Origin of the sequence: Paractinoplanes atraurantiacus (genome assembly GCF_900215205.1) — a bacterium.
Classification (GTDB): domain Bacteria; phylum Actinomycetota; class Actinomycetes; order Mycobacteriales; family Micromonosporaceae; genus Actinoplanes; species Actinoplanes atraurantiacus.
In genome coordinates this window covers 187,932-303,274 of record NZ_OBDY01000005.1, presented here as the reverse complement: position 1 = coordinate 303,274, position 115,343 = coordinate 187,932, and the positions used below count along the sequence as shown (strand labels likewise).

Sequence of the window (115,343 nt, the reverse complement as noted above, 5' to 3'; positions counted from 1 at the left end):
ATGGAGGCCTCGGCCGCGCTGGCCCGGTTGTGGCTGACGGACGGAGACCACCGCCGGGCGCTGCGCATCACGGACGAGCCGATGGACACCGTCCGGCGCAAGGGCATCTGGATCTGGGCGACGGACCTTGTTCCGGCCCGCGTCGAGGCGCTCCTCGCCGCCGGTGACCTCGCGGCCGCGACCCGCCTGGCCGGCCAGTTCGCCCGGGGACTGCGTGGCCGTACGGCGCCCGCGCCCCGGGCCGCGCTCACCGTGTGCCGTGCCCTGCTGCTCGCCGCGGCCGGAGACCACGCCCGGGCGGCGACGGCCTGGGAGCGGGCGGCGCGCGCCTGGAGCGCCCTGCCGCGCCCGTACGACGCCATGCTGGCCCGCGAGCGCCGGGCCGAGGCGCTCCTGGCGCAGGGCCGCGCCGAGCCGGGCCGCCAACTGCTCGCGGCCCAGTACGAGCAGCTGTTCCGGCTGGGTGCCCGCGGTGACGCCGACCGTGTCGCCCAGCGGCTCCGTGAGCACGGCGCCGAGGTTCCGCGACTGTGGCGCGGCGGCCGCCGCGGCTACGGGGATCAGCTCTCACCCCGCGAGCTCGACGTGGTCCAGCTGGTCGTGGCCGGCAAGACGAACCGGGAGATCAGCCGGATCCTGGCCAAGTCGCCGGCCACAGTGGACCAGCAGCTGCGCGCGGCGATGCGCAAGCTGAACGTGAACTCCCGGACCGCCCTCGCGGTCAAGGCGGTCGAGGCCGGCGTGTTCGCCGAGTCGTGAAGATTGACGTATCCGCCTAATAGCTAAGGTCGCTCGTTCCGCCCGAGCATGGCTCCATGATCCATAGCCAGTGGCCGATGCGTGACGAACCCGCCGACGAGCATCCGCCACCTGTCGAGCTGCCGGACGACGCCGACGACGACGCCGGCGACGACCACGAGAGCCACGACCCCTACCAACCGCTGTAGGCGGAAGGGACCCCCATGAGATTCAAAGCCCTGGCGGCGACGCTGGCCGCAGCGGTCGGCCTGAGCATGCTCCAGCAACTACCGGCGTCCGCGGCCGAGCCGGAGCCCGGCCCGGCCGCCGGCAAGATCGAGTCGACACTCAAGGACCGTTTCCGCTCGCAGCCGTCCTCCGACTTCTGGATCACCTTCGACACCGGGGCCGACCTCGGGCCGGCGAAGAAGATCGCCGACTGGACCGCCCGCGGCCGGTTCGTCTACGACGCGCTGACCGCGGCCACGAAGAAGTCCCTGGCGTCCGTGTCGCCCGAGCTCGACAAGGCCGGCGTCAAGTACACCTCCTACCCGATCGTCAACGCCGTGCTGGTCAAGGGCGGCACCGAGCAACTCGCCCTCGACGTGGCGTCGCGGGCGCAGGTCGCCGAGATCCACACGACGCCGCAGGTCGCGCTCGTCGATCCCGTGGACGAGAAGACGCCCCAGTCCGCCCGCACCGCCGCGACGGCGGACGACACGGTCACGTGGGGCCTGGAGGCCATCCACGCCCCGCAGGCCTGGACCATGGGCGCCACCGGCGCCGGCATCACCGTGTCCAACCTCGACTCCGGTGTGCAGTTCGACCACCCCGCCCTGAAGCGGCAGTACCGCGGCGCGAAGCCCGACGGCACCGTCGACAACAACTACAACTGGATGGCCAGCCGGGGCTCGTGCGCGACCGCGCCGTGCGACGACAACGGCCACGGCACGCACACCATGGGCACCATGGTCGGCGTCGACGGCACCGACCACGTCGGCGTCGCGCCGGACGCGCAGTGGATCGCCACGAACGGCTGCTGCGAGAACGGCGTCGAGTCGCTGCTGCGCTCCGGCTGGTGGCTGCTCGCACCGACCGACCTGCAGGGCAACAACCCCGACCCGTCCAAGCGCCCCCACGTCATCAACAACTCGTGGGGTCAGACCGTCGAGCACAACTTCGACGACTTCTTCCAGGCGATCGACGAGGCCTGGACCGCCGCCGGCATCTTCAGCACCTGGTCGTCGGGCAACACCTCGCCGTACGCGGCCTGCGACACCGTCTCCTCGCCGGGCTCGGCGGCGAGCGCCTATTCCGTCGGCGCCTACTCGGAGGACGGCACCCTGGCCTCGTTCTCCCGCAAGGGTGAGGGCGAAGGCGACCGGATCAAGCCGGAGATCTCCGCCCCGGGTGTCAACGTCCGCTCGTCCTATCCGGGCGACAGCTATGTCGAGATGGCCGGCACGTCGATGGCGGCGCCGCACGTCGCCGGCGCCGTCGCGGCGCTCTGGAGCTACGATCCGACGCTGATCGGGCAGGTCGACGAGACCCGTCGCCTGCTCGGTGAGTCGGCCGTCGACGTCGACGACACCGAGTGCGGCGGCACCGCCGAGATCAACAACAAATACGGCGAGGGGCGGCTCGACCTCGTACGCCTGCTGGAGCTCGCGCCCCGCAAGGGCGGCACCCTCACCGGCGTCGTCACCGCCGGCGGCGCCCCGGTTCCCGCGGCGGACGTGACGATCAGCGGGCCGTTCACCCGGTCGATCGGCACCGACAAGGACGGCCGGTTCACCACCAACCTCCCGGTCGGCGAGTACAAGCTCAGCACCAAGGTCTTCGGCTACCTGACCGCGACCGCCGACGTCACGATCACCCTCGGCCAGGACACCTCCGTCACGCTGCCGCTCACCGCCGCCGCGAGGCACGACATCAGCGGCCGGGTCGTCGACGACAAGAAACGGCCCGTCCCGAACGCCAATGTGTCCATCAAGGACACGCCGTTGAAGCCGGTACCTACGGGTGCCGACGGCACGTTCACCATCGCCGCCGTCCCCGAGGGCACGTACGGCCTGGCCGTCGAGCCCAACGCCTGCTTCTCGCCCACGACGGTCCCGCTGACCGTCGGCGCGCGGAACGAGCCGTCCGAGATCCCGGTCGGGCTCGTTGTCGACAAGGGCGGCTACAGCTGTGCCGTCTCCGAGGGCGAGTACCTGCGCGGCACCGAACCGGTCACCTTCGGCAGCGGTGTGTGGGCCACGGTGAAGCTGCCGTTCCCGATCGCGCTCTACAACGGCAGCCACGACACCCTCGGCATCGGCCTGCGCGGCGTCATCTCGCCGGACACCAGCACCGGGCCCGGCACCGGCGGTGCGGGCATCTTCCCGTTCTACTCACAGACTCCCGTCGAGTTCGCTCCCGGCGGCGGTGTCTTCACGGCGGCCACCAAGGTCAACGGCGAGGACGCGTTCGTCATCGAATACCGCGACGCCAAGCTCTGGGCCTGGCCGGACCGGGCGGACTACACGGAGCCGGTCAGCTTCTCGGCCACGCTCACCCGCTCCGGCACCGTGATCTTCGGCTACGGCGAGGGTGTCGGATCCAGCGACCCGGTGACGGCCGGCGCGCACGCCACCACGGGCATCCAGGGCTGGGCCGGCGTCGACGGCATCCGGTTCTCCGAGAGCTCCCCGGTGCTGCGTGACGGCATGATCGTCACCTACGACATGCCGGACTTCGGATATCTGGACGCGACCGTCGCCGACCAGAACGACGGGCTGCCGGTCGCCGGCGCGAAGGTGTCCTTCAGCAACGGTGACGGGCTCGTGGAGGCCGTCACCACCAACGGCACCGGCATCGTGCACCGCCAGCTTCCGGTCGGCGATTACACGATGACGGTCGAGGCACCGAACTACACGACCGCGGCCTACCCGTTCTCGCTGAAGAATCTCTACGACCAAGCCAAAATTGACGTACGCCTGACCACGGGCGTCGCCGGTCTGAAGGCCGACGGCCTCGACGCGCTGCTGGGCGCCGACCAGAACGGCAAGGGCTCGCTCACGCTGACGAACAACGGGTCGTCCCCCTTGACGTACACCCTGGGCGAAGCCTCCCGGCACCCCGAGCTCGACGCCACCGGGACCACCGCCCGCACCGGCGCCGGCGCGGCCAGCACGATCGACCTCGCCGCGTGGAAGGCCGGCGCGACCGGCGTGAAGCCGTCGAGCGCCGCTTCCGCCGTCAAGGTCGGCGCGACCTCCGGCGGCGAGGTCATCTCCCGGATCTCCATCCCCGGCACCACCGCGGAGAAGGAGCCCTCCGGCATCGGGTACGACGGCGACGTCTGGGTCCACGACTACAACAAGCGGACCAACACCGCCTACACGGTGACCGGCAAGAAGACCGGCAAGGTCTTCGACGCCTCGTGGAACCCCGAGTACCGGGCGTTCGACATGGCCCTGGACACCAAGACCGGTGACATGTGCCAGATGGAGGACAGCCCGGCCAGCTACATCCACTGCTTCAACCGGGACACCGGCAAGGAGACGCGGCAGATCAAGGGCGACTGGTCCACGCTGCAGCTGACCGGCCTCGCCTACAACCCGGCCCAGGACGTCTTCTACGTCGGCGGCCGCACCAACGGCATGATCGGCACCGTCGCCGGCACGTCGCACGACAACGCGGGCGCGCTCCTGTCCTTCTGCGCCCCGCCGCTGCCCGAGGTGATGGGCCTGGCCTACAACCAGGCGTCGGACACGATCTGGTACACCGACCTCACCTCGAACCGGCCCACCCGCCTGTTGCAGGTCGACCCCGAGGACTGCTCGCTGGTGAACGCGTGGTGGTTCCCCGGCCAGAAGGCGGGCCAGGGCGGCGGCCTCGAGACCGACGCCACCGGTGCGCTGTGGGCGGCCGACCAGATCGCCGACGACGTCGTGCTCGTCGACGTCGAGGACGACCTGCTCACCGACCTGCCGTGGCTGTCGCTCTCCTCGACCGGCGGCACCCTCGCCCCCGGCCAGTCGGCGACCGTCAAGGTGTCGATCTCCTCGAAGGGCGCCAAGCCCGGCGTCCAGGGCGCCAACATCGTGGTCCGGTCCGACTCCGGACGCCAGTCCAAGGCGTACGTCCCGGTGACCCTCACGACCACGAAGTACCAGGTCGGCCTCAACGCCGGCGGCGCCAAGCTCACCGACGGCTCCGGCTACACCTGGTCGGCCGACCAGGCCGCCGGCAAGAAGTCGTGGGGCTACGAGGGCAAGACGAAGGTCGCCACCACGAAGGCGCCGATCGCCCCGCTCTTCCAGTCGCAGCGGACCACGGCCGACAAGCAACTGTTCTACCGCTTCCCGGACGCACCCAAGGGCACCTACGCGATCGACTTCGGATTCGCCGAGATCGAGAAGGTGGCCAAGGGCAAGCGCGTGTTCGACGTCCTGGTGGACGGAACACTGCAGGATTACGCGTACGATCCGGCCGCGGCCGTGGGACTGAACACCCCCGACTGGCGCCAGGCTGTCGTGAAGCACGAGGGCGGCCCGCTGACCGTGGAGTTGCGGGGCTCGAAGGGCCTGAAGCCCCCGAGCATCGCCGCGCTGCGGGTGACGCTCGACCCGCGCGCCGACGTGGCGGAGCCGGAGCAGCCCGAGCAGCCCGACCCGGGACCGGTGCCGGTGGCTCCGGCCGGCCGCTCGTACACGATGAAGGTGACCGAGGGGCTCTACCGCCAGGGCACGCAGGAGTCCGGCTGGCACGGCGACGACCTCTGCGGCCCGCTGTTCTTCGACGCCGGCTACCTTCAGCCGTTCTACGACACTGCCTGGGACGGCGTGTGCGTGACGACGAACGGCGCGCTGACCTTCGACCGCGCCAACGTGTCGGGCAACAACGGGACGCTCCCGTCCTCGAACCCGATCGACGCGATCTACCCGTTCTGGGACGACCTGGTCGTCGACGACGAGGCGGGCATCTACTTCGGCACGACCGAGGTGGACGGGATGCCGGCGCAGGTCGTCGAATGGCGCAACGTGGCCTTCTACAGTGACCAGACGGCCCGCGTCAGCTTCTCGGTCACCCTGATCGCCGACGGGCGCGTCCAGATCGGCTACGGCGACGGCGTCGGCGGCGACAACCCCCTGACCCAGGGGTCGTCGGCGACGGTCGGTGTGGAGAGCCTGAACCGCAATCCGGCGGGCCAGTACTCCGTCGACCAGCCCGTCCTGAAGGCCGGCCTGGGGCTGGAGTACAGCCTCCCGGCCTCGGGCACGATCGAGGGCACGGTCACCGACAAGAACGACGGCAAGCCGATCGAGGGCGCGATCGTCACGCTCAACGGGCGGGTCCTCACCACCGACCTGAAGGGCCGGTGGAAGGCCCAGGCGCTGGTCGGCGAGAACACCGTGCAGGTCGAGGCGCCGAACTACGTCACGGCGAGCCGATCGGTGACCATCGCCAAGAAGGATCAGGCTGAGGTGAGGGACACGGCGCTGACCACGGGCATCGCCACCGTCACCGGCGGGGACCTCGACTGGCTCCTCGACAAGGGCCAGAAGGCGACGGCCAACGTGACCGTCACCAACAGCGGCTCCGCCCCGCTCGACGTGCGGGTCAGCGAGCAGGCCGACATGCCGTGGCTGACCCTCACGGGCGCGGCCGCGACCGGCACGGTGAAGCTCGCGGCCGGCAAGTCCACGACGGTCACGGTGACGGCCGGCAACGCGGGCATCAAGCCCGGCGTACTCACCGGGGACCTGCTCGTGGCGACGAACGCCGGCAAGGGCGGGACCCAGGTCGAGCCGGTCCGCCTGGCGACCTCGGCCTACTGGAAAGCGGTCGACGCCGGCGGGCCGGGGTACGGCTCCTGGTCGCCGGACCAGGCGCTCGGCTCCCGGTCGTGGGGATACGTCGGCGGCCAGGTCCGTACCACCAGGGCCGACATCGCGGGCACTCAGGACGACCCGCTGTTCCGCACCCAGCGGACCGGTGAGACGTTCCGCTACGTGTTCAAGAACGCCCCGGCCGGCACGTACCGGATCGGCCTCGACTTCGCCGAGATCGAAAAGGTCAAGCCCGGAAAGCGCGCCTTCGACGTGCTGGCCGACGGCAAAATCGCCCTCTACGACCACGACGTGCAGGCGAAGGTCGGCACCCTGACCGCCGACACGAACACAGTCATCGTCAAGCACCCCGGCGGCGACCTGACGATCGCCTTCACCCGCGAGAAGGGCGAGGAGGACCCGATCCTCAACGCCCTGAAGGTCCAGGAGGACCCGCGCCTCTGAGCCGCCCCTCCAACGGTCAGAGCCTCCTCGGCGAACTCGCCGGGGAGGCTCTGACGGCTCATACGGTCGGCTCTTCCGGCCACTCGTACAGCCGGGTCCCGGCCTCCGTCCAGTCCGGCACCTTGATCGCCCCGGCCAGGATCGGGCGCGTTGCAGATCGTCACCGTGCGCTCGCGGTTGAACGGATTGGGCGCCCGAAGAAAGAGCGCGACGTCATCGGTCAGCCCGCCGGCCTGATCCCATGAGGCCTCGAAGATCCGATCCGTACCGGCCACTTCGAACGCTCCACGGTCGGCGGCGGTCGGCCGGCTCGTCTGCCGGATCGGCACACCCACGCGCGGCATGATGGCGCGGGTGGTGAGGTTCCAGTCGACGCCACCGAGCAAAACCAGGTGCGTGCTGCGGTCGTCGTCGACCAGATCGGCGGGCACCCGTAGCCGTACCGTGTTGTCCGGGTTGACCGCCCGGATGTGCCCGTGCAGCTCGATGAGCGAGTCCAGGTCGGCGTAGCGGTAGGCCTCGACGAAGTCCGGGTCGAACCGGTCGGACGACGGCACGTTCTCCAGCAGCGCCTGCGGCAGGCGGGCGCAGACGATGGTGATGTCCTCGTCCGGCGGGAACCGCCACGGACGGGAGCCGAGGGACGCGCGCAGCCGGTTCGTGCTCTCGTCGGCCGGGCGAATCGGCAGGCCGAGCGCGGCGGCCCGCAGGTCCATCAGGTCGTCCTCGATCGCGAGTCGCCGATCGCGCTCGTCGCCGGTGAGATCGTCGTCGGACGGCAGCAGCGGATGTCCGTCGTTCAGGGACCGGTCGGAAGCGAAGAAGCGTGCGTACTTCGCCAAGTACTCGGCGCCCGGAGTGACCGGCCGATCCTGCTTCTCCCAGGCGGAGATCAGCGGAACGCTCACACCGAAGGCGACGGCAAGCTGACTCTGCTCCACCTGGATGCCCGGAAACCCGCGCAACCGCAGGTCGCGCAGCCGCTCAGCGAGCAGGCGCCCCGTCTCGTCGTCGCTCACCACTTGCTTCCCCTCAGTTTCTGAGCCGCGAATCATGGTGGTTTGATCCAGGCCATTCTGAACCGCGCTGTCGGGGTGGACAACGGCGCTGCGGTGGCCCGCCGGGTCGCGCCAGGTGGGTGGGGACCAGCGACTAACGGAGTGCCGTCAACGATACGGTGCCGAAGCCGGGGCACGGCTTCTTGGACTTGAGCTTGGCGTTTATGCGGTGGTCGTTCTGTTGGCGAGGTGTGGCCGCTTGCGGGCCATCAGCTTGCCGGCGATCACCCAGTTCACCTTGTCCTGGGCTTTGAGTTGGCGCGCCTATGGTCGCCTCGGCGGAGGGTGGGTGTGCTGCAGTGCTCGGCCATTCGAGCTTGCCCCCATAGGGCGATCCTCGCATGGGATTCGGTGGTGTATTCATCGGTTATCGGGGTCTGTCGCAATTCTCGGCTGGGCGGAAAAGGCTGCCGGCGCTGATTTCTGACTGCTGCGAGGCCGGATCGGTGTGCGACGTTGACTGGCATGCGTGGTCGATCGTGGACGGTTGCTGCGACTCTTGTGCTTGCCGGGCTTGTCATGCCGGGGGCGCCTGCCACTGCGGCGGTCACCGCCGTCGCCAAGGTGAACTTTCAGCCGGCCGGGTCCGCCGTGCCGGCCGGATATGTCGCCGACACCGGGGCGGCTTTCGACGCCGGGCGCGGCTACGGCTGGGTGCGGCGGGGGACCGGTGAGGCCCTCGACCTCACGCGCAACACCCGGGATCGGGGGCGGGCCGGTATCGATGCGCGGCTCAACACGATCGTTCACATGCAGTACGGGGACGTGGGTGGGACCAACGGGGTGCTCACCGAGGGCGCCTGGGAGTATGCCGTCCCTAACGGCACCTATCAGGTCACCGTCTCCGTGGGGGACCAGCCCGCGTACGACAGCCGGCATACCGTCCGGGCCGAGGGTGTCCCGGCCGTCGACGGCTTTGTCTCCACCGCCGCGGCGGAGTTTCGGCAGGGGACCGCGACCGTGGCCGTCACCGATGGCCGGCTCACGATCGACGCGGTGGGTGGGACCAACACCAAGCTGAACTACGTGGAGATCACGACGGCCTTCGCCCTCAAGGTGGACTTCTCCGACGCCGCCACCGCGCCCGCGGCCGGATATGCCCGTGACTCGGGTGGGGCCTTCACCGCGGCGCGCGGCTACGGCTGGGTGGATATCGGGACGCGTGCGCCGGTCGACCTCACCGGCAACGGCCGCAACCGGAACCCGGCCGCCGGACAGGCCGATCCGCGGCTGGCCACCTTCATGCACGCCCAGCTTCCCGGCAAGACGGGGATGTGGGAGGCCGCCGTCCCGGCCGGGCTCTACACCGTGACCGTGGCCGTCGGGGACGCCGGCACCGCCGTCGACAGCACCCACTGGGTCTCCGTCGAGGACCAGAACGCCATCGCCGCCTTCGTCCCCACCTCGGCCACCAAGTTCGCCACCGCCACCCGGACCGTGCGGGTGACCGACGGTGCTCTCACGATCAGCCCGGCCGGTGGGGTCAACACCAAGTTCGCGTACGCCGACATCGCCGCCGTTCCCGGCGCGGCGACGATTCCGGCCGTGCGGGCCAGCACCCCGGCCAACGGCGCCACCAACGTTCCCGTGACCGCCAGTGTCGTCGAGGACCTCGTGCTGCCCAACGGCGGTGTCAGAGCCGCCTCCCTGACCGCCTCGACCGTCACCCTGACCCGGCTCAGTGACGGTGCCGCCGTCCCCGCGACCACCATCACCAGCGGCGGGGGAGACGTCATCAACCTCTCGCCCACCGCCCCTCTGGCGCCGCTCACCGCCTACCGCTTCAGCGTCACCAGCGGCGTCACCGACGTGACCGGCAAGCCGTTCGCCCCGTACTCCATCGTCTTCACCACCGGCAGCGGTGGCACGACCGGGCCGGTCGCCTTCGACAAAACGGTCGGCGTGGCCACCGGCGCGCCTTTCACCACCGTCGTGAAAGGACCCGACGGGCGCCTTTACGCGGGCACGCTCGACGGCCGCATCTTCCGCTTCCCCATCAATGCCGGCGGCACTCTGGGCACCCCCACGATCATCAATTCCGTGCGGGACAACGCCGGCACCACCCGCACTGTCATCGGCATGGCGTTCGACCCCGCCTCGACCGCGGCCGCCCCCATTCTCTGGGTCACCGACAACTACGAGTACGTCGGTCCGCTGAACGTCCCCGACTGGTCCGGTCGCATCGGGCGCCTCAGCGGGGCCGACCTGAACACGTACACCCCAATGGTTGTCAATCTTCCGAGGTCGGTTAAGGACCACGAGACCAATTCGCTGGCGTTCGGGCCCGACGGCGCCCTTTACGTGAGCCAGGGCGCCAACAACGCCATGGGCGCCGTCGATTCGACCTGGGGCAACCGTCCCGAGCGCCTTCTGAGCGCGGCCGTCCTGCGCCTCGATCCCGCCAAACTCACCGGGACTTTGAACGTCAAGACCGAGGAGGGCGGCACGTACGATCCGTACGCCGCCAACGCTCCTTTGACCATTCACGCCACCGGCGTACGGAATGCCTACGATCTGGTCTGGCACCGCAACGGCCATCTGTACGCGCCGACGAACGGCTCGGCCGCGGGCGGAAACACCCCCGCGACTCCGGCCACGCTCCCGGCCTCCTGTGCGCGCCGCGGCTACACCGGCCCGGCGGTTCCCGCCTTGTCCAATGTGCCCACCGCCGAGACCGACTACGTCTTCGACGTGTTGCCGGGCCGCTATTACGGCCACCCCAATCCGGTGCGCTGCGAATGGGTTCTGGCCGGCGGCAATCCGACGTCCGGCACCGATCCGTTCCAGGTCGGCGCCTATCCGGTGGGCACGCAGCCCGACCCTGATCTGCACCTCGCCGGCATCGTCGACGCCGGCCTGCACGCCTCGGCCAACGGCGCCATCGAATACCGCGGCGGCGCCCTCGACGGCAAACTGCTGGTCGTGCGCTATTCGTCGGGCCAGGACATCGAGACCTTCGACGTCAGCCCCACCGGCGCCCTCTCCAACCGGACCACCGGAATCACCGGCTTCACCGGCTTCAGCCAGCCCCTCGACATCACCCAGGATCAGACGACCGGTTTCCTGTACGTCACCGAGCTCGGCGCCTCCCGCATCACCCTGCTCAAACCGGGTCCGTGACCCCGCTCACTGCGATAGCAAGATCTCGCGACGACTATCAGGTCAGCCGTTCCCACGGGGGGATGAACAACGGCTGTCTGGAGGGCGACGTGCAGACCCGCCTGCGTGTGCTGGGCTGGATGGCCCGGCGATTCGGGGGACGCAAGCCCCGCACGATGAATCTCGAAGGCACCTTGGCGATGCTGCCCGACAGCTCGCTGTTCCCGCTCTACCGGAACGGGCTCGACCCCGTACCCGAGCTGCGGGAGAAACCGCCGGTGAGCCGGCTCCCGTTGCCGCTGGGCATCCGGGCCTGGCTGGTGACCGGCTACGAGCCGGTGCGGGCCGTGCTCGGTGACTCCAGCGCTTTCAGCAACGACTTCGGCAAGTTCGCGGCGAAGGTCGGGCTGACCGCGGGGGAGCAGCCCGGCGGGCTCGGGATGATCGACCCGCCGATGCACACGCGGCTGCGGCGGATGGTCATGCCGGAGTTCACCATGCACCGGCTGGCCCGGCTCCAGCCGCGCATCGAGGCCATCGTCGGCGACCGGCTCGAGGCGATGGCGGCCATGGACGGCCCGGTCGACCTGTTGCAGGAGTTCGCGCTGCCGGTGCCCGCGCTGACCATCTGCGAGCTGCTCGGCGTGCCGTACGAGGACCGCGACCTGGTCCAGAAGTTCAGCGCGGCCCGCTTCGACCTCGGCGACGGGGCCTACGCGCCGCTCGACGCGATAAACGAGTCCCGGGCCTACCTGCGCGACCTGGTCGCCCAGCAGCGGCGGAGGCCGGGGGACGGGCTGATCGGGTCGCTGATCGCCGCCCACGGCGACGAGCTGAGCGACCAGGAGCTGGCCGGTCTGGCCGACGGCGTGCTCACCGGCGGCCTGGAGACCAGCGCCAGCATGCTCGCGCTGGGCGCCCTGGTCCTGATGACCCAGCCCGGGCTGGCCGAGCCCTTGAGGCGGGGCGAGCCGGCCGACGCGCTGGTCGAGGAGCTGCTGCGCTACCTGACCGTGGTGCAGGTCGGCTTCCCGCGGTTCGCCGTGCGCGACCTGGAGCTGGACGGCGCCTCGATCAAGGAGGGCGACATCGTCATGTGCTCGCTGATCGGGGCCGACCGGGACGGCGTGCTCGGCCCGGGCATGGACCGGATCGACGCCGGCCGGGCCACCACCCGGTCGCACCTGGCGTTCGGGCACGGCCTGCACCGCTGCGTCGGGGCCGAGCTGGCCCGGATGGAGCTGCGCATCGCCTACCCGGCCCTGATCCGGCGCTTCCCGCAGATGCGGCCGGTGACGGACCCGGCGGCGCGCCGGGCCTCGATCGTCTTCGGCCTGGAGGCGCTGCCGGTCGCGCTTTAGTCGAGCTTCAGGTCGGGGTGGCGGCCGGCCACCGTGCGCATGCGCCACTTGTGCGGGAAGACCGCGAGCAGCGCCTCGTCCCGGACGCGGGTCATGACCTCGACGTTCGACTCGGAGCGCAGGATCTCCCGGCCGGCCGCGTCGGTGCGCGCGGCCACCTCGTACGGCAAATGGTCGAGTTGGACCTTGACCCCGAATTCGGCCTCGAGCCGGTGCGTGGCCACCTCGAACTGCATCGGGCCGACCGCGGCCAGCACCGGCGCCTGGTCGCCGCGCTGCTCGGAGCGCAGCACCTGCACGACGCCTTCGCCGTCGAGCTGCTCGATGCCACGGCGGAAACGCTTGAAGGCGGAGGTGTCATTCGTCCGTACGACCGCGAAATGCTCCGGCGGGAACGACGGCAACTGCGGGTATCGCACCTGCTCGCCCGTGTAGAGGGTGTCGCCGATGCCGAGCGAGGTCGCGTTCACGAGACCGACCACGTCGCCCGGGAAGGCCTCGTCGATGGTCTCGCGGCCGCGGCCGAAGATCTGCTGGGCGTACTTGGTGGCGAACGGCTTGCCGGTGCCGGCGTGCGTGACGACCATGCCGCGCTCGAAGCGGCCCGAGCAGACCCGCATGAAGGCGACCTGGTCGCGGTGGGCCCGGTTCATGTTGGCCTGCATCTTGAACACGAAACCGGAGAACGTGCCGTCGACCGCGTGCTGACCGCCGTCGGCGGTGGGCCGGGCGGCCGGCGGCGGGGCCAGCTCGACCAGGATGTCGAGCAGCTGCCGTACGCCGAGGTTGGCCACCGCGGCGCCGAAGAGCACCGGGGTCGAGGCCGCGGCCAGGAACGTCTTCTGGTCGTGGTCGGCCTCGGTCATGGCCAGCAGCTCGAGCTCCTCGGTGGCGGTGGCCCAGTCGGCGCCGAAGCGCTCGGCCGCCTCCTCGGGGCTCATCTCCTCCTCGATGGCCAGCTCGGCGCCGCCGGGGGAGCGCTCCATCCGGATGAAGACGCCGGTGCGGCGGTCGATCACGCCCCGGAAGTGCCCGGCGATGCCGACCGGCCAGGTCAGCGGGGTCGGCTTGAGCCCGATCCGCTGCTCGATCTCGTCCATCAGGGCGAGGGCGTCGTTGCCGGGCCGGTCCCACTTGTTGATGAAGGTCATCACCGGGATGCCGCGCTGGCGGCACACCTCGAACAGCTTCAGCGTCTGCGGCTCCAGGCCCTTGGCCGCGTCGAGCAGCATGACCGCGCTGTCGACGGCGGTCAGCACGCGGTACGTGTCCTCGGAGAAGTCGGCGTGGCCGGGCGTGTCGAGCAGGTTGATCACGACGTCGCGGTACGAGAACTGCAGGGCGGCCGAGGTGACCGAGATGCCGCGCTGCTGCTCCATCTCCATCCAGTCGGAGACGACGCCCTTGCGGTCGCCCTTGCCGTGCACGGCGCCGGCCGACCCGATCACCCGGGCGTGCAGGGCCAGCGCCTCGGTCATGGTCGACTTTCCGGCGTCCGGGTGGGAGATCACGGCGAACGTGCGCCTTCGGCCTGCTTCCAAGGCGACTGCGTTCTGACTCACGTTCTGCTCCTATTACCCGGTGGACAACCTGACGACGTTATCTCGCCCTTCATTGTGTTGCTAATAGGCGTATACGTCTATAGCGTGGAGAGGTGCCGTTGGACGCCTCCCGCAACAGCTTGGTCATGCCGTTGCTCGGCCTGCTGGTCGAGCAACCGGCCCACGCCTACGACCTCACCGCTCGCCTGCAATCGCGCTATGCGCACCTGCGCGTCACCCGCAGCACCGTCACGACGCTGCTGAAGAGCATGGAAAGGGCGGGAACGATCGCGGCCCGGCCGCCGGCCCGGGTGGAGGGTCGCCCACCGCGGACGGCGTACGAGTTGACCAGCGCGGGTGTCGCCGACTTCAGCGGCCGGATCGAAGCGGGCCTGCGTGACGCGCCACCCGCGTCCATCGATTTCGTCCTGGCCGTCTCCTACGCCGGCCTCCTCCCGGCCGTGCGGGTGGCCGCGATCCTCCAGGCCCGGGCCGACCGCCTCGCCGGCGAGACCGGCCCGCGACACGAGGAGCTTCCCGAGGTCTACATGCTGGAAGCGGATTACTGGCGGGCCGTCGTCACGGCCGAGATCGACTGGATCAGACGCCTGGCGGCGCGGATCCAGTCGCACGACATCCTCTGGCCGGCGTCGTGAAGTTCGGCATCTACCCCGGCGGGCGGGCCGGAACCATGTGTTCGTCTCCCGCCGACCAGCCCGCGATCCGGCGCCTCGTCGATGAGCTCGCCGCCGGCCGCCCCTTCGTGATCAGGGAGTACGTGCACTACTTCGGCGACGAAGCGGCTCCATGGCTCGACGCGGCACGCGAGCTGGAACAGCTGACGATGCCCGACGGGTGGTACACCGAAGGTGGCCGCGAGCTCGACCTCGTGGTCAGCTACCTGCCCGGCACCGCCGACCTCGCCGGCTGGCTGGCCTTCCTCGACCAGGTCATCGACCGGTACGGTCATCTGGCGCGGTACCTGCAGGTGACGCTCGAACCCAATTTCCCGATCCCGCTGATCGACGGCAGTTCGCCGGGAGTGCTCGACGCGCTGACGCGGGGGATCCCGTATGCCCGGGCCGTTCTGGACAGTCGCGGCCGCCACGACGTCCGGATCGGGTTCTCGGTGGCCGAGCCGGCCGAGTGGCTCGGCGGGGACGACGCGTTCTGGCGTCACCTGGCCGGCGTGCCCGAGCGCGAGTTCGCGGCCCACCTCGACTATGTCGGCCTCGCCCTCTACCCGGACGCGTTCTCGCCCGTCGCTCCCCGGGGAACTCCCGGCGATGTCGCATCCCTGACCGCCCATGCCGTGCGCCATCTGCGTGATCGCTGTCTTCCGCTCGCCCATGTCCTTTCGACCGTCCCGATCCACATCGTCGAGAACGGATCGCCCAGTGGGGCACCCCGCACGGAAGACGGCCAGTCGCAGTCGGTGTCCGACATGATCCGCACGATTGTCGAACTCGAGACCTCGGCGAACATCGCGCTGTACGAGTTGTTCAGCCTCCGCGACGCCGACAGCGGCTCCCCCAAGCCCCTCGGCAGCCTGGGCCTGGTCACCGACGGCTACCGGCCCAAGAGCGCCTTCACCGTGTACCGCGACCTGATCAGGGAGGCCGGATTGTCCGCTACCCGGCAGTGACGCCCTCACCGGCGGTGAACTATCAGGGTTATGGCCGGTCCGTTGTCGGTGGGTGTCGTCGGTGGAGGCGTCGGCGGGCTGTCGGCCGCGCTGAGTCTGCTCCGGGCGGGCCTGGACGTGCACGTGTACGAGCAGTCGTCCCGGCTGTCCGAGGTCGGCGCCGGGGTGCAGGTCAGCCCGAACGCGTCGCGGGTGCTGCACGGGCTCGGGCTGGCCGGTGCGCTCGCCGCCACCGGCGTGCGGCCGCTGGCCTGGCATCAGCGCCGGTGGGACGACGGGCGGACCTTGCTGCGGGCCCCGCTGGCCGAGGCGTCGTTCCCGCACTATCAGATGCACCGGGCCGACCTGCTGAGCGCGCTGGCCGCCGCGCTGCCGGCCGACCGGATCCACCTGGGGCGGCGTCTCAGCGGCGTCGCCCAGGACGACGACGGGGTGGACGCGACGTTTCAGGGCGGTGAGCGGGCCCGGTTCGACGTGCTGGTGGGCGCGGACGGCATCCACTCGACGGTGGCCCGGCTGCTGCTCGGGCCGGGCGAGGCCCGGTTCACCGGCTGTGTCGCGTACCGGGCCGTCGTACCGGCCGAGCGCCTGCGCCATCTGGACCTCGAGGTGACCGCGCAGATCTGGATGGGCCCGGGCCGGCACTTCGTGCACTACTTCATCAGCGGCCGGCGGTCGGTCAACTTCGTGGCGGTGGTCGAGCAGGACCGCTGGACGCGCGAGTCGTGGACGGACCGGGCGGCGGTGGCCGACGTGCGTGAGGCCTTCGCCGGGTGGCATCCGCAGGTCCAGGAGATCATCGGCGCCGCCGGCGAGATGTACGTGTGGGCGTTGTTCGACCGGCCGCCCCGCCCGGCCTGGTCGCGCGGGCGGGTGACCCTGCTCGGCGACGCCGCCCACGCGATGCTGCCGTTCATGGCCCAGGGCGCCGCGCAGGCCGTCGAGGACGGCGCCGCCCTGGCCTCGTTGCTGTGCAAGGCGCCGGACGTGGCCGGGGCTCTCACGGCGTACGAGCGGATCCGGCTGCCCCGGACTTCGCGTCTTCAGGAGATGTCGGCCGGCAACAAGACCCGGTTCCACCTGCCGGACGGTGAAGCGCAGCGCGAGCGGGACAGTCAGATGGCGGCCGGCTCGCGGTCCTGGTCGTTCAACGCCCTGGACTGGCTGTACGAGCACGATGCCGCGGCCGCGCCCCGTCGGTAGGCTCCCCGGGGTGAGCGGGACCAGAGCGCACCTCCTCGCCGCGGCCGAGCGGCTCTTCGCCGAGCACGGCGTCTTCTCGATCTCCAACCGGCAGATCAGCGAGGCCGCGGGTCAGGGCAACACGGCCGCCGTCGGCTATCATTTTGGGTCAAAAGCCGATTTGGTACGGGCAATAGTGCGCCACCACTCGACGCCGACCGAGGAGCTCCGCGCCGCGCTGCTGACCCGCTTCGACGGCAGCACCGTTCTCCGCGAGCGGGTCGCGTGCCTGGTCCTGCCGTACACCCAGCACCTGGCCTCTCTCGGGACCCCCAGCTGGTACGGCCGCTTCGCCGCCCAGCTGATGACCGAGCCGAAACTGCGGGAGCTGGCCGCGGCCGAGGTCGGCGAGGCCCCGGCCCTGCGCGCGGCCACCGAGGCCGTGCACGCCTGCCTGCCCGGGCTGCCCGACCGGGTCCGCCGCGAGCGCGACGACATGGCGCACACCCTGATCGTCCATTTCTGTGCACAGCGTGAACGGTCGATGACCCCCGAGTGGCCGTCGGCGGCGAGCGGACTGATCGATGCGGTTCAAGGGCTCTATCAGGCCCCGTACACCTCCCTAGAAGTCAATCAGTTGGTTTAATCTTGGGCCCCGGCTGGTCTCCACTCCGGACGGTCTCCGCGAAAGGGCCCCGCATGTTCCCCTCCTCCCCCCACCGTTACTCCACCGAGGAGCTGGAGTGGCTGCGCTCCCGCTACCGGCGGGAACGGGATCGCCGCATCCGCGACGAGGGCAACGCCCAGTACCGGCGGGCCTCCGGCGACATCGCCACCGACCCGTACACCGAGCGGGCCGAGCGCTCCCCGCTCAGCGACCGGGTCGAGGCGCTGGTCATCGGCGGCGGCTTCGGCGGCCTGCTGGCCGGCGCCCGGCTGCGCCAGGCCGGCGTGCGCGACCTGCGGATGGTCGACGAGGGCGGCGACTTCGGCGGCACGTGGTACTGGAACCGCTACCCCGGCGTCCAGTGCGACATCGAGGCCACCGTCTACATGCCGCTGCTGGAGGAGGTCGGCTACGTCCCCAAGTGGCGCTACGCCCCCGGCGACGAGATCCGCGGCCACGCCGTCGCGATCGCCAAGCAGTTCGAGTTGTACGCCGACGCGCTGTTCCACACCAAGGTGACCGAGCTGCGCTGGGACGACGAGGCGGCCGAGTGGGCGGTGACGACCGACCGCGGCGACAGTTTCCGTACGCGCTATGTGGTCATCTCCTCCGGCACCCTCACCCAGCCGAAACTCCCCGGCATCCCGGGCATCGACGAGTTCGCCGGCCACCTCATGCACACCAGCCGCTGGGACGCCTCGTACGACCTGACCGGCAAGCGGGTGGCCGTGGTCGGCACCGGCGCCAGTGGCATCCAGGTGATTCCCCAGATCGCCGAAAAAGCTTCCCAGCTGTACGTCTTCCAGCGCACCCCGTCGTCGGTGGACGTCCGTGACAACCGCCCGATCGACCCGGCGTGGGCCGAGACCCTGAAGCCGGGCTGGCAGCAGGAGCGGATGGAGAACTTCCTGACGCTGGTCACCGGCGGCCACGTGGCGGAAGACCTGATCAACGACGGCTGGACGGCCACGGCCGCCCTCCAGCGCCAGATGCTGACCGGCACGGTCGACCCGACGATCTCGGCCGAGGACCGGGCGTTCCTCGACGAGCGGGCCGACTTCCGCAAGATGGACGAGATCCGGGCCCGGGTCGCCTCGGTGGTCGAGGACCCGGAGACGGCGGAGAAGCTGAAGCCCTGGTACCGCTACATGTGCAAGCGCCCGACGTTCAGCGACGACTACCTGCCGGCCTTCAACCGCCCGAACGTCACGCTCATCGACACGGCCGACTCGGGCGGCATCACGGCGATGACCCCGTCGGCCGTCGTGGTGGGCGAGGCCTCGTACGAGGTCGACTGCGTCGTGCTGGCCACCGGCTTCGAGACGGGCATCTCCGGGGTGCTTTCGGGGACCCTTCCGGTGTACGGCCGGGGTGGCCTGCCGCTGCTCGGGCACTGGCGCAACGGTCCCCGCACCCTGCACGGCTTCGCCAGCCACGGCTTCCCCAACCTGTTCCACATGGGCTCGTTGCAGAACGCGGCCGCGGTCAACTTCACCCACGTGCTGCAGGAGCAGGCCACCCACATCGCGGAGATGGTGGCCGAGGCGTCCCGGCGCGACGCCCACCGCATCGAGCCGACGGCCGAGGCCGAACAGGCGTGGGTGGCCATGATCCGCGAGACGGCCCCGAACAACTTCGACTTCCAGTCGGAGTGCACCCCCGGTTACTACAACGGCGAGGGAAAGCCCCGCCCGGTCAACAATTCGTTCGGCCCCGGCCCGGTCGTCTTCCACGACCTGCTGCGCACGTGGCGCACGTCGGGCGGGATGGACGAGGTCATGCACAGCGCCTGACCGTCGCTCCCGGGGTGGCCCTTCCCGGCCACCCCTTGCGCCGGCCCGCTCGTCTCAGCGGCTGTCGCGGTGGCGTGCGTACTTGGCGCGGTTTCCGCAGGCCGCCATCGAACACCAGCGCCGGGCGCCCGCCTTGGACACGTCGTAGAAGCGCAACCGGCATTCCGGATTGGCGCACTTCCGGATCCGCCCCGGGTCCCGCTCCAGCAGCAGCAGATAGCCCTCGGCGGCCCGCCACGCGGCCTGCCAGCCGGGCGTGTCCGTCTCGAGCACGTTCTCCGGCCCGTTCGCCCCGAGCCGCCGCCGGAAGTGACCGTGGCGCAGCGTCTCGTTCAGCAAAGCCCGCGACCGCACCGGGTCTCGCACCTCGGGCTGCACCAGCTCGAACAACGCCTCCCGGGTCTCCAGCAACGCGTCGAGCGTCTCTTGCGTCTCCGGCACCCTGAGCCCGTTCGTGGCCAGCCAGATCCCCAGCCCGCCCGGGCGCCCGAGCAGGTCGTGCTCTGTGCCGTCGTCGTCGGTCCACCGCGTGTTCAGCAGATCGAGCGGCAAGGGCTCGCCGGTCAGGGGGCGCGGATCATCGTCGGTGCTCATCGACGCCATCGTAACCCTTGAAACGGCGTTCTCCGGTTGACACCCTCGTCCGTAACCGCTAAAGTTCCGTTTACCGGTTGGACGACGTCAGGGGGAACGCTGTGACCCGCTACCACCGCGGCGAGCTGATCGCGCAGAAACGGGCCGGCCTGCTCGACGAGGCCGCCCGCCTCACCGGCATGTTCAACACGGAGATCCCCTGGGCGGCCGCCGCCTTCCTGGCCGCTCAGCCGATGATCGTCCTCGGCGCCACCGACACCCGCGGCGACGTCTGGGCCACGATGCTGACCGGCGCCCCCGGCTTCATCAGCGCCACCGGTGTCTCAACGATCGACATCGCCGCCGCGACGACGCCCGGCGACCCGCTCGAGGAGGCGCTGTCCGCCCCGGCCCCGGTGGGCCTGATCGCCATCGAGCCCGGCACCCGCCGCCGCCTCCGCATGAACGGCACAGCCCACCCGACGCCGGCCGGCCTGCGGATCGAGCTCGCCCAGATCTACGGCAACTGCCCGAAGTACATCCAGAAACGCCGCCCGATGCTCGCGCCGGCGACCCCGGGCGTCGCCCGCGCCGGCGTCACGCTGACAGCCGAGGAGAGCGCCTTCATCGGCCAGGCCGACACGTTCTTCGTGGCCACCGCCGACCCGGACGGCAACACCGACGCCTCCCACCGGGGCGGCAACCCCGGCTTCCTCCAAGCGCTGAGCCCCACCCACCTGCGCTGGCCCGACTACTCAGGCAACTCGATGTTCAACACGTTCGGCAACCTGGAGCTCAACCCGCGGGCCGGCCTCCTGATACCGGACTGGCCCACAGGCACCTTGCTCCACCTGTCCGGCACCGCGATCGTCGACTGGAACCCCACCCACGCCGAGGCGGTCCCGGGCGCCGAGCGCTTGGTCGACTTCACCGTCGAGCACGTCGTCCGCATCGACAACGCTTCGCCCTTGCGCTGGACCACACCGGAGCCCTCCCGCTTCAACCCACCCACCCATTCGACGAATAGGCCGGCAACCCCGGGCCCCCTGCCGGCGGTCAGAACGGGCCCACGCGGAAACCGGGCCAGCCGATCTCGGCGCGCCACTGAGCGGTGATCGGGATGTCGCGGAGAGCGCGATCAGGCGCCCCTCGCGGTCGAGCGTCTTCCAGCACGGCGAGCCCAGCGGGTAGGTCTCGTGGACCGTCATCCTGCCCTTCCCCGTGGTGAACAGCCCGTTGGCGTACGTGCCGGTGCGCTTCTCCGGGCGGATCCGCCGCGTCGATTCTCCGCATCGTCTCGTCTCGACCAGGCCTTCCACCGCGGCGACCGTGCAGGACGGCTCGGAGCGCAGCGTCACCTCCAGCTCGTCCGCGTCGGGGAGTGAGCGGGCGGCGCAGCGAGACGACGGCCCAGCGCAGGTGCCCGCGATCAGGCCGGCGCGCTTCTCCGGGTCGTCGGCCGCCAGAATCGACTTGGGCTCGGCCAAGGGAATGCCGAGCTTGCGGATGCCACGTTGACTCTCTCCCTACTCGAGGGTCCAGCCTTGGCTCATGAGCGAGTCGCTGGCGGGGGCGCCGGGCTTTTCGGGGTCGAGCTTCAGCGGAGTTGGCCGGCGGCCAGGCCGGACTGGACCTGGCGGTGGAAGAGGAGGTAGCCGGCTATGACGGGGAGCATGGCTATGGTCATGCCGGCGAACAGGCCGCTGAAGTCGCCGCGGTAGCCCTCGTTGACGGCGAGGGCGGTCAAACCCTGGGCCAGCACCCACTTCTTCTCCGCGCCCTCGCCCTGCATGAGCACGATGGGCAGGACGTACTGGTTCCACTGGAACAGGAAGTTGAAGATGCCGACGCTGACCAGGCCGGGGCGGGCCATCGGCAGCATGACGCGGAAGAACAAGCCGAAGTGGCCGCAGCCGTCGACCATCGCCGCCTCGGCCACCGAGGTGGGCAGGGTGCGGAAGAAGGCGGTCAGGAAGAAGACCGTGAAGGGTAGCGAGTATGCGGCGTACACCAGCGTCAGGCCGGGCAGAGTGCCGAGCATTCCCAGATTGCGTACGACGAAGAACAGCGGCACCAGCGCCAGGAAGACCGGGAACATCATGCCGCCCACGAAGGCGAAGTAGACGATCCGGCGCCCGCGGAACCGGTAGCGGGCCAGCACGTACGCGGCCATGGCGCCGAACAGCATGGTCAGGGTGAGGGCGCCGGTGACCACGATGGCGCTGTTCAGGAAGTAGCGGCCGATGTGGGCCTCGTTCCAGGCCCGCTCCCAGTTCTCCCAGCGCAGCCGCGACGGCAGGCTCCACGGGTCGGTGAGGATCTCGGTGTCGCTCTTGAACGAGCTCAGCACCGCCCACAGCAGCGGCAGCGTGGTGAGCAGCGCCCACCCCGCCAGGAACATATGCGATAAAATGGGCGGCCGGGATTTGACCGGTGGAGGCGATAAAACCGGCGTAGAGGGCCGGGTGAGAACAGCCATCTACAACTCCACCCGCTCGCGCCGGGTCACCCGCAGGAACATGGCGGCAACGGTGAGCGTCAGGAAGAACATCGCCACCCCGATCGCCGACGCATAACCGAACTGCCCGTCGGCGAAAGCCGTCTTGTAGAGCCGCAACCCCACCACATCCGACGACGAGGACGGCCCGCCGTCGGTGATGATCTGCACGATGGCGAAGCCGTCGATCGCGATGATGGCCAGGTAGACCCAGGCGACCTGGATCGTGTCCCACACCAGCGGCACGGTCAGCCGGACCAGCGTGGTGAGCCGGCCCGCCCCGTCGAGCAGCGCCGCCTCGTACAGGTCGCGCGGTATGGATTGCATGGCGGCGCTGAACAGGACCACGTAGAAGCCCACGTTCATCCAGATCATCACGGCCATCACGCACCAGAACGAGAACCGCGGATCGCCCAGCCACGCCACCGCCAGCCCGTCGAGCCCGACCGCCCGGAGGAAACCGTTCACCATGCCGGTGTGCGGCGCGTACATCTCCTTCCACAGCACGCCGACGATCGCCACCGACAGCACCTGCGGAAAGAAATAGACGACCCGATAAAAACCAGCGCCGCGTACGCCGTGCACGCCCACCCGGTCGGCCCGCCCGCCCACGCTGATCATCGAGGCGAAGAAGAGGCCGAGCAGGATCGTCACCACCGGCAGCAGCACGAGCAGTAATCCGTTGTGCCGCAACGCGTTCCAGAAATAGCCGTCGCTCAGCAGGCGCTGGAAATTGTCCAGGCCGACGAAGTCGTACGTGGGGGAGAGCCCGCTCCAGTTCGTCCCCGCGATCTGGAACGCCTGCGCGTACGGGGACACGACGAAAATCCCGTACAGCAGAAGGGGTGGAATCAGGAAGACGGCGATGAACAGGCGCTTGCCGGGCACGTCAGGACCGCTTGTACTTCTTGATCGCGGGGTCCTGGGCGAACTCGTCGGCCGACTTCTGGATTTTGTCGCACCACTGGGCGGCGGTGATGCGCTTGGCGTAGAGCTCGGCGCTGGCCGCGTCGACCCGTTCCCGTTCGAGCTTGCGGTAATACGACGAGTAGAGCCAGGTGAAGGCCGTTCCCTTGGACGCGTCGATCAGCTTGGTCACCGAGGTCAGGCCCGGGCCGAGCTCGATTCCGGCGCTGGAGCCCTGCACGGCGGTGAGGCTGCTGACCTTGCGGGTGAAATCGGAGGCGCCCTTCTGCGACAGCATGACGCGCAGATATTCGAGGCCGCCGCGGACGTTCTTGCCTTTGGACGGCACGACGAACGGCTCGCTGCCGGTGCCGCGGAAGGCCTCGTACGGCATCTTGTCGCTCGTGGTGAGCGAAGGCGTCGGCGCCACCGCCATCCGGAAATCGGGCGGGGTGACGGCTTTCTGCTCGTTCTCCAGCCACGATCCGCAGGAGACGAAGGCGGCTTTGCCCCGGCACCACTCGGTCTGCGATTGGACGTGGTCCATGCCCTCGGCGCCCGGCTGGAGGAAACCGTCGACGGCCAATTGGTAGTACGCCTCGGCGGCCGCCTTGACCGCGTCGTGCTTCCACGCGTTCGGCTCGAGGTTGTCGATCGCCTTGATGACCTCTATGCCGCCCATCTTCCCGGCGGCGGCGAGAATCGGCCAGCTCATGTAGCGCGAGTGCTTTCCCGGATAGGTCCAGGGCGCGATGCCGGCCGCCTTGATCTGCTTGCACAGGGCGATCATGTCGTCCCAGGTCTTCGGATACGCCCATCCCTTGGCGTCGAAGAGCTTCTGCGAATACCAGATGCCGTACGCGGAATAGGCGTAATTCAACGACAGGAACTTCCCGTCGTACGAGCCGACGTCGACGATGCCCGGAAGCAGCGTGTCCCGCACCTTTTTGTTGGGGTCGTCGAGGCTGGGCGCGTCCAGAAGCTCGCCCAGGTCGGCCAGCGCGCCCTGCGACACGAGCCCGTTGAAGTCGATCTGGCTGCCGCCGGAGTTGTTCACCACGTCGGGCGGATCCCCGGCCACGAAACGCGGTTGCAGCGTCTCGGCGATCTGCTGGGTGGCCGAGTGCTTGATCTCGGCCTTGGGGTGGAGTTCCTTGTACATGGCCTCGTGCGCCTTGGCGTAGTCCTCACCGAAGCCGCCGTTGAAGATGACGACCTCGAGCGGCGCGTCCTCCTTCACGCCGAGCGGGTTGCTCGCGCTCACCGAGCCCTTGGCGTCGTCCTCGGAGTCGCCGCCGCCCATCGCGCATCCGCCGAGCGCGCTCGCGGCGGTGACGCCCGCCGCGCCCTGGAGAAGCCCGCGCCGGCTGATCGTGTGTTCCATGCTCGGCTCCTAAGCGTTAGGTGACGGGGCGTTCGGTGACGGATTCCAGCCGTCGGCGATCAGGGCGGTGCGGCCGTCGACGAGAATCGCGCCGGGCTCGGTTACCCGCAGCCGGTCGAGAAGGACGCCGCGCCCCTGCGAATCCGCGTCGGTTCGATAGATGAAGCGCACGTGGGTCGTGCCCGCCGGAATGGCGACGGTGACCGGCCACCAGCGGCGCCCACCGAACCCGCTGAGGCTCAGGGATGAGGGAGTCCACACCACGCCGTCGGTCGATGACTCGAGGCTCAGGATGTCGGAGAGCGGCTCCGTGTCGTACCACAAATTGAATGAAGCCTTCGCCCGCTCGCCCGCCGCATGCCGCAGAGGGGCGGTCAACGTCATGGTGGCGTTGTCAATCGTCTGGGTCCGCCAGTCCGCTTTGAGGGGATGAGAGGCGGCAAATGTACGGGCGAGAGCGCGCCGTGCGACATTGTTGCTTCCCCAGGCGCGGTCCGGGTGGACCCGATTGCTGAGCAGAATGAGGAACGACTGGTCGAGCGGGTCGATGACGACCGACGTGCCGGTGAATCCGGTGTGCCCGAAGGTGACCGGCGAGGTCATCCCGTCCATGTACCAGTACTTGGACAGCTCGAAGCCGAGCCCGCGCGCGCTTTCCGGGTTTTGTTCCATCAGGTCGGCGTTGTAGTTGACCAGCGCCCGCCGGACCATTGCCTCGGAGAGGATCCGCTTTCCCTTGTAGATGCCGCCGTTGAGCAGCGTCTGGCACAGAATGGCGAGATCGTCCGCGGTGGAGAAGACGCCCGCGTGCCCGGCCACGCCGCCGAGCGACCAGGCGTTCTCGTCGTGAACCTCACCCCAGACCAGACCGCGATTGACGTACGGCTGGTATTCGGTCGCCGCGATGCGGGCTTTCAGGGCCGCATCCGGGTTGTAGCCGGTGTCGCGCATGCGCAGCGGGCCGGTCACCCCGTCGCGGACGGCCCGGTCGAGCGTCTTTCCGGTCACGCGCTCGACCATTACGCCGAGCGCGATCAGCCCGATGTCGGAGTAGACGTATTTCCGGCCGGGCGTGATCGGCGTGGCCAGCGCGGCCGCGATGCGCTCCTCGGGCGTCGCGTACAGCGAATAGAACGGCAGGAAGGCCGGCAGTCCGGACGTGTGCGTCAGCAATTGCTTGATGGTGACGGCCTCTTTGCCGCCGGCCGCGAACTCCGGGACGTAGCTCGCGACCGGCGCGTCCAGATCGACCCGGCCCCGCTCGGCCTGTTGCAGCACGACGATCGTGGTGAACAGCTTGGAGATCGAGGCCAGGTCCCACAGCGTGTCGGTGCGGGCCGCGATGCGCTGTGGCGGGGGAAGCTCGGTCGGGCCCGCGGCGTAGCGGACCGCGTCACCGACCGCGAAGCGCGACACCACGACTCCGTGGTGGGCGGCGAGCACGGTGGCGCCCGCGTACGTGGGGTGATCGGGGTGGTCGGCCGTGGGTCGTAAATATGACTCGGCGATGCCGGGCAGGGCGGCGATCGGGCCCGGCAACAGGCCGGCCGAGCGCGCCGTGCCGGGGCGCAGCACGTCGTGCCGGAACTGGATGTCGGCCGGTGTGACCAGGCACGCCACCAGGCAGAGTGGGGCGACGAGAGCTGTGATCATCAACGCTCCTCAATACGTCGATTCGTCGAGGATGGATGTTTCCTTCGTGACTTGCAAGAGGGGCGAAGGTTATTGCCATCGCACCGTGACCCGGCTACCTTCCGACAACATGCGAACGCGTTCGGTCGCTTTTCTCGCTCTCGCCGCCCTCGGGGTGCCCGCCGCCGGAGTGCCGACGGCCTCGCCGGTCGAGGCCACGCTGGCCCGCATGACGCTGCCGGAGAAGGTCGGGCAGCTCTTCACCACGTACGTCTACGGCAGCGACGCCGCAACACCTTCGAGCGAAAATCAGCGGTTGTACGGCGTGAGCACACCGGCCGAGGTCGTCGCCAAGTACCACCTCGGCGGGGTCATCTACTTCGCGTGGACGAACAGCCTGCAGAACCCGCGGCAGATCGCCACGCTCAGCAACGGGCTCCAGGCGGCCGCCACCGGCGTGCCACTGTCGATCTCGACCGACCAGGAGCACGGCGTGGTGACCCGGATGCCGGCGCCGGCCACGCAGTTCCCGGGCGGAATGGCGCTCGGTGCCGGGCGCAACCCGGCCGACGCCTATCGGACCGGGCAGGTGACCGGGGCCGAGCTGCGGGCCGTGGGCATCACCCAGGCCTGGGCGCCGGACGCGGACGTCAACGTCAACCCGGCCAACCCGGTGATCGGGGTGCGGTCGTTCAGCAGTGACCCGCGGCTGGCGGCGGCGCTCACGGCGAGCCAGATCCTCGGGTTGCAGACCGGGGCGAACACGTCGGCCGCGGCCAAGCACTTCCCGGGCCACGGCGACACGGCTACGGACAGCCACACCGGACTGCCGGTGATCAACCACAGCCGCGCCGAGTGGGACAAGATCGACGCGCCGCCGTTCAAGGCGGCCATCGCGGCCGGGGCCGACGCGATCATGAGCGCGCACATCGTGGTGCCGGCGCTCGATCCGTCCGGCGACCCGGCCACCCTCTCCAAGCCGATCATCACCGGGCTGCTGCGGGGCGAGCTCGGCTATCGCGGGGTGGTCGTGACGGACTCGCTGGAGATGGCCGGGGTGCGGCAGAAGTACGGGGACGAGCGGGTGCCGGTGCTGGCGCTGAAGGCCGGCGTGGACATGCTGCTGATGCCGCCGAACATGCAGGTGGCATACGACGCGGTGCTCGCGGCGGTGGCGTCGGGGGAGCTGACCGAGGCCCGGATCGACGAGTCGGTGCGCCGGATCCTGAAACTCAAGCAGAAGCGCGGCCTGCTGTCGTGGCAGCCGGTCGACCCGGCGGCGGCTGAGCGCACCGTCGGATCGGCCGCTCACCTGCGGGTCGCGCAGTCGGTCACCGACCGCACGATCACGGCGGTCCGCAACGACGACGGGCTGCTGCCCTTCGCGCGCGGTAGGTCCGTGCTGGTGACGGGGTGGAACTCCAGCGCCACCGACAACATCGGGGTCCTCGCCACGGCGCTCGGCGGTACCCCTCTGGTCACGGGCGTGCCCAACGACGCGAAGATCGCGGAAGCGGTAGCGGCGGCCGGTGCGCACGACCTCACGGTGGTGCTCACCAGCCGGGCCTGGGACACCACGACGGCCGATCCCGGTGGCCGGCAGCAGGCGCTGGTCCGGGCCCTGGTGGCGACCGGCAAGCCGGTGATTCTGGTGGCGGTCCGCGATCCGTACGACGTCGCCGCGCTGCCCGAGGCTCGCACGTCCCTGGCGACGTACAGCTATTCGGTCGCCTCCATGCAGTCCCTGGCGAAGGTGCTGCTCGGCACGCTGCCGCCGCGGGGCAAGCTCCCGGTCGAGATCCCCGGCGCCTATCCGTTCGGGCACGGCCTGACCTGGAGCGTCCGGTGAGACGCCGGTCGGTGCTGGCCGCGGCCGGGGTTGCGGCGGTCTCCTTTCCCGGCGCCGCCGCCGCGTCATCCCCGGCTGTCGCGAGGGTGCGGACCGGCATGGACCGACTTGCCGCCGCGAATTGGGAGACCCTCCAAGGTCAGCGCGTCGGTGTCGTGTCCAACCCGACCGGGGTGGACCGTGACTACCGGCATCTGGTCGACCGGATGCACGAGGACGGCGTGACGATCGGCGGGGTCTTCGGGCCCGAGCACGGCTTCCGCGGCTCGGCGCAGGCCGGTGGCAGCGAGGGCACCGGCGTCGACGCACGCACCGGGCTGATCGTCTACGACGCGTACCTGGCCTCGCTCGAGCAGTGGATCTCGATGTTCACCGCCTCGGCGGTACGCACTGTCGTCTTCGACATCCAGGACGTCGGTGCGAGGTTCTACACCTACATCTACACGCTGTACGACTCGATGGCCGCGGCCGCCCGGCTCGGGCTGCGCTACGTGGTGCTGGACCGGCCGAACCCGATCGGCGGGCGCGCCCACGGCCCGATGATGACCGACGGCTACACGTCCGGGGTGGGCCGGCTGAAGATCGTGCAGCAGCACGGCCTGACGGTCGGCGAGCTGGCCCGCTTCTACAACGGCGAGTTCCTGTCCGGCGCCGTCGACCTCCAGGTGGTCGCCTGCCGGGGCTGGCACGGCCGCCTGCACGCCGCCGACACCGACGTCCCCTGGGTGCTGCCCAGCCCGAACATGCCCACCCCGGACACGGCCGAGGTCTACCCCGGCACCGGCATGTTCGAGGGGGTGTCGTCCCTGTCCGAGGGCCGCGGCACGACCCGCCCGTTCGAGCTGATCGGCGGACCCGGCTTCGACTATCACTGGGGCGACCGGGTGAGCGCGCAAGGCCTGCCCGGCGTCGAGTTCCGCGAGGCCTACTTCACTCCCACCTTCAACAAGTTCACCGGCGTCCTGTGCGCCGGCGTCGAGGTGAAGGTGACCGACCGGTCCACCTTCGAACCGATCCGCACGGCGGTGGCCATGCTGGTCGAAGCCCGGAAGGAACCGGCCTTCGCCTGGCGTCTCGACGGCGCCCGCTACTGGATCGACCTGCTGACCGGCTCCCCGCGCCTGCGCACCATGATCGACGCCGGCGCGACGACCGCCGAGGTGAACGCCGCCTGGGCGGGGGAGCTGGCCGCGTTCGACAAACAGCGCCGCCCGTACCTGCTCTACCCGCGGTCGGGCGTGCGCTCATCGTCGTCCGGAACCGACTCGCTCTTTGCCGGGAGCGGCTCGCTTTCTTCCGGACCAGGCTCGTGACGGCTGCCAGTCAGCCGACGGTGCACCACCGGCGGCACGGGGATGCCGGTGAGGCGGCCGATCGCCAGGGCAGCGGCCCCACCGGCGCCGTCGAGCGCCGCCCGGGGCCGCACCACCCCACGAGCCTCGAGGCCGGCGCGAACAGCACGGCCCACCGGACCGGGCCCGAGCAGCACGGACCCGGCCAGCACCACGGCAGCGCCGGGTGGCGGCCCGACGCTGTCGTAGGTGTGCAACAGCCGCCGAGCCGCCTCCTCGCAGATCCGCCCGGCCACGGCATCCCCGCCGTCAGCCGCCGCGCTGACCGCCGGCGCCAGCCCTCCCAGCGCCGCCGGCGCCACCGCGAACCCCACAGCCAACAGCTCCTGCGCCAGGCGCTCAGCCCCAACGCTTCCGGCCACCACTTGTTCTCCAGCGGCGTCCTCTTCTGCGGGAGCTGCCGCCTCGTGAGGGTTGCCGCCCACCTCCACACCGAAGTGGCGGTGGGCGGCTCTCACCAGGCTCGTCCACTCGCCTCGGCCGTCCAGCGCGGCGAGGGCGGCGCGGAGCGCCTGTATGCCTATCCAGACGGCGGAGCCCTCGTCGCCGAGGAGCCAGCCGTAGCCGTCGCAGCGGCGTTGCACGGTGCCGCCGATGAAGCGGGCGGCCAAGGCGCCGGTACCGGAGAGCAGGAGCACGCCGTCGGGGGCGGTGGTGCCCGCCGCGTACGCCACCTCCAGATCTGTCACCGTGACCACCTCGCCGGTCAAACCGGCAGTCCGCCAAGCCTGAATCGCGGCGGCCCGGAACGCCTCCCGGCCCGCTCCCGCCGACCCCGCCGCGCCGAGCACGCCGAGGCGTACGTCCGCGCGGTCGACTGTGGCCGACGCTTCGGTGAGCGCCGCCGCCAAGGCCGCGCTGATCTCACCACTGCTGCTGTTGCGGTTGGCGCCGCCGGACGTGCCCCGGCCCACCACCGCGCCGTCAAGCGTGGCTATCACGCATCTTGTCGTCGTGGCGCCCGCGTCGAGGCCGGCGACCAGCGTTGCGCTCATAGTTCGGTGACCGTACCTTGCCCGTGGAGACAATTGACGATCGATGGCTATCAAAGGAAACTTTTCTTCATGACGGGGCGGAAGCAGCCAGCAGCGGAGACGATCGTCCGGGCGCGTGGGCTGCTGCCGTCGCTGTCGCCGGCCGAGCAGCGGGTGGCCCGGGTGGTCATCGACGAGGCGGCCACCGCGGCCGGGCTCACCATCACCGACCTGGCCGAGCGGGCCGGGTCCAGCGAGACCACGGTGATCCGGTTCTGCCGGGCCATGGGCTTCGCCGGCTATTCGCAACTGCGGCTGACCCTGGCCGCCGAGGCCGGGCGCACCGTCTCCGACGAGGAGCCGGTGGGCAGCGACATCAGCGAGAGCGACGACCTGGCCCAGGTGGTCAAGAAGATCGCCTTCGCCGACGCCCGTGCGGTCGAGGAGACCGCCTCCCAGATCGACATCGCGGTGCTGGAGCAGGTCGTCGATCTGGTGGCCGGCGCGCGGCGGGTGGACATCTACGGTGTCGGGGCGAGCGCCTTCGTGGCCACCGACTTCCAGCAGAAGCTCTATCGGATCGGCCGGATCGCGTACGCCTGGAGCGACACCCATCTGGCCCTGACCAGCGCCGCCCTGCTCGACGAGGGGGACGTCGCCTTCGGCATCTCGCACACCGGCACGACCTCCGACACGATCGACGCCTTCGCCGAGGCTGGCCGGCGCGGTGCGCGCACGGTCGCGCTCACCAACTTTCCCAAGTCGCCCATCACCCGGGTCGCCGATCTGGTGCTGACCACCGCCGCCCGCGAGACCACCTTCCGCTCCGGCGCCATGGCCAGCCGCCTGGCCCAGCTCACCGTCATCGACTGCGTCTTCGTCGGCGTCGCCCAGCGCACGTACGCCGAGACCCGCACCGCGCTCGACGTCACGTACGCGGCCGTGCGGGGACGGCGGATCGGCGCCGAGCGGAGCCGCGGGTGAGGCCCGTGGACGAGGTGCCGCTGTCGCGCACCGAGCAGCGCAACCCGCACAGCGCCGCGATCGACCGGATGACCACGCTCGACCTGCTGGCGCTGATCAACGACGAGGACCAGCGGGTGCCGGCCGCGGTGGCCGAGGTGCTGCCCGAGCTCGCCGCCGCCGTCGAGCTGGCGGTGACCGCGCTCGCCGCCGGCCACCGCGTGCACTACGTCGGCGCCGGCACCTCGGGCCGGATGGCCGTGCTGGACGCGGCCGAGCTGATCCCCACCTTCGGGCTCGAGCCGGGCCGCGTGGTGGCCCACATCGCGGGCGGCGTGCACGCGCTCACCCGTCCCGCCGAGGACGCCGAGGACGACGAGATCGCCGGCGCCGCGGTGGCCGGCGAGATCGTTCAGGGAGACCTGGTCGTCGGGGTCACGGCCAGCGGCCGTACGCCCTATGTCCGCGCCGCCCTGGCCGCCGCGCGCGCCTGCGGAGCGCGCACGGTGCTCGTGTCGGCCAACCCGGCGTCGCCGATCGCCACCGGCGTGGACGTGCACGTGGCGCCGGACACCGGGCCCGAGGTGCTGACCGGCTCGACCCGGATGAAGGCCGGCACCGCCCAGAAGCTGGTGCTGAACGCTTTCTCCACCGCGACCATGGTGCGGCTCGGCCGCACGTATTCGAACCTGATGACCGACATGCTGGCCAGCAACGCCAAGCTGCGCGACCGCCAGTTGCGCATCCTGGCCGAGGCGACCGGCGCCGACGTGGAGGCCTGCCGCCAGGCCCTGCGCGACGCCGGCGGCGACGCCAAAGTGGCAGTGGTGACGCTGATCGCCGGCGCCACCGCCGACGCGGCCACCCGCGCGCTGGCCGAGACGGGCGGCCACATCCATCTGGCGTTGCGCCGCCTGCATTGACCGATAGGCGCATGTCGATCTAAGGTGCCCGGGAGTCTGCTGGACGGAGTTCCGATGCGACGCTCGCCTCTTCTCGCGGCACTGGCCGCCGTGCTGCTGGTCGTCACCGCGTGTGGCGGTGGTGGCGGCGACGACGCGGACGGCGACGCCGGCCCCGACAAGGTCAGCGCCGGGGTCATCGCCATCGTCGACGTCGCGCCCATCTACCTGGGCAAGGCCAAGGGCTTCTTCAGCAACCGCGACATCGACCTCACGCTGACCACGGCCCAGGGCGGCTCGGCCATCGTGCCGGCCGTGCTCAGCGGCGAGTTCCAGTTCGGCTTCAGCAACACCATCTCGCTGCTGCTCGCCCAGAGCCGCAAGGTGCCGATCAAGGCCATCTCGAACGGCAACAACTCCACCGGCGTCGACGGCAAAGACTTCGCGGGGCTTTTCGTCAAGGCGGACAGCCCGATCCGTACGGCCAAAGATCTCGCCGGGCGTAAGGTGGCGGCCAACACCTTGAAGAACATCGTCGAGACGAGCGTGCGCGCCTCGGTCCGCAAGGACGGCGGCGACGCCACGAAGGTCACCTTCACCGAGCTGGCCTTCCCCGACCAACTGCCGGCGTTGCAGGCCGGCCAGGTCGACGCCATCTTCGTGGTGGAGCCGTTCCAGCAGGCGGCCCTGGCCGCGGGCGCGCGCAAGATAGCTTCGAGCTACGTCGACGCCGCCCCCGACCTGACCGTGGCCATGTACTTCACCTCGCAGGACCTCCTGGCCCGCGACCCCGACCTGGTCAAGCGGTTCACCGAGGCGATGAAGGAGTCTTTGGCGTACGCCGACTCCCACCCCGACGAGGTGCGGGCCGCCCTGGGTGACTACACCAAGATCCCACCCGAGACCCGCGCCGCCCTGGTGCTGCCCCGCTGGCCCGCCGAGGTGAACCGCGCCTCGGTCGAGACTCTGGCCGGCCTCGCGCAGACCGACGGCCTGCTCACCGCCCCACCGGATCTCGACGCCCTGCTGCCCTGAGTTTCGCCCGGGCTCGCCAGCGACGCCTCGTACAACTACAGTCATCGATATATGGGAGCGCTCCCAATGGCTGGAGGAGGTAGTCGTGAAGGGTCGGATCGTGACGGCGGCGGTGCTGGTGGCGGCGGGTCTGGTCGTGGTGCGGGCGCCGGCCGCGACGGCGGCGCCCGCCTGCACTGTCGGGTGGACGGCGAATTCCTGGTCGAACGGGTTCACGGCCGACGTCCAGGTCACCAACGGCGGCGCGCCGGTCACCTCGTGGACGCTGTCCTGGACCTTCGCCGGCGACCAGCGGGTCACCAACGGCTGGAATGCCACGGTCACCCAGTCCGGCAACGTCGTGACCGCGGCGAGCGTCGGCTGGAACGGTCCGCTGGCGACCGGCGCGTCCACCCGCTTCGGCTTCCAGGCGACGTACTCCGGCACCAATGCCGCACCGACCGCCTTCACCTTCAACGGCGTCTCGTGCGGGGGTGACACCCCGCCGCCGACCACCCCGCCGCCGACCACCCCTCCACCGACCACGCCTCCGCCCACCACGCCCCCGCCCACCACACCTCCGCCCGCCGGCCCGGGGGATGGGTTCGAGAACCAGACGGGCGCTGTTCCGTCCGGGGACTGGGCCGTCACCTATCCGGACTGCTCCGGTGCGGGGACCGCCGCCATCGACCGCGCCGTCGCACACAGCGGCTCGGCGTCGCTGCGCGTCAACGGGGCGGCCGGCTACTGCAACCACGTCTTCGTCCGCAACACCCAACTGCTGACAGGCGCGGGCACGGCCTGGTACGTGCGGTTCTGGGTGCGGCACACCACCGCGCTGCCGGCCTCGCACGTCACCGCCGTGGCCATGCGCGACGCGGCCGACGGGGGACGGGATCTGCGCTTCGGCGGGCAGAACGGCGCCCTCCAGTTCAACCGGGCCTCCGACGACGCGACCCTGCCCGAGCAGAGCCCGGCCGGTGTCGCCCTGTCCACCCCGCTGCCGGTCAACACCTGGAACTGCGTCGAATACAAGGTGGACGGCGCCAACGGCACCATCGAGACGTGGCTGAACGGCACCTCGGTGCCCGGCCTGCTGGAGGACGGCGTGCCCACCCACGACATCGACGGCCAGTGGCTCAACCGCACATGGCGCCCGGCCCTGACCGACCTGCGCCTGGGCTGGGAGAGCTACGGCGAAGGCGCCGACACCCTCTGGTACGACGACGTGGCCGTCAGCGCCGCCCGGAACGGCTGCTGAACTCCGCCTGCCAGGCGCCGGGCCGCATCCCGGCGCCGCGCAGGAAGAAGGCCGAGAAGTTCGAGGCGTCGGGAAAGCCGAGCCGCTGCCCGCACCGTACGGGACTCAGCCCGTCGTGGGCGAGCAGCCGCTTGGCCTCCAGCAGCAGCCGCTCCGCCAGAAGGTCCTTGGCGGTCCGCCCGGTCGCGGCCAGGCACGCGCGCGACAGCGTCCGCGCCGACCACCCGAGCGCACGGGCGTAGTGGCCCACATCGTGGTGGTGGCGAAAGTCCACCTCGACGGCGGCGCGGAACCGCCGGAACGTCTCGTCCCCGGCACCGGCGCCGGCGTCGCCGGGCGGGTCGAGCCGCAAGACGAGCGCCGTCAACAGCAGCCGCGGCACTTCGGACACGCGCTCCGCGGCCCGCGTCTCCAGCCGCAGATGGTCGAATGCGGCGTTGATCAGCGGCCACGTGTGTTCGCCGGCCGTCCAACACGCCGCGACGGGCCCGACCGGCGCGACGGCCGCCCTGCTCGCGGCCCCAGTGGGCACGACTGCGGTGGGCACGGCCGCGGTGGGCACGGCCGCGCTGGGCCCGGCCGCGGTGGGCGCGAGGGCGGGAGAGGCGGTGGGCGCGAGGCGGGAGAGGCGATGGAGGCGGACGCGGCGGAGGCGGTGCCCAGGAGCGCGAAGGGCCCGAAGGGAACGAAGGGCGCTGTGGGAATGAACAGGACCAGCTGGCCTGATGTGTGCGCGATCTCGGTCCACCGGTGCACCACTCCCGGTGGCAGCCACACGACCGTGCCGGGGCGCAGGACGTACGACGTGAAGTCGGCCGACACCTCGCCGGTGCCGGCGCGGATCAGGGCCAGCACGTGGAAATCGGCCCGCTGGGTGCCGCCGTCGTTGCGGCGGCGCAGCGTGGCGAACGACATCGTCTCGATGTCGTTCGGCGCCCGACTGGGGCGGCTCGGCCCGCACCTGGCAGCCCGTCATCGAGCGGCTCGACGGCCGCCGGACGCTCGTTTTCGACGCCCGGGGCTGGGGGCGCTCGCGGGCGCTTCCCGGCCCGTACACCCTGGAAAGAATGGCCCAGGACGTCCGTGAGGCGGTTGCCGGGCTGAGCGAGTACGTCCTGGTCGGGCACTCGATGGGCGGCAAGGTGGCCCAGCTCGTGGCGGCCGGGCAGCCGGACGGCCTGACCGGGCTCGTGCTGGTCGCCCCGGCGCCGGCCGAACCCGCCGAGATGATCACGCCGGAGTATCAAGGGCAGCTGTCACACGCGTACGACTCGATGGAGACCGTGACCTTCGCTCGTGACCACATCCTGACCGCCTCGCCCCTGCCGGATCACCTCGCGGCCCAGGTGATCGAGGACAGTCTGAGCGCCGGGCCGGAGGCGCCGGGCGCGCTCGCGGCGTACCTCAAGTGAGAGTTCAACCTTCTGGTTTGTCTCGGGTGGCCTGGTTACCTTCCGGTAACCAGAGCCCCGTGGAGGCCGGACATGCTCAAACGCACACTCTTCGCCGCCGTTCTGCTCGCCGCCTCGATTGCCGTTCCCGCGCCGGCGTCCGCCGCCGCGGTCACGATCCCCGCCTTCTACACGCCGCCGGCGACGTTGCCGGCGGCCGACGGCGCGCTCGTCCGTACCGAGTCGTTGCCGCTCGCCCTGTCGCTGCCCGGCATCACCGGGACCCTGCCGGGAACGGCGACCCGGATCATGTACAAGTCCACCGACGCCTCCGGTGGTCCGGTCGCCGTCACCGGGGCCTACGTCGAGCCGGCCGCGGCCTGGCGTGGGCCCGGCGCACGGCCGCTGGTGGTTCTCGCGCCCGGCACGATGGGCCAGGGCGACCAGTGCTCGACTTCCCTGGCATTGCAGAAGGGCCTGATTCTCGGGTCGGAGCAAGGGCAGACGACCATTTCCATCGGGTACGAGGTGCTGGCCCTCTACCGGCTTCTCGCCAAGGGCATCGCCGTCGTGCAGACCGACTACCCGGGCCTGGGCACGACCGACCGGGTGCACACGTACGTGAACCGCGTCGATCAGGGGCACGCCGTGCTGGACGCGGCGCGCGCGGCCAAGGCTCTTCCGAACACGTCGATCACGGCGGCGTCCCTTGTCGGCCTCTACGGATACAGCCAGGGCGGCGGCGCGGTCGCCTCGGCGGCGGAGCTCCAATCGACGTACGCGCCGGATGTCCGCTTGAAAGCCACCTACTCGGGCGCGCCCCCGGCCGATCTGGCCGCGGTCACGGCGGCGATCGACGGCAGTGAGCTGGCCGCCGCCCTGGGCTGGTCGGTGAACGGATTCGTGCAGTCGGAGCCGGCCCTGCGGCCGCTGGTCGACAAATATCTCAGCGACTCCGGGCGGGCCGCGCTGAAGTCCATGTCGACGATGTGCGTCGGTGACGGGATCTTCGGATACGCCGGGCGGAAGAGCTCGTCGTGGACCACGTCCGGTCAGTCGCTGGCCGAGGTCACCGCGGCCGAGCCGGTCCTGCGCGCCTTCATCGACGAGCAGCGGATCGGCGACCGCAAGCCGACCGGCGTCGTCAGGGTGGCCACCGGCGTGCGGGACAACCTCGTGCCGCATGGCCAGGCCCGCACGATGGCCGCCGACTGGTGCCGTCTCGGCGGCAACGTCGTCTACGCCCCGATCGGCCAGCTCGAGTCGGGCAGCGCCCTGCTGAACCACTTCGGCCCGCTGCTGACCGACCAGGGCACGGCCGTCGACTGGCTCACGCACCGGCTGGCCGGCCTGCCGGCGCTGTCCACCTGCGCGATCCTGCCCGTACAGCCGTGAGCGCTCAGTCCGGTAAGTGGACCGGTGGAGCCGCCGTATTCGAGGGCGTCCAAGCCGCGTGATCAGGCGATGCTGGCGGCTTGGCGGTTTTCTGCGCGCATGCCGTCCAGGAGCAGTGCGAGTTGATGGCGATACCGGTCCGGTGAGGTGGCCCGGGTCGCGTCCAGCACTGCCACCAGTGCGAGCAGCATGAGGTTGATGTCCGTGGCGTCGAGGTCGGCGTTCAGCGTGCCCTGTTGCTGCGCCTTGGCCACTATCTGCTGTACCAATGAGGCGATCGTTTCCCGGGCTTCTGCGATCACAGGACTGAACGGCTCGCCGGTGTCTACTACGCAACGCAGGCAGCCGTTCTCCACCTGTAGTCTCATCGATTCCTCCAGGAACCGGGTGAGACCTTGCCATCCGTCGGACTCCGCCGCGGCCTCGCGCGCGATGTCGACCGCGAGGGTCACTTGGTCCGAGGTCAGCGCGTCCAGCAGGTCTTCCTTTGTCGGGAAGTGCCGGTAGACGGTGCCGACACCGACGCCTGCCTGGCGAGCGACGTCCTTGAGGGTGACGTCGGTCTGCGTGCCGAAAAGCTCTAGAGCCGCCTTCAGCAGGCGCGCACGGTTGCGCGCCGCATCCTTGCGGGTGGGCAGGGTCGACGCGTTGGACATGACGCCAAGAGTACCCGATACGGAACTGAAGTTCCGATTCTCGGCCATGATACGGAACACGGGGTCCGCTTATCCGGAAAATCTGGTCCGCTTCTGCTACCTTGAAGAAGCGGACCTTCCGTTCCGTATTTTCTTCCTCGTGGTTCGTGGAGTCTTCATGTCTCATTCCAGCCCGGTGGCTGATCGCGTCATCGAGCCTGACCTGCTCAGTGGGCGTAAGTGGCTCGCTCTCGCCTTCATCGTCGTCGCCCAGCTGATGGTGGTGCTCGACGCCACGATCGTGAACATCGCGCTGCCGGCGGCGCAGGTCGATCTGAGGTTCGGTGATCACGACCGGCAGTGGATCGTCACCGCATACGCCTTGGCGTTCGGCAGCCTGCTGCTGCTCGGCGGCCGCCTGGCGGATCTGTTCGGCCAGAAGCGCGCGTTCCTGATCGGGTTGGCCGGGTTCGCGCTGGCGTCGGCACTGGGTGGAGTGGCGCCGTCGTTCGGCGTACTCGTCGCCGCCCGGGCGGCCCAGGGCGCGTTCGGCGCGCTCCTCGCGCCGGCCGCGCTCGCCCTGATCACCACGACCTTCACCGACAGCAAGGAACGCACGAAGGCGTTCAGCATCTTCGGTGCCGTGGCCGCCTCGGGCGGCGCGATCGGCCTGCTACTCGGTGGGGTGCTGACCGAGTACCTGTCCTGGCGCTGGTGCATGTTCGTCAACATCATCTTCGCCGTCGCCGCTATCGTCGGCGCCGCCGCCCTGCTGCCCCGGGCGGTCCGCACCGCCCGGCCCCGCTTCGACGTCGCCGGGGTGCTCACCGTGACGCTGGGGCTCGTCGCGATCGTCTACGGCTTCGCCCGCGCTGAATCGGCGGGGTGGTCCGACGCGCTCACGCTGGGCGCGCTGGCCGTCGGCGTGGTGCTCGTCGCGGTGTTCGTCCTCGTGGAACACCGTGTGGCACACCCGCTGTTGCCGCTGCGCGTGGTTCTCGACCGGGACCGCGGTGGGGCCATGCTCGTCCTCGGCCTGCTCAGTGTCGGCCTGTTCGGGTTGTTCCTGTTCCTGACCTACTACCTCCAGATCACCCTGGGCTTCTCCGCGCTCATGACCGGCGTCGCCTTCGTGCCGTTCCCATTGTCGATCATCGTCAGCGCCAACGTCGTCGGCAGCGTCGTCCTGCCCCGGATCGGAGCGCGCCTGGCAGTCGTCATCGGCTCTCTCGCGTCCGCCGCCGGCCTGTTGATTCTGCAGGCGTTGTCCGTCGATGGCTCCTACGCCGCCGTGGTCCTGCCGGCCCTGGTCGTCATCGGCCTCGGCGTCGGCCTGACCTTCTCCGCGGCGATCTCCACGGGCACCCTCGGTGTGGACGCCGGCGACGTCGGTGTCGCGTCGGCGGCGGTCAACATGGTCCAGCAGGTCGGCGGATCCATCGGCACAGCCCTGCTCAGCAGCGTCTACGGCGGCGCGGTCCTGCGCTACGTCCAGGCGAACGAGGGCTCCGATGATCTCGCGAATGCCGCAGCCGTCCACGGCTACCACGTGACCTTCGCCGTCTCCGCGGTCGCTCTCCTCGCCACCGCGCTGGCCGGTGGGCTGCTCATCCGCCGGGTCCGCGACCGCAGCACCACCGCGGCCGAGCACACCGGCGCCGCCGTCGTCATGCACTGACCATCCCGCTGGTCGACCGGCGAGCAGGCACCGGCTCCCGTCGCGGTCGACCGACCCTTCGCCTCTGCACGACACACGCACGCTCACACCACCACCGAAAGGCACAACGACCATGACCTTTGCCATCACCGGCGCCTCCGGCGGGCTCGGACGCCTCACCATCGAGGAACTCCTCGCGGCCGGCACGCCCGCCGACCAGATCGTCGCCATCGTCCGCGACCCCGCCAAGGTCACCGACCTCGCCGAGCGGGGCGTCGTGGTACGCCAGGGCGATTACTCCGACCGGGCCGCCTGGCCGGCGGCTCTCGAAGGGGTCGACCGGCTGCTGCTGATCTCGGTCTCCGGGCCCGGTGCGAGCACGTCACACAGCAGCGTGATCGACGCGGCCGTGCAGGTCGGCGTCGGGCACATCGCCTACACCTCGATCGTCAACGCCGACCACAGCTCGCACCCGCTCGCGCCCGAACACTTCAAGACCGAGCAGCTCATCGCCGCCAGCGGCATCCCGTTCACGATCCTGCGCAACGCCTGGTACCACGAGGTCTACACCTACCTGCTCCCCGGCTATCTCGAAACCGGTGAGGTCGTCGCCGCGACCGGCGACGGCCGGATCTCCGGCGCCGCCCGGGCCGACTTCGCCGCCGTCACCGCCAAGGTGCTGCTCTCCGAGGACACCGGATCCAAGACCTACGAACTCGGCGGCCCATCGTTCACCCTCGCCGAGCTCGCGCAGGTGATCTCCGAGGTCACCGGCAGGACGATCGTGCACCGCGACGTCACCGCCGAGGAACTCACCGCGAGGCTCACGGCAGCCGGGGCGCACCCGATGCTCATCGAGTTCGGCGCCGCGGGCGACACCTCCATCCGCAAGGGCGAGATGTACACCGACTCCGACGCGTTCGCCCGGCTGCTCGGGCGCACACCCAAGCCGCTCGCCGAGTCCATCCGCGCCGCTCTCTGACCGACTCACTCACACAAGGAAACCCTGATGACTGACAACACCCCGTCCTTCGGCATCGTCGGCGCCGGCTCCGTCGGCGTGAACACCGCGTACGACCTCATCCGCGCCGGCGCGAAGGTCACCTTCCTCGTCCGGCCGCACCGGCAGGAGCAGCTCGCCCGCCCGCAGGCGATGTTCTCCTACGCGACCAACACCCTCGACCGCTTCTCCGGCTACGACGTCATCACCGATGCGGCCGAGCTGGCGAGCCAGCGCTTCGACTTCCTCATCGTCACCCTCGACAACGCGTCCCTGCGCGCCGAGGCGGGCCTGAAGCTGGTCAAGGAGATCGGCCGCGCCTTCCGCGGCACGAACACCGGCGTCATCCTCGGCGCCGTCGGCATCGGGGTCCGATCCTGGTTCATCGCCGAGTCCGGTTTGTCCGAGGAGCAGGTCGCCATGGGCAACACCGGCGCTCTGATCCACGAGGTCGCCGCAGCCGGCCTGCCCGTCGACCCGTCCGTCGACGCGGATCTGCTCGCCCAGGCGGACTACGCGTTCAAGCACCTCGGCCCGGCCGGCTTCACCATCGACGACAGCTCCCCGAAGCTCGCCGAAGCCTTCACCGCGGCCTACTCCGGCAACGGCATCCCCGCCGCGGCCATCATGCCCGCGGCCGAGATGGCCATCGGTGTCGCCATCCTCACCCCGATCCTCGCCTGGGAGCTCCTCGGCTGGCAGCCCCTCGACACCATCGACGCCTCGCACGAAGCGTGGCAGCTCGGCGTAGCCGCCACCCGCGAGATCCAGCGACTCAGCGTGTTCGGGCCCACCGGCCAGGCCGCCGCCGAGCAGACCACCCCGGAAGGGCTGCTCGAGATGTTCCGGCAGTTGACGCAGCTGTCCAAGCCGCTCGACTTCGCCGCGTTCAACGCCTACCACCACGGCGGCAAGGTGCACCAGCAAGACCTCGACTTCCTCGACGACGCCCGCAGCCGGGCCGACGCCGAAGGAACAGACGTGCCGGCGCTGCGCGAGCTGATCAGCCGCCTCCGCGAGGCCTGACCGTCCCGGAGCCGGCTCCGCACCGGCCATTTTCCGGGAACTGGCGTACATGATCGGCCGGCATGGGCTTATGGCGCGGTCATCGCAACTCGGGCAGTTGGGCGCACGACGGATCCCGGTCGTCGAGCACGCCTCGGTAGACCGGGTGGCGCAGCTGGGTTCCGCCCGTCCACGAGCGGTACGCGATGCGGGCCACCACCTCGGGCTCGACCCAGGTGGCCTCGGCCATCGCGGCGGCTTCCGCGTGGCTCGCGGGTGGGCGGGACCGGCGCAGCGGGGTGAGCCGCCGTTCGAGCTGTTCTCGTGAGGCGCCGGACAGTCCACTGCCGACGCGGCCGATCAGGTGCAGTCGCCCGGCTCGGTCGTAGGCGCCCACGATCAGCGCGCCGATGCTGTCGCGCAGCCGGCCCCGGCCGGGCAGCCAGCCGCACACCACCACGTCGGCGGTGTGCGGGATGACGGTCTTGATCCAAGTCTTGGCGCGAAGGCCCGGGGTGTACGGCGAGGCGAGCCGCTTGCAGACGACGCCTTCCAGGCCGTGCTCCTGGGCGGCGGCGTAGACCTCGGCCGCGGCGCCGGGGAACGAGGGCGGCGTCTGCACGCCAGTTCCCCGCAGATCAAGTTCTTCGAGCAAAGAGCGGCGTTCCGCGTACGGCGTGGCCAGCAGCTCCCCGTCGCCGAGCACCAGCAGGTCGAACACGTACAGGGTGACCGGCGTCGCCCGCAGCAGCCGCGGCGCCGGATCGCGCACGCCGATCCGCTGCTGGAGCCGGGAGAAGTCGGTGACACCGGCCGCGTCCAGGGCCACCAGTTCGCCGTCGAGCACGGCCCGCCGCCCGCCCAGCAGCTCCGGCAGCACGGCCAGCTCCGGGAAGTGGCCGGTGACGTCGCGGCCGGTGCGGCTGTGCACCCGCCACCCGTCGCCGCTGACCGTCACACAGGCCCGCATCCCGTCATGTTTGAACTCCGCCGCCCAGCCCTCGCCGACCGGCACCGGACCGGGCGTGGCCAGCATGGGAGCGATCACGGGCGGCGGCACCCCGTGATCGTCGAGCGGCCGGCCGGCGCACCGCAGGCGAACGGGCCGAAACCAGTCGTCATGGCGACAGATCAGCCGTCGATCCCTCCGGCGCGGCAAAGATGACGATGAGGGAGGCACATGACTGTCCAACTGCGGGGGCGGGCCGGGGACGGGCCGCTCGATCATCTGCGCACGATGATCAGGGCGTTGCCGGTGCCGACCTCGCCCGTGACCTTTCCCAGCCGGGAGGCGGCGCTCGGGCTGGCCCTGATGGACCTGTCGTTCCGGCTCGACCATCTGCCGCGACTGTCGGAACATCTGACGCTGATGGACCGCGGGCACATGAGCCGGACCATCAGCGTGGACGTCGACCTCGACCTCATCTCGGGACGCCTGCGCGACACTCTCACGGTGCCGGGGGAGGGTTCGTCGCTGTGGGTGCCCGTCTCCCGGTACAGCCGGCGCGACCTGGCGCCCGTGGTCATCCGGGAGTCGAACGGCGAGGTCGTACCCCGGCTGTCGCACCGCGACGCCAACCGGGTCACCGCCGCCGCCTTCGTCAAGCTGCTCTTCATGCTGATCAACGCGCACGAGGACGTGTCGGCGCCGGCCAGCCCGATCCACCAGCTGCGGCACACCCATCAGCGGTCGCGCTGGCTGATCGAGGCGGCGATCACCGAGCTGATCATGGTGGGATCGCCGGCCGGGCAGCGGCTGCACACGCCGCTCGACCACGCCGAGCTGACGGCGCCGGTTGCTCGTGGGGGCGGCTCTCACTCCGTACGGGACCTGGCGCTCGTCGGTCTTGAAGCTCTTTTCCCGGGAGACGAGCAGGTGCCGTTCGCGCGACTGCTGCAATTGGCCGTACGGCAGTACATCCTGGTCGCCCAGCTCGGCCTGGACCGCCCGCGCCGGTTTCTGACCTGGGAGGCGCCGCTGCTGCCGGCCCAGCACCGGCCGGCGCCGCTGCAGACACTGGCCAAGAACGTGCTGCCGGTCAACCGCGAGTTCGTCGTCGAGTACGAGACCGAGATCCCGCGCTCGGTCAAGGCGTACCACCTGACCCTGGAAGTCCGGCAGGAGATCAGCGTGCGCCGGTTCCTCATGTCCAGCGACGTCGACGAGGAGTTCGTCGAGGTGCTCGCCCAGGACCTGGAGTCGGTGGCCCGGCGGGCCGCCCTGCTCGGCGAGCACCACAAGCTGCTCGAGCTGGAGATGCAGGGCATCGCCTCCCGGCTGGCCGAGCTGGGCCGCCGGCGCCTGGTCGACCTGGCCGGCTACGAGGCTTACCTGGCCCGCCTGCCTATCCCGGTCGGCCCCGGGTCGGCCCCGCCGCCGGCGCGGCTCACCTCGGCCCAGGTCCTCGAGGCGCTGTCGCACGGCGACTGCTCGCTCGAGGTGCTGGCCGCGTTCTGCGCGCACTACTCGGCCGACGGCATGCAACACCTGGCCAAGAGCCTGCTGGCCGGCCCGGCCCTGCTCAACATCGCGGCCGGCCTGCGCGCGGTCCAGGCCGGCCGGGACGTCACCACCGACAACGACCCGCGGGAGCACGGCGCCCACGCGCACTGGCGCCGGCCGTCGGTCGAGCTCAGCCCGCAGTCGACCGAGCCCGTGCGGGTCTTCGCCTACATGGCGCTGGCCGACGAGGCGCCGGCCCTGATCGAAAGCATCACCCGCATGGTGGCCGGGCTGGCCCTGGTCGTCCTCGGCATCGGGACGCTGCTGTCGGGCGGGATCGAATGGCTCTACTCGCCCGAGGTGTCCGAGCATTTCGTGCCCGAGCAGGCCGACGCCGTCGTCGCGGTGCTGCTGCTGGTGCCCGGCCTGCTCCTGGCCCGGCTCGACCTGCCCAGCACGAAATCGGTGCTGGGCCAGTTGCACCGGTTCCAGCGCACCCTGGCCGCGGCGTCGGTGGTGGTGACCACGGCGCTGGCCATCGTGGTCGGCACGGTGCAGTCCGACCGGGAGATGACCCGGATGTTCCAGCTGGCGCTGGCCATCCTGCTCGGCATCCTGGTCTGCTGCCTGTGCGAGTTCTACGCCCGGCGCATCCACCGCGGCAGCTCGGTACCCCGCTCGACGAAGGTGCCCCGCTGGCTGCGCGACGCCCGCCGCTCCACCCGCCACCCGGTCGAGCCGGACGACTTCTTCGACGCCCGAGGCGAGGTGTGAAGTGACGCTGCCGGCGAGCTCCACCAAATCATCCGAACTGGCCCGGATCGCGGCCGAGGCGGCCGGCACACACTTCTCCTCGGTGCAGTTCACCCTCACCCACCGGGCCGCGAACGGCTCGGTACCGGCGCCGGCCATCGAACCGGACAAGGAGGACCCGAACGGCTGGCCCACCGACTTCTGCCACTTCTCCGTGGCCGGCCTGTCGGTGTCGACGTCGACCTGGCCGTCGGCCATGACCGCGTTCAGCGGCCGGGTGCAGATCGGCCTGGAGGAAGGAACCGGGCAGCGGGACACACACTCGTACTCCGGATATGCCGTGCCCAACCCCGGCTTCCTCAACCATTCCACCCGCAAGGTTGAGGTCATCATCACCCTGGGCACCGCGCACTGGTCGCCGACCTATCGCGAAGCCCTCATGCAAGCCCTGATCATCGAGAAGCTGACCGGCCTGGCCGCCGAACGCGACGCCCCGGTCCTGCACCTGCACACCCCGGTCGCCCCGGTCCCGCAGACCAGCAAGGCCGAGCGCGGCGACGGCTCCATCGAGCGCCTGCGCGACGCCATCGGCCCCTGCCTGCGCTTCTCGGTCGGTGTCGACCCGGCCCTGTCCGGCACCCGCCTCGACTTCGAGACGGAACTGGCGGCGCTGGCCGAAGAGTACGGCTTCGGTCTCAAACTCAGCGATCAGCGATTCAATCGTGTACGGGGTGAGTGGTTCACGATCCGGGGATTCGACCGGGAGCGTTACCGCCAGGCCCGCAACCGCCTGTTCCCGGACGCGCCGGCCCTCACACCGAGGCGGGCGGTCATCGCCAGCGTGGTCGGCCCGTCCCGCACGGGCACGACGGCGGCGGCGGTGGCGGCCCTGCGGGCGAGGGGCATCGGCGTGCTGGCGGCGTCCATCTCGAGCATGCGCAAGACCACGTTCATCAACCTGATGCTGCCGGTCGCGGCCGACGTGCCCCGCCTGCTGCCGCAGTGGTCGGGCGGCTGGCTCGAGGCGCTGCCCCACATCAGCGCCAGCACCGGCCACCCGGCGGCCGCCACCGAGGAGACGGACGACAGCCTGATCGACGACTGGAAGGTCGCGGTCAGTCCCGCGATGCGCTGCACGTACCCACCGTCGAGCCAGCAGACCGGTGCGACGATAACGGGCCGGGTCCCATATCCGATCTGGCTGTGGTGGCAGCTCCCGCACCGCACGGTCGACACCCCGGCCCTGCTGTCCGAGGTGCAGTCGGCCCTGCGCCCGCACACGCGGCGCTGCGAGGTCGCCTACGCCCAGTCCCGCCTGTGCCGCGGCGACGTCATCCGGGGCCGGGCCAAGCTGGTCGTGATGCTCTCCGAGGAACACCGCGACCACGCCGCGGTCCAGCGCTTGCTGACCGACGCCACCGAGGCCGCCCAGTTCCGCATCCGCGAGCGCCTCCCCCTGCTCGGCTGCGTAGACCCCAGCAAAATCCGCTTACGCTTGTCCCCTCGCGAGCGCTGGCTCAACTACGCCGACATCTCCACCTGACCACACGCCTCCGCGGTCCTGTCTGGGCGTCACCGCGCCCGGCGGCAGGAGGGCGCGGAATCCGTCGGCCCGCGCCATCGCAGGCGTCATCGCTCCGGCGGCAGGGCCGGGAACCCGTCGGCCGGCGGCACCACCGGCGTCACCCCCTCGCCGCAGGGGCCGGGTAGCGGTTGGCCGGCGGGCGGTAGGTCTCATCGCCCCCTGCTGTAGGGGCCGGGGTAGCCGTTCGCCGGCGGCACTGTGGGCATCACCGCGGTCGGTGCATCGACCGTGGCTGCTCCGGCCGGGACCGTAGCCCTCCGGCGGCGGGTGACCATCAGGGCCAGGGCGGCCAGGCCGGCGGCGATCAGCAGGCCGCCCAGGACGAACGGCAAGGGGCCGCTGCCCTCGTCGTTGACTGTCTTGAGGGCCAGGGGCGCGGCTGAGGACGCGGCGGTCTCCGGCTCGGTGGCCTCGGGCTCGGCCGTCGTCGCTCTGGGGGACGGTGCGGTCGTGGTGGGTGTGGGGGTGGCGGTCAAGGTCAAACGCACACTCGCGGTGGCGCGAACGGTTGTGCGCGTGGTGCGGTATCCGTTCAGGGTGGCGATGACCGTGAGTTTGCCCTCGGGGATCGACTTGATCGAGAACTTTCCGGTCCGGTCGGTCGTTGTGCGGTATTCGTGGCCGGCGCTGTCCCGGACGGTCACAGCCACGCCGCCCAGCGCCTTGCCGCTGCTGTCGCGGACCCGGCCCGACAGGCCCTCCACCTTGGAGGGCGGCTTCGGCTGCGAAGCGCCCGATCCGTGGATGTAGACCATCTTGTAGTCGTAGCTGTTCTGGCCGCCGAGCCGCACGGCGACCGAGATGTTGAGGCCGATGATCTCGCCCGGGCCGGCCTTGGGTGCGACCACGGTGGCCTGGAAGTCCTGGCTCTTTCCGGCTTTGATGCTCGGCTCGGCCCGGCAGCCGGTGGCGCAGGGCAGGCCGCCGCCGACCACCACGATGGCCGTCTCGGCTCGGCTTCCGGTGTTCGTGACGCGGAACTTCACGCGCACCTTGTCGCCGGGCTTCACGTTCTCGGCCGACACGCTCAGGATGTTGATGGGCGCCGGTGCGGCCGCCGCTGGTGTCGCGGCCGCCGCGAGCGTCGCGCCGGCCAGCGCGATCGATGCCGCGGCCCGGGCCCATCGGGTGTGTGAGCGCGTCGTCACTTCCAACCACCTTTTCCACGGCGAGCGACATCGGTCGATGACGCCGGGGGACACTATGCCACGGTCCGACTTTTCCGGTGGCTGCTGGATATGCGACAGGCGGTCGCGGGATTCGATTTGCCATACCATCATATTTCGTCTGATGGCGGCGATCGGAGCGCGCGTTCCCCGTGACATCGATTGATCGGTGGAATCGAACGATCACAATGGACGGATAGGCTGCGGCTGATTCTTGGCCATTCCTCGACCGGGTGCGGGCCGCCGGAATGATATTGGCGCTAATTGATTGCCCGGTTGTCGTAGGGGGAGCGCGCGCATGAGTTCTCTGCCCAGTTATCAGCAGTTGTTCGGCGATCTCGACTTCCGGCAAGGGGACGACGCCCGGTCGGTCTGTTCGCCGGCGGCCTATCTGGCCGATCTTCTGCGGCTCGGTGGGGAGGGGATCGGGCGGCGGCGCGCGGATCTGCGCGGGGTGCCGCTCGACGCCGAGCACACCACGGCCGAGGTGCCCTATCTCGACATCGTCAACGAGGTGCTGGCGGCGGATCTGGCCGCGCGCGGGAAGAACCTGGCGGAGATGGTGCATCCGCTGTCGTTGCCGTTCTCCTTGGAGCACGCGCGGGACGGCATCGCGTTGCGGCGGCTCGGCACCGGCCGGGCGGAGGTCTATCAGGCGTTCGCGGACCAGCCTGACGCGGATGTGCTGGCGCGGGCGGCGCTCGGGCTCACCGAGAAACAGGCGGCGCTCATCACGACCGAGTTGGCCGACGGCGCGCGGCTGCGGGAGTGCCTGGGTGTCGAGTCGGCGGACGGCGATCCGTACGCTGAATTGGAGGAACGGGCCGCGCTCGGCGTGACCCAGGCCGAGACCGAGACGCTGCTGAGCGTGATCGGGGGGACGCCGCGCACGGCCGCGTGGTTCGAGCGGGCGCACCGTTTCGTGCGGCTGGCCCGGGGGACCGGTCTGACCTTCGCCGAGCTCGATCTCGTGCTCCGCTCCTGCTGCGGCAACCGGATCGACGCCGCGGCGATAAGGATCATCGCGGAGCTGCTGGACTTGCGGCGCGAGCTCGACCGGCCGCTGGAGACCGTCGTGTCGCTGGTGGAAAGCACGGAAGCGCCGGTCGGAAGCGCGGTGGCGCCGGTCGGAAGCGCGGTGGCGCTGGTTGAAGGCGCGCTGACCGACGCGGAGAAGGCCGCGGCCGCGGAGCGCTACGACGGAACGCTGACGCCGGCCCAGTTGTCGCGGGTCGGGGTGCTCACCGATGCGCTCGGCGTCAGCGTCGACGAGCTTTTCGACCTGATCGAGGCCGGCGGCGGCGATGATCCGTACACAAGCCCGGAAAAGGTCCTGTCGTTGGTGAGGCTGGCCCGGTGGCTGGGTGAGACGGGGCTGACGACCGACGACCTGCTGATGGTGCTCGGCGCCGGCCGCCATTCCGGCGACGTGGAGCCGTTCGAGGCGCCCGGTGAGGCCTGGCCCGAGGCCGAGATCTTCGTGTCCGAGCGGTTCGGGCCCCGCGCCGCCCAGGTGATCCACGACGTGCTGCCCGAGTTCAGCCCTTACGAGGTCCTCGGCGAGCTGCCGGTGGTGGCGGCCGACGACCTGCTCGGGATCGGGCTGGACGAGCGGCTCGCCACGAAGATCTACACGAACCTGGTGCTGCGCGGTTACCTGGACGCCGACGGCATCCCGCTGACCGAAGAGGAACCCGTGCTCGCCGGTGATTTCACCGCGTGGACGCACAGCCTGGCCTGGCTGCTGGCCGATCTGTGGGAGCAGGACGACCTCCCGACGTGCTTCCTGTCGGATCTGCGCGCCCTGGACGGGCTGGACGACGCCGGCCGGGCCGAGCTCTACGACAACTTGATCTTCAACGGGTACGTGGACACCGATGGCCGGATTCTGCGAGCGGAGCTGGAACAGACAAACGCCGACCTCTCCGGCCTGGCCGAGCACGTGCACGACATCCTCCGTGAGCGGTCCGAAGCCTTCGCCCAGGCCGTGATCCCGCTCGACCCGGTCGAGTTCGCCTCGCTCATCGGCGACGCCGAGGACTGGGACACACTCCTGCGCAGCCTCCAGTTCAACGGCCATCTGGACGACGACTACGCTTACCGCGACCCGGCCGGGCTGCTGGAGCTCACCCCGGCCGAGTTCACCGTGGACGTGCGCTTCCACCCGATGCGGCGGGAGCTGCTCGACGCCGTGCAGGGCCAGGTGATCCGGGCGCGGGCCGAGATGTCCGCGCTGACCGTCGACGACTTCCGCGATCTGGCCGACGCCGAGGCGGCCCGCCGCGCCCTCGACGGCGGCGAGTTCACCGACGGGGAGAACGCGCAGATCGCCCTGCGCCTGGCCACCATCGCCGCCGACGGCGCACCCTACCGGGCCGACCCGGACGTCGTGCCGGCCCAGCTCCTGATCGACGCCGGCTACCTCACCGAGCAGCTGATGGTCCCGCAGGAGCTGCTCGAGTGGTTCGGCCGCGCCCACCACGTCAACGACTTCGTCGTGCCCGAGCTCGGCGACTTCAGCCGCGAGGTCTTCCTGCTGCTGCACGCGGCCGCCGTCCAGACGGTCGCCGCCGTCGACGAGATCACCGCGACGCTCGCGGCCTGGGAGGCCACGCAGCGGGACACGCTTTTCTCGGCGTTGCAGGACGCGTACGGGATTTCCGCCGCCTCCGCCGAGGCGATCTGGGCCGGCGTCGCCGGCGATCCCGCCGATCCGGTCACCATGCGCCGCTTCCGCGGTTTCGCCGTGCTGGCCGCCCGGCTCGGACTGCAACCGGCCGACATCGCCGTCGCCTTCCACGACCAGGATCTGCGGGAGTCGTACGCCGAACCGCTGGCCCTGCCGCCCGGTGCCGACGGCATCGACGCGATCCTCGAGCGGGACGGCGAGCCCACCCTGCTCTTCCGCGGCGACCGCTACTGGACCCTCCCGTCGGCTGTCTCCCGCCCGCTGTCCGACCTCGTCGGCGCGTTGGTCTCGGTGGACGCCGCCTTCACCGACCCCGGCGGCACCAGCTGGATCGCCGGTCGCGACCGCGACGGCGTCTCGTCCACCTTCACCCGGGGCCCGGGCCACACCCGTTGGGCCCGGCGCACCCAGGAGTGGGGCAAGGTCCGCAACGTCTTCGCCGAGGCCGCCCGCATCGACGCCGCCTTCGTCGACGAGGCCGGCCGGGCCTACCTGTTCTGCGGCGAGCACTACGTCCGCTACTCCGGTCCGGACTACACCCAGGTCGATCCCGGCTATCCGCGCCTGATCGGTCAGTGGTGGGAGGGTGACGTGCACGGCGTGCCGCTGCCGCCCCGCTTCCAGGGCGCGCTGGACGCCGCGTTCCGCGGCCACGACGGCGTCACCTATCTGTTCGCCGGCGAGACCTTCGTCGCGGTCGGCGGCGCCCGGACGCCGGTCGAGCGGCCGATCGCCGGCGTCTGGGGTCGCGTGCCGCAGCCGGAGCGCTTCGACGCCGCGTACGTCAAAGGCTCGTCCCTGTATCTCCTCGCCGGCGACCAGGTGATCCGGCAGAGCAACTGCGTGGAGAACGACGATCTGGGCGCCGACGACGGTTATCCGCGCCGGATCGGCACCGAGCTGCCCGGCGGGTTCGACAGCGGCGTCGAGGCGGCCTTCGCCGACACCGCGGGCGTGGTGCACCTGTTCAAGCAGGGCCGCACCATCGCGCTGGAGCCGGACGGGCCGAGCGCGGCGCCGACCGCCGAGCGCTGGGGCAAGCTCATTCCGATCCTGCCCGGCGGCAAGGTGGACGCCGCCCTGACCGGGCTGGACGGGCGCACCTACCTGTTCAGCGGCGACCATTACGTGCGCTATTCGGCCGCCGATTACACCGCTGTCGACTCCGGCTATCCGCGCGCCGTGACCGATTGGGGAGGGCTGCGCCGGGTCACCGCCGCCTTCACGATGGACGGCGCCACCCATCTGTTCGGCGAGGGCGGCCTGCTATTCCGTACTCCCAAGGACCCGGACGTGGAGGCGGAGCTGGAGGCCGGGCGTCTGCCTGGCCGGCTGCTCGGCCTTTTAGAAGAGCATGGCTTGGGTGGTACGACGGTGAGCGCACCCTGGCAGCTGACGACCACCGGGGGAGTGCGCCTCACGGTCACCCGCACCGAGAAGCACCTCGAGGTGAGCTGCGATCCCGGCGCCGACGGCTTCCACGTGCGCTACTCCAGGCGCGAGTACGGCGAACCAGACCCCGGCTATCCGCGCCCGCTCGACGAGAGCTGGTGGAACCCGCCGCTGCCGTCGCGCGGCGCCGCCGTCTTCACCACCGGCGACGGCCGCGTCCACCTGGTCACCGGCGGCACCGTGTCGACCTTCGACGGCCGGCGCCGCTGGTGGACGCCGCCGCGCCCGCTGGCCGAGCAGTGGGACGACCTGCCCTTCGAGACCCTGAGCGCCGCGTGCACCGGCATCGACGGCCGCACGTACTTCTTCGCCGGCAGCGACTACGCGCGCTACTCGTCCGACCGGCTCGACGACCGTTACCCGGCACCGACCACCGGCTTCTGGGGCACTGTGGTCAACCACCTCGCACGCACCGGCCAGGTGGACGCCACGCTGGTCGTGGGCGAGCACACGTACCTCTTCTCGGGCGACCAGTTCGTCCGCTACACCGGCGACGCCCGGGTCGTCGATCTCGGCTATCCGCGCCGGCTGGACGGCCTGCCGGAGGAGCCGCGCCTGACCGGTCTGCTCGAGGCGCCGGAGACGATCGACGCCGCCTTCGCCGACCGCGGCAACGTCTACCTGATCAGCGGCGACGACTGCCACGTGGTGTCGACGGCGCGGCACCGGCGCTACGACAATGTCATGGCCGAGACGCCGGCCTGCGCGGTCATCGACGACGGGGCGCTGTTCTCGCTGGGCTACTACGGCTGGCGCCGCTACACCTCGATCGAGGGCGGCCTGGTCGAGTCGGTCACGCGGGAGCCGCGGCAACTGTGGGGGATGCCGGGCGAGTACCGCGTCGAGATCGACGCCGTGCTGCACGGCACGGACGGCACCACGTACATCTTCAAGGGCCCGAACTGCTGGAACAGCGCGGCCGAGGCCGCCTATCCGCTGGCCGAGGAGTGGGGACGGCCGCGCAACAATCTGTGGCACGAGAGCGCCGTCGACGCCGGGTTCGTGGCGGCCGACGGGCGCACGTACGTCTTCAGCGGCGACCAGTTCGTGGTCTACGACGGGCTGGACTACGCCGGCGCGTACGTCAAAGGACCGTTTTTGATCTCCGATCATTTCGCCGGGCTGACCGAGGTCGCGCTCGCCTATGTCTACGACGGCGTCACCTATCTGTTCGAGCCGTCCGGTCGCTACGTCGTCTACTCCGGCAAGGAGCTCGACGAGCCCGACGAAGGCTTCCCGCAGATGGCCGGGGCCGACTTCTGGGGCATCCCGCCCGACTATCTGCCGGACGGGTTCACCATGCCCGACGCCGTGCTGGCCAACGGCGAGCACCTGCTGGCGCTGATCGGCGACACCTGCCTCACCTTCGAGGAGGCGAGCGGGACGTGGGCGGCGCCGCGGCCGCTGGCCCGCATCTGGCGCGGCATCGGCGCGACCGGCGATCTGCGGACCGCGTTCACCGGGCGCGACGGGGCCACGTACTTCTTCTTCGGCACCGACTTCACCCGCTTCTCCGGCGGCGTGTTCGCCGAGCGCCGCCCGGTCCGCGACCACTGGGGCCTGACCGGAAACGACTTCACGCGGATCGACGCCGCGTTCGCGCACGACGGGATCACCTATCTGTTCGCGGGCGGCCAGTACTGCCGCTACAGCACCAGTGACTACCGCTGGACCGACCCCGGCTATCCGCGGTCGATCGCCGATCATCTGCGCGAGGAGCCGCCGTTCGCCGCGCTGCCGATGGACGCCCTGGACGAGCTGGCCGGCCACATCGACGCCGTCGTGAGCAACGACCGCAACGTCTACCTGTTCGCCGCCGACGCCTGCCATGTGCTTTCGCAAGACCAGACCACGACCTTTGACGTACGCCGTCTCGGGCGGGCCCGGAACACCGTGGCCGAGCGGGGTCGCGTGGACGCGGCGCTGGTCACCGCCGAGCACACGTATCTGTTCAGCGGTGACCAGGCGATCCGCTACACCGGCGACGACTACTCACACGTCGACGAGGGCTTTCCGCTGACGCTGGCCGCCGCCCTGCCCGGCCTGCCGCCCGGCTTCCGGCACCAGATCGACGCCGCCTTCCAGGCGCCGGGCGGCGGCGACACCTATCTGTTCGCCGGCGGCCAGTACGCGCGCGACAACACCGTGGCGCCGCTGGCCGGCGCGTGGGGCGTGCCCCGCGACGACTTCCGCGAGACCGGCTTGCAGGCCGCCTTCGTCGCGCCGACGGGTGATCTGTACGCGTTCAGCGGCACCCAGTACGTCCGCTACCCGCTGGGCGAGCTGGATGTGGTCGAGGACGGCTATCCGCGCCCGATCGCCGGGGACTGGGAGTTCAGCGACCGCGTGGACGGCGCGTTCACCCTGCGCGGCCGCACCTACCTCGTCCACGGCGACCGCTATGCGCGCTACAGCGACGGGTATGCGGCGATGGACCGCACGTTCCCGCAGCGTGTGGCCGACCGCTTCGCCGACACCGCCGACTACCGGCTGAGCGACCTGCGGCTGATCGCCTCCTACCGCGCGCTCGGGCTCGGCCCCGCCTTCACGCCCGATGCGCCACCCCTGGAAGACCCTTACGCGTACGTGGCCGAGGCGCTCGGCTGGGACGCCGGCGAGCTGCGCTGGTGCCGCCGCGTCTCCCGCTTCGCCGATGACACCGATCGCCTGGAGCTGGAGTTCCTGGCCCACGCCGCCGGGATCTTCGCGCTGGCCCGGCGGACCGGCGTCGCCCCGTCGAAGCTGCACGACGGCGCCTACCTGACCGAGGAGCTGACCGAGCGCCTCCACGACGAGCTGAACGTGGCCCTCCGGGACGCGCTGGTGGCGGCGAGCGGCAGCCCGGACGAGCTGTTCGCCCGGTTCCTGATCGACGTGCAGGCCGGCGGCGGGCAGGTCACCTCCCGGGTCCGCGAGGGCATCGGGGCCGTCCAGCTCTACCTGCACCGCTATCTGCTCAACCTGGAGGACCCCTCCTCCGACGAGGAAACCCGGGAGCGGATCCGGCAGTGGTGGTCGTGGATGCGGGCCTACCGGCTGTGGGAGGCCAACCGGGCCGTCTTCCTCTACCCGGAGAACTACCTGCGCCCGGAGCTGCGCACCGCCCGTACGCCCGCCTTCAAGGCCCTGGAGAGCGACCTGCTCCAGGGGGAGATCACGGCCGAGACGGTGGACCGGGCCTATCGCCGCTATCTGGACGAGTACACCGAGGTCTCCCGGCTCACCATCGCCGGCGGCTACGTCTACACCAAGGACCAGCTCGTGGACGGGCCGCGCCGGCTCATCCTGTTCGGGCGCACCAAGACCGATCCGCGCCGCTACTACCACCGCCGGGCCGAGTTCGGCAGCCGGATGAACCTGGCCGCGACCTGGGAGCCGTGGCAGCCGGTGGGGGTGCGCATCGACGCCGACCGGGTGCATCCGGTGCACGCGTTCGGGCGGGTCTTCGTCTTCTGGACCATCACCGAGACCGTCGTCGACGCCAAGGCCACCCAGCGGGTCCGGATCCGTTACTCGTTCCAGGACCTGACCGGCGGATGGGTGCCGGAGCAGACGCTCGGCGACAGCCCGCTGCACGAGGGGACGATTTCCGGCGTACGGCTGCTGGTCCTGCCCCGGATGAAAGCCGACACCGGCCGCATGTCGGTGCTGGCCTCGTGCACCTACACGGTGGCCGAGACTCCCGTGCGGCTGCTCTACGACCTCAATCCCGAGTTGTACGCGGACCAGCTGCCCGCGGACGCGGAGGACGACCTGGACGCCGTCACGGCCGACCGGGTCGCGCAGATCTTCCTCGATCCCGTCGACCCGGCCGCTGTCGTACGCCTCGACGCGCCCGCCGGCACCGACGTGTGGCCCTGGTTCAGCGTCGACCACAAGGGCGGCAGCTTCCTGTGCCGCCCGGTGACCGTGACGCCGGAGGACTCTCCCGAGTTGCGCCTGGTCGACAACGAGGACGGCCTGCCCGCTCCCGGTCCGGAGTGGACGGCGGTCGACGCGGCGGTCGCCCTTCCCGGCGGCAGTCGGATGTTCTTCGATAATTCTGGACACAGGTGGCGCCTCGGCTCGGAGACGGCTCCGATAGCGCCACGGTGGGGTTTGGCCCGTCAGGTGCTGACCGCGCCCGGCGTGGTCGACACGGTCCTGGTCCGCGGCGAGCGCACCTTCGTCTTCAGCGGCACGCAATACGTGGCCTTCACCGGCACCCCGTTCGAGCGCCCCGACCCCGGCTATCCCCGCGACATCGACGGAAACCCCGACCAGATCCCGTATCTGGGCCGGATCGACGTCGCCTTCGCCACCCCGGACGGCGTGGAGTATTTCGTCTCCGGCGACCGCTGGGTCACCTCGGAGGCGCCGGCCACCCTCCGGCCGCTGACCGAGCTGTGGACGCACGATGCCGAGCCCTTCACACTCCGCACGGCGCTGGTGACCGACGACGCCACCTTCTTCATCGGCAGCGGGCGCTCGCTGCGCTTCCCACATCCGGACCAGCGCGAACGCGGTGCCCCGTTCGGCGCCCCGAGAGGCGACGGCATCGTCATCAACCGGCGGTTCGACGTGGTCGCCCGGCGCGGCCAGACCAGGTATTACTTCGACAACGACGGCAACGAGTACGTGCAGAGCTTCCCCCGCGGCCGGGACGTGACGCGGCCGATCCACGTGCCCAGCGCCATCCTCACCTCCCAGGCCGTCGACGCGGCCTGGGTGGGCGGCGGCAAGCTCTATCTGAGCCGCGGTGACGAGTACGTGCGGTACACGCTCGACGGCGACACCGTGCCCGCGCTGATCGACGACGGCTACCCGGCCAAGCTGCCCCGCGTCATCGACACCGTGTTCCCGCGCGGCACCGACCTCTACCTCTTCAGCGGCGCGGACTACTGCCGGATCAGCGCGGCCACCGAGCCGAACCGGCTGCCCGCCTTCACGGCGGTGGCCGGGGCCTGGGCCGAGCTGCCGGCCTTCACCGCGGCCCTGCCCGGCATCTTCTTCCTGGGACCCGACTCCTACGTCAAGCACGACACCACCCTGGACGTCCCCCGCCCGTACGAGCTGTCCCGCCTGCCCTTCGAGATCGTCCGCCTGACCACCGGCACCGCGTCCGAGCTCAACCGCAAGCTGCTCTCCGGCGGGGTGGACGCCCTGCTCGACCTGAGCACCCAGGAGACCGACGAGGTGCCGCTGAGTGTCGACGCGGCCGACGTCACCGCCATCCGGGTCTCCGGTGAGCTGGTCGACGACGACCGGCTGCCCAGCGGCTCGCATCTCGACTTCCGCAGCGCCAACGGCCTCTACTACTGGGAGATCTTCTTCCACGCGCCGGTGCTCATCGCGCAGGCGCTCAACCAGGCCCAGCGTTTCGAGGACGCGAGGCGCTGGTACGAGTACGTCTTCGACCCCACCGACCCGCGCTCCTGCTGGCGGTTCCTGCCGTTCCTGTCGGTCGACCCGGGCGAGCTGGCCGACGGGCTGGCCGAACTGCTCACCCGCGTCCGCAAGGCCGGATCGTCCACCACCAAGACACAGACCGCCCTCGACCCGGTGCTGACCGCGCTGCGCGACCTGGCCCCGGCGGTGGCGCAGAGCCGCGACCCGAGGACCCCGGCCGAGCAGGCCGCCCTGGTCACGATCACCGACCCGTCGAAACACAAAGACATAGCCGACGCCGTACGGGCGATGCTAGCCGTCAAGACGATCACCCCGGCCCGGCGCGAGGCGATCGAGCGGTTCCGCGAGGCGACCCTGCTCGCCGTCGAGGCCGGCACGCTGTTCGACGCCGTCGGCGACCGGGAGAGCCTGATGCGGGCCTACCAGGACGACCCGTTCGACCCGCACGCCGTCGCCGGGCTGCGGCCGGTCGCCTATCGGCGGGCCGTCGTGATGGCGTACATCGACAATCTCCTCGACTGGGGTGACATGCTGTTCCGGCAGTTCACGCCGGAGACGGTGGACGAGGCCCGGATGCTCTACGTGCTGGCGCACGACCTGCTCGGCGAGCGCCCGGAGCGGCTGGCCACCCGGCTGCTGCCGGCCCGCACGGCGGCCGAGCTGACCGAGCAGGACGTGCTCGGCTTCCTCACCGGCGGCGGCACTCTGCTGGCCGGCGCCGGCGAGGTGCACGCCGGGCTGGCCGACCCGTACTTCACCATCGGCGAGAACCGGATGTTCGCCGCCTACTGGGACCGGGTCGACGATCGCCTGGCCAAGATCCGGGCGTCGCAGGACATCCTCGGCGTCGCCCGCTCGCTGCCGCTGTTCGCGCCCCCGGTGGACGCGGCGGCCCTGGTCGCCGGCGTGGCCGACGGCGCGGCCCCGGCCGAGATCGCCGCCGCCTCGGCCTCGTCCGTGCCCCACCTGCGGTTCGGCGCGGTCCACCGCCAGGCCCGGGAGCTGGCCGACCGGCTCACCCAGTTCGGCGGCGAGCTGCTCAGCGTGCTCGAACGCGGCAGCGCCGAAGAACTGTCGCTGCTGCAAAGCCGCCAGGAGCAGGCGATCCGGGCCATGGGCCGCGACATCCGGCTCGCACACATCCGCGCCGCCGAGCAGAACCTGGCCCAGCTCACGGTGAACCGGACGGCCGCGGCCGAACGGATCACCCACTACGAGACGCTGCTGGCGACCGGGCTCACCGTGCTGGAGACGGCCGAGCTCGAGGCCATGCGGCACGCCGGCAACCTGCACCTGTCGGCGGGCGTGCTCAAGGGCGCGTCGGCGCTGGCGCACATCGTCCCGCAGTTCTCGCTCGGCCCGTTCATCCTCGGCTCGGAGACCGGCGGCGAGCAGGCCGGCGAGTCACTGGACAAGTTCGCCGAGACCAGCGAGTCGCTCGGCGAGGCGTTCAGCATGATGGGCGAGGCGCTCGGCCGGCAGGCCCAGCACGAGCGGCTCACCCAGGACTGGACGTTGCAGGCGGCCACCGCCCGCAGCGAGGTGCTCCAGCTCGACCACCAGATCGCGGGGGCGAGCGAGGAGGTGACGATCGCCCGGCGCGAAGCTGAGATCGCCGAGCGGGAGATCGCCGGCCTGGACGAGGTGGCCACCTTCCTGCGCGCGAAGTTCGCCAGCAGCGAGCTGTACACGTGGATGGCCGGGCGCATGTCGAGCCTGTACTTCCAGGCGTACCAGCTCGCCTACGACACGGCGACGGCGGCGGAGCGGGCCTACCAGTTCGAGCACGGCTCGCAGGAGCGGTTCATCGCGCCCGCGTACTGGGAGAGCCGGCGCAACGGCCTGCTGGCCGGGGCGGCGCTGAGCGTCGACCTCGACCGCCTCGGCCGCGCCCACCTGGACGACGGCGGCCGCGGCCTGGAGATCACCCGGCAGGTGTGGCTGAGCGAGCTCGACCCGGTGGCCCTGCTGAGCCTGCGGTCGAGCGCCTCGGGGGAGTTCGCCCTCACCGAAAACCTGTTCGACCGCGACTTCCCGGGCCACTACCGGCGTCAGCTGCGCACGATCGCGGTCACCTTCATGGACGCGGAGGGGCAGGTGCTCGCGCTGAACGCGACGCTCACCCAGCTCTCCCATCAGACGGTCCTGTCAACAGACCCTTCGGCCGTACGGCATCTGCTCGATCCTCAAGGAGTGGCGCCGTCGACGGTGCGCGGGGACTGGCGCGGTGGCCAGGAGATCGTGCTGTCCGAAGTGGATCAGGGGCAGTCGAACAACGGGATGTTCGAGCTTCGGTACGACGACGAGCGGTACCTGCCGTTCGAGGGGACGGGCGCGGTGTCGGCCTGGAGGTTGTCGCTGTCGGCGGCGGCCGTTTCCCCGTACGACGTGCTGCTGACCGTGCGGTACACGGCCGAGCCCGGTGGTGCGTCGTTCGCCGAGGCGGTGAAGGCGATGCTGAAGCCGCACCAGGCGGCCCGGTTGTTCGACGTGGCGCGCGACTTCCCGGCGGAGTGGGCTTCGTTTGTGGGCGGCGGAGCGTTGGAGCTGCCGTTCACCACAAACATGTTCCCCGACATGGCCGGCCGTCGCATCACCGGCGTTCTGACCGCCTACGACCTGACCGACGGCGTTCCGGCCCGCCTCCAGCTCGACGGGGAGCCGCTCCCCCCGGGCACCCTCGTGGCCCCGTCCGGCCTCAGCATCCGAGACGGCGCCGTGTGGTCCTTCACCCTCGACGGCGACCGAGCCGCCCTGAACAACGTAGGCCTAGTTCTGACCTATCAAGCTCACTAGTTGGGAGCAGCCATGCCGAACATCTCCGGGGCCCGACGGCCCAAGGACCCCAAGACGGTGACCACAGCACCGGCCCTGCCCAAGAGCGCCACCGCCGCCACCACCACTCCCGTATCCGCGGTGAAGTGGACACCGGTCGGCCGCAAGTCGGGGCCGCCCGCACCCACCAAGCGGACCACGCCGGTGATCGGCATGCGCGCGCAGACGCAGGTCGGCCTGCCCCCGACCAAGAGCGCCGTCCCCGCCCTGGCCGGCCCCACGGTCGACCCCGTCACCGACGCGGAGCCGAACGAGGCCCTGCCCCCGACGAAGCGTGCCGAGCCGGCCCTGACCACCTCGGCCGAGACAGCCCTCACCCCGGCCGTGGTCAGCCTGATCGCCGACGCCATCGACGTCCCGCACGCGGTGCTGAACCTGATCTCACAGGGACGCCATCAGGCAGCCGAGTTCGTCGTCATGGGCACCCGAACCGCCCTCGAGTCGATCCAGTTGGCCGAGCCGGCACCGCCACCGAGCCGCTTCGAGTCCCTCCGGGCCGCCCTGACCGACATGCTGGCCAACTGGTCCTCCATGACCGACGCCGACATCGAGAGCACCCTGAGAGCCATCGCCGACAGCCTCACCGACAGCCGTCAGTCACCACGAGCCCTTGGCTGACCCTTCAGTGGCCGGGTCCGGTGATCATCTTCTTCCGTTCGGTCTCGTGCGCGCCGCCCTTCCTGGCCAGCGTCGCGCACGCCTCCTCGATGTCGCGGGCCAGCGTGTCGACGTGCTCGCGGCTCATCGTCTCCTTGACCAGGGCGCGCATGATCGTCACGTTCTGCGCGTCCGGCGGGAGCGTGTACGCCGGCACCATCCAGCCCCGCTCGGCCGCCAACTGCCAGGCCAGGTCGAACTCGTCGTACCCGTTGGGGTTCGCCAGCCGGAACGCCACCAGCGGCAGCTGCTCCTCGTCCGGCCCGATCAGCTCGAACAGACCCATCTTGGCCAGTTTCTCGCCCAGCACCCGGGCGTTGACCTGCATGTTCTTCATGATGTACGCATATCCGGCCCGGCCGTAGCGCACCAGGTTGTAGTACTGGGCCAGCACCATGGCCGACCCGGTCGAGAAGTTCAGCGTGAAGGTCGAGTCCGTCTTGCCGAGGTAGTTTTCCTTGAAGACCAGCTCATCGGCCAGGTCGGCGCTCTCCCGGAAGATCAGCCACCCGATGCCCGGATAGACCAGCCCGAACTTGTGTCCCGACACGTTGATCGACCGAACCTGTTCGAGCCGGAAGTCCCACGCCGTGTCCGGGTAGAGGAACGGCCACACGAAGCCACCGCTGGCCCCGTCCACGTGCAGCGGCACGTCCAGCCCGCGCTCGCTCTTGATCCGCAGCAGGAGTTCGTTGATCCCGGCGATGTCGTCCTTGTGCCCGGTGAACGTCGTCCCCAGCACGGCCGCGACGCCGATCGTGTTCTCGTCGATGAACGGCTCCACATCGTCCGGCCCGATCGTGTACTTGCCGGGCTGCAACGGCACGATCCGCGGTTCCACATCGAAGTAGCGGCAGAACTTCTCCCACACGACGTGCACGTCCCCGCCGAAGACCAGGTTGGGCACGGCGGCCGGGGCGTTGCCCCGGCGCTTGCGCCAGTTCCACTTGAGTGACAGCCCACCCAGCATGATCGCCTCGGACGACCCCTGGGTCCGCGCGCCGGTGGTCTCGCCCGGCGCGTGGAACAGGTCGGCCAGCATCCGGATGCACCGCTGTTCGATCTCGGCCGTCCGCGGATACTCCGCGTGGTCGATGAAGTTGCGGTGCAGGTTCTCAGCGATGATCCGCTGCGCCTCCGGCTCCATCCAGGTCGTCACGAAGGTGGCCAGGTTCCGCGCCGGATCGCCCTCCAACGCCAGGTCTTCGGCGACGAGACGGAAGGCGTCCTGCGCCGTCATCCCTTCCGCCGGGAACTCTCGGGTCGGCACTTCGTGGGTGGCGAATCGGTTGCCGTACAGGGCGGCGTCGGCCGTGCCGGTCATGTGCTCTCCTCAGATAAGGGCGGTTTGACGTGCCGGGGCCGCTGCGCGGGAACCAGCAGCGCGGCGGCGATCAGGAAGCAGAGGGCGCCGAGCAGGGTGCCGGCGAGGTCGATCCGAAGGTCGAGCACTTCGCCGGAGCTGGGAAGGATGTAGCCGGCCAGGGCCGCGGCCATGAAGAAGCCGGATCCGCTCAGGTTGAGCCAGGCGATCCACCGGGGCAGCGCTGGACTCCCGCGGACGGCGAGAACCCCGAAGACGCTGGAGATGATGAACAGCGTCGACCCGAACATGTCGGGCCGCCACACGTGCCGGTCCTGCTGCTGAACCGACAGATTGTGGGCCAGCGCGACAAGCGTGCTGACATTGAACAGAATCGTCCCCGGAAACTGAAAGGCCGCGGCCAGCCAGTTGCGATCATGCGGCCGTGGCCCCCACATCACCAGCCGCTGCGCGCCGTCCCCACCCGGCGTCTGAGCCTGAACCAGTTGCAGAAACGACGCCGCCGTGAAGAAAAGCGACCCGACGAAATACGTCAAAGCATCAGCGTCGTCCCCCACCACGCTGACATAGCCCGGCACCGACCCCACCGCAAAGCAGAACGAGCCCACCACGAAGAGACCGGCCACAGCACCATTGAGACGAGCCGGACGCATCCGCACGCCAGCCCCCACGTGATCGACAGGACACCCTCCCAGCCTTTACATGCAACGTCGGCACCCGAACCACCGCATCACCCCCCGAGGATGACCGGCCGCCCGGGCTCTGCTGGGAGGGCTGTCGCCCTGTCTCCTCTCAGGCGGCCGTCACTCCGCGGGTCTCGGGCTCTCTTCTCGGGCGGGCGAGACCCGCGGCCACGGCGATCAGCGCGAAGCCCCACAAAGGCAGCTGCTGGAGGTCGCCGGGGGTGAGGACCCAGCCCTCGCCCAGGTCGAAGGCGCGCAGCAGGTGGAGCGTGGGCCCGAAGGCGAAGCCATGGCCGTGCACCAACTCGCCCGAGCCCAGGGGCTCGGCGACGGTCAGGTAGCGCACCAGCGAGGCGACGAAGCCGACGGCCGACGGGATCACCAGGAGCAGCCCGGCGGTCATGAGAACCGTGCTCGGGAGAGGCCGGCGCGCGGCCCGCACCCGGTGGGCCAGCGCCACACCGGCGAGCCAGCCGGCCAGCAGGCCCAGCAGTGTTCCGGCGATCGTCAGCGGCACATAGGAAGCGGGGCGCGCCGGCCAGCCCGCGATCGTGATGGTGCCGAGCGACGGATAGGCGTAGACGTTCAGATGGACGCCATCGGCCTCCGCGGCGAAGTGGACGTTGGCCAGGATGCCGTCCGAGCCGTCCCCGGTCACGATCGGCCCGGTCGCCCATCCCTCGGTGGCCAGTTTCTGCCGGGTCTGCTCCGTCGCCTGCCGGGGATCCGTGGCGGTCGCGAGCCGGCTCTCGCCCCACACGTAGTGGTCCGCGACCGAGCCGGTGGCGAAGCCCAGCATCGTGGGCTGGGGCAGAGAGGCGTACGCCAAAGTGCCCAGCCAGGAGCCGGCGGCGGCGCCCAGAGCCCCGCCCACCAGCAGGGACGCGATGACCGCGATCAAAGCCAGAGGGCGGCGGACCGGTGGGCGGAAGCGCTCGCGGAGACCGTCCAGCACCAGGCGGCGCTGGTCGGCCCGGGTGGGAGTCGCGCCGGGGGCGGTCATCTCCAGCAGGGTCTCGATGAGCTCGGGGCCGTGCTTGCGGCGCAGCCGGGCCGGATATGCGGCCAGCAACGCCCGGTAGCCGCCCAGCGCTCGATAGCCGTCCTGTGTGCTCATGCGGCACCGCCGGCCGGGTGGGGGCGGAGGGCGAGCTGGCGGTCGACCGCAGCCGAGCGGCGGCGCAGGCGGTCGGCCTGCTCGCTCAGGGCGGCGGCGCCGCCGTCGGTGAGACGGTAGTAGCGGCGCAGCCGGCCGTTGACCGCCTCTTCGCGGTCGACGGCGATCAGGCCCTGCTGGTCGAGGCGGTCGAGGGCGCCGTAAAGCGTGCCGGGGCGCAGCTTCACGTCGCCCTCGGACAGCTCGGCGACGGACTGGACGATCCCATACCCGTGCAGCGGCTGGGCTGCGAGCGCGGTCAGGATGAGGAAAGTGGGTTCTTGCACGACCACGACACTACGGCCGACGATGTATGCCGTCAACCGTAGTATCAGTGGCGCGTCAGGGCCTCGGCGAGGTCGGCGGCGATCCGGTCGGGAGCGGTCATCGCGGCGATCTGCTGCTGGATGCGCGCGGCCCCGGCGGCATAGGCGGGGTCCGTCACGACCGCGCGGACGGCTTCGCGCAGCGCCCGCGGGTCGACCGGGCCGGGGGCGAGGCCGATGCCGCAGCCGGCGTGGTTCACGGCGGCGGCCTGCACCGGCTGGTCCGCGCCCTGGGGCCAGACCACCAGGGGCACGCCAGCGGCGAGGCTGCCCAGGGTGGTGCCGGCTCCACCGTGGATCAGCGCCGCCGTGGTCCCCTCCAGCAAGCGGGAGAGCGGTTGGAAGGGTACGACGGTCGCGTGCGGAGACTTGTGCGGGACCGCGCTCGCGTCCGTGCCGGGCAGGGTGGTCGCGAGGAAGTCGACGTCCAGCGGGTCGTCACCGCCGGTGAGGTCGTCCAGCAGCTTGCCGACCACGTCCGGCGCGGCGAAGTGCGACCCCAGCGTGACCAGCACACGCGGCCGGCCGGGAACGGCCACGGGAACGGGCTCAACGGCGCCGGCCGGGCCCTGGTGGGGCTCTGGGCGCAGGGTCCAGCGCTCGGCCTTTGTCGGGGTCTGGGAGGCGCCCAGGCCGGGTGGGCAGGTTTCCAGGAGCCAGCGGCCGGCCGGGAGCTCGGTGGGGGCGGCGAACCCCCGGGACTCGAAGCGCGGGGCGGCGTTCGCGGCGATGGCGGCCAGGAACTCCGGTGGGGCGCCGGGCCCGGTGGAGACGGTGGCCAGGGGGACGTCCAGGCCGGCCGCCACGAAGACGCCGAGCAGGTCGAACATCTCGTTGACGATCAGGTCGGGCTGCCAGGTCCGGGCCAGTGCCAGCGCGTCGTCTCCGCCCAGGTCCAGGCGGGCGCCGGCGAAGAACTCGGCCACCGCGGCCGGTGACGTGCCGGCGGCGGCGTCGGTGCCGGTGCGGCGGGCCGCTTCGACGAAGAGGACATCGGGGGCGGCGCCGGCCTGGAGGTGTTCGAAGCCCTCGGCGGCCACGTCCGGTGCCAACGCCGCGGCGGAGAGGACGGCCACCTGGTCGCCGCGCCGGGCGAAGGCGCGAGCCAAGGGGAGCAGTGGATAGAAGTGGCCCTGGGACGGCACGGCTGAGAAGAGAACCTTCATGGTCATCAGCATATGTTTACGTTCATCAGAATACCGTTCTTGTGATCGAGGAAACAGCTAGCATGAGCTGCACAGAAAGGGCCCCCATGACGACGGCACGAGGGACGCGGCGCGCGCAGGCGGCGGCTGAGACGCGGGAACTGATTCTGAGTGCGGCTCAGCGGTGCTTCGCCGAGGGCGGGTACGCGGGTGCCACCATCAACGACATCGCGGCCGCGGCCGGGGTGGCGGTGGCCACGGTCTACACCAGCGTCGGCGGCAAGCCGGTTCTTCTGGAGCAGCTGGTGCGCCGGGGCATGGAGGACGCGGCGGTCGCCGAGAGCCTCGACCGGGTCGCGCGGGCCGAGACCGGCGCGGAAGTCGTGCTGGCCATCGCCGAGGGGACCGGGGCGGCCTATCACCGCCACGCGAGCGTCATCGCGCTGCTGCTCGACACCGCCTCGCACGAGCCGGTCGCTCAGCGGCTACGGGCGGAGGCCGTCGAGGCCTACCGTGCCGCCCTCGCCGCGGCCGCCGAGCGGCTGGAGCAGCTCGGCGTGCTCGGTGTCGACCGGGAGCGGGCCACCGACGTGCTCTGGTACTTCTTCGGCCTGTACGCCTGGCCGCGTGTCCTTCAGGACGCGACCTGGGGCCCGGACGAGGCAGCGGCCTGGCTTCACGCCACCGCCGTCCGGGCCCTGGTGAAGGACTGAATCCACCCCGGAGGGATCACTTCAAGCCGAAGGCGCGGGTGATGCGCTGTTCGACGGTGTTACCTCGACTGTCCGAGGCGGTTGTGCGCAGCGTGACGAAAGCCGCCGTGCGCGGAGCGTCGAGCCTGGCCCGCCAGGTGTGTCCTTCCGGTCGCAGGCGCGTGCGCTGCCAGGTTCTGCCGTCGTCGTAAGAGACGTCGACCGTGACCATCCGGATGCTTCCGGCGCCCACGACCCCCGGCAGGGTCGACGGGGTCACGTCCAGATCGGCATGCCGGCCGGCCTTCCCCGCGGGGTCGGTCTCGACTGCGTAGTCGAGCTGGATCAGCGCCGGCTTCTCGTCCTGGCCGGACCTGACCGGACCCGAGGTGAAACCCCACTCGGTGCGCGTGCTCGTCGAATACGGTCCGGCGTCCTCGCCGCGACTGTTCTCCGACACCAACCGGTAAGGCAGGCGCTCCGGGGCGAGGGTGAGATAGAGCCCGGCGTTGTCGTCATCGCTGCGGGCGATCAGGTCCCCGGCCTGATAGAGCAGCAGCGACTGCTGAGCCAACCCCCACGCCATGGCACCCATGTGCGCGGTGCCGGAGTCGCCCCAGCCGGGAACGGACGCCTGGAACGCGCCACCGCTGTGCCGGACCACCGTGTCCGAGACGCCGGCCAGGCGCGGCCGCTGCACCGGGCTCAACCACGTCTCCGTGGCTCTGTCCCCGGCGCGGTAGGTCTTCCACTCCGACTGCTGGCTGATCACGTTGGGGATCGTGACCTGGGTGGACCAGGGGATTCCCGCGGTGACCCATTCGGTCCGCTCGCCCTGCGCCGGCGCCGGCGCCGGCGTGAGCGACGTCATGGTGGTGCCGGCGCCGCGACCACCGCGCGCCTGCAGGACGCGGTCCGAACGCCAGTTGCGGTAGGACGCCGTGATGCGAGCCAGGTTGGACTTGTCCGCCCGGTAGGTCAGGTCGGCCGGCAGACCACCCTGATAGTCGCGTTGCAGGTCGTAGACATACTTCGCGGACGGGTTCGACGTCACGTCGAGCCTGACCCGCCGTTCCCGCTGAAGCCGGCTGATCAGCTGGTTCCCCTGGTCGTGCGAGAGCGTGACCACGGTGACCGGCGGCGGGTCGACGGGCCCCCATTCCGAGGTCGCCCATGGCGCGAGCCGGCCGGCCCCGTCGTTGACGACGACGAGCATGCGGGCGCCGGCCGCGGCCGCGGCCGCCGCCTCGTCCTCGATCTTCTTCGCGGTGTCGTGACGCACCACCAGGGCTTTGCCGCGGACGTCGCGGTCACCGGCGAGGACGGCGTCGACGCGCGACGAACCGGCCGGCAGGGGCCGAGCGGCGTGCTGCGCCCGCAGATCGTCGTAGCCGGCGATCTCCAGGGCCGGCTGGGTGAGACGCCAGCGGGTGCCGAACGCGAAGCCGTCCGTCTCGGCGCTTCCGGTGGGCAGGGCCCAGACACTGTCGTACGAGGCGTCCGGCGCCGCCATGGTGAACCAGTTGCTACCGCCGGCGATCCGGCTCTGCTGGCTGAAACTGAAGCTCGCCTCGGTCACGTCGGCGCGGTCGGGGGTGGTGGTCCGGACACGCTCGGCCTTGGCGGCGTCGAGCACCACGGACCGGTCCCGGTCGAGCTTCAGCCCGTTCGCCGGCATGAGGACCGCGCCCTTCGAGTAGGGGCCGTGCACCCCTTCGACGTCGCCGCTGAACCACGCGGCGTACGTGTCGACCGGCAGGCGCAGGGTCGCGGTGCCGGTGGCGCCGACGCTGACGTACTCGAAAGTGCCGTCGGCCCCCATCACCGTGAGCGTTCCGGCGAGCGGCTTTCCGCTGCGGTCCCTGGTCGTCACGACGAGCTTGTGCCGCTCGGTCTCCTGCCCGGCCGACAGCGTCGTCCGCATGGTCACCGAGCCCGCGGTCGCGGTGAGGAAGCCGGAGAACGCCTGGTCGAACGGCATCCCGTCGAACGAGGCGGTCACCTGCACCTCGGCGTTGCCGTGGGCCGGAACGGTGAGGCGTGGCGGCGAGAGCGTCAACTGCCCGGCCGGGAGACCGGTGAAGGAGGCCGACAGATCGAGCGTCACCGGGGCGTCGCCGAGGTTGGTGTAGCGAACCGGCCGGGTGACCGGGGCGTGCACCGCCGGAGAGGTCCACTCGGCGTAGCCGAAGTTGACGCTGCCGGAGCCGAAGAGGGTTGCCTTGTTCGCCGCGGCGACGTCGAGGCGGCCGGTGCCACCCTCGTACGCGGTCATGCCCGGCAGTTGCTTGGTGGTGCTCGTCAGCAGCTGCTTGAGCTGCTCACCGTTCAGGCCGGGATGCTCGGCGGCCAGCAGCGCGGCGGCGCCGGCGACGTGCGGTGTCGCCATCGAGGTGCCGCTCATGACGAGGTAGGAACCCTCGCCCTCCTTTGCGTACTGCGAGCGGGCGGCCAGGATCTCGGTGCCGGGGGCGGTGAGGTCGGGCTTGACCGCCCGGTCGCCGAGGCGCGGGCCCCTGCTCGAGAAGCCCGCGAGCGCGTCCGAGCTGTCGACCGCGCCGACACTCAGGGCGGCGTCCGCGGCGGCCGGCGTGCCGATCCCGTACTCGCGTCCTTGGTTGCCGGCCGCGACGACGAAGAGGGCTCCGGTCTCGGCGCTGAGCTCGTTGACCGCGAGGCTCATCGGGTCGGTGCCGTCGGTCGGCTCGTCACCCAGGCTCAGGTTGATGATCTTGGCGTGCTGGTCGCGCGCCGCCCACTCCATCCCTTCTATGATCCCGGAGTTCTCGCCGTAGTTGTTGTCGCCGAGCACCTTGCCGATGTGCAGCCGGACGCCGGGCGCCACGCCCTTCTCGACACCGCCGGACGCGGCGCCCGAACCCGCGATGGTCGAGGCGACGTGCGTACCGTGGCCCAGCCGGTCGAAGATCGGGAACTCGGGAACGAAGTTCTTCGTGGCGACGATCCGGCCGGCCAGGTCGGGATGATCCGGGTCGATGCCGCTGTCGAGCACCGCCACGTCGACCCCGGCGCCGATGTTGCCGCCGGCCCACACCCGCGGGGCGCCGATCTGAGCGGTGCTCTCGGCGAGGGCACCCTTCGACTTGCCGTCCAGCCAGATCTTGGTGATGCCGCCGCCGAGGGCGGTCGCGTCGCCGGCGACGCGACTCCGGCCGGTAGAGGTGATCGAGGTCCAGAAGTCGTCCGACCGCTCGGCCTTGAGCGCGGCGCCCTGGATGCTCTCCAGGTCGAGCACCTTCTCGGCGCTGTCCACCGACGCGGAGGACCTGACGCGAGCGGACTTGTCGGCGTAGCGGACGATCAGCGGGAGCCGGTCGCTGTGCGCGTCGTCGTAGCCGTCCTCGACCAGCTCGGTCAGGTTGAACAGCTGCTTGTCGAGCAGGCCGGCCGAGACGTACGGCAGGGCCGGGCCGGGATAGACGAAGGTGTCCCTGCCCCTGCGCTGTGCGAGAAAGCCGACGGGCCGGCCCCGCTCATCGCGCACCTGGGGGCTGGTAGCTCCGTCGGCGGTCATGGTGACGGTCACCTTGTCACCGGTGAGGAGAGTGACCGTTGCCGTCGGCCCGGCGCCGGGTGGGGCGACCGTGGAGGCGGCGGCCGGAGCCGCCGGCGCCAGAGCGAGTGGGATCACGCACACGGCGATGAGTCCTGCCCCGCGTAAACGCGACAGTGGCACTAGGGGCCTCGCAAAGGGATCGATGGGAGCGATCCCAGCACTATGAAGATTGTCTATTACGTCCCCGCATCAGCTCCATTACGGACGAAGCCCCACTACGACCGGCGACGGTGCGGGACTAGGCGTCCAGCACCGTGTAGAGGCTCTTGATGCGGCCGTCGGCCACGATGCAGATGTCGACGCCGCTGACCACCGGGGAAGCGTCCTCGGGGCCGAACTGCCAGGCGAGCATCGTCAGGTCCTGCACGACGCGGACCTCGCCGACGGGCGCGAAGACGAAACCGGGCGCCTTGTCGAGCAGCCCCTGCGCCTTGCGGTCGAGGCTGTCCCAGCCGACGACCACCTCGTCGGGGTCGGCGAAGGTCACATCCTCGGCGTACGTCTCCCGAATGACCTTGGCCCTTTTCTCCGGGTCACGCTCGCCGAAGACTTCCAGCAGATTACGGCGGGCAAGTTCGATCTTGAGGTCGGCCATGGCGGCAACAGTACGCCCGTCCGGGCAGCCGCAGGAGGGTGCGGCGGATCACCCACCGGCGGCGGATCCCGTTCGTGCGGCGCGTCCGCGGCGGACAGCGGGCCGGGGTGCGCGGGCAGGTCCGCGCCAGCTTTCGATCAGCAAAGCCAGTCGTTTCGGGCGGTCGTCGTCGGCGACGACCCAGCAGGTCGCGGCGACCACGACGATTGTCGCCGCCAAGAGGAAGGCCCCGGTCAGCCAGCCGCCGGCCCACACCGCGGCGACGGTGCCGCCGGCGCCCGCGAGAGTGCCGGCCGAGCGGCCACCGGCGATCATCAGTCCACCTGCCGGCGGCGATCTCGCCGAAGCGTGATCGCGAGCGGCACCGAAGCGCGAAGCAGGTCGCCGACGAAGAGCGCTCGCCGCCACCGCGACACGCCTTCGGCGCGCAGGTCGTGGAGCTCGCCCCGCCACTCCTCGAGATATCGCTCCCGCATATCGGCCGGCAGCACGATGACCGCGAAACGGATCACGTTGGTGGCCGTGCGATCCGCATCTGAGCGGTTGGTGCCCCGGTTGCGGCCCATCCTGAAGAGGCGGAAGAAGGTGCGATTCGGTGGAGGGTCGGGCACTGACGAGGGCTCGTACGCGCTGATCCCCTCCAGCTCCTCCTCCGTGAACACCGGGGGGTCGTACTCGAAGTCGTCGAACGCAGGATCGTCGTACCTGAATTCGTTCTCGCCTCGAGGCGCGGGCGATGGATCATCGAATATGGGGTCGTAATATCCGAAACTTTCCTCGTCACCAAGCTGTCGATGGGGCCGAGCCGACTCTTCTTGTGGCCGTGACCATTCGGCAGCGAGCGACGACGGCGGGACATTGTCGACGGCGCTCTCGATAGCCGCCGATGAGTACCACCGATCGGAATCGATCAGTGGGCTCTGCGCGAAATCGGACGGCCACGGGGCGACGGAACCAGGGTCGACAGCCACCGCGGCCTCCTAGTAACCCGGCTGGGGGCGGAGGCGCGGAGCGGATGACGCGTCGCCGGTCGCGGTGTGGGTGGCCAGGGCCAGTCGCGCCTGTTCGGCGCTGTGAGGTGTGAAGCGGTAGTAGCGGCGCCGGGGGCGGCCCTTGTCCTCATGGTCGGCAGGGTCTTCCCAGGTGCTCTCGACCCAGCCGGCATGCTCCAGCCGGGCCAGGATCGGATGCAGGGTCCCGGACTTGAGGCCGGTTTCCGCGGCGATGTCGCGGCCCCACCGTGGTTTCGCCGGATCTTCCAGCAGGGCGCGGATGACCGCGACGGTCTGCGGTGTCAGCCGGGGAGTAGTGCTCATGGGCAGGACTCTACCTAGGTAGAGAGAACGTGTCTACCTAGGTAGGCACGTCAAGTGGTAGATAAAAACGCGTGACACGGATGGCGGGATTCGGGGTCGTGACGGTCGCCTATGTCCTGGCCGGGCTCGCCGCGTGGGGTGTCGCGGAATCGGCGAGTGGGGCGCGTCCGTTGGCGACCACGCTCGTCGCCGATGTCGCGGCCACCGTGGTCGTGTTTCTCGGGAGCCTGGTCGTCGGTAACGCCAGCCTCTACGACCCGTACTGGAGCATTGCCCCGCCGGTGATGGCCTTTGCCTGGGCCGCGCCGTTCACCGCCCAGCAACTGGTCATCCTGGCGTGGGCGATCCGCCTCACCGCCAACTGGGCGGCCGGATGGCGCGGGCTCGGTCACGAGGACTGGCGTTATGTGCGGATGCGCGAGCAAAGGCCGCAGTGGCTGCCGTTCTGGGTGGTCAGCCTGGTCGGCATCATGGTGGTGCCGACACTGGTGGTCTTCGCCGGGATGCTTCCCGTCTGGGTGGCGCCGAACGAGCCGTGGAGCGCTCTGGACACGGTAGCCGTCATGGTCGGCCTGGGCGCCGTCGCCATCGAAGCGGTCGCCGATCGGCAGGTGCGCCGCTTCACCGCCGATCCGGCCAACCGGGGGAAGGTGCTCGACCGCGGCCTCTGGCGCTGGTCGCGCCATCCCAACTATCTCGGCGAGATCCTCTTCTGGTTCGCCCTGTGGCTGTTCGCGCCGACCCCCTGGTGGACGGCGGCCGGACCCGTCGCCATGGTTCTGCTCTTCGTCTTCGTCAGCGTGCCGCTGATGGACCGGCGCTCGCTGCAGCGAAGGCCGGGGTATGCCGACTACATGCGGCGTACCCCGGCCCTGCTGCCTATCTTCCGGTTTCGGTCGGGTTCGCCACCGGCTTCGCGTCGCTCGTGATGCCGACGCCGTGCAGCACCGGTGAGGCCGCGCCCCGGGTCAGCTCCACCCGGTACTGCGCGTAGCGCGATCCCCCCACGACCCGGTCTCCCTGTCCGGCCGGCTTCCAGCCGGTCCAGCCGCTGCCTCCAGGGCTGGAGGTGCTTCCCGTACGCACGGACAACCGCACCGAAGCACCTTCCGGCACCGAAGCCTGGTACGACAGCCGGTCCCAGGTCACCATCTGCTTCGCGTCGAGCACCCGCGACACCATCGAGCCCTTCCGGGTGTTTCCCGTCAGCCGTGCGCCGTCGGCGGTGACCGTGACGCCGCTGGCCTTCCCGGTGCGCAGGGCGGCCTCCGTGTGGTCCGCCACCCCGGCCGCGCTCGAGACGAACGTGTCCACCGGCGACACCGTCGCGTTGCCCGCCGGGTCGACGCCGCGGATCCGGTATTGGTACGTCCTCAGCGGGTCCAGCCCGGTCACGGTCGCCGTGTGGGACCGCCCGGTCAGGTCGGCCGGCCAGCTGTTCCCCTCGACCTCCAGCGTCGTCGCGGCCGGCTCGCTCGTGCTCCACGACACCGTGGCTGTCCCGTCCGGCTGGGCCTGGACGGCGATGTCCGAGATGGCCGGCGCCGTAGTGTCCGGCGCCCCGGTCACGCGTCGCTGCGGCGAAGGCGCGACAGGTGAGGCAGTGCCGGAATAGGTGGCCACATAGGCGCCCGGGGACGCGGCGTACATCCCGTACTCAATCCCCTTGATCGTCGTCTTTGTGAAGGCGACCGGGGAGCCGGCCCGGGTCAGGGTGGTCAGCGATCGCCCGCCCGGTCCGAGCGTGGGCACCATGCCGGTCAGGCCGTTGGCGCCCGTCCCGACGTTGACGGTGAACGAGAGCTCGTTTCCGGACCAGGAGATCGCGGAGTACGACGACGCGTTGCGCCCGTCGAGCCAGGCGAGCAGCTGCTTGGCCGTGATGAGCGGCACGCCGCGCTCCCGGGCCGAGGCGAGCACCTGATCGCTGTCGTACGTGGTGGCGTTGTCGGTGTGCATGTTGGCCGTGAAGGCCCCGTAGTAGCCCTCGGCCCCGAGCGCCCGATCCAGCAGCGTGTCCACGGTGAACGGGTAGCTCTGCCCGGACTCGTCGGTCATCTGGGTGGCCGCCTGGTAGACGTCGATGAGCCCGCCCGTCTTGGGGGAGAAGCGCATCGGCATGCCGGAGCCGGTCATGAAGCCGGGCCGGTCGTTGACCCAGGAACCGGGCCAGTAGTAGTAGTTCGTGTCGAGCCGGATCCCGTTGGCCGCCTCGATCGTGGCCTGCGACGACCAGTCCGACCAGGCGATGCAGTGCGTCCGGTTGGTGACCGGCCCGGTCACGCCCGAGTATCGGCCGCGCCACGAGCTCAACTGGTTGGTGTAGAAGCCGGTCAGCGTGCTCGCCGTGAAGTCACCGCAGTTGGTGGTGACGTGCAGACCCACCTCGAAGCCGCGCGACTGGTAATTGCCGGCCTGGGCGCCGGTCAAAGGCGAGGCCGGATAGACGTACGAGGTGAACCGCGCGCACTGCCAGTCGTCGACCACGCAGTTGGCCGGGCTGTTGGCCGTGTACTGGTCGAAGCGGCCGGCCGTGCCGCCCACGCCGTGGTCGTCGCCGGTGGCCACCACGACCGCCTTGACGCCGCGCGGGAAGTACCAGAACTTGGGCAGCGGCTTGCGATCGAGGTTCATCTGGCCGATCAGGTTGGCCAGCAGCCGCTGCTGCTCGTCGGCCTGCGGGATGGCCGCCTTGGACAGGTTGACCCAGTCGGTGGAGCCGCCGCCGAAGAACAGGTCGTCGGAGCGCCGCGGCGAGGAGCCGTCGCGTTCCTGGCCGTCCCAGGCCGGGTTGCCCTGCCGCGTGTAGACCAGCGACTGCGGCAGGTCGTACGTGAAGGCCGCGGCCTGGCCGCCGTTGGCGCCGGCGCCGGCCAGCGACACGGCCGGGTTGGTGGTGGCCGTGGTCGCGTTCGAGTACAGGGTGGCCACGGCCTGGGCGCCGTTGAGCGTGTACCGGTCGGCCGTGCCGTGGTACTGGATGGTCTGGTCGGCGATGCCGGGACTGGCGGCCTTCAGATAGCCCTCGGCCAGCGTGCCGGTCGTCGACGTGAGGCCGAGCAGTCCGGCCAGCTGCTTGTCGGGGCGCATGGCGATCAGGTTGCCGCCGCCGTCGACCCAGGTGGTGAACATGGCGACCTGGGCCGCGGTGAGCGCGGTCTGACCGAGCAGCACCACGTCGTACTGGCTCAGTGTGGTCGCGGTGACAGTGGACAGGTCGGCCGTGGTGAACTCGTTGAGGCCCTCGGTGCGCAGCACCTCGGCCAGGAAGGGTGTGAAGCCGCTCGGCGGCCGGATGAGCAGGATCGGGCCGCCGGGGCCCTGGTCGGGCGGCGGCGGTGGGGCCGTGCCGGTGGTGAAGGTCCAGGTCACCGGGGTCATGACGTTGCCGGCGGCGTCGCGGGCGTCGCTGACCGAGACGGTGTACGCGGTGGAGTAGGCCAGCGTGGCCGACGGGGTGAACGTGGCGGTGTTGCTGCCGGCGTCGTACGCGGTCGTGCCGGTGACCGCGCCCGACGGCCCGGTCAGGGACATGGCCACGGCCGAGACGGGCTCGTTGAAGGTGGCGGTGACCGCGGTGGTGGCGGCGACGCCACTGGCGCCCGCGGCCGGGGATCGGGCGGCCAGGCCGGGGGCCACGGTGTCGGTGGCCGCGGTGTTGTAGACGACGTCGACCCAGTAGTTGGTGTTCTGATAACTCGCGGTCGGGTACGCGCTCGCGCCGTACCGGTAAACGCCGTTGTTCCCGGCGATCGTGCTCAGCGGGCCCCGGGTGACGGCCGAGGCGAGGCCGTTGGCCGTGGTGGAGTAGAAGCCGGTGTCGGTGTGGTATGACGCCACGTAGGTCGTGTTCGCGGTGACCGCGACCGGGTTGGGCAGCGTGGCCGTCTGCCAGCCGGTGGCCGTCTCACCGGTGAAGGTGACCGTGGACAGGCGCGTGCCGGCGGTGCTCCAGAGGGAGCCGGTGTGCGTGCCGGTGTTCCCGGCGCCCTTGTAGAACCTCAGCCCGGTGATGAAACCGGCGGCGTTGGCCCGGAACCGGACGCCGAGCTCGACCGCGCTGTTGTCGGCGGCGGCCGCGACGGCCGGGGTCGCGGTCGGCGGCCAGATCGTGCACGGGCAGGCCGAGCCGCCGCTGCCGGTGGTGAACGACCAGCTCACGGGGGCCATCGTGTTGCCGGCGACGTCCCGGGCCCCGCTGACCGTGGCGGTGTAGGACGTGGAGGCCGCCAGGGCGCCGGCCGGCACGAGACTCACGGTGCGCGTCGTGGAGTCGTACGCCGTCGTGCCGTTGATCGTCGTGGTGCCGGTCCGGAGCGCGAGAGCCACGGTGCCGGCCTGAAGCGGCTCGTTCAAGGTGGCGCTGATCGTGGCCGTGGTGGCCACACCGGTGTCACCCGAGGCGGGGCTGGTGCCGGTGACCGTGGGCGGGGTCGTGTCGGCCGCGCTGGTCTCGAAGACGACGTCGACCCAGTAGTTGGCCGACTGATAGGTGTTGGTCGGGAAGCCGCCGCCGGTGCCGTAGCGGTAGATGCCGTTGGCGCCGTCCTCGCCGTCGCGCAGGGCCCGCAGCGGCGAGTTGTCGACGCCGGCCGTCGCGAACGCGCCGTCGTCGCTGGCGTAGCGGCCGTTCGGGGCGTAGTACGACGCGACGTAGGTGGTGTTGGCGCTGATCGCGACCGGGCTGGCGAACGTCGCGGTCTGCCAGCCGGACGCGGTCTCGCCGGTGAAGGTGACGGTCCCCAGGTTGGTGCCGGTCGCGCTCCACAGATGACCGACGTGGGTCCCGGTGTTGGCGCTGCCCTTGTAGAAGCGCACGCCGGTCACGAAGCCGTCGGCGTCCGAGCGGAACTTGACGCCGACCTCGACCGCGGCGGTGTCGGCCTCGGACGGGGTGGACGGCACGGCCGTGGTGGGCCAGATCGAGCAGGGGCAGGTGGCGGCCCGGGCCGCCTGCGGCACGACGAGCAGGGCGGCCACGAGGGCCAGGACCATCACCAGTTTTCTCAACGTGTTCCCCCTTTAGGAGGCGGCGAATACGACGTCGACCCAGTAGTTGGCCGACTGCCACGTGTTGGTGGGGAAGCCCCCGCCCGTTCCGTACCGGTACAGGCCGTTGGCGCCGTCGACGCCGTTCGCCAGGGCGTGCAGCGGGCCGTTGTCGACGCCGTTGGTCGCGAAGAACCCGGTGTCGGCGGCGTAGCGGCCCACCGGCGCGTAGTAGGAGACGACGTACGTGGTGTTCGCGGTGATCGTCACCGGCGACGAGAAGGTGGCGGTCTGCCAGCCGGTCGCCGACTCCGCGGAGAAGGTGACGGTCGCCAGTTGCGTGCCGGTGTTGGACCAGAGCCGGCCCAGGTGGGTGCCCGTGTTGCCGCTTCCCTTATAGAAGCGGACGCCGGTGACCTGGCCCGCGACGTCGGAGCGGAAGCGCATGCCGAGCTCGACGGCCGCGGTCTCCGGATCGGCCGGGGTGCCGGGGACGGCCGAGGCCGGCCAGATGGAGTACGTCGTGGTCACCGGCGCCGCCGAGGTGGTGAACGACCAGCTCACGGGGGCCATCGTGTTGCCCGCGAGATCTTTGGCGCCGCTGGCCGAAACCGTATATGTCGTATTTGTTGCCAAGGCCGCGCCGGGCGTGAAGGTCGCGGTATCCGATGCCGAACTCGTCGATCCGCTCACCGCGCCCGAGGGGCCGGTCAGCGTCATGGCCGCGCCGGTGATCGGCTCGCTGAAGGTTGCCCGGACAGCCGCGGAGATCGCCACGCCCGTCGCCCCCGACGCGGGACTCTGCGTGGTCACGGTCGGCGGCGTGGTGTCGGGCGCGGCGGTGCCGGGCGTGAACGCCACGTCGACGTAGTAGTTCGCGCTCCGCCAGGCCAGCGTCGGGAAGCCGGTGCCGAAGCGGTAGACGCCGTTGACCCCGTCCGCCCCGTCACGCAGCGCGTGCAGCGGCGCGTTGTCGTAGGCCTGATTCGCGAAGTAGTCGGTGTCGGCTGCGTAGCGCCCGTTCGGCGCGTAGTACGAGACCACGTACGTCGTGTTCGGCGTCAACGTCACCGGTGTGGACAGATTTGCCTGCTGCCAGCCCGACGCCGACTCCCCGGTGAACGTGACCGACGCCAGCTGCGTACCCGTGTTCGACCACAGCCTCCCCACGTGCGTGCCCGTGTTGGCGCTGCTCTTGTAGAACCGGATCGCCGTCACCTGGCCCGCCACGTCCGTCCGGAACCGGGTGCCGATCTCGGTCCCGGTGCTGTCCGGGTCGGCCGGCGTGGCCGGGGTGACGTTGGCGTTCCAGATGCTGCACGGGCAGGTCCGCGAGCCGACCGTGACCGCGCGGGTCGCGTCGGCGCCCACGTTGCCGCTGTCGTCGGTGGCCCGCACCCGGATCGTGGCCGCCCCGGTCGTGCCCGGCCGCCACGTGTACGTCCAGGTGGCCCGCCCGTTGGCCGGATGCCAGGTCGTGCCATCGGTCGAGACCTCGACACCCCCGACCACACCGCCGCCGGTGTCGGTCGCGGTGCCCGAGATGGTGGTCGGCGAGCCCACCGGCACGGTCGCCCCGGCGGCCGGCGCGGTCACCACCGCGGTCGGGCCGGCGGTGTCGGTCGAAGCGGTGGCCGCGGTCAGGCCCGATTGCAGGGTGCCCGGCTGCACGCCCATGTCGGCCAGCAGGTTGACCGTGGCCTGCTTCATCGGCGTGCTGGCGGCCCCGGAGCCGCGGTCGTGGTTGCTGTCCAGACCCCACGACCACTGCACGGTGCCGGCCCCGAAGACCAGGGCGCCGCTCGGCGCGCGGTAGAGCGTCAGGTTGTGGGTGGCGCTGCCCGTCGCGTACGTCGAACCGTAGTCCTGCAACACATCCAGGCCCGACGCCGTGGTCGTGGACAGCTTGATCAGCCCCCGCGGCCGGGCCCCGTTGTCGGCGTCCTCGTCCCACTCGTAGCCGACCGTCCCGGTGCCCAGCGTGGCCGTGGCGCCGGCCGCCTGCGTGGCCACGGTCGTGCCGCGCCACAGCCGCATCTTGCCGTCCGCGGCCGGCACCTGAAGGTTCACCGTGCCCGCGTTGACCTTGAAGATCGTGCCGGTCAGCCCGTTCTCGGGCCGGCCACCGTCGGCCGGCGGGCTGAACCGCGGGTCACGCCACGAGCCGGTCCAGGCCGGATCGGGGTCGATCTTCCCGTTGGCGTGGGTCTCCTTGTAGGTGACCATCGTCCGGTACGAGTTCTCCCAGCGCGTCTTCCAGAACACCTCGTTGCCGCTGAGGAAGGCGAGGTTGACGCCGGCGTCCCGGGCCGCCTCCACGTTGGCCCGCTGCTGCCCCGACCAATATTCGTCGTGGCCGACGGACAGGTACGCCTGATGGTTGCGCAGCAGCGCGCCGTTACGGTCGGCGTCGACGCCGGCGATGTAGCTGACGTCGTACCCGTTGGCCTCGAGCCACCGCACCATCGGATATTCGGCGTTGTAGACGTAGTCTTCGGCCCCGGTCCCGCGGGTGGTGATGGGCCGGTTGTAACTCACCTTGTAGGCACGCCCCACCGGCGAGCCGACATAAAGGCTGTTACCCCCATATTGGTTGTACGCCTGCCAGGTCGAGTCCGAGGTCTGAAAGACGATCCCGGAGTGGCTCGAGTCGTCGCGCACCACGAAGTGAATGTGGCTGGCCCCGGAGGTGCCGTCGGTCCGGACGAGCCGCGCGAAGTAGATGCCGGACACCGCGTTCGCCGGCACCGGCCACGAGGCCGACACCGCCCAGTTGCCGCAGTCGACGAGCCCGGTCGCGGCCTGGTTCATGCACCCCGGCTGACTCTGCACCCCGACCGGACTGACCGACGTGATGAGGCGCGCCCCGTTCCCGCCGTAATAGCCCATCCGGTAGATGTCGACCCGGTACGAGGCGGCCGACGAGTCGATTTTGAATTGCACGGTCTCGCCCACGTTGACGCTGATCTGCGTCGGAAAGCCCTGCAAGGCGGAACTGCCGTACCCGGAGATGTCCCAGGTGCTCTTCGGCGTGCCCGCTTTGCTGTTCTCACAGGCGACCGGATTGATCAGCGGCGCACACGCGTCGGCGGCGGCCGGCTCGGCCCCGGCCACGGACAACCCCGTGACGGCAAGGGCGAGAACTAGAAACGTCCTGAGTGTACGCACGCGTATCGCCTCCCAAACGCAGACGCAAAGCATGCGAATGCGCCGACCCGCAAACTGTCGGGTCGCCGACACCCCTGTCCGGCGTGGGCGAAGTGCGCAACTAGTCGGCCCGGTCAGCGCCGGAGCGCTGACCGGACCGGATGCAATTACCGCCGATCAGAGGATGTCGCAGTGATCAGGGCGCGGCCTCGCTTCGTCAGGGCGCCGTCAGCGGGGCTGTCAATCCGTCGGCCGAGGTGGCGACCTGGGCGCTGTCCCGCAGCACGAGTTTCGGGGCGGTGTCGCTGCCGATGTTGACGCGCGGGCTCACCCGTACACGAACGGGGAAGCCGGACCACTGACCGCGTCGAGGCAGTCGGAGCCCAGCCACGCGCCCAGCCGGGCCCGGAAGTCGGGGTTGTCGTAGTAGAAGGCGCTGCCCGCCAGCGTGTGCACGATCCGGGTCCGGGCGCCGTCGCCGCGCTCCGGCTCCATCTGGAAAGATGCCGCCCTGCGCGCAGTCCTTGGCCTGGATCTTCATGCTCAGCCCGTTCGGCCCGGTGCGCGAGACGACCATGCCCTCGTCGCGCAGCTCCAGGCTGATGCCGCCGGTCAGGGCGAGGCCGAAAGGTTAAAGCCAACCTAAGCCCGGCGGCTCCGCAGCATGCGGCGCACCTCGTCGGCGTATTCGAGGACGGTTTGGCGCACTACCGGGGCGGTGCCGGCGGCCACCTCCTCGGCCCGGGTCAGGAAGTCGGGGGTGATGCCGAAGCGGGGGAGCAGGCGGCCGGGGTAGACCATCGACGGGATCATGCCGCCGCGGGCGAAGGTCGGCAGCTGGGTCAGGTAGCTCTCGCCGAAGCCGGACAGGATCTCGTCCTGGCCGGGGCGCCAGAAAGCCGTTGTGACCGCGCGCATGGCGCTGATCGGGACGGCCCGGTCGACGGCCAGCATCTGCCACATCGCGGATTTCTCGGCCGCGTCGGGGCGGGCCGCCCGCACGGCCAGGGCGCGGTGACCGGCGTCCGGATCGGGGTCGCGCTTGAGCAGGTCGTCGGCCTCGGCCCGCGTGTCGCCGCCCAGCTCGGCCTTGCGGGTCAGCAGGCGCCACTCGAGGTCGATGTCGGCGCCGGACTGCAACATCGCCACGGCGTCCAGGTCGGGGGCCGAGCGGGCCAGGCCGCGCAGCGCCACCAGGCGGCGGGCCGGCTGCTCGGCCAGGCGGGTGCAGAGCGCGAAGAACTCGGACATCAGAGCGGGGCGGTCGGCGTCGCCGGCCCACAGCTCGGCGGCGTCGCCGGCCAGGCGCAGATAGGGCTCGATCACCGTGTCGGCCGTCTCGACGGCCAGCACGGAGGCCACGCAGCGCACGGTCTCGGCCGGCGTCGCCTCGCCGTTGGTCAGCATGTCCCAGACGGTCGCCACCGCGACGCCGCGGGAGACCGGCGCCGGCAGCCCTCCGGCGCCGTCGATCAGGACCGGCCGATCGGTGGCCGACGGCCGGGTGGTGGCGAACGTCAGGTCGTCGTCGTTGACCAGATACAGATCGGCGCCGGCCGGCAGCGGCACCGGCGTCTGCTCCTGCTGGACCTCGACCCGGACCAAAGCCTTTCGGATCAAACCCTTCGGACCTCGGTCGTACGCCCCGACGGCCAGCACCTGGGGCCGCGGGGGACCGGCGGGGCCGCTACCGGTCAGCGTCCGGCCGTCGAAGGTGAAGCGGTCGGTCCCGGCCGTCTCCAGCCAGCCGGCCCGCCACGCGTCGAGGTCGCGGCCCGACGTCTCGGCCAGGGCGTCGGTCAGGTCCTGCAACGTGGTGCTGCCCCAGGCGTGCCGGGCGAAGTACTTCTTCATGCCGGCGACGAACTGCTCCTCGCCGACGTACGTCATCAGCTGGTAGAGGACCGCGGCGCCCTTGGGATAGGTGATCGCGTCGAAGATGGACGCGGCCTCGGCCACGTCGCGCATCGGCTGCCGGATCGGATGGGACATCGGGCCCTGGTCGGCCAGGTAGGCGACCAGTTTGTCGCTGGCCAGCATGCCCACCCGGGCGTCGGTGTGGCGGGTGGCCCGCTCGGCCGCCCAGTAGCAGGCGAATTCGGCGAACGCCTCGTTCAGCCACAGGTCGTCCCACCAGCGCATGGTCACGATGTTGCCGAACCACATGTGCGACAGCTCGTGCAGCAGCACGACGGCCAGGATCTCCTGCTCGGCCGGCGTCGGCTCGGAGCGCCGCAGGAACGTGTCCTCCCAGGTGACGCAGCCCCAGTTCTCCATCGCGCCGCCGAAGTCGGGCATGAACACCTGGTCGTATTTGCGCTGGGGGAACGGCATGCCGAAGACGTCGGCGAAGAAGGCGAGGCCCTGCTCGGTGACGGTGAAGATCTGGTCGGCGTCCCGGTCGAGCGAGGACGCCAGCGAGCGCCGGCAGAACAGGCCGAGGTCGTGGCCGCCGGCCTCACGCCGGATCTCGTGAAGAGGGCCGGCGTTGACGACAGTGTTGTAGGTGGCCAGGGTCGGCGTGTCGGGGAAGGCCCAGATCCGTACACCAGCAAGCTCGTGAATCTCGGGGTCACCGGAGTTGGAGGTGACCGTCCACTGATCGGGAGCGGTCACGGTGAAGGCGTGCGGCGCCTTGAGATCGGGCTGGTCGAAGCAGGCGAAAAGGTAGCGGGCCTCGTCCGGGGCGAAGGTGGTCCAGACGTAGACCTCACCGTCGGCCGGGTCGACCGACTTGTGCACGCCCGGGCCGTCGGACGTGTCGGTCTGCCGGGTCTCGACGCGCAACGTGTTGTGCTGGGCCAGATCGGTCAGAGCGATCCGGCCACCCTCGGCCTCGGGAAGCGGCTCGCCGTTCAGGGTCGCCGAGACCACCGGCGCCACGCAGTCGGCGAAGGTGGCGGCGCCGGGCTCGCGGCAGGTGAAGGTCACGGTGGACACGCAGGTCACGGCGGGGCCGGTGGGCAGCTCGGTGAAGTCGAGCGCGATGTCGTAGCGGTCCACGGCGATCAGCGCGGCCCGCTGCTCCGCCTCGGCCTGGGTGAGACTCCGGGGGCTCATCCGCCCGATGGTAGGCGTCGCCCCCGGAGTTTCGCGCCCCCTTATGCGCAGGCGGCGCTTCCCAGCTTCACGGCGCTCGGCGGCGTGGCCGTTCCGTTGGCGACGAAGCCGATCGTCACCGACGCCCCGGCGGCCAGCGACGGGCTGCTGCCGGGGGCGGCCGCCGTCACGGTGGTGCCGGACTGGGTGACGGTGGCGTTCCAGCCGCTGCCCAGGGTCACGCCGGACGGCCAGGTCCAGGTCACGGCCCACGGGTTGATCGCGGCGCTGCCGGTGTTCTTCACGGTGAGCGAGCCCTGGAAGCCGCCCGGCCAGGCGTTGTCCTGCTTGTAGGTCAGCGTGCAGGCCCCGGTCGCGGGTGTCGGCGTGGTCGGTTCGCCGGTCGGACCACCGCCGCCTCCTACGGGGGCGATCAGGTACGGCTGGATGATCGCCTGCTTGGCGGTGTTGATGGTCGTCCAGTCGTCGTTGGCGATGCCGCCGGTGTCACCCGAATTCGGGTTCCACGACCAGTAGGTGAACGACATGCCGTCGACGCCGGTGCCGGTGTAGGCGAGCAGTCGCTGCAGCCAGACCTTGTCGATGTCGCTCTGCAGGGTGCTGCCGAACTCGCCGATCATGATGGGGGCGATGTTCTGCTTGTACAGATAGCCCCAGTACTTGTCCCAGATGGCCGGCATGTTGGCGGGGTAGCTCGGGTCGTCGAACCACTTCTGGTGGAAGACGGACGTCGCATATTCGTGCGGCGAGTAGACGAGCCGGTTGGCGACGTTCAGACGTACGGGAAATTGCCCGGCCTTGGAAAGATTGCCGCCCCACCAACCGCAGTCCTCGTCATTGCTGGGGTCGTTGTCCCAGACGTTCGAAAGGCCACCGCTGGGGCAGGAGACACCTTCGACAAAGATGAGCCAATTGGGTTGTACGGAGAGAATGGCGTTGCCCGCACGTTCGGCGGCGAGCCGCCAGTCGCGTGCCGTGTCACCACAACCCCAGCAGGCGCCGGTGGCGGCCGGGTTGGTGCCCTCGGCGTGCGGCTCGTTGTGCAGGTCGGCGCCGATCACCGTGGTGTTGCCGGCGTAGCGGCGGGCCAGCGCCTGCCAGTTGGCGATCCAGGTCGACTCGGGAACGGCCGAGGTGTACCAGAGGGCGGTCTGGCCGGCGGCGGTCGGCCGGTGCCGGTCGAGGATGATCCGCATGCCCTTGCCGCCGGCGTAGTCGACGACCTTGTCGAGGATCTGCACGGGGGAGAGCCCGACGAGATCAGGGTTGATGAAGTCGTTGATGCCGCTGGCGGTGGCGCCGGCCTTGAGGGCGTCGTCGGAGAACGGCACCCGCAGCGTGTTGTAGCCGAGGCGGGCCATGGTGTCGATCTGGGAGCGCCACGGGTTGCTCGACCACAGGCCGTGGAAGGTCTTGTTGTCGGTCTCCATGCCGAACCAGTTGATACCGGTCAGCCGGACGGTGGCGCCCGTGCTGTCCACAATCTTGTTGCCGCTGGTATGCAGATAGCCGCTCCCGGTCCCGCCGGCGGCAGCGGCAGCCGGCACAGCGGTAACGGCGGCTGCAACCAGGCAGCCGGCAGCGATGGCGACGAGTTTCCTCTTCAATGCGGACACCGGGCACTCCGTTTCATCCAGTGATGAGCATCGTTACATGGGAGCGCTCCCAGAGGCAATGGCCGTCATCGCCCCGTAGCAATCCGGCATTGCCGCCTTCTTCAGAGCCCGGCAGCTGGCCTTGCACCGGGCCGCTGGCCTCACAGTCGGGCTGCCGCCCTAGGGCCGGGTTGCCCTTTGAGCCGGGCCGCTGCCTCCGAGTCGGCGCGACAGCGCGGTGAAGGCGGTCGCGTTGGTCCTGTCGTTCTCACCCGACAGGACCAGGACCTGGCCGTCGTCGAACGGCCGGTGCCGCAACGGCAAGCCGCGCCCGGTCTGCTCGACGGCCTGGAGGGGGTGCGGCTGGGCTCGGCCGGTCTGGAGCGTCACGGCTCGGCCCGGCCGGCGACGAGGCGGATCGTGAAGCCGTCCGGGCCGTGGCCGAAGGTGACGAAGCTGCACGTCTGGAAGGCCAGCCACAGGCCCAGTCCGCCGCGGGCCGCCTCGGCCGAGGTGGGGAAGAGGCCGGCGAAGGGCGTGTCCGGGCCTTCGCCCGCGTCGGTGACGGCGGCGACCATCCGTTGCGGTGAGCTCCAGAGCCGGACCGTCACCGGCGGTGTCCCGTGCAGGAGCGCGTTGGACACGGCTTCCGACGCGCCGAGCACGAGCCCGCGGACGTCGTTCTCCGGCAGCTCTGTCTCCCGGCCGGCCCGGGTGATCGCGGTGCGCACCTGCGCCGGAAACGGATCGCGGAAGGTCGCCACCGGCGGGCCGTCTTCCATCGAGTCGCGCCAGGCCGACCGGCGACCGGCCAGAAACGTTTCAGGATTGACGAAGCCGGGATTCACTTCATGCGTGGTGCCGTCGGCGATGAACGGATGCGTGCTGCGCACATCGTCCAGCACTTCGGCCGGCAGGGTGCGGGTGTCGTACGGGCACAGACCCCACACCGGGAGACTGCCGAACGCCCGGTTGACGGCCGCCTCGTAGCGGGCCCACCACTCCCAGGGCACCCCGGTGCCGGGGTGCGGCACCTCGCCGGCGAGGCGCACCTGGGCGGGGCAGGTGTTCCCGTACTCCCGAAGCATCCGCCGATAACGGTCGATGGCCGACGCCGGCCGTGCGTACTGAAGGCCGGCGTCTATGTATTTGATCCCTTCCCGTGTGCCGAGGGCCTCCGTGACCAGCGCCTGGTGGTGGCGGGTGAACGCGGCGACGACCGGCTCGCCGGCTTCGAGCCCGCCGGCGAGGAACGGGACGACGGCGTCCAGGAAGGCCTGATCGGAGTCGTAAAAGGCGGCCTCGTGAAAACAGCCCTGGTGTCCTGCGGCTGCGCCCGATCTCATGTGGTTTCGTCCGATGGTTGTGCCGCCCTGTCGGCGGCGTCCATGCGGCCACGCTGCCCGATGCTCGCCGCCCACGCAACGGAGTCACACGAAAGGCATCATCCGAACGGCCGAGTGGCTGTGCCGCCCCGCGACGTACGCTCCTCAGCGCCCAGAAGCGAAAGGATCTCATGGTTCGCCGACGCTCGAACCCGGACTGGCCGGTGATCCTGTTGGTGACTGCCATCGTGCTCAGCATCGCCGCGGCGGTCTACGTGGGTTTCCGGCTCGGCCGCGACGACGATCGCCCACCGGCCGGCGCCCGGCCCGCCCCGCCCGCGATCGACGGGCTGGCCGACCCGGCCGTCCCGGTCTCCGTGGCCCCGGCGCCCTCTTCCTCCGCCACGCCTTCTGCGCCACCCCCTTTGTCCCCGTCACCCACCTCGCGGCCACCGAACTCCCCCTCGCCCGTCTCGCCCACATCGCCGTCGTCGGCCCCGCCCACCTCGCGACCGCCCGCGTCTCCCGTCTGGACCGAGCGGACCATCGCCAGCACCAGCGCGATCACCACCGGCCAGAGCTGGTCCACCAACCGCCTGGCGCTCACCGTGACCACCGGCGGCGATCTCGTGCTGCGCGACCAGGGCCGGGTCGTCTGGCGGACCGGCACGACGACCGGCGTCAAGCTGGTCATGCAGAACGACGGCCACCTGGTCCTGTACGACGCCACCGGCGGCACGGCCTGGAGCAGCGGCACAGCCGGCAACCCCGGCGCCGTCCTCGTCCTGCGCGCCGACGGCCGGATGGTCATCGCTCTCGGCCCCCGCATCCTTTTCCGATCACCGATCTAGGCTTCGGTCATGACTTCGTTTGCTGCCCGCACCATCGCGGCCCTCCGTTCCGAGCACGACGACCTGGCCGCGGCCGTCGCCGCTTTCTCGCCCGCGCAGATCGAGGGCCCGTCCGGCGCCTCGGACTGGACCGTCGCGCAGGTGCTGTCGCACGTGGGCAGCGGCGCCGAGATCAACCTGGCCGTCCTGCGCGGCGCCACCGGCGAGGCCGAGGCCCCGGGCCCCGGCTTCAACCAGAGCGTGTGGGACCGCTGGAACGCCCTCACCCCCGAGGCGCAGGCAACGGCCTCGATCGAGTCGGACGCCAAGCTGGTGGCGGCTTTCGAGGCCCTGACCCCCGAGCAGCACGAGCAGCTCACGGTCAACCCGGGCTTCCTCCCACAGGCCATCCCTCTGGCCTCGTTCGCCGGCATGCGCCTGAGCGAGGTCGTCCACCATGGCTGGGACGTCCGCGTAGCCGCCGACCCAGCCGCGCCCTTGGCCGCCGTCCCGGCCGAGCTGCTGGCCGAGCACCTGGCCGGCGGCCTCAGCTTCTTCCTGGGCTTCATCGCCAAGACCGACCAGGTAAACGAGCCGGCCGTCGTGGAGATCGCCCGGACCCCGTACCGCATCGTCCTGAACGAGGGCGCCCACTTCACGACGGAGGCCGCCGCCGCGACGGCGACCTTCGAGGGCCCGCTCGAGGCGGCGCTGCGCCTGCTCGCAGGCCGACTGACCCCACCGCACACTCCCTCCGACGTGAAGGTGACGGGCAACGTCACCCTCGACAACCTGCGCGCGATCTTCCCCGGTTTCTGATGCCGGCCGGGAGCGCTCGCCGAGCGCTCCCGGCGCCGCTCAGGAGACGCGGAAGGTGGCGTCCTCCCTGTCGGTCGTGCTCGAGCTGGAGCTGAGCGGGTCGATGCGGAGCAGGTAGTTGAAGTGGCGCAGGTAGCGGTCCGGGAAGTTGTAGGACCGGAACGACGACCACGCCGAGTTGCCGAGGCCCGCGACCCGGGTGAACGTGGCGTCGGCCCGGAACGTCGCGGTGCCGTCGTTGGCGTCGAGCCGCACCGCGTAGTTGCTGTGCCGCAGGTAGCGGCCCGGATAGTTGACCGACTCGAAGGACACACCGGCACTGTCGGCCAGCCCGGCGACCATCCGCCACAGCTGGTCCTGGTACGGGTCGAACGGGTACGGGTCGATCCGCCCGATGTTGTCGGCGTGCCGGACGTACCGGTCGGGCAGGTTGTACGACTTCAGCCGCACCCAGTTGGGCAATCCCCAGCGAGTGACCAGCCCGTCGTACTCGGCCCCGGTGATGCCGACGATGGAACCGTGCTTGGCGTTGAGCGGCGGCGTGAAGTCGCGCTGGTTCAGCGCCGTCCACGAATTCGCCCCGACGTTGGACGTCGTCCACGCGTAGTAGTCGTTGTTGACCGGGCTGAACGAGTCGCCCCACAGCCGCCACTCATTGCCGCTGTTGTTCTTGATCAGTAGCGGTGCCTCCATCTGGCTGCCCTGCCGCAGCCCGCTCGTGTACGTGGTGTAGCTGTTGGCGGCTCCGGTCGACGACCGGGCCCCGTAGACCAGGCCGTTGGAGAGGTTTTTGAAGTAGAGGTAGAACGTGGACCCGTCGACCACGACATCACCGTCGAGCACGCCGAAGCCCGGGCTGAAGTAGACCTCGTTGGCGCTGACCGTCCGGAAGTCCGACGTGTAGTTGACCATGAACACGTCGGTGCCGTTGTTCGCCGAGTAGACGATCGCGTACTGGTTGCGGGACGCCACCCAGAACGCCGTGGGCGCCCAGGTGTGCGTGGCCAGCCCGTGCATCCGGACCCGGCGGTAGCCGGTGAAGCTTCGCAGGTCGACCGAGTCCCAGACGTGCAGATACTGGTTGTTCTGGCCGAAGTCGGTGCCGTTGAGATCGGTGGCCAGCACGACGAAGGTGCCGTCCTGCTTGCGCAGAACGAACGGGTCACGCAGCCCGAGGGTGCCGGCGGTCGGTGTCACCACCGGGTTGTTCTGGTTCAGCGGCCGCCAGTTCAGCCCGTCGGTGCTGACCGCCAGATGCAGCCCGTAGTTGGCGCCGCTCTGGTTGGGCGTCTCGGTGAAGTACGCGAACACGTACGCCGTGTTGGCGGCCAGCGCCGCCGACGGCGCACCGAGCACCGTGGCACCGCTGGTGGCGGCGGTCAGCGCACTCATGGCCGCCAGCCGGGTGAAGTCTCTGCGGGTCAGGCTCACGGGGGTTTCGCCTTTCTCGGAGGAGGACAGCGTCCGCACTCGCTGTGAACGTTCACTTACTTAGATCCATGAAAGTTCGATGCTCTGAACTGGAAGATCGGTTACCTAACATCGACAGGCGTAAGATCTACGTGGCGAGCGCGTATCGAGAATGTTAACGATCACAGCATTCCTGTCAATCGATGGACCATGCCGTTCAGCGGAGGCGCTGCCGAACGCCAGCCGCGGTGAGCGCCGAGAGCAGCAGGAGCATCGCCGCGGTAGCGATCGTGACCGGTGAGGGACCCCCGGGTAGGACACCCATGTAGTCGAGACCCGCGACATCGTTGACGACCAGGTACCAGAGCAGCGGATAGATGGCTTGAAAGAAGCGCTGCGTCCGGCCGATGACCCCCAGGGCCAGCGCCAGCGCCGGAACGAACACCGCCCCGGCAAGCCACTCCGCCAGGCGACCGTCCACCGCCATGGCCAGAGCCGGCCCGACCCCCACCGCAACGGTCAGGACGACACCACTCAGCCACTGCGCCAGAACGCCGAGCACCGCCCCCGGACAGGCTCCGAGCAGCGCCTCGGCACCCTGCTCACGGGCTTGGCAGCCGAGCCGTGACCACACCAGCACCGGCCAGATCCACGCCGCCGCGAGCAGCCCCGACGCCGCGGCCGGCAGAGCAAGGCCCGCCACCACAAGCGCCGCCGCCCCCAGCCACCACCACCGCGAGACCCCGCCGACGAGGATCCGCACCTCACCGACCACCACCCGGCCGAAACCCCAACCCCGTCGCGGCGGGTGGTCCGCCGTCCCGTGCGCCTCCGATGTAGGCGTCCGGCCAGACCAGGACGACATTGCGCTAGCCGGAGGCGATTCGGCCGTCAGCGTGAGGACCTGGGCCATCGCGCCTGGCGATCGAGTCGCGTCGAGTGGCTGTGTCTCGGCGGTCCCGGCGAGCGTGGCCGCTCCGGCCACTCCAGCGGCTCCAGCGGCCCCGGCAACGCTGTCGGTCTCGCCTCGCTTGCCTGATCGTGCGGCGCTGATGCTGCGACGAGCTCGGTCGAAGCGGTCGAACCAGAAGGCCGGCAGGAGCGCTGCGGCAGCGGCCAGGGCCAGCAGCAGCAGGCGCTGGGCGGCGAAGGCCGACGTGAAATCGACGCCTGACCAAGGCACGGCACGCGGCGGATTGTCCATGTACATCAAGCCGAGCGCCAGGTCGGTGACTTTGAAGCCTTGAGCGGCCAGATCGTCGCGCAGGGACTCGGCGAAGGCGTTGAAGCCCAGGCCGCCCAGGGGCGCGTTCGCCGATTGCCCGGCTATGACGGCGACCATGGCGACGAAGAGCCAGATGATGTTGCCGAGGCCGCCACGCAGCACCGGCGTGGTCTCGAAGACGACGGCCGCGGCCGCGGACACCGCGAGCACCGGGAGGGTGCAGAGCACGAACGGTGTCAGCAGAGCGACCACGTCGACCGAGCGGGACTCGCCGCGAGCCAACTGCATCGCCAGCGCTGCCACGGCCAGCGCGGCGGCCATCGAGGCAAGCACGAGAAGATTGCTGAGGAACTTGCCGAACAGGTAGTCGCCGGTGCGCATCGGCGTGGCGGCCAGCAGCTCGCCCACGCCGGTCTGCCGGTCGCGCGCGATGGCCGTACGTATGACAAAGAAGCCCCCGGCGGAGAGCCACAGCGCTCCCGCGAGCGCGGTCACCGTGCCGACATAGGCACTGTCGTAGACGCCGCGATAGGAGCCCGCGTTGACGATCGTCCAGTGGTCGCCGACGGCCGGCACGGCGAGATAGCCAAGCCCGACGGCCGCGAGAAGAACGATGGCATAGGCCGGGCGGCGCACCCGCTCGCGGAAGTCGGCGACGGCCAGCGCGGCCCACATCCCCGGTCTCATCGGGCCACCTGCCGGACGTCGCCGACCACTGCCAGGTAGGCATCCTCGAGATCGGGCCGGATCGACACGGCATCCGGCGCAGGCGGGTCTGGGGACAGCAACCGAAGTCGCACCCCCTCGGCCGTGCGCACCATCCGGCTGACCGTGTGCCGTGCCTGCACGGCGGCGAGCGCGGACGGCGGGACGACCAGCTCCCACACCTGGCCGGCCACGGCGCGCAGCAGGTCGCCGGGACTCCCTCGGCGAAGAACCCGGCCGCCCGCCACGATCGCAATGTCTTCGGCCACCGACTCGATGTCGGAGACGATGTGGGTGGACAGCAGCACGAGCCGGTCGGCGGCGAGCTCGGTGAGCAGGTTGCGGAACCGCACGCGCTCCTCCGGGTCGAGGCCGGCGGTGGGCTCGTCGATGATCAGCACCCGGGGGTCGGCCAGCAGGGTCTGTGCGATGCCCACCCGGCGCAGCATCCCGCCGGAGTAACCGCCGAGCGGGCGCTTGGCGGCCTCGGTCAGGTGCATCAGCGTCAGCAGCTCGTCGATGCGGGCCCGGGCCGGCCGCGCCGGCAGACCCTTGACCGCCGCCAGGTAGGACAGGAACTCGCGCGCGGTCAGATGGGGATAGACACCGAAGTCCTGCGGAAGATAGCCGAGGCGGCGGCGGAGCAGGTCGGGCCGGGCGACGACGTCGGTGCCCTCGAACAGAACCCGCCCGGTGGTCGGCCTCGTGACCGTGGCGGCCACCCGCATCAGCGACGACTTGCCGGCGCCGTTCGGCCCCAACAACCCGAGCACACCGGGGCCGAGGCTCATGGACACACCGTCGACGGCGCGCTTTCCGCCCCGGTACACCTTGGTGACGTCGATCAGTTCGAACATCATCGCGCCTTCCGTACCTGAGCCGTGCGGCCGTCGCCCGCGGCTGCCTCGACGGCGCGTTTGCTGGCCGGGTCGCTGCGCAAGGCGGGACGGCCGGGCGCGGCGGTGACGCGATAGGTCTCCGGGCCGGCCGGCAGCACGATGTCGACCGACCCGCCGGCCCTGGCCTCCACCCGGCGGGGAGGGCTGGCGAAACCCAGATGCACCCCGCCGTCGCGGGACGAGATCACCACGTCGGGCGAACGCGCGTCGGTGACGTCGGCGTTCAGCCCCGCGTCGAGCCGGAGTGGGCCGGCCGGGCTCTCGACCCGCAGCCACGAGTCGGAAACCGTCGCGGTGAGCGCGGCGCTGAGGCCCACGGCCCGGACGGGCGAGTCGCTGGTCACCGTGACGGCGACGCCGGACGGCACTGCCACGACATGCCGGCCGCCGCAGTCGGGCACGAAGCCGCTGCAGGTGACGCGCAGCTTGAGGGTGTCGTCGCTGAGCGACCAGGAGGCGTTGCCGTCGACGGTCGCCTTGCCGGTCAACGACCGCTGCACCACGACGGCGCCGGTCGTGCCGGCGACCAGCCGCAGATCGCCGCCGTCGTTGTCGATGACCAGTCGCTCGCCGGCCAGAGCGAACTCGTGCCGGTCTTCACTCGTCTCGTCGATGGCACCCAGGTCGGTGCACCCGGCGAGGAACGCCAGTAGGAGCAGTGGGATCAGAGGCTTGTGTCGCATGTGCTCACCCGATCATCGGGCGGGCATGCCGGGCACTACGGCCAGGCACCGTAAAAGAGTATGCCTAGCCATACCGCGCGGCGGACGGCCGAGAACTACCGTGGGCCAGATGTCGACGCCACACACCGCGCTGGAAGCGGTCACCCACCGCCGATTCATGGCGTCCGCGTGGCCGTGGCGAGCCGTTGCCTATCTGCTGACCACCGGTCCCGTGGCGGCCGTGGTCGCGGTGCCGATGGTGCTGCTCGGCCTGCCGTGGGCCATCCTGCTGCGCCGGGTCGTGACCTGGCACGACCCTCCGCTCGTCGAGTTGGCCTTTTTACTGCTGGGTGGCAGCCTGCTGATCGCCGGGATCGGGCCGCTGGTGGCGCTGCCCACGGCCGCGTTGGAGCGGCGGCGGCTGGGCCTGATCGACACCCGGCCCACCCGGTCGGGTCACCGTCCGGCGCCGGCCTCGCCGCCTCTGGCGTGGCTGCGGGTCCGCTACACCGAGGCGGCCACCTGGCGTGCCCTCTGCTACGCGATCCTGCTGGTCGGCGCCGTCCCGGTCTGGTACGGCGCGGTGCTGATCCTGCTGGTCGTCATCGCCGTCGCGATGGCCGGCCCGTTCCTGGTCGACGGCCACGATGCCGTCTCGCTCGGTCTCGGCACGGTGTCGACGGTCAGCGAGGCTCTCCCGTGGGCGCTGTTCGGCCTCACGCTGCTGCCCGCGGTGCCCTACCTGCTGGCGGCGACCGCCGGCGCTCATGCGGCAGTGGGGCGGTTGCTGCTCTCCGCGACCGCCGACACCGATCTGCGGGCCGAGTTGACCGCGGTGGCGCGGTCGCGGGTGCGGCTCGTCGACGCGTTCGAGGCCGAGCGCCGCCGCATCGAGCGCGATCTGCACGACGGCGCGCAGCAGCGGCTGGTCAGTTTGACCCTGCAACTCGGGCTGGCCCGCGTCGACCTGCCGGACGACTCGCCCGCCGGTCAGGCCGTGGCGGGCGCTCATGAGCAGGCCAAGCTGCTCATGGCCGAGCTTCGCGAGCTGATACACGGCATCAGGCCGCAGACCCTGACCGAGCTCGGCCTGCCGGGCGCCCTGCAAGAGCTGGCCGACCAGGCGCCGATACCGGTGCGGGTCCGTGCCGACCTGCCCGCGCGGCCGCCGCCCGGCGTCGAGTCGGTGGTCTACTTCGTGGCTGCGGAGGCGCTCACCAATGTGTTCAAGCACAGCCGGGCCGCGACGGCCACCGTGACGGCAGTTGCGGAGGACGGCGTCCTGATCGTCGAAGTTCTCGACGACGGTCAGGGCGGGGCCGAGCCGGCGCGCGGAACCGGGCTGACCGGCCTGGCCGACCGCGTGGCGGTCGCGGACGGGCGCATGTTGCTGTCGAGCCCGCCGGGCGGGCCGACCCTGATACGGGTGGAGATCCCTTGTGTCGACCGACCGACCGATCCGAGTAGTTCTCGCCGAGGACGGCGTGCTCCTGCGTGAAGGGCTGACCGGGCTGATGGGCCGGTTCGGCTTCGACGTGGTGGCTGCCGTCGGTGACGCGGAGGCACTGCGCGCCGCCGTGCGGGAGCACCGGCCCGACCTGGTGCTGACCGACATTCGGATGCCGCCGTCGTTCACCGACGAGGGGCTGCGGGCGGCGGTCGAGCTGAGGCGGGAGCATCCCGGGCTGGCGGTGGTGGCGTTGAGTCAGTTCGTGCAGCAGGGCTATGCGGCCGACCTGCTCGACTCACATGGCGGGCGCGGCGTGGGATATCTCCTCAAGGACCGGGTCGTCGACGTCGAGGAGTTCGTGGCCGCTGTGCGGCAGGTGGTCGGCGGGGGAACCGTCGTCGACCCGCAGGTGGTGCGGCAGCTGCTGCGCCGCCATCGTGATCCGATCGTCCAGCTTTCTTCGCGGGAACGCGAGGTGCTCGCCCTGATCGCGGAAGGACAATCGAATGCCGCCATCGCCCGAACGCTGGTTCTCTCCGAGCCGGCCGTCGGCAAACACGTCGGGAACATCCTGGCCAAGCTCGACCTGCCGCCCACTGACGACACCAACCGCCGTGTCCTCGCCGTTCTCGCCTACCTGCGCAGCGATGCGACCTCCGGCACGTAGACCGTCGCTGCACCCGAGAGGCCGTGAGTCGGGTGCAGCGGGGTGGAGATGGTCAGAAGATGCGGACGGCGGCCTCGGCGGGGGCCGTGAGGAGGGGTTCGATCTCGTCGTCCAGGCGTACCAGGGTCAGGGAGGCGCCGGCCATGTCCAGGGAGGTGCAGTATTCGTTGACGTAGCTGCGGCCGATGGTGATGCCGCGGTCGGCCAGGCGCTGGTGAGCCCGGCGGTACAGGATGTAGAGCTCGCTGATCGGGGTGCCGCCCAAGCCGTTGATCATGAGGGCTACGCGGTCGCCGGACTCGTAGGGGAGGTCGGGGACCACGGCGTCGAGCATGTCGTCGACTATCTGGTCGGCCGAGGCCAGTTTGCGGCGTTCGCGGCCCGGTTCGCCGTGGATGCCCACGCCGAACTCGATCTCGTCGGCGCCCAACTCGAACAGCGGGGAGCCCTTGGCCGGCGGGGTGCAGGCGGTCAAGGCCACGCCCATGGTGCGGGTGACGTCGTTGACCTTGCGGCCTATGCGGAGCAGGTCGTCTATGGAGGCGCCCTGTTCGGCCGCGGCGCCCACCGCCTTGATGACGAAGAAGTTGCCGGCCACGCCCCGGCGGCCGACCGTGTAGAGGGAGTCCTGCACTGCCACGTCGTCGTTGATCGTGAGGATCTCGCAGCGTATGCCGTCGGCGTCGGCCATCTCCTTGCCCATGTCGAAGGCCATCCGGTCGCCGGTGTAGTTGTTCACCAGCAGCAGGACGCCCATGGGGGAGGCCAGCAGCTTGGCCGTCTCGTAGACGTAGTCCATCGGCGGGGCGGCGAAGACGTCGCCGGGGCAGGCCGCGTCGAGCATGCCCTTGCCGACCGCCATCACGTGGGCCGGCTCGTGTCCGGAGCCGGAACCCTGCACGATCGAGACCTTCGACTCCGACGGGGCGTCCGAGCGCATGATCAGGTTGTAGGCGGGGATGTATCTGAGGGTGCCGGGGTTGGCCAAGGCCACGCCCTCGAGCATCTCCGGGACGTAGCTCTTCGGATCGTTCACGAACTTCTTCACGACGCCGCTCCTTGCTTCCAGGTCTCGCTGATCCGTTCGGCGATGACCGCCACCGCCATGGCGCCGGCGTCGACCGAGCCCCTGCTGCGTTCGCCGGTGTACGCAGCGCGTCCCCGCTTCGCGACCATGCCGCTGGTGGCGTCGGCCGCTTCCCGGGCGGCGGCCGAAGCGGCCCGGATCGCCTCCTCGGGGGAGGCGCCCTCACTCAGTGACTGAGAAAGGCGATCCGTCAACGGCACCAAGGCGTCCAGCAACGTCTTGTCGCCCACATCCGACTGTCCGCGCGCCTTGATCCCCTCGATCGCCGCCCGCAGCATCTCCACCACAACCCGACCATCCACATCCGAGCCGCCCGCGCCGGCTGAGCTGCCCGCGCCGGCTGAGCCGCCCGCGCCGGCCGAGCTGCCCGCGCCCGATGCGGTGGTTGCGGCGGCGCCGGCTCGGATGAAAGCTGTTCCCCAGATGGGGCCTGAAGTGCCGCCTATTCGGGAGGCGATTGTCATTCCTGTACGTTTGAGGAAAGCTCCCGACGACGAACGGTCCAGGTCGTCCCACGTTTCCAGGAGCTTTTCGAAGCCTCGGGCCAATGAGTAGCCGAAGTCGCCGTCGCCTACCACCGAATCCAGGTCGCCGAAGTACTTTTCGTTCTCTATTGCTGTTTCGGCGATCGTTCGGACCACCCACTCTGTGTTCATTCTCGCCCTCCCAGGCAGGCGCGCAGGTCGTCGAGGGTGATGAAGTCGCCGATACGGGCCGCGGCCCGGTTGGCCAGCACCTCGATCGGAGGGCGGCCGGGGTCACCCAGCTCCGAGACCACCAGCGTGGCCTCCGAGAAGTCCTCGTCCCGGGTGTAGCCGTTCACCGTCACCAGGCATTTCAGGCCGGCGCCGGTCGCCGACAGCAGGCCGTTTCGGGAGTCCTCGATGACCAACGTGTCGCTCGGGGACAGGCCCAGCCGGTCGATCGTCAACTGGTAGATGGCCGGGTCCGGCTTCTTCGCCGGCACGATGTCGCCCGCGAACACCGGCACCTGATTGGGGCCGATCGCGTTCTCCAGGACCGCCCGCACCGACTCCTCGGCCGACGTCGACGCCACCGCCACGGTCCACCCTTCCGCCAGGGCGGCCCGGATGATGCGGGCGATTCCCGGGCGCGTCGGAATGCGGCCCTCGGCCACCAATTTCTTGAACGCCGCGGTCTTGGCTTTATGCCAGGTCACCAGCTTTTCCGTACGGTCGGAATCGCCCACCGCCGCGGCGAACGCCGGATCGTCGAACAGGCTCGCCATTCGTTCCTTGCCGCCGCCGATCCGTAACTTCTCGCCGTACTCCTTCTCGCTCCAATGCGCCGGAAGCCCGAAACGCTCGAACGTGGCGTTGAACGCCGGCAGGTGGCCGTGGCGCTCGGTGTCGGCCAGCACCCCGTCGCAGTCGAAGACGAGCGCGGTCACCATGCCCGCCCCGCCCCGCCGAAAAGCCGGATGTGCCGCTGGGCCATCTCCATCACCGCGGCCCGCTGATGCCGGAACAGCGCTGGCGGATCCCATTTGTTCCGCTCGGCGGCGTCCTTCAAAAACGCCAGCGAAGACTGCATGTAGCTTTCCTTCAGCGCCGTCGAGATGTTCACCTTCGCGCAGCCACGCGCGATCAGGTCGGTGAACTGGTCGTCGGACAGGCCGGTGCCACCGTGCAGGGCCATCGGCACGCCGGTCGCCGCCACCAGGTCGCTGACCCGCTGCGCGTCCAACGTGGGCGCCTGCCTGTACTGCCCGTGCGCGTTGCCGATCGCCGGTGCGAAACAGTCCACCCCGGTGTGCTTGATGAAGTCGACCGCCACCTCGAGCGACTGGATGCGGGACGCCTCGTCCGAGCCGATGTCGTCCTCGACACCCTGGATGCCCTCGATCTCGCCCTCGACGTGCGCGCCCGTGCGCCGGGCCTCCGCGACCACCTCCGTGGTCTGCCTGAGGTTCTCCGCGACGTCGAGCTCATGCGCGTCGAACAGCACCGAATTCCAGCCTCCGGCCAGGCAGTCCGAGATGACCGTACGGTCGGGGCAGTGGTCCAGGTGCAGGGTGACCGGCACGTCGACGTCGCGGGCGAGCGCGTGGACGATGTCGTGGAGCTGCCTCCGGCCGTACATCAAAACGGTCTTGACCGAGGTTTGCAGGATGACCGGCGCGCGCTCCTCGACGGCGGCCGCGAGCACCGCCTCGGCGCTCAGATCGTTGACGATGTTGAAGGCGCCGACGCCGTAACGGCCGGCCAGCGCGCGATCGAGGATCTCTTTCATCGGCACGACGGGCATGAGCCCAGTCAAGCCACCGATCACCCGGAAGCGGTATGGGGTGAATCCCCCACCCAGCCGCTCTCCAAGGCCGTGACCACCGCGGCCGTACGGTTGCGGGTGCCGGTCTTGCGGATGACCGCGCCGACGTGCTTCTCGACGGTCTTGGGAGAGAGGCCGAGCCGGGACGCGATCTCGCGGTACGTGAGGCCCTGCCGCATCAGCTCGAGCACGCCGGCCTCGCGCGCGGTCAGCGGCGGCGGCTTCACCGGCGGCAGCTCGGCGAAGCGGGCGGTGACCGGCGGGGCCGGTGAAGGCCGGCCGAAGCGGGCGGTCCGGACGATCGCCGCCGCGGCCGCCTGCGTGAGCGTCTCCAGGTCGTCCACGTCGCGGGTGGTGAACGAGGGCGCGAAGACCACGCAGACCGCGATCACCTCGCCGCGCCACCAGATGGGCACCGCCGCCGCCGATCCGCGCCGAACCCGGTCGGCCGAGACCAGATGCCCGGAGCGCAACTGCCCGTACTCGGGGATCACCACCGGCCGCCGCCGCGCGTACGCGCGCCCGGTCGCCCCCTCATCCAGGGGAAACGTGTCACCCAGCCGGCAGAACGCCCCGTATTCGGCGGCCTTGGTGTAAAGCCCGGCCCCGGCGTCGATCAGCGAGACGCTGCCCGCGGCCGCGCCGGTGTGCCGCAGCAGGCTTCGCAGCACAGCCTCCAGTCGCAGGTCGCCGTAGATGTCGGCCACCGCGTCGGCAAGCTCGCCACGAGCCACCCCTCGAACATATCGCACGTGGGTCCGTATCCTCTGGTGGAACGGCGTTTCCAAAAGGTAGGGTGCCGGGATGGCGGTCACCGATGAGTCCGAGCAGATCAGGCGGGTCACCGTCCACGCCGGACGGCCACCGGTCGCCGTGCGGCGCGGCAGCGGGGCGCCGTTCGGGTGGTGGCCGGCGATCTGCGTGGCCCTCGTGGCGGCCATCGACCGGATCGAGTACAACCTGCTGGCCGGGGCCCTCCCGACGATCCAGGAGGAGTTCGGCTTCAGCGACAGCGCGGGCGGCGCCATCGCCACCGCCGGGGCGCTGGCCGCGATCATCCTGCTGCTGCCGGCCGGCAAACTCGCCGACACCGGCAAGCGCACGTGGACGATCGCCGCCATCGTCGCCGTCTGGGCGCTGCTCACCGTCGGGACCGGGCTGGCCGGCTCGTACGCCACGCTGTTCGCCGTTCGGGTGCTGCTCGGGGCGGCCGGACAGCTCTACAACCCGCCGTCGTCCAGCCTGCTCGGCGATCTCTATCCGGGTCCGGGGCGGGCGCGCGCGTACGGCTACGAGCGGATGGCGTACTTCGCCGGGCTCCCGATCGGCGTCATCGCCGGCGGCGCCCTCGCGCAGACCGTGGGGTGGCGCACCGGGTTCTTCCTGATCGCCGTCCCGGGCGTGATCATCGCGCTTCTCGTGCTCACGGTCCGCGAGCCGGTCCGGGGCGTCGGAGACGATCTTTCCCGGTGGTACGGCGATACGGGCCCTGCCTCGGTCAATGCGCCCTCGCCAGCACTTCCGATGCGGGAACAGCTGGTCACCCTGCTGCGCATCCGCACCCTGCGCTCGGTGATCACCGGGCTGAGCATCCTGTTCTTCGGGCTCGGCGGCCTGTTCTTCTGGATGCCGTCGTTCTACGCCCGCGAGTTCGGCCTGCCCGAGGCGTCGGCGGCGGCCGTCGGGGGAGGGGCGGGCCTGGTCGGGATCGTGGCCGGCATCCTGGCCGGCAGCTGGATCGGCGACCGCCACCATGAGCGGCGGGTGGCGATCGGCGGCTGGTCGCTGCTGCTCGGTACGGTCTTCCTGGCCGGCGCGGTCAGCGTGCCGGCGCTGGTGCCGCAGGCGATCTGCTTCACCCTGGCCAACGCGGGCTTCGCCGGGGCCATCGCCAACCTGACGGCGGCCAACGCCGACGTGGTGGCGGCGCACCGCCGGGGCCTGGGCTTCGCGGTGCTGCAACTGCTGGTCACGCTGGGCGGGGCGCTCGGCCCGTGGCTCATCGGCATCGCCTCGGATGCGACCGGGTCGCTGCGATGGGCGTACACCGTCGTGCTGTTGCCCTTGATCGTCGGAAGCCTGATCGTGCTACGCGGGCAGCGCACGTATGGGGAGGATGCGGCTGCCGCCCTCGGCGGCCGACCAGGAGACCGATAAAGTCCATGCCATGGGCGTACGGTTCGAGATCCTCGGCCCGGTCCGCGCCTACCGAGACGCCGCTCCGGTGGACCTCGGGCCGCCGAAACAGCATGCGCTGCTGGCCCTGCTGCTCCTGCACGACGGCCACCCGGTGACGGTGCCCCAGATCATCACGGCCCTGTGGAGCGGCGACCCGCCCCCGAACGCGGTCGGCGCGGTGTACCGCTTCATCGGCGGCCTGCGCCGCGCCCTGGGGCCGTCTTTGATCGCCCTGACCGACGCGGGCTACGTGCTGCGCCCCGACGAGAACGCGCTGGACGTCGCCACCTTCCGGGCCGCCGCGGCCAGCGGTGACGTCTCCCGTGCCTCGGCCCTCTGGCAGGGCGACCCGCTGTCCGGCCTCACCGGCCCGGTCTTCGAGTCCGCCCGCAGCCGCCTCAACGCCGAACGGGCCCGCCTCTCCCAGCCCGCCCCCAGCGACACCATCCCCGCACCTGCCCCTACCTCCTTCTCTACGCCTTCACCTGCGCCTGCCGCTTTCTCTGCGCCTGCCTCGTCCTCTGCGTCTACCTGGTCTTCTGCGGCTTCGCCCGCTTCCTTCGCCCGCGCCGAGCCCGCCAACCCGACTCGGGCCGAGCCCGCCCGTGCCCGCGTCGAACCCACCCGCGTCGACCCCTCGTCTGCCGGCCCGGCCCGCGTCGACCCTTCGTCTGCCGGCCCGCCCAGCGTCGGCGCCTCTTCCGGCGGCCTGCCCCGCGTCGATCTTTCGTCCTTTGATCCGGCCCACCCCGGGCCGGCGCCGATCGACCGCACCCGCACTGAGCCGGCACCGCCTGACCCGACGCGGGTCGAGTTCGGCCGTGCGGAATCGGCCCAAGGTAAGCCCGCGCCGCTCGACTCCACGCGGGTCGAGTCCGGTCGTGCGGAATCCGCCCACGGCAAGCCCGCGCCGCTGGACCCCACACGCGTCGAGTCCGCCCGCGCCGACTCTGGCCGCGCCGACTCTGGCCGCGCCGACTCTGGCCGTGCCGAGGCCGCGCGTGGACGGCCGGACGGTGAGTCCAAGCCGGCGGAGTCTCCCTACTCGGAGCCGGTCGATCCGTGGGACGGGCACGACCTCTTTCCGCCCTCGATCATCTGACGCCCCGCCGACATCGTTGTCAGTCGATCGGGCGAGCGGGCTCCGGGCGGCGCGTTATTGATCGAGATGAATTACTCTGGCTCCCATGAAGAAGCTGGGACATGCCCGTGCGGCGGTCGCGCTGGTGGCCGTCGCGATGCTCGCAGCCTCCGGCTGCGCCAAGAAGGACACCGGGAGCACCACCGAAAGCGGCGTGGCGCTGGTGAAATCCGGCGTTCTGACCACGTGCACGCACCTTCCGTACGCGCCGTTCCAGTCGAAGGACGACAGCGGCAAAGTCGTCGGCTTCGACGTTGCTCTGATCGACCTGGTCGCCGCCAAGTTGTCGGTGAAGCAGGAGATCGTGGACACGCCGTTCGAGGGGATCAAGTCGGGGGCCGACCTCAACTCCGGCAAGTGCGATGTCGCCGCGGCCGGCATGACGATCACCGATGAGCGCAAGAAGGTCATCGACTTCTCCGACCCGTACTTCGACGCCACCCAGGCGCTGGCCACCCAGACCGGCAAAGAGGTCAAGACGCTGGAGGAGCTCGCCGGCAAGCGCCTCGGCGTGCAGGGCGGCACCACCGGCGAGGAGTACATCAACGCCCAGGTCAAACAGAAGGGCCTGAAGGTCGAAGTCGTCTCCTACCGGGACCTGGCCGCGCTGCAGCAGGCGCTGGCCACCAATCAGGTCGCGGCCGCGGTCAACGACCTGCCGGTCTGGAACGAGTACATCAAGGCCAACCCGGGCAAGGCGGTCGTCGCGGCTGGGTTCGACACCGGCGAGCAGTACGGGTTCGCGGTCAAGAAGGGCAACACCGAGCTGCTGAAGAGCGTGAACGAGGCCCTTGCGTCCGCGCGGTCCGACGGGACGTACGACAAAATCTATAAGGAATGGATCGGCGAGAAGCCGGCCAGTTGATGAAACTCAGCCGCCGCCGGCGACAGCGGCTCGTCCGCGTCGCCGGCTACGCCGTCTTCGTCGCGGCCATCCTGGTCGTGGTCACCGCGGCCGACTGGGATCGCCTCTCCGACGCGTTCTTCCGCGGCGACATCGCGCGCGGCATGTTCCCCGAGGCGATCACGGTCGCGCTGCGGAACACCATCATCTACACCCTGCTGGCCTTCGTCTTCGGCCTGACGCTGGGGCTGGTCCTGGCGCTGATGCGACTCTCGTCGATCCTGCCGTACCGGTGGGCCGCGACGGCGTACATCGAATTGTTCCGCGGTCTTCCCGCCCTGCTCGTGCTCTTCATGGTCGGCTACGGCGTGCCACTGGCCTTCCCCGATCGGGAGATTCCGGGCGGGGTGTACGGATCGGTCACCGTCGGCCTCGGCCTGACCGCCGCCGCGTACATGGCCGAGACGATCCGCGCCGGCATCCAGGCCGTACCCAAAGGCCAGCTCGAGGCGGCACGAACCCTCGGCATGTCGCACACCCGGGCGATGGTCTCGATCGTGCTGCCGCAGGCCTTCCGCATCGTGATCCCGCCGCTGACCAACGAGATAATCCTTCTGACAAAAGACACTTCTTTGGTGTACGTCCTGGGCGTCACCCCGGCCACGATCGAGCTGACCAAGTTCGCGGGCGACACCCTCAACACCAAGGTCAACCCGACTCCGCTGGTCGTGGCCGGCCTGCTGTACCTGGTGATCACCCTGCCGCTGTCACAGGTGGTCCGGGCGCTGGAGCGCCGGGCCGCGAGGGAGAGGTGACCTGACGATGTCCACCATCGAGATCGCTGAACTGCACAAGTCGTTCGGCAAGCTGGAGGTGCTGCGCGGCATCGACCTGAAGGTCGAGCCGGGCGAGGTGGTCTGTGTGATCGGCCCGTCCGGCTCGGGCAAGTCGACGCTGCTGCGCTGCGTCAACCTGCTGGAGGAGCCCACCTCCGGCTCGATCCGGGTGGCCGGCGTCGAGGTCACCGACCCCGACACCGACATCGACGAGGTACGCCGCGGCATCGGCATGGTCTTCCAGCAGTTCAACCTGTTCGGCCACCTGACGGTCCGCGAGAACGTGACGATAGCCCAGCGCCGCGTCCTCAAGCGCAACCGCGCCGACGCCACCCGCATAGCGACGGCCAACCTCGACCGGGTGGGCCTGACCGACAAGGCGGCGTCGTACCCGGCCCAGCTCTCCGGCGGCCAGCAGCAGCGGGTGGCGATAGCCCGCGCCCTGGCCATGGACCCGAAGCTGATGCTGTTCGACGAGCCGACCAGCGCCCTGGACCCGGAGCTGGTGGGCGAGGTCCTGGCCGTCATGCGAGGCTTGGCCGCCGACGGCATGACCATGCTGGTGGTGACACACGAGATGGCCTTCGCCCGAGAGGTGGCCTCGCGGGTGGTCTTCATGGACGCCGGCGTCATCGTCGAGCAGGGCCCACCGGCCGAGGTCTTCAACAAGCCCCGAGAGGCCCGCACACGAGAGTTCCTCCACCGGGTCCTCGAGCCCACCCGCGTCAGCGAGACCGAGATCGGCGCTCACCTGACCGAGTGAGTTACCTCGGAGATAGGCCGTCCGGCTGAGGCATTCCTCCTACTGGATGACTAGTGTCGTCGTACTGCACCATTGATGATCATTTACCGAATTGGGTTGATCCATGGAGCCAGCGACGGTCAGCGTGCGAATTCGGTGTCCGGGCGCTGAGGCGGAAGACCTCGACGATCTCGCGCAGAATCTGCGCGAGGCACTCCTCGACACCGACGTCGACGACGTTCGGCAGGAAATAACAGGAGCGGCGCAGGCAGGAGCCAAGTCCGGTGAGGTACTTGCGGCGGGCGCGCTAGTGGTCGCGCTTGCGCCGACGGTGGTGGAGAGCTTGATGACGATCGTCGCCTCCTGGCTGAGCCGTCAGCCCAGCGACGTCGAAATCGAGGTCGACGGGCAGCGCTTCCGCGGCCGGGTCACCCGATCGGAACGAGACGAGTTGGTCGCCGCCTACCTTCGGCGGCTCGACACGAAGCCATGACCAGGAACGCGCCGAAGCGCCGGGCGCTCCTGCTCGGCTGCGGCACCTTCGCCGATCCCTCGCTGGCGCCGTTGCGCTCGCCACGCCGGGACGTGGACGAGCTCGCCGGCGTGTTGAGCCATCCCGACCTTTGCCGCTACGAGGTGTCGGCGAAGCGCGACTGCACGAGCCAGGAGGCTCGCCTCGAGATCGAGCGGTTTTTCGCCCACGCGGGCGTGTCCGATGAGATGAACCTGCTCTACTTCTCGTGCCACGGCGTGCAGGACCGGAGGGGACGGCTCTATTTCGCCTTCGCCGATACGGACAAAGCCTTCCTCGGCGCCACGGCGGTCTCGGCCGAGTGGGTGCGGGACTGCATCTATTCGAGCCGGTCGAAGGCCACGCTCGTTTTGGTCGACTGCTGCTTCAGCGGTAGGTTCATCAAAGGGATGAGAGCCCGATCGGTCGGCCCGAACGTCGAGACCCTGATACAGGATCTGCCTCGAGGTTCCGGTCTCGCCGTGCTCACCGCCTCCGGCGACTCCGAAGCCAGCTTCGAGGACGAGGAATCCGCTGTTGTACGGCCGTCGTACTTCACCGATGCGTTGGTCAAAGGCATCGCCTCTGGTGCCGCCGACCGCAATCGTGACGGCCGCATCACCGTGGACGAACTGTACGAGCACATTCACGAGGAAGTGACTCGCGGACCGTCGCCCCAACGTCCTCTCCGTCTTGGCGAAGGGGAAGGAGCCCTCGTCGTAGCCGACGCTCCACGTGGCACGAAGCTGACCGAGATTTCACGTCTGCCCCTCCTTTCCGCGCGCGGCGTCCTCGGCTACATCTCGTTCGACGGCGAGTGGGTGGTGATCGGCAAGGACGGTGTCGGCCACATCTACAAGGGGGAGCGCCGCTACCACGTCAGCCAGCTGTCCGGCGTGGCGGTGAAGGCCGCGACCCGCTGGAACCACGGGTTCATCCAGGTACTGCGCCCCGGCGTCACCCCCGCGCCCGTGGTTCGGTTCGGCGCGAACGCCGGTCGGCCGTCCATGACCGACGACGACTCGATTTCTTTCGCCAATTCCAGCAACGACGCGATCAGTCAGATCCGTGAGGCCCTCCTGAAGGCCATCGGAGAAACGCCCGGCGCCGGACTCGACGATCGACTCGATCCACCGGAGGCGCCCCAACCCGAGGGCGGGACGGAGCCACGAAGCGCACCAACTCCGCGAACGCCCGACGTCGAACGTCGTCAAGGAGAGCTTGACGGCGCTCGCGTCGTCACCAGGATTCCACTCGGCGCCCTCGACAGCTTGATCGCCAACGGTTTCGATGTCCTCCGTTGGCTCGCGCCTTGGTGGCAGTCCCGGCAAACGGCCTTACCGTGGTTGGCCGAGCTCGCTGAACACCTCGGCGGGCCACCCGGATCGGCCTCTACTCCGTCTCCGAGCTATGTCGAGGGCTTGGGCAAAGGCATGTATGACGCGTGGCGGGAAGCCATCGCCACGCGAGTTCTTCCGCCTGACCGGCCGTCGTTCGAGTCTTGGCTGAGACAGCCCGCCGCCTGGCTGAAACCGGGAGCACTGCTGGCCGACGCCACGATCGGCGACCTGGTTGCCGCCCGGAAGCGCGTTCGTCGCATCGCCGTCATCCGTACCACGCTCCGGGTCGCGCTCTACGTGGCAGCCGGCGTGCTTCTCCTGATGGAGATCGCCGCGATCGGCGTCACCATCGAAGGAGGCTGGACGGACGCTGACGGCAAGGTATCCGAGGACCAGGCGATGAGCGCCGTCTTCGCCAACCTGGGCTGCTCGATTCCGTTGGCGGGGCTCGGTGTGCTGATCTTCCTGGACATCAGGAGATCTCGGCGGAGGAGGCCGGTAGCCGGCTGAGCCTCAGGACTCCTCTTTGCTTCCCAGCTGGCGCTGTGCCTTGCCGATCACCGACTTTGCTCGGCCGAAGGCTCCCCTGCCGAAGCGGCCGGCGGCTCCTACGCCTTCGGCGCCGGTTTCCAGGACCTTGTCCTTGACGTCGGCGCCGGTGTCGAGGACCTTGTCGCGGACTTCGGCGGCCGCGTCGAGCCAGCGGCGGGCGTCCCGGGACTTGTGGTCGCGTTCGATGCCCAGGCGCTCGTTGAAGGCGACGACGCCGGAGGCGATGTGGTTGGTCGAGTGCACCACGGCGCGGGAGCTGGACGGATTCAGCAGGACCTTCGCATTGGCCGTGCCGGCCGCCCTGTCCATCCGTTCCAGCAAGGTCTTGGTGGTGCCGGCGATCAGGTCGAGGCGGTTCTGCCGGGCGATGCGGATGGCGACACGATGCTCGTCCAGTTCCTCCGGCGACGCGTCCAGCACCCGGTCGAGTTCGAGCACGGCGACCGCGTCCTGCAGCTGGAAGCAGCGGGCCAGGACGGAGAGCCACTCGCCGACCTTGGTCTCGGCTTCCTTGGACGCCTTGGCCAGGTCACCGACGTTCGCCGTCTCCAGCTTCTGAGCGATGCCGTCGAGCTGCCGCAGCGCGTACGCCTGGGTCCGGGCCAGCGACACCGGCGTGGCCTGCACCTTCGACCAGGTGATCTCGGAGACGCGGTCCACCCGGTCGCGGATCGTCAGGGCCTCGTCGACGACGAGCTCCACCCCGATCATGTCGGCCACCACGGCGTCGGTCTGGGCCCGGAGCACGGCGTCGACCTTGGCGTCGATCACGGCGAGATATTCGGTGATCTCCTCCATGGTCTGCTTCATCGCGAGTTGCGCCATGAGCCCGGCGGCGCCGCTCAGCATCGCCGGGTTGGTCAGCATTGCGCCGGGCGTCTTCACGATCTCGAGCAGGCCGGTGATCTTCCCGTGGTCGGTCAGCACCGCACGGCCGACACCGTCGCGGGAGCCGGTCATCAGGTTGTACTTCTTCATCGCCTGAGCCGACTCGGCGGTCAGCTGCACCCAGCGGCCGGAATGCTCGGCCGCCTCGGAGCCGGCCTTGACGATTTGGACCCGGTGCCGAGGGCCGAGCCGAGCCGTTTCAGCCCGAGATCCTTCGACGGAAGCCGCTCGGCGGTGAGGAAACGCTCCACAGCCGCCGGATGCCCGATGACCGCCAGGCCATCGCCGTCACTGATCAGCTGGATCTCGTTCTCCACCGTCTGCTCCCCGAAATGCGCGCACGAACCGGCCACACGCTATCGACGCCGCCCGCGCCCGCACCATGGTCCGCTCGGCCTAGATGATCAAGGAATCGGACGATGCGGCGATGCCCGCAGGCGTTGCTCGATGTCCTCGCTGGCGGAGTTCGCTGAGACGATGGTGTCCAGGTCGAACTGGTTGATGAGGTTCTCGGCGTCGAGGGTGAGCTGCTCGGGGTCGGGGTTCGACATCCACCAGTCACACTGGCCGGTCGTGTCCCGGACCGAACCGGCGCTCGTCTTGATTCCGCCGCCGACGATGACTGGCGGCTCTGCCACATCCATCGGCACGCCCCAGGCGCACACGCCCTGATTTTCGACCGAGATCGTCACGACAGAGCCGGGCCACCCGGGGAAACGCCGGTCATGGTCGTCAGGAGTGTCCGTCTCGACCCGGCCGGGAAACACGATTTGGTCGCCGTACGGCTCGGCCAACTCCCAAGCGATCTCGGGCGTGATCAACTCATGCAGCCGTCGAAGCCCCGCGATGCGATGCTCATCCTTATGCACTTGGAGTGTCCTTCATGTCTGCATCGGTCGTGTGCACTTCACTGGTCGAGGGGGCGAAGAGCCTTTCAGGCCCGGGACTGCTCGATCTGCTCGCGGTAGTACGCGATCCAGTGGTGGACGGTGTCGCTCTCGTCGACCTGTATGTCGGCGCCGTCCGGGTCGCGGCGTCGTCGAGACCTTCAATCGTCTCGATCAGCATCTTGCGCTGAGAATCGAGGAAGCCGTTCAGGGCCTCGCGTATCCCGGTAGTCGGACATGCGGGGATGCTATCGATGAGTTGAATTGCGATGTCGGAAGGAAGGATCGTCGCGTGCCCACGCTCTTTACGCAGATCATCAACCGTGAGCTTCCCGGGCGGATCGTCTGGGAGGGGGAACGGGTGGTGGCGTTTCTGACCATTGCTCCGCTCGGGCCCGGGCACACGCTCGTGGTGCCCCGCGACGAGGTGGACGACTGGACGGAGCTCGCACCTGATCTGCTGGCCGAGGTCATGGGGGTGGCGGGGACGATCGGGGCGGCGATCAAGCGGGTCTTCGGCGCGCCCCGGGTGGGCTTGGTCGTGGCCGGGTTCGAGGTGCCGCATGCGCACGTACATGTCTTTCCGGCCTGGTCCATGGCCGACTTCGACTTCGCCCGGGTCGACTCGGAGGTCAGCGCCGCGGAGCTCGACGACACCCATCGGCGGCTGGTCGCCGGCCTGTGACGCGCGTCACTGTATCCGTCTGAGTGGATGGTCGGTTCGAACGAGGTCTGATGTCGGCGATTCAAGGGGGAGTCGTTCATGCTCAGGCCTTATTTCGCTCTGGCGGCGCTTGTCGGAGGGCTGATCAGTGGGGTTCCGCCGCGCGGCGGAACGGTGGAGAAGGACGTCTATGGGGTGTCCCATGTGCGGGCCGGTAGCCAGCGGGAACTGTTCTATCTGCAAGGCATGGTGCACGCCGAGGACCGGATGTTTCAGATGGACGTGTCGCGGCGGCGGGCTTCGGGGACGCTGGCTGAACTGATCGGGAGCAGCGCGCTGGGCAGTGATGTGCAGATGCGGGCTCTGGGGCTGCGGCGGTCGGCCGAGGGAGGGCTTCAGCTGCTTTCGAAAGAGACGCGGGCCGCGTTGGAGGCGTACACCGACGGGGTCAACGACTGGCTTGCCCGGGGGAAACTTCCGGGGCAATACCGGGCCGTACGGGTCACCAAGGTGGCGCCGTGGACCGAGGTGGACAGTCTTGTCGTCATCAAATCGCTGGCGTTCAGCCTGTCGTTCGATCTGGACCTCGATCGGACCAATGCCGTACGGACGTATGACGCGGCCGGCAAGGACGGGCAGAAGGTGGTCTTCGGGGATCTGATGCCGTTCGCGCCGTTCTCGACCGCCTCGCCGGTGGCCGATGCGACGACGCGGCCGGGTAAAGCACCGCAACTCGCGGCCGTTGAATTGCCGGAGTCGGTGAGCCGGATGGCGGCCGATTATCTCGGCAAGGCCGAGCGGGTGTCACTCATCGCGTCGGCGCTCAACCGTGACGGGGACCGCGGCTCCAACTCGTGGGTCATCGGCGGCCGGCACACCGCGAACGGGCGGCCCATTCTGGCCAGCGACCCGCATCTGAGCGTGGAGGCGCCGTCCGTCTTCCACCCGATCGACCTGCGCGGTGGTGGCTTCGACGTGCAGGGAGACAGCCTGCCGGGCACCCCCTTCGTGATTCTGGGGCAGAACCGGGACATCGCCTACGGCGCGACCCAGCATTTCATGGACGTCACCGACACGTACGCCGAAAAGGTCGAAGCCGACGCCTCCTCGCCCAGCGGCCTGTCGACGGTTTATCAGGGCCGGCGGGAATCGGTCACGGCCATTCCGGAGACGTTCCGGGTCAATCCGCGCACGGCCATGGACACGCTCGAGGTCGTGCCTCCGGGTGGTGCCGTTCCGGCGCGGACGCTCATCGTGCCGCGGCGCAACAACGGGCCGCTTCTGACGTACGACGCGGTGGCCGGCGCCGGGATCTCGGTGCAGTACACCGGTTTCGCGCCGACGGCCGAGCTGGAGACGTTCCGCCTTTTCAACCTGGCGCGCAACGTCGGCGACTTCCGTGAGGCGATCCAGTATTTCGACGTGGGCGGGCAGCATTTCGTCTACGCCGACCGTAAGGGCACTATCGCGTACTTCACCAACGCCGAGGTGCCGATCCGCGAAGACCTGCAAGCGGGGAAGGTGCAAGGGAATCCGCCCTATCTGCTGCGGAACGGGACGGGCGGCAACGAATGGCTGCCGGTTCGTCATCGGCAACTGCACCAGGCCCTGCCGTACGAGATCGTGCCGTTCGCCGAGATGCCCCAGGTGGTGAATCCGCCGGCCGGGTTCATCGTGTCGGCCAACAACGATCCGACGGGCAACACCTTCGACAACAACATGTTCAACCAGCTGCGACCGGATGGCGGTATTTCGTACCTCAGCTTCTTCCACAACGGTTTCCGCGGCGGACGCATCACCGACATGGTGAAAGCGGCGGTCCGCAAGGGCGGGATCACCGCGGACGACGTCGTCGCCATGCAGGCCGACACGACCGCGCTGGACGCGCAGTATTTCGCGCCGATGGTGAAGGCCGCGTTCGACCGGGCCGGAAGCAAAGACGAACGGATCGCCGAGGCGGCGGGCCGGCTCGGCCGCTGGAACCACACCTATCCGACCGGTCTTTCCGGGCCGCGGGAGATCGATGACAGTGTGGCCGCCACGATCTACGTGCTGTGGCGGGGCCGGTTCATCACCGAGGTCTTCGACCGGCACCTCGGCGGGCGGCCGACCACGAGCGACTTCCACGCCATGCAGGCGCTGAAGCGGCTGGTGGACCGGGGCGGCGTCGGCGAGTCGGGCATCGACTTCTTCGCCGTGCCGGGCATGGCCGATCCCGGGCGAAGACGAGACCACCTGATCCTGAAGAGCCTCGGCGACGCCCTCGACCTGGCCGCGAGCGACAACTTCAAGGCGGCCTTCGGCAACTCGGCCGACCAGCGCGACTACCTTTGGGGCAAGCTGCACCGGATCACGCTGACCTCGCCGCTCGGACCGCCGTACTCGATCCCGGCGGACGGTCCCGGCATTCCGGTCGACGGCGGCGTCAACGTGCCCGACGTGGCCGGTCATCCGCTGCGCGCGGACACGCCGGCCAAGTTCACGCTCGGCCTCGTGCCGGCGCGCCGGTTCGTGGCTCAGGCCGAGGCGTCGGGCTGGCGGTCGGTGAGCTCCCTGCCCGGCGGGACCAGCGAGGACCTGGGTGACCCGTTCGCGCGGAACCTGCTGCCGGGGTGGCTGGCCAACCAGACGTATCCGGTCGGCACCTGGACCGGATAGGCGATAATCACCCCATGTTCGCGAAGCGGATCGTCACCGTCCTGGCCACGCTGCTCGCCATCCCCGGTCTGGGCGCCTGCGGCAGCGCCGCCGCCGAGACCCGCCGTGACGAGCCGGCCGCGATCGCCCCGGTTCCCGCTTCCGGCGCCCGCGCCGTCGGCCGTGACCTGCAGGCGGCCGTTCCGGCGGCGGCCGCGCCCCGCAACGTGCCGGCCGCCTTCCCGCTGCCGCCCGGCAGCCGGGTGACCAGCCTGTCCGACCCCGAGTCCGGCGCCTCGTTCGTGCTGAGCGCGCCGGACCCGGAGGCGGTGCTCTCGTTCTACCGCCGCGAGCTGGCCCGCGGCGCCTTCACGCTCGTCGCCGACCGGGCCGCCTCCGAGACGACCAGCCTGGCCTTCCGCGAGGCCCAGGGCTGGGCGGGCACGATCTTCGCCACCACCCACCGCGTCACCGTCGCCGTCAAGCGGGCGTGACCGTCACCGTTGTGGTGTGCCAGCCGGTGGCGCCGCTGGGGAACGGCGTGGCCCGCTCCTCGGTCTGCACGGTGCCGTCGCCGTCGGTGGCGCGGACCGCCAGGGAGTGCGGCCCGGTCGTGGCGCGCCAGCTGTAGCGCCACTGCACCCACGTGTCGACCGAGGGCACCGGCAGCAGCTCAGCCGGCCGCCAGGGGCCGCCGTCGACGCTGACCTCGACCTTTGCGATGCCGCGGCGTTGGGCCCAGGCCACGCCGGCGACCGTGACCGGGCCCGGGGCGAGGCGGGCGAACGGGCGCGGCTTGTCGATGCGGGAGGCGGTGCGGACCGTCCCCGCCCGGGCCCAGCCGCGCTTGACCCAGTAGGCGTCGAACGCGGCGAACGTGGTCAGCTCCAGCTCGGTCACCCATTTGCAGGCGCCGGCGTAGCCGTACAGCCCGGGGGTCAGCATGCGCACCGGGAAGCCGTGCTCGGGCGGCAGGGGCGCGCCGTTCATGGCGACCGCCAGCATCGTGTCGCGGCCGTCGAGCGCCGTGGCGACCGGTGTGCCGATGGTCATGCCCTCCACCGAGCGGGCCACGATCTGGTCGGCGCCCTCGAGCAGGCCCGCCTCCCGCAGCAAGGGGCCCAGCGGGACGCCGAGCCAGCGGGCGGTGCCGATGTACGGGCCGCCGACCTCGTTCGAGACGCAGTTGAGGGTGATGTCCCGCTCGATCAGCGGGCGGCGCAGCAGGTCGTCCAGGGAGAGCCGCAGCTCGCGGCCGACCATGCCGTGCACCCGCAGCGACCAGGCGTCCGGGTCGATCCGCGGCACGGTCAGCGCCGTGTCGACGCGGTAGAAGTCGCCGGCCGGGGTGACCAGCCGGGGGTCCGACGGCTTGGCCGCCGACGCCGGTGCCGGAAGCCGGAGGTCGGTGCGGACCCGGCCGGCAGTACGCCGGATGATCAGCGCGCCTCCCTCGGCGAGCACCGCCGCGCCGGCCACCAACGCGGCGCCCCGCAGGAACGCCCGCCGCTCGGTGCCGGCCGCCGGCTCCGCCCGGTCGCCACGACGCGAGGAGGCGGAAAGGTCGCTGCCGGGCGAGGAGACGGAAGGGGCGCTGCCGGGCGAGGCGACGGAAAGGCGGGCCGCTTGGGCCAGCAACCACCACAGGGTGACGCCGGCGATGGCCGCGGCCAGCAGCGACGGACCGGTGTCGGGGAGCGTGCCGGCGGGCCGCGACAAGGCCGCGGCCGCGCCGGCCACCCCGAGCACCGCCGCGCCGGCCGCCACCAGGGCGCGGCGGCGCTGCCCGAGGACGCCGATCAGAGCGGCGAACAGCGCTACGACCAGACCGACCGACGCCAGCAGCACCGGCTTGTCGTGGGTGCCCAGCTCTCGTACGGCGAACTCCTTCACCGCCGTCGGCGTCGCGTCGATGACCGCGCCGCCCACCGCCACGAGCGGCCCGGCCCCGGGCCGGGCCGCGGCCGCGAACAACTCCGCGACCGCGATCCCGAGCCCGGCGGCGAGCACCCCGGCGGCGGCGCCGCGCAGGAGGCCGCGCATCAGCTCTTCGGCATCAGGACGGAGTCGACGATGTAGACGTTGGCGTTCGCCGTCTGCACGTTGCCGCAGATCACCGAGGCCGCGCCGTTCACCTTGAAGTCGGTGCCGGACCCGGCCACCATCAGGTCCTTGCCCTCCAGCGTCTTGTGGTCGCCGGCCAGGTCGGCCGGGGTGAGCTTCCCGGGCACCACGTGGTAGGTGAGGATGTCGGTCAGCGTCTTCTTGTCGGCCAGCACCTTCTTCAGATCGGCCGAGGGGATCTTGCCGAAGGCGTCGTTCGTGGGCGCGAAGACCGTGATGCCGTCGGCCGAGTTGAGCGAGTCGACCAGCCCGGCCTGCTTGACCGCCGAGACCAGCGTCGACAGCAGCGGGTTGCCGGACGCCGCGGTCGCGACCGGCACCTGCGCCATCGCCTGGAAGCTGCCCTTGTTGGCCGGGTCGGCCGGCACCGCGGCGCAGCCACTCCCGAAGTTGACCGTCGAGTCCGACATGTCCGATGGGGCGGACGAAGCGGCGTTGGCTGTCATGTCGGGCGCGGCGGCCGCGGTGCCGTCGGTGGAGTCGTCGTTGCCGCACGCCGCCAGCGAGATGGTGAACAGGGTCGCCGCGGTGAGGGCTACGAGCTTCGGTGCACGCATGAGTTTTACTCCTCCGAATCGGGTTCGTACACCTTTGATTCGGTACGAGTCATGCGCCGGATTGGTCGGTCATCAGATTATTTTCACGAGCGCCTCCGGCGAGGTCGTCGGTGTCCGCGAACCCGGCGCGGGCTCGACTGTCACCCCGATGGCCGACGAGCCGGACAGGCCGTCGACGATGCGGACGGTGGCCGACTGGCCCACGCCGAGCGCGCCGGCCGACGCCGCGTCACCCGAGCGGATGGTCCAGAGCTGGTAGACGTGCCCGCCCGACGGCGCCGCCGCGGCCGCCAGCATGATCACGCCGGCGTCGTTCAGTCGCGACGTGGCCACGGTGACCCGCCCGCCGCTGGTCAGGGGCTGCTCACGGACCACCAGGTCGGGAGCGGTGAGGATCGCCCGTACGCGCGCCTCGCTCGCCCGGGCGGCCACGGCGGCCGCGCGCTCGTCGCTGATCCGCTGCTCCTGCACCTGATAGACGGTGCCGCCGGCCACGAGCACGGCGGCCGCCGCCGCGGCCACCGGCCACAGGCGCCGCGTGGTGCGCACCTTCGCGGGCGGCCCGAGCTGACGGGTCCGCCGGATCTCGGCCCGCACGGACTCGCGCAGCCGGGGCGGCGGGACCGACCAGGCGCCGTCGGCCAGCCGCGCGCCGGCCTCCCGCAGCTCGCCGACCTCGGCCCGGCAGTCCTCGCATTCCCGCAGGTGCCGCTCGAAGGCGGCCCGCTCGACGTCGTCGACCGCGTCCAGGACGTAGGGCCCGACCAGGGTGTGCACATCCGTACTCATGCCGCCACCCCCGCCGACAGACAGTCCCGCAGCCGGATCAGCCCGTCCCGCATCCGGGTCTTCACCGTGGCCAGCGGCGCCCCGAGCAGCTTGGCCACCTGCGGATAGGTGTGCCCGTGGTAGTAGGCCAGGGTGACCACCTGCCGTTGCAGCTCGGTCAGCCCGTCCAGGCAGTGGCGCACCTGCCGGCGCTCCAGCCGCACGGCGACCTCGTCCACGACCTCGTCGAAGGGCGTGTCGATCGACGCGGCACCGACCTTGAGCGTGCGGTCGGCCGAGGCCTGCTCCGACCGGACCCGGTCCACCGCGCGCCGGTGGGCGATGGTGAAGATCCACGCGGTCGCCGATCCCTGGTCCGAGTTGTAGCGGGCCGCCGACCGCCACACCTCCACCAGCACCTCCTGCGCCACCTCCTCGGCCTGCGCCGGGTCACGCAGCACCCGCCGGATCAGCCCGTAGACGCGGGGCGCCACCAGCTCGTAGAGCCGGTCGAACGCTTTCTCGTCGCCGCGGGCCACCGCCCGGAGCAGGGTGCCGGCGTCCGGCTGCGGTTCCGGCCCGGGCACCGGTGTCAGGTGCTCCGGGCGGCGGCTGATGCCGCGCTCTGCCATGGTGTCGCCTCTCCGCGGATCGAATCTTCCATTAGGCGATTCGGTGCCCTCGGGCCCGCGGATTGGTCACTAGACCGGGGCCATGACGCCGTACGTCTCCCGAAGCTCCGAGGGGATGACGGCCCGGTCGAAATGCCAGCCCTGGCCCAGGTGCACGCCGAGGGCGGCCAGCGTGGTGGCGTCCCCGGCGGTCTCCACGCCTTCGGCCACCACGACGGCGCCGACCGCCGCGGCCAGGTCGACCAGCGAGCGGACGACCACCGGCAGCACGCTGTCGCCCTGAAGGCCGGTGACGATGCCGCGGTCGAGCTTGATGACGTCCGGGCGGGTCACCACGATGTGGCGC

The 115,343-nt window shown here is 70.4% G+C and carries 87 protein-coding genes and 2 pseudogenes (2 of these 89 cut by a window edge); 42 read left to right on the top strand and 47 right to left on the bottom strand.

Features of this window, described 5'->3' with window-relative positions; all coding sequences use genetic code 11:
• Both CRP55_RS15485 and CRP55_RS15480 read left to right on the top strand, forming a co-directional pair.
• Positions 1 to 759, top strand: partial view of an ATP-binding protein gene (locus tag CRP55_RS15485; RefSeq protein ID WP_097320591.1) — the final stretch only. Its footprint begins 2,151 nt before the window's first position; the window shows 759 of its 2,910 coding nt (coding positions 2,152-2,910); its start codon lies beyond the left edge, outside the window; its stop codon occupies positions 757 to 759.
• 203 nt (positions 760 to 962) lie between these two features.
• Positions 963 to 7,019 carry a S8 family serine peptidase gene (locus tag CRP55_RS15480; RefSeq protein WP_097320590.1) on the top strand — a complete coding sequence of 2,019 codons (6,057 nt, stop codon included), beginning with the start codon at positions 963 to 965 and terminating at the stop codon, positions 7,017 to 7,019.
• Between the two features lie 1,220 nt (positions 7,020 to 8,239).
• Here CRP55_RS15480 and CRP55_RS56215 read toward each other — a convergent pair.
• Positions 8,240 to 8,329, bottom strand: a pseudogene (locus CRP55_RS56215) (DUF6308 family protein); the annotation flags it as partial.
• Positions 8,330 to 8,596: 267 nt separating this feature from the next.
• Between CRP55_RS56215 and CRP55_RS15475 the strand changes: the two are divergent.
• Together CRP55_RS15475 and CRP55_RS15470 are read left to right on the top strand one after the other, a co-directional pair.
• Complete coding sequence (locus CRP55_RS15475) at positions 8,597 to 11,197, top strand: PQQ-dependent sugar dehydrogenase (RefSeq protein WP_245923008.1); 2,601 nt, start codon at positions 8,597 to 8,599, stop codon at positions 11,195 to 11,197.
• 62 nt (positions 11,198 to 11,259) lie between these two features.
• Entirely contained in the window at positions 11,260 to 12,537 is a 1,278-nt protein-coding gene (locus CRP55_RS15470; protein ID WP_097320588.1) for a cytochrome P450, read from the top strand.
• Here CRP55_RS15470 and CRP55_RS15465 read toward each other — a convergent pair.
• Positions 12,534 to 14,099, bottom strand: coding sequence for a peptide chain release factor 3 (locus tag CRP55_RS15465; protein WP_097320587.1), 1,566 nt, complete (start codon positions 14,097 to 14,099; stop codon positions 12,534 to 12,536). The two genes, CRP55_RS15470 and CRP55_RS15465, sit on opposite strands and share 4 nt — an antisense overlap.
• 92 nt (positions 14,100 to 14,191) lie before the next feature.
• Here CRP55_RS15465 and CRP55_RS15460 point away from each other — a divergent pair, with 92 nt between their 5' ends.
• Genes CRP55_RS15460 through CRP55_RS15440 form a run of 5 tightly spaced genes read left to right on the top strand, consistent with a single transcriptional unit; the run spans position 14,192 to position 19,365 of the window.
• Complete coding sequence (locus CRP55_RS15460) at positions 14,192 to 14,734, top strand: PadR family transcriptional regulator (RefSeq protein WP_097320586.1); 543 nt, start codon at positions 14,192 to 14,194, stop codon at positions 14,732 to 14,734.
• Complete coding sequence (locus CRP55_RS15455; protein ID WP_097320585.1) at positions 14,731 to 15,723, top strand: hypothetical protein; 993 nt, start codon at positions 14,731 to 14,733, stop codon at positions 15,721 to 15,723. The genes CRP55_RS15460 and CRP55_RS15455 overlap by 4 nt, the downstream gene beginning before the upstream one ends.
• A gap of 30 nt (positions 15,724 to 15,753) precedes the next feature.
• Complete coding sequence (locus tag CRP55_RS15450) at positions 15,754 to 16,926, top strand: FAD-dependent monooxygenase (protein WP_097320584.1); 1,173 nt, start codon at positions 15,754 to 15,756, stop codon at positions 16,924 to 16,926.
• Positions 16,927 to 16,936: 10 nt separating this feature from the next.
• A complete protein-coding gene (locus CRP55_RS15445; RefSeq protein WP_245923007.1) occupies positions 16,937 to 17,551 on the top strand; it encodes a TetR/AcrR family transcriptional regulator in 615 nt (204 codons plus the stop codon).
• Positions 17,552 to 17,604: 53 nt separating this feature from the next.
• The gene (locus CRP55_RS15440) at positions 17,605 to 19,365 is read left to right on the top strand and encodes a flavin-containing monooxygenase (protein WP_097320582.1); all 1,761 of its coding nucleotides are present in this window, start codon (positions 17,605 to 17,607) and stop codon (positions 19,363 to 19,365) included.
• Between the two features lie 54 nt (positions 19,366 to 19,419).
• Here CRP55_RS15440 and CRP55_RS15435 read toward each other — a convergent pair whose 3' ends face one another.
• Positions 19,420 to 19,959, bottom strand: a complete 540-nt coding sequence (locus tag CRP55_RS15435) for a CGNR zinc finger domain-containing protein (protein WP_097320756.1) — start codon at positions 19,957 to 19,959, stop codon at positions 19,420 to 19,422.
• Between the two features lie 101 nt (positions 19,960 to 20,060).
• Between CRP55_RS15435 and CRP55_RS15430 the strand changes: the two genes are divergently transcribed.
• Positions 20,061 to 21,053, top strand: coding sequence for a pyridoxamine 5'-phosphate oxidase family protein (locus CRP55_RS15430; RefSeq protein WP_097320581.1), 993 nt, complete (start codon positions 20,061 to 20,063; stop codon positions 21,051 to 21,053).
• Between the two features lie 482 nt (positions 21,054 to 21,535).
• On the opposite strand, the gene CRP55_RS15420 is transcribed toward CRP55_RS15430, so the two are convergent.
• The 4 genes from CRP55_RS15420 to CRP55_RS15405 form a co-directional block, all read right to left on the bottom strand.
• Positions 21,536 to 22,339 carry a carbohydrate ABC transporter permease gene (locus CRP55_RS15420; RefSeq protein WP_245923006.1) on the bottom strand — a complete coding sequence of 268 codons (804 nt, stop codon included), beginning with the start codon at positions 22,337 to 22,339 and terminating at the stop codon, positions 21,536 to 21,538.
• A gap of 78 nt (positions 22,340 to 22,417) precedes the next feature.
• Positions 22,418 to 23,323: a carbohydrate ABC transporter permease gene (locus CRP55_RS15415; protein WP_097320578.1), complete on the bottom strand. Its 906-nt coding sequence runs from the start codon at positions 23,321 to 23,323 to the stop codon at positions 22,418 to 22,420.
• Position 23,324: 1 nt separating this feature from the next.
• A complete protein-coding gene (gene ngcE / locus CRP55_RS15410; protein ID WP_097320577.1) occupies positions 23,325 to 24,725 on the bottom strand; it encodes an N-acetylglucosamine/diacetylchitobiose ABC transporter substrate-binding protein in 1,401 nt (466 codons plus the stop codon).
• Positions 24,726 to 24,734: 9 nt separating this feature from the next.
• Positions 24,735 to 26,378 carry a serine hydrolase domain-containing protein gene (locus tag CRP55_RS15405; RefSeq protein WP_097320576.1) on the bottom strand — a complete coding sequence of 548 codons (1,644 nt, stop codon included), beginning with the start codon at positions 26,376 to 26,378 and terminating at the stop codon, positions 24,735 to 24,737.
• Positions 26,379 to 26,487: 109 nt separating this feature from the next.
• On the opposite strand from CRP55_RS15405, the gene CRP55_RS15400 reads away from it, so the two are divergent.
• The gene (locus CRP55_RS15400) at positions 26,488 to 28,206 is read left to right on the top strand and encodes a glycoside hydrolase family 3 protein (protein WP_097320575.1); all 1,719 of its coding nucleotides are present in this window, start codon (positions 26,488 to 26,490) and stop codon (positions 28,204 to 28,206) included.
• A complete protein-coding gene (locus CRP55_RS15395) occupies positions 28,203 to 29,519 on the top strand; it encodes an exo-beta-N-acetylmuramidase NamZ family protein (protein ID WP_218854485.1) in 1,317 nt (438 codons plus the stop codon). Before CRP55_RS15400 ends, CRP55_RS15395 begins: the two co-directional genes overlap by 4 nt.
• On the opposite strand, the gene CRP55_RS15390 is transcribed toward CRP55_RS15395, so the two are convergent.
• Positions 29,429 to 30,553 carry an N-acetylglucosamine kinase gene (locus tag CRP55_RS15390; protein WP_097320573.1) on the bottom strand — a complete coding sequence of 375 codons (1,125 nt, stop codon included), beginning with the start codon at positions 30,551 to 30,553 and terminating at the stop codon, positions 29,429 to 29,431. The genes CRP55_RS15395 and CRP55_RS15390 overlap by 91 nt on opposite strands.
• A 69-nt stretch (positions 30,554 to 30,622) precedes the next feature.
• Between CRP55_RS15390 and CRP55_RS15385 the strand changes: the two genes are divergently transcribed.
• The 4 genes from CRP55_RS15385 to CRP55_RS15370 all read left to right on the top strand — a co-directional run bounded on the left by CRP55_RS15385 (position 30,623) and on the right by CRP55_RS15370 (position 34,672).
• The gene (locus CRP55_RS15385; RefSeq protein ID WP_097320572.1) at positions 30,623 to 31,516 is read left to right on the top strand and encodes a MurR/RpiR family transcriptional regulator; all 894 of its coding nucleotides are present in this window, start codon (positions 30,623 to 30,625) and stop codon (positions 31,514 to 31,516) included.
• Positions 31,513 to 32,418, top strand: coding sequence for an N-acetylmuramic acid 6-phosphate etherase (murQ, locus tag CRP55_RS15380; protein WP_097320571.1), 906 nt, complete (start codon positions 31,513 to 31,515; stop codon positions 32,416 to 32,418). The genes CRP55_RS15385 and murQ overlap by 4 nt, the downstream gene beginning before the upstream one ends.
• Before the next feature lie 54 nt (positions 32,419 to 32,472).
• A complete protein-coding gene (locus CRP55_RS15375; RefSeq protein WP_097320570.1) occupies positions 32,473 to 33,432 on the top strand; it encodes an ABC transporter substrate-binding protein in 960 nt (319 codons plus the stop codon).
• A gap of 85 nt (positions 33,433 to 33,517) precedes the next feature.
• Positions 33,518 to 34,672, top strand: a complete 1,155-nt coding sequence (locus CRP55_RS15370; RefSeq protein ID WP_097320569.1) for a cellulose-binding domain-containing protein — start codon at positions 33,518 to 33,520, stop codon at positions 34,670 to 34,672.
• On the opposite strand, the gene CRP55_RS15365 is transcribed toward CRP55_RS15370, so the two are convergent.
• Together CRP55_RS15365 and CRP55_RS56210 are read right to left on the bottom strand one after the other, a co-directional pair.
• On the bottom strand, positions 34,647 to 35,219 hold the full coding sequence (locus CRP55_RS15365) for a helix-turn-helix domain-containing protein (protein ID WP_245923005.1): 573 nt from the start codon (positions 35,217 to 35,219) through the stop codon (positions 34,647 to 34,649). The genes CRP55_RS15370 and CRP55_RS15365 overlap by 26 nt on opposite strands.
• Complete coding sequence (locus tag CRP55_RS56210) at positions 35,114 to 35,587, bottom strand: cupin domain-containing protein (protein ID WP_097320567.1); 474 nt, start codon at positions 35,585 to 35,587, stop codon at positions 35,114 to 35,116. Before CRP55_RS56210 ends, CRP55_RS15365 begins: the two co-directional genes overlap by 106 nt.
• A gap of 38 nt (positions 35,588 to 35,625) precedes the next feature.
• Here CRP55_RS56210 and CRP55_RS15355 point away from each other — a divergent pair.
• Both CRP55_RS15355 and CRP55_RS15350 read left to right on the top strand, forming a co-directional pair.
• Positions 35,626 to 36,084, top strand: a pseudogene (locus CRP55_RS15355) (alpha/beta fold hydrolase); the annotation flags it as partial.
• A gap of 72 nt (positions 36,085 to 36,156) precedes the next feature.
• The gene (locus tag CRP55_RS15350) at positions 36,157 to 37,458 is read left to right on the top strand and encodes a lipase family protein (RefSeq protein ID WP_097320565.1); all 1,302 of its coding nucleotides are present in this window, start codon (positions 36,157 to 36,159) and stop codon (positions 37,456 to 37,458) included.
• A 62-nt stretch (positions 37,459 to 37,520) separates the two neighbouring features.
• Here CRP55_RS15350 and CRP55_RS15345 read toward each other — a convergent pair whose 3' ends face one another.
• Positions 37,521 to 38,114 carry a TetR/AcrR family transcriptional regulator gene (locus CRP55_RS15345; protein ID WP_179855180.1) on the bottom strand — a complete coding sequence of 198 codons (594 nt, stop codon included), beginning with the start codon at positions 38,112 to 38,114 and terminating at the stop codon, positions 37,521 to 37,523.
• 157 nt (positions 38,115 to 38,271) lie between these two features.
• Here CRP55_RS15345 and CRP55_RS15340 point away from each other — a divergent pair, with 157 nt between their 5' ends.
• The 3 genes from CRP55_RS15340 to CRP55_RS15330 all read left to right on the top strand — a co-directional run bounded on the left by CRP55_RS15340 (position 38,272) and on the right by CRP55_RS15330 (position 41,776).
• Complete coding sequence (locus CRP55_RS15340; RefSeq protein WP_097320563.1) at positions 38,272 to 39,771, top strand: MFS transporter; 1,500 nt, start codon at positions 38,272 to 38,274, stop codon at positions 39,769 to 39,771.
• Between the two features lie 112 nt (positions 39,772 to 39,883).
• Positions 39,884 to 40,732 carry an SDR family oxidoreductase gene (locus CRP55_RS15335; RefSeq protein ID WP_097320562.1) on the top strand — a complete coding sequence of 283 codons (849 nt, stop codon included), beginning with the start codon at positions 39,884 to 39,886 and terminating at the stop codon, positions 40,730 to 40,732.
• Positions 40,733 to 40,759: 27 nt separating this feature from the next.
• Positions 40,760 to 41,776 carry a 2-dehydropantoate 2-reductase N-terminal domain-containing protein gene (locus CRP55_RS15330; RefSeq protein ID WP_097320561.1) on the top strand — a complete coding sequence of 339 codons (1,017 nt, stop codon included), beginning with the start codon at positions 40,760 to 40,762 and terminating at the stop codon, positions 41,774 to 41,776.
• A 79-nt stretch (positions 41,777 to 41,855) separates the two neighbouring features.
• Here CRP55_RS15330 and ligD read toward each other — a convergent pair whose 3' ends face one another.
• Positions 41,856 to 42,815: a non-homologous end-joining DNA ligase gene (ligD, locus tag CRP55_RS53010; protein WP_179855179.1), complete on the bottom strand. Its 960-nt coding sequence runs from the start codon at positions 42,813 to 42,815 to the stop codon at positions 41,856 to 41,858.
• A gap of 120 nt (positions 42,816 to 42,935) precedes the next feature.
• Between ligD and CRP55_RS15320 the strand changes: the two genes are divergently transcribed.
• Positions 42,936 to 44,972, top strand: coding sequence for a hypothetical protein (locus CRP55_RS15320; protein WP_179855178.1), 2,037 nt, complete (start codon positions 42,936 to 42,938; stop codon positions 44,970 to 44,972).
• 1 nt (position 44,973) lies between these two features.
• Positions 44,974 to 46,494, top strand: coding sequence for a hypothetical protein (locus CRP55_RS15315; RefSeq protein ID WP_097320558.1), 1,521 nt, complete (start codon positions 44,974 to 44,976; stop codon positions 46,492 to 46,494).
• A 191-nt stretch (positions 46,495 to 46,685) separates the two neighbouring features.
• Here CRP55_RS15315 and CRP55_RS15310 read toward each other — a convergent pair whose 3' ends face one another.
• Positions 46,686 to 47,684, bottom strand: a complete 999-nt coding sequence (locus CRP55_RS15310) for a carboxypeptidase-like regulatory domain-containing protein (protein WP_097320557.1) — start codon at positions 47,682 to 47,684, stop codon at positions 46,686 to 46,688.
• Positions 47,685 to 48,000: 316 nt separating this feature from the next.
• On the opposite strand from CRP55_RS15310, the gene CRP55_RS15305 reads away from it, so the two are divergent.
• Together CRP55_RS15305 and CRP55_RS15300 are read left to right on the top strand one after the other, a co-directional pair.
• On the top strand, positions 48,001 to 60,027 hold the full coding sequence (locus CRP55_RS15305; protein WP_143234628.1) for a hemopexin repeat-containing protein: 12,027 nt from the start codon (positions 48,001 to 48,003) through the stop codon (positions 60,025 to 60,027).
• Between the two features lie 12 nt (positions 60,028 to 60,039).
• On the top strand, positions 60,040 to 60,684 hold the full coding sequence (locus tag CRP55_RS15300; protein WP_097320555.1) for a hypothetical protein: 645 nt from the start codon (positions 60,040 to 60,042) through the stop codon (positions 60,682 to 60,684).
• A gap of 4 nt (positions 60,685 to 60,688) precedes the next feature.
• On the opposite strand, the gene gad is transcribed toward CRP55_RS15300, so the two are convergent.
• From gad to CRP55_RS15275, 5 genes are all read right to left on the bottom strand, one after another.
• A complete protein-coding gene (gad, locus tag CRP55_RS15295; RefSeq protein WP_097320554.1) occupies positions 60,689 to 62,047 on the bottom strand; it encodes a glutamate decarboxylase in 1,359 nt (452 codons plus the stop codon).
• Complete coding sequence (locus CRP55_RS15290; protein WP_218854482.1) at positions 62,044 to 62,673, bottom strand: hypothetical protein; 630 nt, start codon at positions 62,671 to 62,673, stop codon at positions 62,044 to 62,046. The genes gad and CRP55_RS15290 overlap by 4 nt, the downstream gene beginning before the upstream one ends.
• A gap of 166 nt (positions 62,674 to 62,839) precedes the next feature.
• A complete protein-coding gene (locus CRP55_RS15285; RefSeq protein WP_097320552.1) occupies positions 62,840 to 63,847 on the bottom strand; it encodes a hypothetical protein in 1,008 nt (335 codons plus the stop codon).
• Positions 63,844 to 64,173 (bottom strand): PadR family transcriptional regulator, encoded by a 330-nt coding sequence (locus CRP55_RS15280; RefSeq protein ID WP_097320754.1) that lies wholly within the window; start codon positions 64,171 to 64,173, stop codon positions 63,844 to 63,846. Before CRP55_RS15280 ends, CRP55_RS15285 begins: the two co-directional genes overlap by 4 nt.
• Positions 64,174 to 64,217: 44 nt before the next feature.
• Positions 64,218 to 65,378, bottom strand: a complete 1,161-nt coding sequence (locus CRP55_RS15275) for a glycosyltransferase (protein ID WP_143234626.1) — start codon at positions 65,376 to 65,378, stop codon at positions 64,218 to 64,220.
• A gap of 86 nt (positions 65,379 to 65,464) precedes the next feature.
• On the opposite strand from CRP55_RS15275, the gene CRP55_RS15270 reads away from it, so the two are divergent.
• Entirely contained in the window at positions 65,465 to 66,070 is a 606-nt protein-coding gene (locus CRP55_RS15270; RefSeq protein ID WP_179855177.1) for a TetR/AcrR family transcriptional regulator, read from the top strand.
• Positions 66,071 to 66,086: 16 nt separating this feature from the next.
• On the opposite strand, the gene CRP55_RS15265 is transcribed toward CRP55_RS15270, so the two are convergent.
• From CRP55_RS15265 to CRP55_RS15245, 5 genes are all read right to left on the bottom strand, one after another.
• Positions 66,087 to 69,701 (bottom strand): S8 family peptidase, encoded by a 3,615-nt coding sequence (locus tag CRP55_RS15265; RefSeq protein ID WP_245923004.1) that lies wholly within the window; start codon positions 69,699 to 69,701, stop codon positions 66,087 to 66,089.
• Positions 69,702 to 69,864: 163 nt separating this feature from the next.
• On the bottom strand, positions 69,865 to 70,221 hold the full coding sequence (locus CRP55_RS15260; RefSeq protein ID WP_097320548.1) for a nuclear transport factor 2 family protein: 357 nt from the start codon (positions 70,219 to 70,221) through the stop codon (positions 69,865 to 69,867).
• A 48-nt stretch (positions 70,222 to 70,269) separates the two neighbouring features.
• Positions 70,270 to 70,536: a hypothetical protein gene (locus CRP55_RS15255; RefSeq protein ID WP_097320547.1), complete on the bottom strand. Its 267-nt coding sequence runs from the start codon at positions 70,534 to 70,536 to the stop codon at positions 70,270 to 70,272.
• Positions 70,536 to 71,192 (bottom strand): hypothetical protein, encoded by a 657-nt coding sequence (locus CRP55_RS52110; protein ID WP_143234625.1) that lies wholly within the window; start codon positions 71,190 to 71,192, stop codon positions 70,536 to 70,538. The genes CRP55_RS15255 and CRP55_RS52110 overlap by 1 nt, the downstream gene beginning before the upstream one ends.
• 9 nt (positions 71,193 to 71,201) lie before the next feature.
• Positions 71,202 to 71,537 (bottom strand): PadR family transcriptional regulator, encoded by a 336-nt coding sequence (locus CRP55_RS15245; protein WP_218854479.1) that lies wholly within the window; start codon positions 71,535 to 71,537, stop codon positions 71,202 to 71,204.
• Positions 71,538 to 71,617: 80 nt separating this feature from the next.
• Between CRP55_RS15245 and CRP55_RS15240 the strand changes: the two genes are divergently transcribed.
• On the top strand, positions 71,618 to 72,466 hold the full coding sequence (locus tag CRP55_RS15240; RefSeq protein ID WP_097320545.1) for a DUF1295 domain-containing protein: 849 nt from the start codon (positions 71,618 to 71,620) through the stop codon (positions 72,464 to 72,466).
• Here CRP55_RS15240 and CRP55_RS15235 read toward each other — a convergent pair.
• The 7 genes from CRP55_RS15235 to CRP55_RS15205 form a co-directional block, all read right to left on the bottom strand.
• A complete protein-coding gene (locus CRP55_RS15235) occupies positions 72,417 to 76,547 on the bottom strand; it encodes a DUF4082 domain-containing protein (protein WP_218854477.1) in 4,131 nt (1,376 codons plus the stop codon). The two genes, CRP55_RS15240 and CRP55_RS15235, sit on opposite strands and share 50 nt — an antisense overlap.
• 12 nt (positions 76,548 to 76,559) lie before the next feature.
• The gene (locus CRP55_RS15230) at positions 76,560 to 79,694 is read right to left on the bottom strand and encodes a DUF4082 domain-containing protein (protein ID WP_218854474.1); all 3,135 of its coding nucleotides are present in this window, start codon (positions 79,692 to 79,694) and stop codon (positions 76,560 to 76,562) included.
• A 306-nt stretch (positions 79,695 to 80,000) separates the two neighbouring features.
• Positions 80,001 to 80,168, bottom strand: a complete 168-nt coding sequence (locus tag CRP55_RS53005) for a hypothetical protein (protein WP_179855176.1) — start codon at positions 80,166 to 80,168, stop codon at positions 80,001 to 80,003.
• Positions 80,169 to 80,315: 147 nt separating this feature from the next.
• Entirely contained in the window at positions 80,316 to 82,733 is a 2,418-nt protein-coding gene (gene pepN / locus CRP55_RS15220) for an aminopeptidase N (RefSeq protein WP_097320542.1), read from the bottom strand.
• A 41-nt stretch (positions 82,734 to 82,774) separates the two neighbouring features.
• Entirely contained in the window at positions 82,775 to 84,280 is a 1,506-nt protein-coding gene (locus tag CRP55_RS15215; RefSeq protein WP_245923003.1) for a cellulase family glycosylhydrolase, read from the bottom strand.
• Positions 84,281 to 84,508: 228 nt separating this feature from the next.
• Positions 84,509 to 84,718, bottom strand: a complete 210-nt coding sequence (locus tag CRP55_RS15210; protein ID WP_097320540.1) for a hypothetical protein — start codon at positions 84,716 to 84,718, stop codon at positions 84,509 to 84,511.
• A complete protein-coding gene (locus tag CRP55_RS15205) occupies positions 84,715 to 85,674 on the bottom strand; it encodes a sensor histidine kinase (protein ID WP_097320539.1) in 960 nt (319 codons plus the stop codon). Before CRP55_RS15205 ends, CRP55_RS15210 begins: the two co-directional genes overlap by 4 nt.
• Positions 85,675 to 85,844: 170 nt before the next feature.
• Between CRP55_RS15205 and CRP55_RS15200 the strand changes: the two genes are divergently transcribed.
• Entirely contained in the window at positions 85,845 to 86,504 is a 660-nt protein-coding gene (locus tag CRP55_RS15200; protein ID WP_097320538.1) for a hypothetical protein, read from the top strand.
• Positions 86,505 to 86,513: 9 nt separating this feature from the next.
• Positions 86,514 to 87,302, top strand: coding sequence for a maleylpyruvate isomerase N-terminal domain-containing protein (locus CRP55_RS15195; RefSeq protein ID WP_097320537.1), 789 nt, complete (start codon positions 86,514 to 86,516; stop codon positions 87,300 to 87,302).
• Between the two features lie 39 nt (positions 87,303 to 87,341).
• On the opposite strand, the gene CRP55_RS15190 is transcribed toward CRP55_RS15195, so the two are convergent.
• The 4 genes from CRP55_RS15190 to CRP55_RS15175 form a co-directional block, all read right to left on the bottom strand.
• Positions 87,342 to 88,733 (bottom strand): glycoside hydrolase family 43 protein, encoded by a 1,392-nt coding sequence (locus tag CRP55_RS15190; protein ID WP_097320750.1) that lies wholly within the window; start codon positions 88,731 to 88,733, stop codon positions 87,342 to 87,344.
• A 196-nt stretch (positions 88,734 to 88,929) separates the two neighbouring features.
• On the bottom strand, positions 88,930 to 90,612 hold the full coding sequence (locus CRP55_RS15185; protein WP_097320536.1) for a hypothetical protein: 1,683 nt from the start codon (positions 90,610 to 90,612) through the stop codon (positions 88,930 to 88,932).
• Between the two features lie 8 nt (positions 90,613 to 90,620).
• Positions 90,621 to 91,502, bottom strand: coding sequence for an ATP-binding cassette domain-containing protein (locus CRP55_RS15180; protein ID WP_245923002.1), 882 nt, complete (start codon positions 91,500 to 91,502; stop codon positions 90,621 to 90,623).
• Positions 91,499 to 92,224 carry a hypothetical protein gene (locus tag CRP55_RS15175; protein ID WP_097320535.1) on the bottom strand — a complete coding sequence of 242 codons (726 nt, stop codon included), beginning with the start codon at positions 92,222 to 92,224 and terminating at the stop codon, positions 91,499 to 91,501. The genes CRP55_RS15180 and CRP55_RS15175 overlap by 4 nt, the downstream gene beginning before the upstream one ends.
• A gap of 109 nt (positions 92,225 to 92,333) precedes the next feature.
• Between CRP55_RS15175 and CRP55_RS15170 the strand changes: the two genes are divergently transcribed.
• Both CRP55_RS15170 and CRP55_RS15165 read left to right on the top strand, forming a co-directional pair.
• Complete coding sequence (locus CRP55_RS15170; protein ID WP_097320747.1) at positions 92,334 to 93,701, top strand: sensor histidine kinase; 1,368 nt, start codon at positions 92,334 to 92,336, stop codon at positions 93,699 to 93,701.
• A gap of 16 nt (positions 93,702 to 93,717) precedes the next feature.
• Positions 93,718 to 94,320, top strand: coding sequence for a LuxR C-terminal-related transcriptional regulator (locus CRP55_RS15165; protein WP_245923015.1), 603 nt, complete (start codon positions 93,718 to 93,720; stop codon positions 94,318 to 94,320).
• Between the two features lie 52 nt (positions 94,321 to 94,372).
• On the opposite strand, the gene dhaK is transcribed toward CRP55_RS15165, so the two are convergent.
• From dhaK to CRP55_RS53900, 5 genes are read right to left on the bottom strand one after another with little or no spacing between them, the layout of a single operon-like run.
• Positions 94,373 to 95,368, bottom strand: a complete 996-nt coding sequence (dhaK, locus tag CRP55_RS15160; protein ID WP_097320533.1) for a dihydroxyacetone kinase subunit DhaK — start codon at positions 95,366 to 95,368, stop codon at positions 94,373 to 94,375.
• On the bottom strand, positions 95,365 to 96,063 hold the full coding sequence (gene dhaL, locus CRP55_RS15155) for a dihydroxyacetone kinase subunit DhaL (protein WP_097320532.1): 699 nt from the start codon (positions 96,061 to 96,063) through the stop codon (positions 95,365 to 95,367). Before dhaL ends, dhaK begins: the two co-directional genes overlap by 4 nt.
• A complete protein-coding gene (locus CRP55_RS15150; RefSeq protein WP_218854471.1) occupies positions 96,060 to 96,821 on the bottom strand; it encodes an HAD-IA family hydrolase in 762 nt (253 codons plus the stop codon). Before CRP55_RS15150 ends, dhaL begins: the two co-directional genes overlap by 4 nt.
• On the bottom strand, positions 96,815 to 97,675 hold the full coding sequence (locus tag CRP55_RS15145; protein WP_097320531.1) for a class II fructose-bisphosphate aldolase: 861 nt from the start codon (positions 97,673 to 97,675) through the stop codon (positions 96,815 to 96,817). The genes CRP55_RS15150 and CRP55_RS15145 overlap by 7 nt, the downstream gene beginning before the upstream one ends.
• A 20-nt stretch (positions 97,676 to 97,695) precedes the next feature.
• Positions 97,696 to 98,430, bottom strand: a complete 735-nt coding sequence (locus CRP55_RS53900) for a helix-turn-helix transcriptional regulator (RefSeq protein ID WP_218854468.1) — start codon at positions 98,428 to 98,430, stop codon at positions 97,696 to 97,698.
• 70 nt (positions 98,431 to 98,500) lie between these two features.
• Between CRP55_RS53900 and CRP55_RS15130 the strand changes: the two genes are divergently transcribed.
• From CRP55_RS15130 to CRP55_RS15100, 7 genes are all read left to right on the top strand, one after another.
• On the top strand, positions 98,501 to 99,853 hold the full coding sequence (locus CRP55_RS15130; protein WP_097320530.1) for an MFS transporter: 1,353 nt from the start codon (positions 98,501 to 98,503) through the stop codon (positions 99,851 to 99,853).
• Positions 99,854 to 99,863: 10 nt separating this feature from the next.
• Entirely contained in the window at positions 99,864 to 100,976 is a 1,113-nt protein-coding gene (locus CRP55_RS15125; RefSeq protein ID WP_179855175.1) for an AfsR/SARP family transcriptional regulator, read from the top strand.
• Positions 100,977 to 101,061: 85 nt separating this feature from the next.
• On the top strand, positions 101,062 to 101,880 hold the full coding sequence (locus CRP55_RS15120; RefSeq protein ID WP_097320528.1) for a basic amino acid ABC transporter substrate-binding protein: 819 nt from the start codon (positions 101,062 to 101,064) through the stop codon (positions 101,878 to 101,880).
• A complete protein-coding gene (locus CRP55_RS15115; RefSeq protein WP_245923001.1) occupies positions 101,853 to 102,674 on the top strand; it encodes an amino acid ABC transporter permease in 822 nt (273 codons plus the stop codon). Before CRP55_RS15120 ends, CRP55_RS15115 begins: the two co-directional genes overlap by 28 nt.
• 7 nt (positions 102,675 to 102,681) lie before the next feature.
• Complete coding sequence (locus tag CRP55_RS15110) at positions 102,682 to 103,458, top strand: amino acid ABC transporter ATP-binding protein (RefSeq protein ID WP_097320526.1); 777 nt, start codon at positions 102,682 to 102,684, stop codon at positions 103,456 to 103,458.
• A 103-nt stretch (positions 103,459 to 103,561) separates the two neighbouring features.
• Positions 103,562 to 103,930, top strand: a complete 369-nt coding sequence (locus tag CRP55_RS15105) for an effector-associated constant component EACC1 (RefSeq protein ID WP_097320525.1) — start codon at positions 103,562 to 103,564, stop codon at positions 103,928 to 103,930.
• Entirely contained in the window at positions 103,927 to 105,798 is a 1,872-nt protein-coding gene (locus CRP55_RS15100) for a caspase family protein (protein ID WP_097320524.1), read from the top strand. The genes CRP55_RS15105 and CRP55_RS15100 overlap by 4 nt, the downstream gene beginning before the upstream one ends.
• 3 nt (positions 105,799 to 105,801) lie before the next feature.
• Here the strand turns inward: CRP55_RS15100 and CRP55_RS15095 are convergent, their stop codons facing one another.
• The 3 genes from CRP55_RS15095 to CRP55_RS15085 all read right to left on the bottom strand — a co-directional run bounded on the left by CRP55_RS15095 (position 105,802) and on the right by CRP55_RS15085 (position 107,597).
• Complete coding sequence (locus CRP55_RS15095) at positions 105,802 to 106,848, bottom strand: hypothetical protein (protein ID WP_218854465.1); 1,047 nt, start codon at positions 106,846 to 106,848, stop codon at positions 105,802 to 105,804.
• The gene (locus CRP55_RS15090) at positions 106,839 to 107,045 is read right to left on the bottom strand and encodes a hypothetical protein (protein ID WP_143234622.1); all 207 of its coding nucleotides are present in this window, start codon (positions 107,043 to 107,045) and stop codon (positions 106,839 to 106,841) included. Before CRP55_RS15090 ends, CRP55_RS15095 begins: the two co-directional genes overlap by 10 nt.
• Before the next feature lie 87 nt (positions 107,046 to 107,132).
• Positions 107,133 to 107,597, bottom strand: coding sequence for a hypothetical protein (locus CRP55_RS15085; protein ID WP_143234621.1), 465 nt, complete (start codon positions 107,595 to 107,597; stop codon positions 107,133 to 107,135).
• Between the two features lie 14 nt (positions 107,598 to 107,611).
• On the opposite strand from CRP55_RS15085, the gene CRP55_RS52995 reads away from it, so the two are divergent.
• The 4 genes from CRP55_RS52995 to CRP55_RS15070 all read left to right on the top strand — a co-directional run bounded on the left by CRP55_RS52995 (position 107,612) and on the right by CRP55_RS15070 (position 111,410).
• A complete protein-coding gene (locus CRP55_RS52995) occupies positions 107,612 to 107,806 on the top strand; it encodes a hypothetical protein (protein ID WP_179855174.1) in 195 nt (64 codons plus the stop codon).
• Between the two features lie 101 nt (positions 107,807 to 107,907).
• Positions 107,908 to 108,300 (top strand): HIT family protein, encoded by a 393-nt coding sequence (locus CRP55_RS52990; protein ID WP_179855173.1) that lies wholly within the window; start codon positions 107,908 to 107,910, stop codon positions 108,298 to 108,300.
• A 78-nt stretch (positions 108,301 to 108,378) separates the two neighbouring features.
• Positions 108,379 to 110,937 carry a penicillin acylase family protein gene (locus CRP55_RS15075; RefSeq protein WP_097320520.1) on the top strand — a complete coding sequence of 853 codons (2,559 nt, stop codon included), beginning with the start codon at positions 108,379 to 108,381 and terminating at the stop codon, positions 110,935 to 110,937.
• Positions 110,938 to 110,951: 14 nt separating this feature from the next.
• On the top strand, positions 110,952 to 111,410 hold the full coding sequence (locus CRP55_RS15070; protein WP_097320519.1) for a hypothetical protein: 459 nt from the start codon (positions 110,952 to 110,954) through the stop codon (positions 111,408 to 111,410).
• Here CRP55_RS15070 and CRP55_RS15065 read toward each other — a convergent pair.
• The 5 genes from CRP55_RS15065 to CRP55_RS15045 form a co-directional block, all read right to left on the bottom strand.
• A complete protein-coding gene (locus tag CRP55_RS15065; RefSeq protein ID WP_097320518.1) occupies positions 111,397 to 112,959 on the bottom strand; it encodes a molybdopterin-dependent oxidoreductase in 1,563 nt (520 codons plus the stop codon). The genes CRP55_RS15070 and CRP55_RS15065 overlap by 14 nt on opposite strands.
• The gene (locus CRP55_RS15060) at positions 112,959 to 113,597 is read right to left on the bottom strand and encodes a fasciclin domain-containing protein (protein ID WP_097320517.1); all 639 of its coding nucleotides are present in this window, start codon (positions 113,595 to 113,597) and stop codon (positions 112,959 to 112,961) included. Before CRP55_RS15060 ends, CRP55_RS15065 begins: the two co-directional genes overlap by 1 nt.
• A gap of 72 nt (positions 113,598 to 113,669) precedes the next feature.
• On the bottom strand, positions 113,670 to 114,386 hold the full coding sequence (locus CRP55_RS15055) for an anti-sigma factor (RefSeq protein WP_097320516.1): 717 nt from the start codon (positions 114,384 to 114,386) through the stop codon (positions 113,670 to 113,672).
• Entirely contained in the window at positions 114,383 to 114,997 is a 615-nt protein-coding gene (gene sigK, locus CRP55_RS15050) for an ECF RNA polymerase sigma factor SigK (protein ID WP_097320515.1), read from the bottom strand. The genes CRP55_RS15055 and sigK overlap by 4 nt, the downstream gene beginning before the upstream one ends.
• 69 nt (positions 114,998 to 115,066) lie before the next feature.
• A protein-coding gene (locus tag CRP55_RS15045; protein ID WP_097320514.1) for a sensor domain-containing phosphodiesterase crosses the window boundary here: on the bottom strand, positions 115,067 to 115,343 show its end. Its footprint extends 914 nt past the window's final position; 277 of the gene's 1,191 nt are visible here — the last part of the coding sequence; its start codon lies beyond the right edge, outside the window; the stop codon is at positions 115,067 to 115,069.

Bases quoted from the DNA above. Each gene is read 5' to 3' on its own strand.
- CRP55_RS15480 (WP_097320590.1), top strand. From the start codon at position 963: ATGAGATTCAAAGCCCTGGCGGCGACGCTGGCCGCAGCGGTCGGCCTG.
- CRP55_RS15475 (WP_245923008.1), top strand. From the start codon at position 8,597: ATGCCGGGGGCGCCTGCCACTGCGGCGGTCACCGCCGTCGCCAAGGTG.
- CRP55_RS15470 (WP_097320588.1), top strand. From the start codon at position 11,260: ATGAACAACGGCTGTCTGGAGGGCGACGTGCAGACCCGCCTGCGTGTG.
- CRP55_RS15450 (WP_097320584.1), top strand. From the start codon at position 15,754: ATGGCCGGTCCGTTGTCGGTGGGTGTCGTCGGTGGAGGCGTCGGCGGG.
- CRP55_RS15440 (WP_097320582.1), top strand. From the start codon at position 17,605: ATGTTCCCCTCCTCCCCCCACCGTTACTCCACCGAGGAGCTGGAGTGG.
- CRP55_RS15435 (WP_097320756.1), bottom strand. From the start codon at position 19,959: ATGAGCACCGACGATGATCCGCGCCCCCTGACCGGCGAGCCCTTGCCG.
- CRP55_RS15420 (WP_245923006.1), bottom strand. From the start codon at position 22,339: ATGTTCCTGGCGGGGTGGGCGCTGCTCACCACGCTGCCGCTGCTGTGG.
- ngcE (WP_097320577.1), bottom strand. From the start codon at position 24,725: ATGGAACACACGATCAGCCGGCGCGGGCTTCTCCAGGGCGCGGCGGGC.
- CRP55_RS15405 (WP_097320576.1), bottom strand. From the start codon at position 26,378: ATGATCACAGCTCTCGTCGCCCCACTCTGCCTGGTGGCGTGCCTGGTC.
- CRP55_RS15400 (WP_097320575.1), top strand. From the start codon at position 26,488: ATGCGAACGCGTTCGGTCGCTTTTCTCGCTCTCGCCGCCCTCGGGGTG.
- CRP55_RS15390 (WP_097320573.1), bottom strand. From the start codon at position 30,553: ATGAGCGCAACGCTGGTCGCCGGCCTCGACGCGGGCGCCACGACGACA.
- CRP55_RS15385 (WP_097320572.1), top strand. From the start codon at position 30,623: ATGACGGGGCGGAAGCAGCCAGCAGCGGAGACGATCGTCCGGGCGCGT.
- CRP55_RS15375 (WP_097320570.1), top strand. From the start codon at position 32,473: ATGCGACGCTCGCCTCTTCTCGCGGCACTGGCCGCCGTGCTGCTGGTC.
- CRP55_RS56210 (WP_097320567.1), bottom strand. From the start codon at position 35,587: ATGTCGTTCGCCACGCTGCGCCGCCGCAACGACGGCGGCACCCAGCGG.
- CRP55_RS15350 (WP_097320565.1), top strand. From the start codon at position 36,157: ATGCTCAAACGCACACTCTTCGCCGCCGTTCTGCTCGCCGCCTCGATT.
- CRP55_RS15345 (WP_179855180.1), bottom strand. From the start codon at position 38,114: ATGTCCAACGCGTCGACCCTGCCCACCCGCAAGGATGCGGCGCGCAAC.
- CRP55_RS15340 (WP_097320563.1), top strand. From the start codon at position 38,272: ATGTCTCATTCCAGCCCGGTGGCTGATCGCGTCATCGAGCCTGACCTG.
- CRP55_RS15335 (WP_097320562.1), top strand. From the start codon at position 39,884: ATGACCTTTGCCATCACCGGCGCCTCCGGCGGGCTCGGACGCCTCACC.
- CRP55_RS15330 (WP_097320561.1), top strand. From the start codon at position 40,760: ATGACTGACAACACCCCGTCCTTCGGCATCGTCGGCGCCGGCTCCGTC.
- CRP55_RS15320 (WP_179855178.1), top strand. From the start codon at position 42,936: ATGACTGTCCAACTGCGGGGGCGGGCCGGGGACGGGCCGCTCGATCAT.
- CRP55_RS15305 (WP_143234628.1), top strand. From the start codon at position 48,001: ATGAGTTCTCTGCCCAGTTATCAGCAGTTGTTCGGCGATCTCGACTTC.
- CRP55_RS15300 (WP_097320555.1), top strand. From the start codon at position 60,040: ATGCCGAACATCTCCGGGGCCCGACGGCCCAAGGACCCCAAGACGGTG.
- gad (WP_097320554.1), bottom strand. From the start codon at position 62,047: ATGACCGGCACGGCCGACGCCGCCCTGTACGGCAACCGATTCGCCACC.
- CRP55_RS15285 (WP_097320552.1), bottom strand. From the start codon at position 63,847: ATGAGCACACAGGACGGCTATCGAGCGCTGGGCGGCTACCGGGCGTTG.
- CRP55_RS15275 (WP_143234626.1), bottom strand. From the start codon at position 65,378: ATGAAGGTTCTCTTCTCAGCCGTGCCGTCCCAGGGCCACTTCTATCCA.
- CRP55_RS15270 (WP_179855177.1), top strand. From the start codon at position 65,465: ATGACGACGGCACGAGGGACGCGGCGCGCGCAGGCGGCGGCTGAGACG.
- CRP55_RS15260 (WP_097320548.1), bottom strand. From the start codon at position 70,221: ATGGCCGACCTCAAGATCGAACTTGCCCGCCGTAATCTGCTGGAAGTC.
- CRP55_RS15255 (WP_097320547.1), bottom strand. From the start codon at position 70,536: ATGATCGCCGGTGGCCGCTCGGCCGGCACTCTCGCGGGCGCCGGCGGC.
- CRP55_RS15245 (WP_218854479.1), bottom strand. From the start codon at position 71,537: ATGAGCACTACTCCCCGGCTGACACCGCAGACCGTCGCGGTCATCCGC.
- CRP55_RS15240 (WP_097320545.1), top strand. From the start codon at position 71,618: ATGGCGGGATTCGGGGTCGTGACGGTCGCCTATGTCCTGGCCGGGCTC.
- CRP55_RS53005 (WP_179855176.1), bottom strand. From the start codon at position 80,168: ATGGAGCCGGAGCGCGGCGACGGCGCCCGGACCCGGATCGTGCACACG.
- pepN (WP_097320542.1), bottom strand. From the start codon at position 82,733: ATGAGCCCCCGGAGTCTCACCCAGGCCGAGGCGGAGCAGCGGGCCGCG.
- CRP55_RS15205 (WP_097320539.1), bottom strand. From the start codon at position 85,674: ATGAGATCGGGCGCAGCCGCAGGACACCAGGGCTGTTTTCACGAGGCC.
- CRP55_RS15200 (WP_097320538.1), top strand. From the start codon at position 85,845: ATGGTTCGCCGACGCTCGAACCCGGACTGGCCGGTGATCCTGTTGGTG.
- CRP55_RS15195 (WP_097320537.1), top strand. From the start codon at position 86,514: ATGACTTCGTTTGCTGCCCGCACCATCGCGGCCCTCCGTTCCGAGCAC.
- CRP55_RS15185 (WP_097320536.1), bottom strand. From the start codon at position 90,612: ATGTGGGCCGCGCTGGCCGTCGCCGACTTCCGCGAGCGGGTGCGCCGC.
- CRP55_RS15180 (WP_245923002.1), bottom strand. From the start codon at position 91,502: ATGATGTTCGAACTGATCGACGTCACCAAGGTGTACCGGGGCGGAAAG.
- CRP55_RS15175 (WP_097320535.1), bottom strand. From the start codon at position 92,224: ATGCGACACAAGCCTCTGATCCCACTGCTCCTACTGGCGTTCCTCGCC.
- CRP55_RS15170 (WP_097320747.1), top strand. From the start codon at position 92,334: ATGTCGACGCCACACACCGCGCTGGAAGCGGTCACCCACCGCCGATTC.
- CRP55_RS15165 (WP_245923015.1), top strand. From the start codon at position 93,718: ATGGGCCGGTTCGGCTTCGACGTGGTGGCTGCCGTCGGTGACGCGGAG.
- dhaL (WP_097320532.1), bottom strand. From the start codon at position 96,063: ATGAACACAGAGTGGGTGGTCCGAACGATCGCCGAAACAGCAATAGAG.
- CRP55_RS15150 (WP_218854471.1), bottom strand. From the start codon at position 96,821: ATGGTGACCGCGCTCGTCTTCGACTGCGACGGGGTGCTGGCCGACACC.
- CRP55_RS15145 (WP_097320531.1), bottom strand. From the start codon at position 97,675: ATGCCCGTCGTGCCGATGAAAGAGATCCTCGATCGCGCGCTGGCCGGC.
- CRP55_RS15130 (WP_097320530.1), top strand. From the start codon at position 98,501: ATGGCGGTCACCGATGAGTCCGAGCAGATCAGGCGGGTCACCGTCCAC.
- CRP55_RS15125 (WP_179855175.1), top strand. From the start codon at position 99,864: ATGGGCGTACGGTTCGAGATCCTCGGCCCGGTCCGCGCCTACCGAGAC.
- CRP55_RS15120 (WP_097320528.1), top strand. From the start codon at position 101,062: ATGAAGAAGCTGGGACATGCCCGTGCGGCGGTCGCGCTGGTGGCCGTC.
- CRP55_RS15115 (WP_245923001.1), top strand. From the start codon at position 101,853: ATGGATCGGCGAGAAGCCGGCCAGTTGATGAAACTCAGCCGCCGCCGG.
- CRP55_RS15110 (WP_097320526.1), top strand. From the start codon at position 102,682: ATGTCCACCATCGAGATCGCTGAACTGCACAAGTCGTTCGGCAAGCTG.
- CRP55_RS15105 (WP_097320525.1), top strand. From the start codon at position 103,562: ATGGAGCCAGCGACGGTCAGCGTGCGAATTCGGTGTCCGGGCGCTGAG.
- CRP55_RS15100 (WP_097320524.1), top strand. From the start codon at position 103,927: ATGACCAGGAACGCGCCGAAGCGCCGGGCGCTCCTGCTCGGCTGCGGC.
- CRP55_RS52995 (WP_179855174.1), top strand. From the start codon at position 107,612: ATGTCTGCATCGGTCGTGTGCACTTCACTGGTCGAGGGGGCGAAGAGC.
- CRP55_RS15075 (WP_097320520.1), top strand. From the start codon at position 108,379: ATGCTCAGGCCTTATTTCGCTCTGGCGGCGCTTGTCGGAGGGCTGATC.
- CRP55_RS15070 (WP_097320519.1), top strand. From the start codon at position 110,952: ATGTTCGCGAAGCGGATCGTCACCGTCCTGGCCACGCTGCTCGCCATC.
- CRP55_RS15065 (WP_097320518.1), bottom strand. From the start codon at position 112,959: ATGCGCGGCCTCCTGCGCGGCGCCGCCGCCGGGGTGCTCGCCGCCGGG.
- CRP55_RS15060 (WP_097320517.1), bottom strand. From the start codon at position 113,597: ATGCGTGCACCGAAGCTCGTAGCCCTCACCGCGGCGACCCTGTTCACC.
- CRP55_RS15055 (WP_097320516.1), bottom strand. From the start codon at position 114,386: ATGAGTACGGATGTGCACACCCTGGTCGGGCCCTACGTCCTGGACGCG.
- sigK (WP_097320515.1), bottom strand. From the start codon at position 114,997: ATGGCAGAGCGCGGCATCAGCCGCCGCCCGGAGCACCTGACACCGGTG.